At 74.1% G+C, this 112,458-nt stretch carries 103 protein-coding genes, 3 tRNA genes, 1 pseudogene and 1 riboswitch (1 of these 108 cut by a window edge); of the genes and pseudogenes, 58 read left to right on the top strand and 49 right to left on the bottom strand.

Annotated features, from left to right (window positions below):
- Positions 1-24: 24 nt before the first annotated feature.
- A complete protein-coding gene (locus QQS41_RS08015) occupies positions 25-1,428 on the bottom strand; it encodes a class II fumarate hydratase (protein WP_448852185.1) in 1,404 nt (467 codons plus the stop codon).
- Between the two features lie 285 nt (positions 1,429-1,713).
- Positions 1,714-2,724, bottom strand: a complete 1,011-nt coding sequence (gene glpX / locus QQS41_RS08020) for a class II fructose-bisphosphatase (protein ID WP_448852186.1) — start codon at positions 2,722-2,724, stop codon at positions 1,714-1,716.
- 334 nt (positions 2,725-3,058) lie between these two features.
- On the opposite strand from glpX, the gene QQS41_RS08025 reads away from it, so the two are divergent.
- Positions 3,059-3,793: a DUF4245 domain-containing protein gene (locus tag QQS41_RS08025; protein WP_448852187.1), complete on the top strand. Its 735-nt coding sequence runs from the start codon at positions 3,059-3,061 to the stop codon at positions 3,791-3,793.
- A 39-nt stretch (positions 3,794-3,832) separates the two neighbouring features.
- On the opposite strand, the gene QQS41_RS08030 is transcribed toward QQS41_RS08025, so the two are convergent.
- From QQS41_RS08030 to QQS41_RS08060, 7 genes are all read right to left on the bottom strand, one after another.
- The gene (locus tag QQS41_RS08030) at positions 3,833-4,102 is read right to left on the bottom strand and encodes an exodeoxyribonuclease VII small subunit (RefSeq protein ID WP_448852188.1); all 270 of its coding nucleotides are present in this window, start codon (positions 4,100-4,102) and stop codon (positions 3,833-3,835) included.
- Between the two features lie 44 nt (positions 4,103-4,146).
- The gene (gene xseA / locus QQS41_RS08035) at positions 4,147-5,379 is read right to left on the bottom strand and encodes an exodeoxyribonuclease VII large subunit (RefSeq protein WP_448852189.1); all 1,233 of its coding nucleotides are present in this window, start codon (positions 5,377-5,379) and stop codon (positions 4,147-4,149) included.
- Positions 5,379-5,867: a hypothetical protein gene (locus QQS41_RS08040; protein WP_448852190.1), complete on the bottom strand. Its 489-nt coding sequence runs from the start codon at positions 5,865-5,867 to the stop codon at positions 5,379-5,381. The genes xseA and QQS41_RS08040 overlap by 1 nt, the downstream gene beginning before the upstream one ends.
- 161 nt (positions 5,868-6,028) lie before the next feature.
- On the bottom strand, positions 6,029-7,255 hold the full coding sequence (locus QQS41_RS08045; protein ID WP_448852191.1) for a DUF6542 domain-containing protein: 1,227 nt from the start codon (positions 7,253-7,255) through the stop codon (positions 6,029-6,031).
- Positions 7,256-7,368: 113 nt separating this feature from the next.
- Positions 7,369-8,943, bottom strand: a complete 1,575-nt coding sequence (locus QQS41_RS08050) for an AI-2E family transporter (RefSeq protein ID WP_448852192.1) — start codon at positions 8,941-8,943, stop codon at positions 7,369-7,371.
- Between the two features lie 291 nt (positions 8,944-9,234).
- Positions 9,235-9,402 carry a methionine/alanine import NSS transporter subunit MetS gene (gene metS / locus QQS41_RS08055; protein WP_448852193.1) on the bottom strand — a complete coding sequence of 56 codons (168 nt, stop codon included), beginning with the start codon at positions 9,400-9,402 and terminating at the stop codon, positions 9,235-9,237.
- Positions 9,403-9,404: 2 nt separating this feature from the next.
- Entirely contained in the window at positions 9,405-11,063 is a 1,659-nt protein-coding gene (locus tag QQS41_RS08060; protein ID WP_448852194.1) for a sodium-dependent transporter, read from the bottom strand.
- A gap of 477 nt (positions 11,064-11,540) precedes the next feature.
- Here QQS41_RS08060 and ychF point away from each other — a divergent pair, with 477 nt between their 5' ends.
- A complete protein-coding gene (gene ychF, locus QQS41_RS08065) occupies positions 11,541-12,620 on the top strand; it encodes a redox-regulated ATPase YchF (protein WP_448852195.1) in 1,080 nt (359 codons plus the stop codon).
- A gap of 198 nt (positions 12,621-12,818) precedes the next feature.
- On the opposite strand, the gene QQS41_RS08070 is transcribed toward ychF, so the two are convergent.
- The 3 genes from QQS41_RS08070 to QQS41_RS08080 form a co-directional block, all read right to left on the bottom strand.
- Positions 12,819-13,223: a DoxX family protein gene (locus QQS41_RS08070; RefSeq protein ID WP_448852196.1), complete on the bottom strand. Its 405-nt coding sequence runs from the start codon at positions 13,221-13,223 to the stop codon at positions 12,819-12,821.
- Between the two features lie 225 nt (positions 13,224-13,448).
- Positions 13,449-14,378, bottom strand: a complete 930-nt coding sequence (locus QQS41_RS08075) for a hypothetical protein (protein ID WP_448852197.1) — start codon at positions 14,376-14,378, stop codon at positions 13,449-13,451.
- Between the two features lie 93 nt (positions 14,379-14,471).
- Entirely contained in the window at positions 14,472-14,858 is a 387-nt protein-coding gene (locus QQS41_RS08080; RefSeq protein WP_448852198.1) for a hypothetical protein, read from the bottom strand.
- A 240-nt stretch (positions 14,859-15,098) separates the two neighbouring features.
- On the opposite strand from QQS41_RS08080, the gene QQS41_RS08085 reads away from it, so the two are divergent.
- The 5 genes from QQS41_RS08085 (at position 15,099) to QQS41_RS08105 (ending at position 19,145) form a co-directional block, all read left to right on the top strand.
- Positions 15,099-16,112 (top strand): heme/hemin ABC transporter substrate-binding protein, encoded by a 1,014-nt coding sequence (locus QQS41_RS08085; protein WP_448852199.1) that lies wholly within the window; start codon positions 15,099-15,101, stop codon positions 16,110-16,112.
- Positions 16,113-16,195: 83 nt separating this feature from the next.
- On the top strand, positions 16,196-17,230 hold the full coding sequence (locus QQS41_RS08090) for a FecCD family ABC transporter permease (RefSeq protein ID WP_448852200.1): 1,035 nt from the start codon (positions 16,196-16,198) through the stop codon (positions 17,228-17,230).
- Positions 17,231-17,283: 53 nt separating this feature from the next.
- The gene (locus QQS41_RS08095) at positions 17,284-18,072 is read left to right on the top strand and encodes a heme ABC transporter ATP-binding protein (RefSeq protein ID WP_448852201.1); all 789 of its coding nucleotides are present in this window, start codon (positions 17,284-17,286) and stop codon (positions 18,070-18,072) included.
- Between the two features lie 103 nt (positions 18,073-18,175).
- A complete protein-coding gene (locus QQS41_RS08100) occupies positions 18,176-18,685 on the top strand; it encodes a MarR family winged helix-turn-helix transcriptional regulator (protein ID WP_448852202.1) in 510 nt (169 codons plus the stop codon).
- A gap of 127 nt (positions 18,686-18,812) precedes the next feature.
- A complete protein-coding gene (locus tag QQS41_RS08105; protein ID WP_448852203.1) occupies positions 18,813-19,145 on the top strand; it encodes a YnfA family protein in 333 nt (110 codons plus the stop codon).
- Positions 19,146-19,391: 246 nt separating this feature from the next.
- On the opposite strand, the gene QQS41_RS08110 is transcribed toward QQS41_RS08105, so the two are convergent.
- Positions 19,392-19,964 carry an NADPH-dependent FMN reductase gene (locus QQS41_RS08110; protein ID WP_448852204.1) on the bottom strand — a complete coding sequence of 191 codons (573 nt, stop codon included), beginning with the start codon at positions 19,962-19,964 and terminating at the stop codon, positions 19,392-19,394.
- Positions 19,965-20,085: 121 nt separating this feature from the next.
- On the opposite strand from QQS41_RS08110, the gene QQS41_RS08115 reads away from it, so the two are divergent.
- Together QQS41_RS08115 and QQS41_RS08120 are read left to right on the top strand one after the other, a co-directional pair.
- Complete coding sequence (locus tag QQS41_RS08115) at positions 20,086-20,331, top strand: hypothetical protein (RefSeq protein ID WP_448852205.1); 246 nt, start codon at positions 20,086-20,088, stop codon at positions 20,329-20,331.
- 568 nt (positions 20,332-20,899) lie between these two features.
- Complete coding sequence (locus QQS41_RS08120; RefSeq protein ID WP_448852206.1) at positions 20,900-21,193, top strand: antibiotic biosynthesis monooxygenase family protein; 294 nt, start codon at positions 20,900-20,902, stop codon at positions 21,191-21,193.
- A gap of 97 nt (positions 21,194-21,290) precedes the next feature.
- Here QQS41_RS08120 and QQS41_RS08125 read toward each other — a convergent pair whose 3' ends face one another.
- The 4 genes from QQS41_RS08125 to QQS41_RS08140 all read right to left on the bottom strand — a co-directional run bounded on the left by QQS41_RS08125 (position 21,291) and on the right by QQS41_RS08140 (position 24,932).
- Positions 21,291-21,887 (bottom strand): response regulator transcription factor, encoded by a 597-nt coding sequence (locus tag QQS41_RS08125; RefSeq protein ID WP_448852545.1) that lies wholly within the window; start codon positions 21,885-21,887, stop codon positions 21,291-21,293.
- Between the two features lie 74 nt (positions 21,888-21,961).
- On the bottom strand, positions 21,962-23,080 hold the full coding sequence (locus QQS41_RS08130; protein ID WP_448852207.1) for a sensor histidine kinase: 1,119 nt from the start codon (positions 23,078-23,080) through the stop codon (positions 21,962-21,964).
- Positions 23,077-23,922, bottom strand: a complete 846-nt coding sequence (locus QQS41_RS08135) for an ABC transporter permease (protein ID WP_448852208.1) — start codon at positions 23,920-23,922, stop codon at positions 23,077-23,079. The genes QQS41_RS08130 and QQS41_RS08135 overlap by 4 nt, the downstream gene beginning before the upstream one ends.
- Positions 23,919-24,932, bottom strand: coding sequence for an ABC transporter ATP-binding protein (locus tag QQS41_RS08140; RefSeq protein ID WP_448852209.1), 1,014 nt, complete (start codon positions 24,930-24,932; stop codon positions 23,919-23,921). The genes QQS41_RS08135 and QQS41_RS08140 overlap by 4 nt, the downstream gene beginning before the upstream one ends.
- Positions 24,933-25,094: 162 nt before the next feature.
- Here QQS41_RS08140 and QQS41_RS08145 point away from each other — a divergent pair, with 162 nt between their 5' ends.
- Positions 25,095-26,531 (top strand): GuaB1 family IMP dehydrogenase-related protein, encoded by a 1,437-nt coding sequence (locus QQS41_RS08145; RefSeq protein WP_448852210.1) that lies wholly within the window; start codon positions 25,095-25,097, stop codon positions 26,529-26,531.
- 63 nt (positions 26,532-26,594) lie between these two features.
- On the opposite strand, the gene QQS41_RS08150 is transcribed toward QQS41_RS08145, so the two are convergent.
- Positions 26,595-26,996 (bottom strand): DUF3592 domain-containing protein, encoded by a 402-nt coding sequence (locus QQS41_RS08150; RefSeq protein ID WP_448852211.1) that lies wholly within the window; start codon positions 26,994-26,996, stop codon positions 26,595-26,597.
- Positions 26,997-27,111: 115 nt separating this feature from the next.
- On the opposite strand from QQS41_RS08150, the gene QQS41_RS08155 reads away from it, so the two are divergent.
- Complete coding sequence (locus tag QQS41_RS08155; protein ID WP_448852212.1) at positions 27,112-27,600, top strand: YchJ family protein; 489 nt, start codon at positions 27,112-27,114, stop codon at positions 27,598-27,600.
- Positions 27,601-27,791: 191 nt separating this feature from the next.
- Here the strand turns inward: QQS41_RS08155 and QQS41_RS08160 are convergent, their stop codons facing one another.
- A complete protein-coding gene (locus tag QQS41_RS08160) occupies positions 27,792-28,727 on the bottom strand; it encodes a DUF808 domain-containing protein (RefSeq protein WP_448852213.1) in 936 nt (311 codons plus the stop codon).
- A 168-nt stretch (positions 28,728-28,895) separates the two neighbouring features.
- On the opposite strand from QQS41_RS08160, the gene QQS41_RS08165 reads away from it, so the two are divergent.
- Together QQS41_RS08165 and QQS41_RS08170 are read left to right on the top strand one after the other, a co-directional pair.
- Complete coding sequence (locus QQS41_RS08165; RefSeq protein WP_448852546.1) at positions 28,896-29,531, top strand: isochorismatase family protein; 636 nt, start codon at positions 28,896-28,898, stop codon at positions 29,529-29,531.
- Between the two features lie 192 nt (positions 29,532-29,723).
- A complete protein-coding gene (locus tag QQS41_RS08170) occupies positions 29,724-30,089 on the top strand; it encodes a DUF2752 domain-containing protein (RefSeq protein ID WP_448852214.1) in 366 nt (121 codons plus the stop codon).
- Here QQS41_RS08170 and QQS41_RS08175 read toward each other — a convergent pair.
- On the bottom strand, positions 30,086-30,649 hold the full coding sequence (locus QQS41_RS08175; protein ID WP_448852215.1) for a gamma carbonic anhydrase family protein: 564 nt from the start codon (positions 30,647-30,649) through the stop codon (positions 30,086-30,088). The genes QQS41_RS08170 and QQS41_RS08175 overlap by 4 nt on opposite strands.
- A gap of 140 nt (positions 30,650-30,789) precedes the next feature.
- Entirely contained in the window at positions 30,790-31,275 is a 486-nt protein-coding gene (locus QQS41_RS08180) for a neocarzinostatin apoprotein domain-containing protein (protein WP_448852216.1), read from the bottom strand.
- A gap of 54 nt (positions 31,276-31,329) precedes the next feature.
- Here QQS41_RS08180 and QQS41_RS08185 point away from each other — a divergent pair, with 54 nt between their 5' ends.
- The 8 genes from QQS41_RS08185 (at position 31,330) to QQS41_RS08220 (ending at position 39,157) form a co-directional block, all read left to right on the top strand.
- A complete protein-coding gene (locus QQS41_RS08185; RefSeq protein WP_448852217.1) occupies positions 31,330-32,376 on the top strand; it encodes a heme/hemin ABC transporter substrate-binding protein in 1,047 nt (348 codons plus the stop codon).
- The gene (locus QQS41_RS08190) at positions 32,376-33,404 is read left to right on the top strand and encodes a FecCD family ABC transporter permease (protein WP_448852218.1); all 1,029 of its coding nucleotides are present in this window, start codon (positions 32,376-32,378) and stop codon (positions 33,402-33,404) included. Before QQS41_RS08185 ends, QQS41_RS08190 begins: the two co-directional genes overlap by 1 nt.
- Positions 33,401-34,180 (top strand): heme ABC transporter ATP-binding protein, encoded by a 780-nt coding sequence (locus QQS41_RS08195; protein WP_448852219.1) that lies wholly within the window; start codon positions 33,401-33,403, stop codon positions 34,178-34,180. Before QQS41_RS08190 ends, QQS41_RS08195 begins: the two co-directional genes overlap by 4 nt.
- Before the next feature lie 228 nt (positions 34,181-34,408).
- Positions 34,409-35,059 carry a biliverdin-producing heme oxygenase gene (locus QQS41_RS08200; RefSeq protein ID WP_448852220.1) on the top strand — a complete coding sequence of 217 codons (651 nt, stop codon included), beginning with the start codon at positions 34,409-34,411 and terminating at the stop codon, positions 35,057-35,059.
- 245 nt (positions 35,060-35,304) lie between these two features.
- The gene (locus tag QQS41_RS08205) at positions 35,305-37,107 is read left to right on the top strand and encodes a BCCT family transporter (RefSeq protein WP_448852221.1); all 1,803 of its coding nucleotides are present in this window, start codon (positions 35,305-35,307) and stop codon (positions 37,105-37,107) included.
- 271 nt (positions 37,108-37,378) lie between these two features.
- Positions 37,379-37,702 (top strand): putative quinol monooxygenase, encoded by a 324-nt coding sequence (locus QQS41_RS08210; protein WP_448852222.1) that lies wholly within the window; start codon positions 37,379-37,381, stop codon positions 37,700-37,702.
- A gap of 3 nt (positions 37,703-37,705) precedes the next feature.
- Positions 37,706-38,227, top strand: a complete 522-nt coding sequence (locus tag QQS41_RS08215; protein ID WP_448852223.1) for a hypothetical protein — start codon at positions 37,706-37,708, stop codon at positions 38,225-38,227.
- Positions 38,228-38,293: 66 nt separating this feature from the next.
- Positions 38,294-39,157, top strand: coding sequence for a 3-hydroxybutyryl-CoA dehydrogenase (locus QQS41_RS08220; protein WP_448852224.1), 864 nt, complete (start codon positions 38,294-38,296; stop codon positions 39,155-39,157).
- Between the two features lie 100 nt (positions 39,158-39,257).
- On the opposite strand, the gene QQS41_RS08225 is transcribed toward QQS41_RS08220, so the two are convergent.
- Both QQS41_RS08225 and QQS41_RS08230 read right to left on the bottom strand, forming a co-directional pair.
- On the bottom strand, positions 39,258-39,884 hold the full coding sequence (locus QQS41_RS08225; protein WP_448852225.1) for a hypothetical protein: 627 nt from the start codon (positions 39,882-39,884) through the stop codon (positions 39,258-39,260).
- Between the two features lie 98 nt (positions 39,885-39,982).
- Complete coding sequence (locus tag QQS41_RS08230; RefSeq protein WP_448852226.1) at positions 39,983-41,038, bottom strand: cation diffusion facilitator family transporter; 1,056 nt, start codon at positions 41,036-41,038, stop codon at positions 39,983-39,985.
- A 334-nt stretch (positions 41,039-41,372) separates the two neighbouring features.
- Here QQS41_RS08230 and QQS41_RS08235 point away from each other — a divergent pair, with 334 nt between their 5' ends.
- Positions 41,373-42,773 (top strand): acid phosphatase, encoded by a 1,401-nt coding sequence (locus QQS41_RS08235; RefSeq protein WP_448852227.1) that lies wholly within the window; start codon positions 41,373-41,375, stop codon positions 42,771-42,773.
- Positions 42,774-42,875: 102 nt separating this feature from the next.
- Here QQS41_RS08235 and QQS41_RS08240 read toward each other — a convergent pair whose 3' ends face one another.
- The 3 genes from QQS41_RS08240 to QQS41_RS08250 form a co-directional block, all read right to left on the bottom strand.
- Entirely contained in the window at positions 42,876-44,060 is a 1,185-nt protein-coding gene (locus tag QQS41_RS08240; RefSeq protein ID WP_448852228.1) for a MalY/PatB family protein, read from the bottom strand.
- Between the two features lie 63 nt (positions 44,061-44,123).
- A complete protein-coding gene (locus tag QQS41_RS08245; protein ID WP_448852229.1) occupies positions 44,124-45,800 on the bottom strand; it encodes an FAD-binding oxidoreductase in 1,677 nt (558 codons plus the stop codon).
- Positions 45,797-47,386: a glycerol-3-phosphate dehydrogenase/oxidase gene (locus tag QQS41_RS08250; protein ID WP_448852230.1), complete on the bottom strand. Its 1,590-nt coding sequence runs from the start codon at positions 47,384-47,386 to the stop codon at positions 45,797-45,799. Before QQS41_RS08250 ends, QQS41_RS08245 begins: the two co-directional genes overlap by 4 nt.
- Before the next feature lie 156 nt (positions 47,387-47,542).
- On the opposite strand from QQS41_RS08250, the gene QQS41_RS08255 reads away from it, so the two are divergent.
- Together QQS41_RS08255 and QQS41_RS08260 are read left to right on the top strand one after the other, a co-directional pair.
- Positions 47,543-48,505 carry a diacylglycerol kinase gene (locus tag QQS41_RS08255; protein ID WP_448852231.1) on the top strand — a complete coding sequence of 321 codons (963 nt, stop codon included), beginning with the start codon at positions 47,543-47,545 and terminating at the stop codon, positions 48,503-48,505.
- Positions 48,506-48,795: 290 nt separating this feature from the next.
- Positions 48,796-48,945, top strand: a complete 150-nt coding sequence (locus QQS41_RS08260; RefSeq protein ID WP_448852232.1) for a hypothetical protein — start codon at positions 48,796-48,798, stop codon at positions 48,943-48,945.
- 144 nt (positions 48,946-49,089) lie between these two features.
- On the opposite strand, the gene QQS41_RS08265 is transcribed toward QQS41_RS08260, so the two are convergent.
- The 5 genes from QQS41_RS08265 to QQS41_RS08285 form a co-directional block, all read right to left on the bottom strand.
- Positions 49,090-50,958, bottom strand: coding sequence for an ABC transporter ATP-binding protein (locus QQS41_RS08265; RefSeq protein WP_448852233.1), 1,869 nt, complete (start codon positions 50,956-50,958; stop codon positions 49,090-49,092).
- Between the two features lie 216 nt (positions 50,959-51,174).
- On the bottom strand, positions 51,175-51,465 hold the full coding sequence (locus tag QQS41_RS08270) for a hypothetical protein (protein ID WP_448852234.1): 291 nt from the start codon (positions 51,463-51,465) through the stop codon (positions 51,175-51,177).
- Positions 51,466-51,623: 158 nt separating this feature from the next.
- Entirely contained in the window at positions 51,624-53,066 is a 1,443-nt protein-coding gene (locus QQS41_RS08275; RefSeq protein ID WP_448852235.1) for a maltokinase N-terminal cap-like domain-containing protein, read from the bottom strand.
- Positions 53,067-54,818: a maltose alpha-D-glucosyltransferase gene (treS, locus tag QQS41_RS08280; RefSeq protein WP_448852236.1), complete on the bottom strand. Its 1,752-nt coding sequence runs from the start codon at positions 54,816-54,818 to the stop codon at positions 53,067-53,069. It lies immediately after the preceding gene.
- A 247-nt stretch (positions 54,819-55,065) separates the two neighbouring features.
- On the bottom strand, positions 55,066-55,437 hold the full coding sequence (locus QQS41_RS08285) for a hypothetical protein (RefSeq protein WP_448852237.1): 372 nt from the start codon (positions 55,435-55,437) through the stop codon (positions 55,066-55,068).
- Positions 55,438-55,529: 92 nt separating this feature from the next.
- Here QQS41_RS08285 and QQS41_RS08290 point away from each other — a divergent pair, with 92 nt between their 5' ends.
- The 4 genes from QQS41_RS08290 (at position 55,530) to QQS41_RS08305 (ending at position 59,328) form a co-directional block, all read left to right on the top strand.
- Positions 55,530-56,666: a hypothetical protein gene (locus QQS41_RS08290; protein ID WP_448852238.1), complete on the top strand. Its 1,137-nt coding sequence runs from the start codon at positions 55,530-55,532 to the stop codon at positions 56,664-56,666.
- A gap of 112 nt (positions 56,667-56,778) precedes the next feature.
- A complete protein-coding gene (locus tag QQS41_RS08295) occupies positions 56,779-56,913 on the top strand; it encodes a hypothetical protein (RefSeq protein WP_448852239.1) in 135 nt (44 codons plus the stop codon).
- 130 nt (positions 56,914-57,043) lie between these two features.
- On the top strand, positions 57,044-59,083 hold the full coding sequence (locus QQS41_RS08300) for a M3 family metallopeptidase (RefSeq protein WP_448852240.1): 2,040 nt from the start codon (positions 57,044-57,046) through the stop codon (positions 59,081-59,083).
- 14 nt (positions 59,084-59,097) lie between these two features.
- The gene (locus QQS41_RS08305) at positions 59,098-59,328 is read left to right on the top strand and encodes a hypothetical protein (RefSeq protein WP_448852241.1); all 231 of its coding nucleotides are present in this window, start codon (positions 59,098-59,100) and stop codon (positions 59,326-59,328) included.
- Positions 59,329-59,600: 272 nt separating this feature from the next.
- Here QQS41_RS08305 and brnQ read toward each other — a convergent pair whose 3' ends face one another.
- Positions 59,601-60,986 carry a branched-chain amino acid transport system II carrier protein gene (gene brnQ, locus QQS41_RS08310; protein ID WP_448852242.1) on the bottom strand — a complete coding sequence of 462 codons (1,386 nt, stop codon included), beginning with the start codon at positions 60,984-60,986 and terminating at the stop codon, positions 59,601-59,603.
- Between the two features lie 241 nt (positions 60,987-61,227).
- The gene (malQ, locus tag QQS41_RS08315; RefSeq protein ID WP_448852547.1) at positions 61,228-63,435 is read right to left on the bottom strand and encodes a 4-alpha-glucanotransferase; all 2,208 of its coding nucleotides are present in this window, start codon (positions 63,433-63,435) and stop codon (positions 61,228-61,230) included.
- 183 nt (positions 63,436-63,618) lie between these two features.
- On the opposite strand from malQ, the gene QQS41_RS08320 reads away from it, so the two are divergent.
- Positions 63,619-65,448 (top strand): AMP-dependent synthetase/ligase, encoded by a 1,830-nt coding sequence (locus QQS41_RS08320; protein WP_448852243.1) that lies wholly within the window; start codon positions 63,619-63,621, stop codon positions 65,446-65,448.
- 99 nt (positions 65,449-65,547) lie between these two features.
- On the opposite strand, the gene QQS41_RS08325 is transcribed toward QQS41_RS08320, so the two are convergent.
- Positions 65,548-65,733 (bottom strand): hypothetical protein, encoded by a 186-nt coding sequence (locus QQS41_RS08325; protein WP_448852244.1) that lies wholly within the window; start codon positions 65,731-65,733, stop codon positions 65,548-65,550.
- A gap of 328 nt (positions 65,734-66,061) precedes the next feature.
- On the opposite strand from QQS41_RS08325, the gene QQS41_RS08330 reads away from it, so the two are divergent.
- The 11 genes from QQS41_RS08330 to QQS41_RS08380 all read left to right on the top strand — a co-directional run bounded on the left by QQS41_RS08330 (position 66,062) and on the right by QQS41_RS08380 (position 76,369).
- The gene (locus QQS41_RS08330) at positions 66,062-66,721 is read left to right on the top strand and encodes a hypothetical protein (protein ID WP_448852245.1); all 660 of its coding nucleotides are present in this window, start codon (positions 66,062-66,064) and stop codon (positions 66,719-66,721) included.
- A complete protein-coding gene (hemW, locus tag QQS41_RS08335; protein WP_448852246.1) occupies positions 66,718-67,938 on the top strand; it encodes a radical SAM family heme chaperone HemW in 1,221 nt (406 codons plus the stop codon). Before QQS41_RS08330 ends, hemW begins: the two co-directional genes overlap by 4 nt.
- 126 nt (positions 67,939-68,064) lie before the next feature.
- On the top strand, positions 68,065-69,096 hold the full coding sequence (hrcA, locus tag QQS41_RS08340) for a heat-inducible transcriptional repressor HrcA (protein ID WP_448852247.1): 1,032 nt from the start codon (positions 68,065-68,067) through the stop codon (positions 69,094-69,096).
- A gap of 94 nt (positions 69,097-69,190) precedes the next feature.
- The gene (gene dnaJ, locus QQS41_RS08345; RefSeq protein ID WP_448852248.1) at positions 69,191-70,339 is read left to right on the top strand and encodes a molecular chaperone DnaJ; all 1,149 of its coding nucleotides are present in this window, start codon (positions 69,191-69,193) and stop codon (positions 70,337-70,339) included.
- Positions 70,340-70,344: 5 nt separating this feature from the next.
- Entirely contained in the window at positions 70,345-71,106 is a 762-nt protein-coding gene (locus QQS41_RS08350; RefSeq protein WP_448852249.1) for a 16S rRNA (uracil(1498)-N(3))-methyltransferase, read from the top strand.
- Positions 71,103-72,158: an AbrB family transcriptional regulator gene (locus QQS41_RS08355; protein WP_448852250.1), complete on the top strand. Its 1,056-nt coding sequence runs from the start codon at positions 71,103-71,105 to the stop codon at positions 72,156-72,158. The genes QQS41_RS08350 and QQS41_RS08355 overlap by 4 nt, the downstream gene beginning before the upstream one ends.
- Positions 72,159-72,253: 95 nt before the next feature.
- The gene (locus QQS41_RS08360) at positions 72,254-73,306 is read left to right on the top strand and encodes a PhoH family protein (protein WP_448852548.1); all 1,053 of its coding nucleotides are present in this window, start codon (positions 72,254-72,256) and stop codon (positions 73,304-73,306) included.
- Complete coding sequence (gene ybeY / locus QQS41_RS08365) at positions 73,303-73,869, top strand: rRNA maturation RNase YbeY (protein ID WP_448852251.1); 567 nt, start codon at positions 73,303-73,305, stop codon at positions 73,867-73,869. Before QQS41_RS08360 ends, ybeY begins: the two co-directional genes overlap by 4 nt.
- A 19-nt stretch (positions 73,870-73,888) precedes the next feature.
- Positions 73,889-74,836, top strand: coding sequence for a GTPase Era (gene era, locus QQS41_RS08370; protein WP_448852549.1), 948 nt, complete (start codon positions 73,889-73,891; stop codon positions 74,834-74,836).
- 7 nt (positions 74,837-74,843) lie between these two features.
- Positions 74,844-75,620, top strand: a complete 777-nt coding sequence (recO, locus tag QQS41_RS08375; RefSeq protein WP_448852252.1) for a DNA repair protein RecO — start codon at positions 74,844-74,846, stop codon at positions 75,618-75,620.
- Positions 75,617-76,369: an isoprenyl transferase gene (locus tag QQS41_RS08380; protein WP_448852253.1), complete on the top strand. Its 753-nt coding sequence runs from the start codon at positions 75,617-75,619 to the stop codon at positions 76,367-76,369. The genes recO and QQS41_RS08380 overlap by 4 nt, the downstream gene beginning before the upstream one ends.
- Positions 76,370-76,514: 145 nt before the next feature.
- Here the strand turns inward: QQS41_RS08380 and QQS41_RS08385 are convergent, their stop codons facing one another.
- Together QQS41_RS08385 and QQS41_RS08390 are read right to left on the bottom strand one after the other, a co-directional pair.
- On the bottom strand, positions 76,515-76,946 hold the full coding sequence (locus tag QQS41_RS08385; RefSeq protein ID WP_448852254.1) for a Fur family transcriptional regulator: 432 nt from the start codon (positions 76,944-76,946) through the stop codon (positions 76,515-76,517).
- A gap of 143 nt (positions 76,947-77,089) precedes the next feature.
- The gene (locus QQS41_RS08390; protein WP_448852255.1) at positions 77,090-77,455 is read right to left on the bottom strand and encodes an ArsR/SmtB family transcription factor; all 366 of its coding nucleotides are present in this window, start codon (positions 77,453-77,455) and stop codon (positions 77,090-77,092) included.
- Positions 77,456-77,786: 331 nt separating this feature from the next.
- Between QQS41_RS08390 and QQS41_RS08395 the strand changes: the two genes are divergently transcribed.
- Positions 77,787-79,172, top strand: a complete 1,386-nt coding sequence (locus tag QQS41_RS08395) for a glycine--tRNA ligase (protein WP_448852256.1) — start codon at positions 77,787-77,789, stop codon at positions 79,170-79,172.
- Positions 79,173-79,229: 57 nt separating this feature from the next.
- The gene (locus tag QQS41_RS08400; RefSeq protein WP_448852257.1) at positions 79,230-79,967 is read left to right on the top strand and encodes a hypothetical protein; all 738 of its coding nucleotides are present in this window, start codon (positions 79,230-79,232) and stop codon (positions 79,965-79,967) included.
- A 192-nt stretch (positions 79,968-80,159) separates the two neighbouring features.
- Here QQS41_RS08400 and QQS41_RS08405 read toward each other — a convergent pair whose 3' ends face one another.
- A complete protein-coding gene (locus QQS41_RS08405) occupies positions 80,160-82,166 on the bottom strand; it encodes a TPM domain-containing protein (RefSeq protein ID WP_448852258.1) in 2,007 nt (668 codons plus the stop codon).
- Between the two features lie 80 nt (positions 82,167-82,246).
- Between QQS41_RS08405 and QQS41_RS08410 the strand changes: the two genes are divergently transcribed.
- Both QQS41_RS08410 and QQS41_RS08415 read left to right on the top strand, forming a co-directional pair.
- Positions 82,247-83,614 (top strand): deoxyguanosinetriphosphate triphosphohydrolase, encoded by a 1,368-nt coding sequence (locus QQS41_RS08410; protein WP_448852259.1) that lies wholly within the window; start codon positions 82,247-82,249, stop codon positions 83,612-83,614.
- Between the two features lie 160 nt (positions 83,615-83,774).
- A complete protein-coding gene (locus QQS41_RS08415; RefSeq protein ID WP_448852260.1) occupies positions 83,775-85,121 on the top strand; it encodes a trypsin-like serine protease in 1,347 nt (448 codons plus the stop codon).
- Positions 85,122-85,242: 121 nt separating this feature from the next.
- On the opposite strand, the gene QQS41_RS08420 is transcribed toward QQS41_RS08415, so the two are convergent.
- The gene (locus QQS41_RS08420) at positions 85,243-85,776 is read right to left on the bottom strand and encodes a ribonuclease domain-containing protein (protein ID WP_448852261.1); all 534 of its coding nucleotides are present in this window, start codon (positions 85,774-85,776) and stop codon (positions 85,243-85,245) included.
- Between the two features lie 56 nt (positions 85,777-85,832).
- Between QQS41_RS08420 and dnaG the strand changes: the two genes are divergently transcribed.
- On the top strand, positions 85,833-87,782 hold the full coding sequence (dnaG, locus tag QQS41_RS08425; protein ID WP_448852262.1) for a DNA primase: 1,950 nt from the start codon (positions 85,833-85,835) through the stop codon (positions 87,780-87,782).
- 103 nt (positions 87,783-87,885) lie between these two features.
- Here the strand turns inward: dnaG and QQS41_RS08430 are convergent, their stop codons facing one another.
- The 3 genes from QQS41_RS08430 to thiD form a co-directional block, all read right to left on the bottom strand.
- A complete protein-coding gene (locus tag QQS41_RS08430) occupies positions 87,886-88,539 on the bottom strand; it encodes an MBL fold metallo-hydrolase (RefSeq protein ID WP_448852263.1) in 654 nt (217 codons plus the stop codon).
- A gap of 135 nt (positions 88,540-88,674) precedes the next feature.
- Entirely contained in the window at positions 88,675-89,823 is a 1,149-nt protein-coding gene (locus QQS41_RS08435; protein WP_448852264.1) for an S-(hydroxymethyl)mycothiol dehydrogenase, read from the bottom strand.
- Positions 89,824-89,873: 50 nt separating this feature from the next.
- A complete protein-coding gene (gene thiD, locus QQS41_RS08440) occupies positions 89,874-91,406 on the bottom strand; it encodes a bifunctional hydroxymethylpyrimidine kinase/phosphomethylpyrimidine kinase (RefSeq protein ID WP_448852265.1) in 1,533 nt (510 codons plus the stop codon).
- Positions 91,397-91,495, bottom strand: a riboswitch (TPP riboswitch). It overlaps the preceding gene by 10 nt.
- Positions 91,496-91,659: 164 nt before the next feature.
- Between thiD and QQS41_RS08445 the strand changes: the two genes are divergently transcribed.
- Both QQS41_RS08445 and QQS41_RS08450 read left to right on the top strand, forming a co-directional pair.
- A tRNA-Asn gene (locus QQS41_RS08445) sits at positions 91,660-91,734 on the top strand.
- Positions 91,735-91,998: 264 nt separating this feature from the next.
- Entirely contained in the window at positions 91,999-93,579 is a 1,581-nt protein-coding gene (locus QQS41_RS08450) for a flavin-containing monooxygenase (protein WP_448852266.1), read from the top strand.
- A 204-nt stretch (positions 93,580-93,783) separates the two neighbouring features.
- On the opposite strand, the gene QQS41_RS08455 is transcribed toward QQS41_RS08450, so the two are convergent.
- The 3 genes from QQS41_RS08455 to QQS41_RS08465 form a co-directional block, all read right to left on the bottom strand.
- Positions 93,784-94,674: an alpha/beta fold hydrolase gene (locus QQS41_RS08455; RefSeq protein ID WP_448852267.1), complete on the bottom strand. Its 891-nt coding sequence runs from the start codon at positions 94,672-94,674 to the stop codon at positions 93,784-93,786.
- Positions 94,671-95,678: a PfkB family carbohydrate kinase gene (locus tag QQS41_RS08460; protein ID WP_448852268.1), complete on the bottom strand. Its 1,008-nt coding sequence runs from the start codon at positions 95,676-95,678 to the stop codon at positions 94,671-94,673. The genes QQS41_RS08455 and QQS41_RS08460 overlap by 4 nt, the downstream gene beginning before the upstream one ends.
- A 175-nt stretch (positions 95,679-95,853) precedes the next feature.
- Positions 95,854-95,927: transfer RNA gene (locus tag QQS41_RS08465), tRNA-Ile, on the bottom strand.
- An 83-nt stretch (positions 95,928-96,010) separates the two neighbouring features.
- Here QQS41_RS08465 and QQS41_RS08470 point away from each other — a divergent pair.
- From QQS41_RS08470 to QQS41_RS08485, 4 genes and pseudogenes are all read left to right on the top strand, one after another.
- Positions 96,011-96,733: pseudogene (locus tag QQS41_RS08470) on the top strand (trimeric intracellular cation channel family protein); the annotation flags it as partial.
- Between the two features lie 596 nt (positions 96,734-97,329).
- Entirely contained in the window at positions 97,330-98,823 is a 1,494-nt protein-coding gene (locus QQS41_RS08475; RefSeq protein ID WP_448852269.1) for a dicarboxylate/amino acid:cation symporter, read from the top strand.
- 9 nt (positions 98,824-98,832) lie between these two features.
- Positions 98,833-99,684 carry a serine hydrolase domain-containing protein gene (locus QQS41_RS08480; RefSeq protein WP_448852270.1) on the top strand — a complete coding sequence of 284 codons (852 nt, stop codon included), beginning with the start codon at positions 98,833-98,835 and terminating at the stop codon, positions 99,682-99,684.
- A gap of 311 nt (positions 99,685-99,995) precedes the next feature.
- Positions 99,996-100,667, top strand: coding sequence for a DUF3145 family protein (locus tag QQS41_RS08485; RefSeq protein ID WP_448852271.1), 672 nt, complete (start codon positions 99,996-99,998; stop codon positions 100,665-100,667).
- Positions 100,668-100,684: 17 nt separating this feature from the next.
- Here QQS41_RS08485 and QQS41_RS08490 read toward each other — a convergent pair whose 3' ends face one another.
- Positions 100,685-101,047 carry an acyl carrier protein gene (locus tag QQS41_RS08490; RefSeq protein WP_448852272.1) on the bottom strand — a complete coding sequence of 121 codons (363 nt, stop codon included), beginning with the start codon at positions 101,045-101,047 and terminating at the stop codon, positions 100,685-100,687.
- A gap of 3 nt (positions 101,048-101,050) precedes the next feature.
- Entirely contained in the window at positions 101,051-103,834 is a 2,784-nt protein-coding gene (gene aceE, locus QQS41_RS08495; protein ID WP_448852273.1) for a pyruvate dehydrogenase (acetyl-transferring), homodimeric type, read from the bottom strand.
- 375 nt (positions 103,835-104,209) lie between these two features.
- Between aceE and QQS41_RS08500 the strand changes: the two genes are divergently transcribed.
- The 3 genes from QQS41_RS08500 (at position 104,210) to QQS41_RS08510 (ending at position 105,887) form a co-directional block, all read left to right on the top strand.
- Positions 104,210-104,590: a DUF3052 domain-containing protein gene (locus tag QQS41_RS08500; RefSeq protein ID WP_448852550.1), complete on the top strand. Its 381-nt coding sequence runs from the start codon at positions 104,210-104,212 to the stop codon at positions 104,588-104,590.
- Positions 104,591-104,803: 213 nt separating this feature from the next.
- Positions 104,804-104,875: transfer RNA gene (locus QQS41_RS08505), tRNA-Val, on the top strand.
- A 76-nt stretch (positions 104,876-104,951) separates the two neighbouring features.
- Entirely contained in the window at positions 104,952-105,887 is a 936-nt protein-coding gene (locus QQS41_RS08510) for a CobD/CbiB family cobalamin biosynthesis protein (protein ID WP_448852551.1), read from the top strand.
- Between the two features lie 116 nt (positions 105,888-106,003).
- Here the strand turns inward: QQS41_RS08510 and QQS41_RS08515 are convergent, their stop codons facing one another.
- Positions 106,004-107,068: an SURF1 family cytochrome oxidase biogenesis protein gene (locus QQS41_RS08515; RefSeq protein WP_448852552.1), complete on the bottom strand. Its 1,065-nt coding sequence runs from the start codon at positions 107,066-107,068 to the stop codon at positions 106,004-106,006.
- 238 nt (positions 107,069-107,306) lie between these two features.
- Between QQS41_RS08515 and QQS41_RS08520 the strand changes: the two genes are divergently transcribed.
- Positions 107,307-107,882, top strand: a complete 576-nt coding sequence (locus QQS41_RS08520) for a GtrA family protein (RefSeq protein WP_448852274.1) — start codon at positions 107,307-107,309, stop codon at positions 107,880-107,882.
- A 216-nt stretch (positions 107,883-108,098) separates the two neighbouring features.
- Here the strand turns inward: QQS41_RS08520 and QQS41_RS08525 are convergent, their stop codons facing one another.
- Together QQS41_RS08525 and QQS41_RS08530 are read right to left on the bottom strand one after the other, a co-directional pair.
- Entirely contained in the window at positions 108,099-108,581 is a 483-nt protein-coding gene (locus QQS41_RS08525; protein WP_448852275.1) for a low molecular weight protein-tyrosine-phosphatase, read from the bottom strand.
- An 85-nt stretch (positions 108,582-108,666) separates the two neighbouring features.
- A complete protein-coding gene (locus QQS41_RS08530) occupies positions 108,667-109,395 on the bottom strand; it encodes an HAD hydrolase-like protein (protein WP_448852276.1) in 729 nt (242 codons plus the stop codon).
- A gap of 102 nt (positions 109,396-109,497) precedes the next feature.
- Between QQS41_RS08530 and cobC the strand changes: the two genes are divergently transcribed.
- The 3 genes in view from cobC to QQS41_RS08545 are tightly spaced (at most 37 nt apart) and all read left to right on the top strand, a layout consistent with a single transcriptional unit that may run on beyond the window.
- Positions 109,498-110,628, top strand: coding sequence for an Rv2231c family pyridoxal phosphate-dependent protein CobC (gene cobC, locus QQS41_RS08535; RefSeq protein ID WP_448852277.1), 1,131 nt, complete (start codon positions 109,498-109,500; stop codon positions 110,626-110,628).
- Between the two features lie 37 nt (positions 110,629-110,665).
- Positions 110,666-111,889: a Nif3-like dinuclear metal center hexameric protein gene (locus QQS41_RS08540; RefSeq protein WP_448852278.1), complete on the top strand. Its 1,224-nt coding sequence runs from the start codon at positions 110,666-110,668 to the stop codon at positions 111,887-111,889.
- Positions 111,886-112,458, top strand: the 5' portion of a protein-coding gene (locus tag QQS41_RS08545) for a zinc ribbon domain-containing protein (RefSeq protein ID WP_448852279.1). Its footprint extends 213 nt past the window's final position; only the first 573 of its 786 coding nucleotides appear in the window; it begins with the start codon at positions 111,886-111,888; its stop codon lies beyond the right edge, outside the window. Before QQS41_RS08540 ends, QQS41_RS08545 begins: the two co-directional genes overlap by 4 nt.

Below are 112,458 nucleotides of genomic sequence, written 5' to 3' on the forward strand. Positions count from 1 at the left end.
GCGGCGCGGGACCCGGGCGACCGCCTACTTGTCGCGGTCGGTGTTCGCCATGGCGAGGACGTCGAGGCGCTTGTCCAGCTCCTCCTCCGTCAGCTTCTCGCCGTCGACGAAGCCGAGGTCGATGACCGTCTGGCGGATGGTCTTGCCCTCCTTCAGGGCGGTCTTGGCGACCTTCGCGGCGTTCTCGTAGCCGATGGCGGAGTTCAGCGGCGTCACGATGGACGGCGAGGACTCGGCCAGCTCCTTCATGTGGTCCACGTTGGCCTTCAGGCCGTCGACCAGGCGCTCCGCGAACACGACGGAGGTGTTGGCCAGCAGCTTGGAGGACTCCAGGACGTTGCGGGCCATCATCGGGATGTACACGTTCAGCTCGAACGCGCCCTGGGAGCCGCCGAAGGCGACCGCCGCGTCGTTGCCGATGACCTGCGCGGCGACCTGGGTGGCCGTCTCGCACAGCACCGGGTTGACCTTGCCCGGCATGATGGAGGAGCCCGGCTGCAGGTCCGGCAGCTGGATCTCGCCCAGGCCGGTCAGCGGGCCGGAGCCCATCCAGCGGATGTCGTTGGCGATCTTCGTGAAGGACGCGGCGATGGTGCGCAGCGCGCCCGAGAACTCCACCAGGCCGTCGCGGGCGGCCTGCGCCTCGAAGTGGTTGACGCACTCGCGCAGCTCCTCGACGCCCGTGAGCTTCTTCAGCTCCTCGGTCACCAGGGCGCCGAAGTCCGCGTCGGTGTTCAGGCCCGTGCCGACGGCGGTGCCGCCGATGGGCAGCTCGCCCAGGCGCGGCAGGGTCGCCTCGACGCGCTCGATGCCGGCCTCGATCTGGCGGGCGTAGCCGGCGAACTCCTGGCCCAGGGTCACCGGGACGGCGTCCATGAGGTGCGTGCGGCCGGACTTCACGACCTGCTCGAACTCCTTCGCCTTCGCGTCGAGGGAGGCGTGGAGCTTCTTCAGCGCCGGGACGAGCACCTTCACGGCGGACTCGGTCGCGGCGACGTGGGTGGCCGTCGGGAACGTGTCGTTGGAGGACTGGCCCATGTTGGAGTCGTCGTTCGGGTGGACGTCGACGCCGTTGGCCTTCGCGATGGACGCGATGACCTCGTTGGTGTTCATGTTCGACGAGGTGCCGGAGCCGGTCTGGAACACGTCGATCGGGAACTGGTCGTCGTGCTTGCCCTCCGCGATCTCCTTCGCGGCGGCGATGATGGCGTCGGCCTTCTCCGCCGGCAGCAGGCCCTTGTCCTTGTTGACCTGCGCGCAGGCGGCCTTCAGCAGGCCCATCGCGCGGATCTGCGCGGACTCGAGCGGACGGCCGGAGATCGGGAAGTTCTCCACGGCGCGCTGGGTCTGGGCACGCCACAGGGCGTCGACGGGGACCTTGACCTCGCCCATCGTGTCGTGCTCGATGCGGTACTGCTGTTCGGTCATGCTCGACCTCTTTCGTCTGATCTGCTTTTCGCGGACGTGTCGGGTGGCCGGGGCACGCGGGGGTGCGCCGCCGGGCCCCGGGGCACGCCCCAAGTATGCCCGTGATCCGGGGAACGCGGGGGTGCCGGGGGATGCAACGGAGGGTGCCCCGCGCCGGGCCCCGGGATGCGGGGCCGGTGCGGGGCACCGGAAGGGGAGGGGCCGCGGGCGGCCGCCCGGGCGCGCCTGCGCACGCGGGCGCGCGCCCGTGTTCGGACGCGCGGCCGGATGCGCGTGCGGCGCGGTCTAGTTCTCGCCGCGGCCGTAGTCGACGGCGGAGAACTCGCGCAGCTTCGTCAACTTGTGGAACGCCTCGATGTTGCGGATGGTGCCGGACTTCGAGCGCATGACCAGGGAACGGGTCCAGGCGCCGTCGCCGCGGTAGGCGACGCCGCGCAGCATGTCGCCGTTGGTGACGCCGGTGGCGACGAAGTAGCAGTTGTCGGAGCCCACCAGGTCGTTGGTGGTCAGCACCTGGTCGAGGTCCAGGCCGGCCTCGCGGGCCTTCGCGATCTCCTCCTCGTCGCGCGGGTGGAGCTTGCCCTGCAGCTCGCCGCCCATGCACTTCATGGCGCAGGCGGTGATGACGCCCTCCGGGGTGCCGCCGATGCCCATGGCGATGTCGATGGAGTTGGTGTTCTTCGCCGCGGCGACCGCGCCGGCGACGTCGCCGTCGCCGATGAGGCGGACCTTGGCGCCGACCTCGCGGATCTCCGCGATCATCTGGGCGTGGCGGGGGCGGTCCAGGACGACGACGGTGACGTCCTCCTTCGCGATGCCCTTCGCCTTCGCGACGGCCTTGATGTTGTGCTCCACCGGGGCCTCGATGTCGATCGAGCCCGCGGCCTCCGGGCCGACGGCGAGCTTGTCCATGTAGAACACGGCCGACGGGTCGTACATGGTGCCGCGCTCGGCGGCGGCCAGCACGGAGATGGCGTTCGGGCGGCCCTCGGCCATCAGGGTGGTGCCGTCGATCGGGTCGACCGCGATGTCGATGGCCGGGCCGGTGCCGGTGCCGACCTCCTCGCCGTTGTAGAGCATCGGCGCCTCGTCCTTCTCGCCCTCGCCGATGATGACGACGCCCTGCATCTGCACGGTGTTGATCAGCTTGCGCATGGCGTCGACGGCCGCGCCGTCTCCTTCGTTCTTCTGGCCGCGGCCGACCCAGCGGCCGGCGGCCAGCGCCGCCGACTCGGTGACGCGGACCAGCTCCATGGCCAGGTTGCGATCGGGGCTCTCGGGGTGCGGTGCGTTCATGTGTACGGCCTCCATGCGAAGTTCGTGGGCTGTGTGATCTTCCGTCATGCGCGGGGGTGTCCGGGGCATGCCGGAACCACGCGGGCATGCCCCCAGTTTTCCACTTTTCTCGGCCCGGGGGTGGGCAATCGCCTGACCGGGGGTGTCATCCCGCGGAACCGGGAGGACGGGGCGGGGAGCGGTCGGCAGACGGCCGCAGCGGGCCGCGCCCGGACGGCGGCGCGGCGGCGGCGTGGCGGCGGTGCGGGCCGGTCGGGCGAGGGCCGGCCCGGGGCGCGGGCGGGCGCGCGGCCTCGGTTCGGGAGGCCGGGGGAGCGGCTGGCATACTGGCGACGTGAGTTCGGAAAAGCCGCGGATCCTGCAGGGCGGCCGCGACATGGTGCTGAGCCTGGCGGCCATGGCCGTCATCATGTTCATCGCCGTCGGCACGACCGGCCTGTGCAGCTTCAACCCGGGACGCCCCGAGATGGGCCCCATCCCGGACGTCGACGTCGAGGCGTTCCTCGCCCAGGAGAACCAGCGCACGCCGTACACCGTCGTCGCGCCGGAGGTCCCGGAGGGCTGGACGCCGAATTCGGTGCGCGCCGGCATGGTCGGCCCCCACCAGACGTCGACCATCGGCTACGTCACCGGCGAGGAGTCCTACATCCAGCTCCTGCAGACCGACGCGCCCGCCGACATGCTCCCCGACGAGGACCAAGCGCCCCGCATCTCCGCGGGCACCGTCGAAGCCGGCGGCGTGACCTGGGAGGTCGCGGAGGGCACCGAGCCGAACATCCGCCGCACGTGGGTCGCCGACCTCGGCGACGTGCGCGTGGAGATCCAGGGTTCCGCGTCCGACGAGATGTACCGGACGCTGGCGGAGGCGGTCGTCGCCGCCCACGCGAACGCCCCGGAGAAGACGCCGGCCCAGCAGGCCCCGGCGGATCCGGCGCAGCCGGCCGCCCCCGCGGATCCGGCGCAGCAGGCGCCCGCCCCCGCGGATCCGGCCAATCCGGCGCAGCAGGCGCCCGCCCCGGCGCAGCCTGCGGACCCCGCTCAGCAGGCCCCCGCCCCGGCAGCCGGATAACCCCCGGCGCGGTCCCCGGCCGGGACCGGCCGACGAGCGTCAGCCCTCGGCGGCGCCGCCCTCCGCGGCGGCCTCGCCGAGGGCCTTTTCGACGCGCTCGCGCGCCCCCGCGAGGTGCTCCTCGCACCGGCGGGCCAGCGCCTCGCCGCGCTCCCACAGCGCCAGCGAATCATCGAGGCCCATCTGGCCGAGCTCCAGGAGCTTCACCGTCTCCACCAGCTCGTCGCGGGCCTGCTCGTAGCCCAGCTGCTCCGCCGGCACCTGCTCCCGGTCCGAGCCGTCGCCGGAGCCGTACACGTTCACCGTCATCCCGTCGTTTCCCTTCGTCTGTCGTCCGTCGTCGTTCCCGCGCGTCAGTCCGCGCGGCGCACGCCCATGGTCGCCGCCGTGATGGCGCCGTCGGCCACGCGGATGCGCAGCTGCGAGCCCGGCGGGGTCTGGTCGATGGTGGTGACCACCTGGTCGCCCGAGCCGTCGCGGGGCTGGACCTGCACCACCGCGTAGCCGCGGGCTAGCGTCGCCGCCGGGCCCAGCGCCGACACCTTGCCGCGCAGCGCGCCGACCGCGGCGTCCTCCGCGTCCAGCCGGCGGTGCACCGCCTGGCGGAGCCGCAGCACGCCCCGCTCGATGTCCTCCGCCCGCGCCCGCACCGGGCCCATCGGGTCGGCGAGCGCCGGCCGGGTGCGCAGCGCGGCCACCGTCGACGCCTCCCGGTCGACCCACCGGCGCAGAGCGGCCGCGGCGCGGGCGCGCATCTCCGCGACCCGCCGCAGCTCCTCCTCCGCGTCCGGCACGATGCGCTTCGCCGCGTCCGTCGGCGTCGCCGCCCGCACGTCGGCGACCAGATCCAGCAGCGGCTGGTCCGGTTCGTGCCCGATGGCGGAGACGACCGGGGTCTCCGCCCGCGACACGGCGCGGATGAGGGCCTCCTCCGAGAACGGCAGCAGGTCCTCCACGGAGCCGCCGCCGCGGGCGATGATGATGACGTCGACCTCCGGGTCCGCGTCGAGCTCCCGCAGCGCCTCCACGACCTCCGGCACGGCCTTCGGGCCCTGCACGATGGTGTTGCGCACGGCGAAGTCGACGCCGGGCCACCGGTGGCGGGCCACCGACAGCACGTCGCGCTCCGCCGCCGAGCCGCGGCCCGTGATGAGGCCGATGCGGCGCGGCAGGAACGGCGGCGTGCGCTTCAGCCGCGGGTCGAACAGCCCCTCCGCCGCCAGCGCCTGGCGCAGCCGCTCGATGCGCGCCAGCAGCTCGCCGACGCCCACCGGGCGCCACTCCGTCGCCCACAGGGAGAAGCTGCCGCGGCCCTCGTAGTAGGCGGGCTTGCCGTGGATGACGACCCGGTCGCCCTCCTGGAGCGGGTTCTGCCGCAGCTGCGAGGTCATGCAGGTCACCTGCACCGACGACTCCACCTCGGTGTCGCGGAAGGTGATGTAGGATAGCTTCCAGTTCGGTTTGGTGCTGACCTGCGTGATCTGGCCCTCGACCCAGATGCGCCCCAGCCGCTCGATCCACCCCTTCACCAGGTGGTTGAGCTCCCGGACGGGGACCGGGGCCTCCGCCGACGTCTGCTTCGCCATCAGGCGCGGCCGTCGGCGGCGTTGGCCAGCAGCGTCAGGAACGCCGGGCGGGCCTCGCCCGCCGCCTCGTGCTCCGCCAGCGCCGCGGCGTCGGCGGCCGGCAGCTCGTCCAGCAGGTCCTCCAGATCATCGGCGTCCAGGCCGTCGTAGCCCACGCGGGCCGCGACGTCGGCGGGGGACTCCGCCGCGACGTCGTCGTCGAACGTCGCCCACTCCGCGGTCTCCGGGGCCGGCGGCGCCGCGAACTCCTCGAGCGCCACCTCGCCCTTCGCCATCACCCCGTTGAGGGACTGCTGCAGGCGCACCGCGCCGGTCAGCGCGCGGCCCGCCGCCCGCTCCGCGGCGCGCTCGCCGCCGCGGCGGATGTCGCCCGGCACGGCGAGCAGGCGGGACGGGATGCGGCCGACGCGGTATGGCAGCCGGAACGCCTCCTCCGCCGCCGTGACGGCGAGTCCGGCGGCCAGGCGCAGGGGAGCGGGGGCGGACATGGAGGACCTCCTGAATGCGGGATCGGTTCGTGCTACCGGCCGATTGTAGGGCCCCGCCCGGCACCCGGTCCCGGACGCGCCGCGGCCGTCCACCGATCCCCTGAGGGACGGAAGACGGCCGGGTGCGGTTCGTGGACGGACCGGGTGTGGTCCGGGCGGGGTCAGCGGCGGCGCCGGCCCCCGCGGGCGTCGCCGTCGGGGCGGCGGCGCGGGGGATTCGGGCGGCGGCCGCCGCCCGGGGCGCCCCGGCGCGGGTCGGCGCCGGCGCGCGGATCGCGGCCGCGGGGATCGCGCGGATCCCGGGCGCGCGGATCCTCCGCCGGACGACCGGCCCGCGGATCGCGCTGCGGCGGGGCGCCGCGGCGGGCCCGGGGATCGCGGCCGCGCGGGTCGCGGGGATCTCGGCCGTCGCGCGGGGCGCCCTGCGGGGGAGCGGGGCGGCGCGGCCGCTGCGCCCGCGGGTCGCGGGGATCGGCGGCGCGGCCGTCGCGCGGGGCGGGACGACGGCCCTCCGGCGCGGGGCGGCGCGGATCGGGGCGGCCCGCCTCCCGCGGTTCCGGCCGGCGGCCGGGCTCGGGACGGCGGCCCTGCGCCGGGCGACCCTGCTGCGGACGACCCTGCGCGGGACGGCCCTGCTGCGGGCGGCCCTGGGCGGGACGGCCCTGCTGCGGGCGGCCGCCCTTGCCCGGGGCGGCGTGCCGCGGACGCTCCGCGCGGGGGCGCTCCGCACGCGGGCGCCCGGCACGCGGATCGGCGCCCCGCGGGCGGGCCGGGGCGGCGTCGCCGCGGGCGTCGGGCGCGGGGGAGGGGGCGTCGTCACGCGCGTCGGCGGCACCCTCCGGGCCGGTGCCCGCGAGGCGGCGCCGGGCCCGCGCATCCTGTCGCTGCGTCATCTCCGCGCGGCGCTCGTCGCGCAGGCGGCGGCGCTCCTCGCGCGACACCGCGACGTTCGCGCCGCGGATGCGCAGGTAGCGCCACAACCCGACGGCGATGCAGATCACCAGGATGAGGACCATCCACGGGAACAGATCGACGATGGGGTAGGCCGCCGTGATGAGGCGCGTGCGCCGGCCCATGCCGCCACCCGCGGCCCCGTCGGACATGGCCTGCGACCCCCAGCCGACCAGGAACGTCAGCACCGAGAACAGCAGCGGCTGCGACGACACCGTCAGCGTCAGCCCGCGGGGATCGACGAGGGCGGCGCCCGCGATCGCGGACGCCGCCATCAGCAGCACGTGCGGCAGCCCGACGCCCCCGGTCGCCGAGGCGACCAGGACGCTGACGACCGCGGCGAACGCCTGGAGCGCGAAGGGACCCCACAGCGGCAGCCGCCGGGGGCCGTGCTGGGCGTCGGCGGTCGGGCGTGGGGTCCTCGTGGTCGCTGTCACGCGTCGCATGGTACCGGCGCGGGCCCCCGCGACCGGGGAGGTTGCGCCGGGCGGCGGGTCAGCCCCGCCGCGGGCCCGGGTCCCGGGGGACCCGGACGGCGGACCGGGAGGCGCTAGTCGCGGCCCTCGCGGTCGCCGCGGCCGGTCACCATGCCGGTGACGCGGCCCAGGAAGCCGCGGCCGCCGGACTCGCCGCGCGCCGGGTCGGCCGGGGTGGCGTCGCCGGAGGAGGTGCGCCCGTCGGAGGCCTCGACCGGGTGGGCGGACGGGGCGGCGGCGGAGGCGCCGGCGCCGCGGCGCAGGGAGACGAGGCGCTCGCGCATCGCCTTGGCGACGGCCTCCATCTGCATGCCCGACATCGACCCGGCTTCCGTCGCGAAGCCGATGTCGCTGGCGGTCTTGTCGCCGGTGCGCAGGTCGGTGAGGTCGCCGAGGTAGCGCAGCCACACGGCGATGACGGCGGCGACCGGGACGGCCAGGAACGCGCCGATGATGCCGAACAGCGTGGAGCCGACGGTGACCGCCAGCAGGACGATGGCGGCGTGCAGCTCCATCGCCTTGGACTGCAGGAACGGCTGCAGGACGTTGCCCTCGACCTGCTGGACCACGACGATGAGGACGAGCACCGCGATGCCGTTGCCCAGGCCGTTGGCGACCAGGGCGATGACGACGGCGATGAAACCGGCGGTGAACGCGCCGATCATCGGGATGAAGCCGGCGAAGAAGGTGATGACGGCCAGGACGAACGCCAGCGGCACGTCCAGGAAGTACAGGCCGATGCCGATGAGCAGCGCGTCGATGAACGACACGATGGCCTGCGTGCGGATGAAGCCGGACAGGGTGTTCCAGGAGCGGGTCAGGACCTCGGTGAGGTGCCAGCCCAGGCGGCGGCCGGTGATGCCGCGCAGCCACGGCAGGAAGCTGTCGCCGTCCTTCAGGAAGAAGAACGTCAGGACCAGCGTGACGACGAGGGTGACGCCGACGGAGGTCACCGCGGACACGCCGGTGAAGACGCTGGAGGCGATCTCGCTGGACCGCTGCTGCAGCCAGTCGGTGATCTTCGACAGGTCGATGGACACGTCCTGCGAGAAGTTCATGCGCTCCTGCAGGAACGTCTGCAGGTGGGAGATGCCGGCGCTGAACTGGTCGGCCAGCGTCGGGATCTGGTCGCGGACGACCGGCCACATCAGGTAGAAGATGCCGCCGACGATGCCGAAGGCGAGGATCATCGCCGTCGCCGAGGCCAGCGCGTTCGGGAACTTCAGCTTCCGCAGCCAGCGCGTCGGCACCCACAGGACGGTGCAGACGATGAGCGCCAGCAGGACGGGCAGCAGGCCGGCCCAGATCTTCGACAGGACCCACCAGCCGACGTACAGGGCCGCGGCGGCGATGAGGAACCGCAGGCACCAGCCGGCGAACCAGCGGGCGCCCTCGCCGATGACGTCGGCGCGGTCGATCGTCTCGGAGTCCGTCTCCTTCATCAGCTCGTGGAGCTCGTCGCCGTCCTTCGGCAGGTCCGCCCGGCTGGTGTCCTGCGCGTGGTCGTCGGCGGGCACCGAGAGCGACTGCTCGATGCGGATGGGCTCGGAGCCCACGACCCGGTCGATCAGGTCGCGCTGCTCCTCTGGGCTGCGGCGCGCGTCGTCGTCGCGCTTGTCGTTGTCTGTCACACGCCGATTATGTCCCATCGGGACCCGCACGGGAACCCCGGGGGCCGCGATGGTGCGCGCCGTTCACCCGGGTTTCGCGTGACGACGGCCGCCGCGCCGCCCGGATCCGCCGGCGCACGACCGCGCGTCCGGGGCATGCGCGTGACGACGGCCGCCTCCCCGGCGCGGACGGCTCCGCCGCGCGGCCGGGCCGCACGGAATGACGGCGGCGACCCCGCCCCGGCGGGGATGCCGGGGCGGGGTCGCCGTGGGGTGCGGGGGAGGGGCGGGGCGGGTGCCGTCGTCACGCGACGGCGGACGCCGCCCGGGCTACTCCCGCTCGAGGTCCGCGAGCACCTCGTCGGTGAGCTCCGGGTCCAAGCCCATGCGGCCCGACGACTCGTCGGGGTGCCGGAACAGGTGGATGACGGACAGGACGAGACCGCCCCAGATGACGACGATGAACAGCGCCATCATCACGATTGCGATGCCGGACATGCTCAGTCCTCCTTCACGGTGGTCGGGGCGGCGTCATCGGCCTGCGCGCCGTTCGGCGCGGCGGGCTCGGCGACGTGCGGGCGGCGGTAGCGGGTCCGCAGATCCGGCTGCACGCCGAAGTCGGAGCCGGGCGGGCCGTCCAGGTACTGGTTCGACGGCCACGGCACCAGCGACAGCGACAGCGCGCCGAGCACGATGACCGCGATGACGCCCCAGCCGTACACGTTGAGCTGCAGGTCGCTGTAGCCCTCGTAGTTCTCCTGGAAGTGGCCGATGATCTCCTGCAGCAGCGTGAAGCCCAGGATGACCGGGGTGATGTTCGCGACGCAGATGCGCCACCACGTGCCCACGTGGAACGAGGACACCGAGTTGAGGTGCATGCCGAACTCGTCCGTGCGGCGGAGGATCCAGTCCAGCACCACGATGGAGATGAGCGCCACGCCGACGATGCCGACGTTGTTCGCCCACCGGTCGACGATGTCCAGCGTCGCCACGCCCGTGGTGGTGGGGAAGAAGATCATCGCCAGGACGGCCATGAGGCCGCCGACGCCGAGGACCGCCTGCGTGCGGCCGATGCCCAGCTTGTCCTGCGCCGCCGAGACGACGACCTCCAGCAGCGACATCAGCGACGTGAAGCCGGCGATGGTCAGCGACAGGAAGAACAGGACGCCGAACAGCGGGCCGATGAAGCCCGGCATCTCCGAGATGACGGCCGGGAAGGCGACGAACGCCAGGCCGATGCCGGAGCTGACGACTTCGTCGACGCCGGAGCCGGCCTGCATGGCCATGAAGCCCAGGGTGGCGAAGACGCCGATGCCGGCGAGGACCTCGAAGGAGGAGTTCGCGAACGCGGTGACCAGGCCCGTGCCCGTCAGGTTCGAGCGCGGCTTCAGGTAGGAGGAGTAGGTCAGCATGATGCCGAAGCCGACGGACAGGGAGAAGAAGATCTGGCCGTAGGCCGCGATCCACACGCCCGAGTCCTGCAGCGCCGCCCAGTTCGGGGTGAACAGGGCGTCGAGGCCGGTGGCGGCGCCCGGCAGCGTCAGCGCGAAGACGACGACGGCGATGAACAGCACCAGCAGCAGCGGGATGAAGATCTTCGACACCTTGCCGATGCCCTTGTCGACGCCCAGCGCCAGCACCGCGATGACCGCGACCCAGACGACCAGCAGGACGATGGCGATCGGCCAGATGAAGTCGAGCGACGTCATCGTCTCCGTGTCGGCGCGCAGGAAGTCCTCGAAGAAGTGCGCGTTGGGGTCGTCGCCCCAGCTCTTGCCGATGGACTTCCACGCGTAGATGGCGGCCCACGCGATGATCACCGAGTAGTAGACGGTGATGAAGAACGCGACGCCCACCTGGATCCAGCCGACCGGCTCGGCCCACGACTTGATGCGGCGGAACGTCTTCGGCGCGGAGCCGCGGAAGCGGTGGCCCAGCGCGTAGTCCAGGAACAGCAGCGGGATGCCCGCGGTCAGCAGCGCGACCAGGTACGGGATGAGGAAGGCGCCGCCGCCCGACTCGTAGGCGACGTACGGGAAGCGCCAGATGTTGCCCAGGCCCACGGCGGAGCCGATGGCCGCGAAGAGGAAGGCCGTCCGGGACGAGAACACCTCTCTTCCCTTGGAGGTGCCGGCGGTGCCGGCGTTCGATGCGGTCATGTCAATCCGATCGACGTAGGAGCGGGGGACGGTCCCCGTCCGCCCCGGCGGTCCGCGGGTGCCGGGCGCGCGCCGCGTGCGGTTCGTCGCCGGTCCATGTGACCTGGGCCGGAGGTGGCCGGGGTGGAGCCGCCGCGGCCGGCGACGACGTCTCCCGCCCGGCAAATCCGGGGGGAGATTATCAGCGTTCGTTAACCTTCGGAAGAGGTTTCTCGGTTAAGCGGCACCCCCGGTCGGGGTGGCGGGGGTGCGGGGGCGGGTACCGTCGTCACGCGCTGCGGTGCGCTGCGGTGCGCTGCGGTGCGCTGCGGTGCGCTGCGCGGTCGCGTGCGCGGGGCCGCGCGCGCTGCGGTGCGCGGTGCGTGCGGTGCGCGCGGTGCGTGACGACGGCCGCCGCCGCGGCGGCGCGGCCTCCGGGGGAGCGGCGCGCCGGGGTGGTCCTTCTGCCGCGTCGGGCGGGGCCGTAGGATGGCGTCCGTGAGCCTTACTCTTGGAATCGTCGGTCTGCCCAACGTCGGCAAGTCCACCCTTTTCAACGCCCTGACGCGCAACGACGTGCTCGCCGCGAACTACCCGTTCGCCACCATCGAGCCGAACGTCGGCGTCGTCGAACTGCCGGATCCGCGCCTGAACACGCTGGCGGAGATCTTCGGCTCGGAGCGCATCCTCCCGGCCACGGTGTCGTTCGTCGACATCGCCGGCATCGTGAAGGGCGCCTCGGAGGGCGAGGGCCTGGGCAACAAGTTCCTGGCGAACATCCGCGAGGCGGACGCCATCTGCCAGGTCGTCCGCGTCTTCGCCGACGACGACGTGGTGCACGTCGACGGCCGCGTCGACCCGGCCAGCGACATCGGCGTCATCGAGACCGAGCTCATCCTCGCCGACCTCCAGACCATCGAGAAGGCGGTGCCGCGCCTGGAGAAGGAGGCCAAGCGCGACAAGGAGAAGGCCGGCGAGGTGGAGCTGGTCAAGCGCGCCCAGGCCATCCTGGAGGAGGGCCGGACCCTGTTCGCCGCCTCCGACGAGATCGACCTCGCCGGGCTGCGCGAGCTGCACCTGCTGACCGCGAAGCCGTTCCTCTACGTCTTCAACGCCGACGAGGACGTGCTGGGCGACGAGGACCGCCGTGCGGAGCTGGCCTCCGCCGTGTCCCCGGCGAACTGCGTGTTCCTGGACGCCAAGGCCGAGGCCGACCTGCTGGAGCTGGACGAGGAGTCCCGCATGGAGCTGCTCGAGGAGATCGGGCAGGACGAGCCGGGCCTGAACTCCCTCGCCCGCGCCGGCTTCCGCACCCTGGGCCTGCAGACCTACCTGACGGCCGGCCCGAAGGAGGCCCGCGCCTGGACCATCCGCCGCGGCGACACCGCCCCGCAGGCCGCCGGCGTCATCCACACCGACTTCGAGCGCGGCTTCATCAAGGCCGAGATCGTCTCCTTCGACGACCTGGTCGAGGCGGGTTCGATGGCCGAGGCGAAGGCGCACGGCAAGGTCCGCCAGGAGGGCAAGGACTACATCATGCGCGACGGCGACGTCGTGGAGTTCAAGTTCAACGTGTAGTTGTTCTTGGCGATCGCCCGTTGACCAGGGCGTGCAGTGGAGCGGCATCGCTGCCGGTACGCAGCGGGTACGCAGCACCGCAAACCCCGGCCCGGTGCCCCATGCGGGTGCCGGGCCGTCGTCGCGTCCGGGGTGGCGCAGCCCGGTGCCCCGTCGCCGCCGCGAGCCGGTCGTGCCGGTGCCGGCGCGGGCGCCGGCTCAGCCGTGCCGGGCGACCTCGCGGGCCTGCTTGATGAGCAGCGCCTGCAGCGGGAGCCGGCCGAGCGAGATGAGCTGCCATCCGACGTGCCTGTGCCGCCACTGCCGGGCCATCTCGAGGTTGCCGGGGAAGACGCCGATGAACAGGGCGACCGCGGCGTGGCCGCCCAGGCGGCGGGTGCGCGGGACTGCCAGGAGCCCGGCGGTCGCGAGCTCCGCGACGCCGGAGCCGTAGGTCCAGGCGCGGGGTTCGCCGGGCAGTTCGGGCGGGATGATCCCGTCGAAGGGCTCCGGCTTGATGAAGTGCAGTGCGCCCATGCCGGCGCAGAGGCCGGCGAGGAGGCGGGCGGTGCGGCGGGCGTGCGTCGTGGTGTCGGGCTTCTTCGGCGAGCGCTTTCGTGACATGCCTTCACGCTACGCCGCGGGATTGGGCCGGTGTCATGCCCCGTCACGGTCGGTCAATGCGGTTTAGCGGCCCAAACGCGACAAAATCCGATGCAAATCCCCAGGACGCAGATCGCGTTTGGGTCGCTACATCGCGTTAACCCCAGGAGGTTTCGCGTCGGCGGCGGGCCGGAGGCCGGGGAGACATTGCGTCACCGTCCCCCGGCCGTCGCCGGTGGCCTCCCGTCAACGTGGGGCGGTGGCGCCGGATGCATGTGCGCGCCGGGAACCGCGGCGTTCCCCGCGGCGCCGGCGCTTGTCCGCGGCGGCGAGATGCTCCTCCTCTCCGGTCAGGCCCATGTTCCGGGCGAGGTCCGGATCCCCGGCCCATGCGTCGGCCGGGCTCCGGGACGCGAGGGTCGCGGCCAGCGCGAGGGTCCGGACGTGCTCCGGCGGCAGGGCGGCGGCCGGGAGCTCGGCTCGGAACCGGTGCACGGGCTCCGTCCGGAGCAGGCGGCGCCGCCGCATGAGGACGATGATCACGCCGCAGGAGCCGAACATCACCGTGAGGAAGGAGAGGATGAACCCGAAGTCGGCGTCCTCCGTGGTGTTGACGTCAACGTACCCCCATAGTGCGCCGACTAGCATGTACAGGATGAGCGCCACCTCCAGGACGCGGGCGGGGACGCCCGGGAGGCTCGCCTTCCGCAGCTGCTCCTGCAGCACGCGCTCGGCCGGCACCGCGGACCGGAACGCGTCCGTCTCCAGGAACCGCTCGGCGGTCGGCTCCCCGGGTTCGCCGGGGTGATGCGCGTGCGGCCGGGCGACGTAGTTCGCCGCGGCGACGGCCGCCGGGTGCTCCGCCAGCCCCCGCACCAGCGGTTCGGCGGGCATCGCCCGTCCGGCATCGCGGATGAGATCCGGGTCGCGGGCCAGCAGGAAGGCGACGCGTCCCATCATCCCCCGGCCGTCGTGCTTGCCGTATCGCATGGCGGCGGAGTCGATGAGGTTCGGCGCGTGCGAGGGGTTCTTCGCCGGATGCCAGGCGAGGGGGATGTACGCGAAGAAGAGCAGGAGCCCGATCGGCCCGTACCAGACCATGAAGATGTCGGGGTCCAGGAAACGGAGGAGGTCCCGGTATTCGGCGGGGACGTACGTGAAGACCAGCTGCTCCATGAGCGGGAGGGTAGGCCACGGGGCCGCCGCGGGCGGCGGTTCCCCGGACCTCGCCGCCGGGCGGCCGCGGATGCCCGCGCCGGTCGTCGCCCGTCAGGCCGGCACGGCGCCGCCGGACGGCGTCGCCGGGCCCTCCTCCGCCGGGACCTCCCGGCCGGCGGCGACGCGGACGCGCAGGGCGCCGAGGAAGCCGAGGAGCAGGAAGGCTCCGGCGGCGAGGGCCGCCCACCGGGTGGCGTCGGCGAAGCCGGCCGTCAGGGCGTCGACGACCGCCGGCGCACCGGGGCCGAACGGGTTCGCCGCACCGGAGTCGCGCAGCGCCGCGAGCGCCCCGCCGGCGGATTGCCGGACCGCGTCGACCATCCCGTCGGCGGCCGGGCCGCCGATGCCCGCGCCGTTCAGGGCGGACGGCAGCGAGGTGGCCAGCACCGCCAGGCCCCACCAGTCCCTGCGGCCTGGGGTCGCATCGTGCGCGCTCATGATGATCGTCTCCTCCTCCACGGCCGTCGTTCGCGGTCGTCGTTCGACTCGATCGTCGCGCCGCGAGGGGGCGCACGCGCCGGGCGGCGCGCGAATCCCTGACCCGGAATGCATTTCACCGTTTGGGTTGCCCGGGATATGTATGGCGATGTAGTGTCGCCTTGCCTAACACCTCGGTGACCGAGGTATCCCGCGGCGCCCGCATCCCGGCGCCCGACCCCGACCACAGGAAGGACGACCGTGTCCCGAAAGCTCAAGCTCGCGACCGCCCCGGTCCTCGCCGCCGCCCTGTTCCTGGGCGCGTGCGGGGACTCCGGTTCCGGAGGAGCCTCCGCGGAGGGCTCCGCCGCCACGGCGGCCACCGCCGACGTGCAGGCCCCGACCGTGGAGGCCGGCACGCCGTCGCTGCCGGTGACCTTCACCGACGACGCGGGCAACACCGTCGAGGTCGCCTCCCTCGAGCGCGTGGCCGTCATGGACGACCCGACGCTGCAGATCGCCCACGCCCTCGGCCTCGGCGACGCGGTGAAGATCGTGCCGACCGGCTCGCTGTTCCCGGAGCTCGCCGAGCAGGCGGAGGAGACGCTGCCGGAGGGCAAGGGCGCGCTCAACGTCGAGGGCATGGTCGCGCTGCAGCCCGACCTGGTCATCGGCTCCAACCTCCGCCGCCACGAGAAGCTGACGACGGGCCTGCGCGACGTCGGCGTCCCCGCCGTCATCGTCGACCGCGCCCAGCCCGCCCCGGACAAGATCCGGAAGACCGCCGAGCTGCTCGGCGTGCCGGAGACCGGCGAGGAGCTCGCGGGCAAGGTCGAGGAGCAGATCGCCGAGGCTGCGAAGGGCTACGAGGGCGTCGCCGAGAACGAGCGCCCGCGCGTGATGCACCTGTCCTCCAAGGGCGCAGGTGACTCCGGAACGACCACCGGCGCCGGCGAGTCCACCCCGGCGCACGAGATCATCGTCGCCGCCGGCGGCGTCAACACCGGCGCCGAGGCCGGCCTGGAGCGCTACTCGCCGGTCACCGCCGAGGGCCTCATCGCCGTGAAGCCGGAGTACATCGTCGTCGCCGAGTCCGAGCTCGAGGACCTCGGCGGCGAGGAGGGCATCTGGGAGAAGGTCGCGGGCCTCAACGGCACCCCCGCCGCGGAGAAGCGCAACCTCATCGTGCTGCCCGACGAGTACATCAAGATGTCCGGCGTCTCCGCCGGCGCCGCCGTCCAGACCCTGCAGCAGGCGCTGTACGCGGACAAGTGACGCAGCGCACCGACGAGCGTGGCCGCGCCCCCGGGCGCGGTCACGCCCATGCGAGGGCCCGGACGCCGGTCGACGAGGGGGTCGTGCGGCGGCCGCGCGGCATCATCGCCATCGTCGTCACGACGGCGGTGCTGCTGGCCGCGATGATCGCCGGCGTCGCCGTCGGCCCGCTGGGGCTGACGCCGCCGCAGGTGCTGCGCGCCATCGCCGACGGCATGGGCCTGATGGAGGCCGGCGACATCCCGGAGCCGCACCGCATCGTGGTGTGGGACGTGCGCTTCCCGCGGGTGCTGCTCGCGGCGCTGGTCGGCGCGTGCCTGGCCATCGCGGGCGCGGCGCTGCAGGGCCTGTTCGGCAATTCGCTGGCAGACGCGGGCGTCATCGGCGTCACCTCCGGCGCCTCCCTCGGCGCCATCTGCGCGATCGTCCTCGGACTGCAGTTCTTCGGCGAGTGGACGGTGTCGTTCTCCGCGTTCGTCGCGGGCATGGCGACGACGTCGCTCATCTACGCCCTGGCGCGGCCGGGCCGCGGCAACGGCGCGGGGACGGTGCAGATCCTCCTGGTCGGCATCGCCATCACCGCGATGGCCGGCTCCGTCAACGGCTTCTTCACCTACATCGCCGACACCACCGAGCTGGAGGCCATCACCTTCTGGTCGATGGGCTCCCTCAACCGGGCCAGCTGGGAGACGCTGGCGGCGGGCGTGCCGTTCTTCGCGGTCGGCGTCGTCATGCTCATGTTCCTCGCGCGGCCCCTCGACGTGCTGGCGCTCGGCGAGCGGCAGGCGCACCACGTCGGCCTGGACGTCAAGCGCACGCGGCTGCTGCTCGTCGTCGCGACGTCGCTGGTCGTCGGCGCGGCGGTGGCGCTGGCCGGCTCCATCGGCTTCGTCGGCCTGGTGGTGCCGCACATCGTCCGCCTCATCGTCGGGCCGGTGCACCGGTGGCTGCTGCCCATCAGCTGCCTCGGCGGCGCGCTGATGATCGTCGCCGCCGACATCGGCGCCCGCACGCTGAACCCGCCGTCGGAGATCCCGATCGGCCTGTTCACCGGCGTCGTCGGCGGGCCGTTCTTCCTGTGGCTGCTGTCGCGGCGCAGGACGGTGATGAAGGCGTGAGCGCGCGCGAGCACAAAACCGAAGGTGCCGTCCCTGCCGTCTCCGCGTCTGGCGTGCGGCTGTCGTACGCCAACCGGACGATCCTCGACGGCGTCGACGTGGCGGTCCGCGCCGGGGAGGTGACGGCGCTGCTGGGCCCGAACGGCGCGGGCAAGTCGACGCTGTTCGGCGTCCTGTCCGGCGACATCACCCCGGATGCCGGCGAGGTGCTGCTGGGCGGCCGCGACATCGGGTCGTTCCGGCCGCGGGAGCTGGCGCTGCGGCGGGCGGTGCTGCCGCAGGATCACGTCGTCAGGTTCTCCTACTCGGTCGAGGAGATCGTGCGGCTGGCGCGCCTGTCGCACCGCCCGGACCGGGAGGCCGACGACCGCATCGTCGCCGCGTCCCTCGACGCGGTGGAGATGGGCCACATGGCCGCCCGCGACGTGCAGACCCTGTCGGGCGGCGAGATGGGCCGTGCCGCGTTCGCCCGCGTTCTGGCCCAGACCGCCCCGGTGGTGCTGCTCGACGAGCCGACCGCGGCGCTCGACCTGCGCCACCAGGAGGCGGTGCTGCGGGCGGCGCGGACGCTGCGCGACGCCGGGACCTGCGTCGTCGTGGTGCTGCACGACCTGAACCTGGCGGCGGCGTACGCCGACCGCATCCTGCTGCTGGAGGACGGCCGCATCGCCGCCGACGGCGCGCCCGCCGACGTTCTGACGGCGCCGACCATCCGGCGGCTGTACCACCAGCCGGTGACGGTGGTGGAGCATCCGACGCGGGGATGCCCGCTGGTCATCACGGTCGACGACCCGGAGGCGGGGGAGGGTCCGGACGTGCCCGCCGCCCCGGCCGGGGGATAATCGGGTGGTGCCGGCTCGCCCGCCGGCCCCGGCCCGCCCCCACCGCACGACCGCCGCGACGCCCCGCGGCCCCGCCCGATTTCCCGCAGCCCAGGAGCCCCCGATGACCGACGACGACGCCGTCCGCATGTCCCGGCTCATCGTCGAGCTGCGCCGGCTGCAGCGGCGCCCGGCGCCGGAGACCCCGGCCGACGGCGCCGCGGACGGCCGCGGCACCGCCCCGGCGCCGAAGCTGTCGATGTCCGGCAAGGAGGTCCTGGGCTACGTCCACGAGCACCCGGGCGCCGGCACCTCCGCCATCGCGGAGGCGCTGCGCCTGGCGCCGAACACGGTCAGCGGCATCGTCTCCGCGCTGGTGCGCGACGGGTATCTGGAGCGCACCCCGGACGAGCGGGATCGCCGCGCCGCCCGGCTGCGCCTGACGCCGGAGGCCGCGGCGCGCCGTTCCGCCCGGTGGGGGCGCCGCGCCGGAACGGTGGGGCGCGCCTTCGAGTTGCTTGACGACGGGGACCGCGCGGCCCTCCGCGCCGCCCTCCCGGCGCTGGAGGCGCTCCGCGACGCGATGGCGGAGCTACGCGGCTCGGAGCTCGGTCCCGGCCGCGGCGGGGAGTAGCGCCGGCCGCGTACCCTGCGGGGAGTCCGCGGAGCCCGCCGCCCCGGGCGTTCCCGGCGGGCACGCCCGCCCGTTCCGCCCGATCACCCCGACCGTCGCCGATCGATCCGCCGCCGAGGAGGCCGCCGTGCTCGTCCTGAAGTCCGTCCTGCTGTTCGGCCTCGCCGCCGTCCTGGAGATCGGCGGCGCCTGGTTGGTGTGGCAGGGGCTGCGGGAGGACCGCGGCCTGCTGTGGGTGGGCGCCGGCGTCATCGCGCTGGGCCTGTACGGCATGGTCGCGGCGATGCAGCCGGACGCGGACTTCGGCCGGGTGCTGGCGGCCTACGGCGGCGTGTTCGTGGCCGGGTCGCTGGTGTGGGCGATGGTGATGGACGGCTTCCGGCCCGGGCGCTGGGATCTGATCGGTGCGGCGGTGTGCCTCCTCGGAGCCGCGATCATCATGTACGCGCCGCGGGGCTGAGGCACCGCCCGCACCTGCGACGCCTCCGTGCGCCGCGGGGCCGCCGCCCGGGGTGCGCCCGGGACGCGCACCCGGGGCATGCCCGGGCCCGCGCGCCCTCCCGCCGCCGCGCGGGAGGCCCGGCACGCGAAACCGCCCCGGCCGGGGATTCCCGGCCGGGGCGGTGGACGTCGTCACGCGGATCCGCGGAGGCGGCCGCGGACGCCGGCGCCCACCGCGGACCTGCGGCGGGCACCATCCGTGCGGCTAGCCGCGCGGGTTGGCCTCGACGAGCTCGACGAAGCGCTGGATGTGGCCCTTGAGGAAGTCGACGGTGGACTCCTGGGTGATGTTCCCGTCCTCGTCGATGAGCGTCGGGGACTGGCCGATGAAGACCTCCGGCTGGCCGAGCATCGGCATGTCGAAGTAGGACAGCGCCAGCTTCAGGTTCTTCTGGGAGCTGTAGCCGCCCATGCGGCCGACGGAGTGGCTGACGATCGCGGCCGGCAGGTTCTTCCACGCGACGTCGGCGTTCGGCTTGGAGCCGATGTCGACGGCGTTCTTCAGACACGCCGGGATGGTGCGGTTGTTCTCCGGGGTGACGAAGAGGACGCCGTCGGAGGACTTCAGGGTCTCGCGGAACTCGGTGTACTCGGCCGGGGTCTGGACCTCGGGGACCTCCGGGTCGTCGTAGTCGAAGTTGTAGAGGGGCAGGTCGCGGATCTCGACGATGCTCGCGTCGTAGCCCTCCGGGAAGTATTCCAGGCAGTTCTTCGCGATCTTGCGGGCGTACGAGCCGCCGCGCAGGCTGCCGACGAGGACCGTGATCTTCTTGGACATCTGTCGCTTCCGTTCCTTCCGTTCGCGGATGCCGCCCGTTGCGTTTACGGTACGGCGAACTTACGGTTTAGTGGTAACGAAATGCGCGACGGCCCGGCAAGGCGGGCGACGGGAGGACGCGATGGAGGAGCTCCGCGACGACGGCGCCTGGATCGAGGCCATCAGCCTGTTCCGGCACGCCCAGGCCGGCGACTGCGCGGGCGGGATGCGCCTGCTGGAGACGTCGGGGGAGCGCGACGCCGTCACGTGGGGGCTCCTGCGCATGCTGTCGGTGTTCCTCCGCGGCGAGGAGCCGGAGAAGGTCGACGCGTTCGTCGACGCCGCGTTCCGCATGGGGCCGCCGCCGGGGCCGCGCCCGGCGATGTAGCGCCGCGCGCGGGTGCGCGCGTCATCCGGTTCGTGCGTGACGACGGCGACCGTTCCGGCTCCGTCGCCGGGGCCCGCGGCTAGTCCGCGCCGACCTTGGTGGCGTCGAGGTCGACGAGCGTGAGCGCCATGTACGTCGGCTCGACGGCCTCCACGGCGTGGCGGTCGCCGGGGGGCGAGGTAGGCGACGTCGCCGCCGACGAGGCGGCGGGTCTCGCCGCCGACGGTGAAGTCGAGTGCGCCGGAGATCATCTGGACGATGACGGCGCGCGGGGCGGCGTGCTCCGTGGGCACCTGGCCCGCGTCGAAGCTGAACGGGACCTGGCGCAGGATCCTGTTGTTCACGACGACGCGGGAGGTCGTCGCCCCCTCGCTGACGGGCAGCTTCGGCAGCAGTCCGTCGTGCATGGAGGACTCGGTGTGCGGGGTGGTGGGCATGGTGATGGCCTCCTTCTTGGCCAGCCGGACGGTTTCCGGCCGTTACTTAATGAGCATCACACATGCGCCTTAAAGATGTTCCGGGTTAGGATTGCCTCGTAACACGTTCCCGTCGGAAGAGGAGACCCGCCATGTCCTTCGTCAACATCACCGCCTTGACCTTCCCCGCCGGCGCGGAGGAGGAGATCGAGCGCCGCTTCGCCGACCGCAAGCGCGTCGTCGACGACGCCCAGGGCTTCGAGTCCTTCGAGCTGCTGCGCCCGGTCTTCGGCGAGGACCGCTACTTCGTCGTCACCCGCTGGTCCGACCGCGCCTCCTACGAGGCGTGGAAGGAGGCCCGCACCGGCGGCGGGCACGAGGAGGACAAGGCCCGCGGCATGGCCGTCGAGCTGCTCGGCTTCGAGGTCGTCCAGCACGACGAGTGACCCGCCCGGCGGGCGGCCGCCGCCGTCCGCCGCGCCGGACACCGCCCGCCCGCCGCGCACGTGACCCGCGCGGCGCCGGCGGCTCCCGGACCGGGGCCTACAGCCACCCGCGGTCGCGCGCGACGTGCGCGGCCGCGACGCGGTTGGCGGCCCCGGTCTTCGCGATCGCGGACGACAGGTAGTTGCGCACCGTGCCCTGCGCCAGGTGCAGCGACGAGGCGATCGCCCGGACGGACCCGCCGTCGAGGGAGGCCCGCAGCACGTCGCGCTCCCGCTCCGTCAGCGGATTCTCGCCCGCCGACAGCGCCACGGCGGCCAGCTGCGGGTCGACGGCGGTGCCGCCGGCGTGGATGGTCCGGATGGCGTCGGCCAGCTGCTCGGCCGGCGCGTCCTTCACCATGAACCCGCGGGCGCCGGCGTCCATCGCGCGGCGCAGGTAGCCGGCGCGGCCGAACGTCGTCACGATGAGCACCCGGCACGCGCCCGCGCGCGTCAGCTCCGCGGTCGCGGTGATGCCGTCGTGCGGCATCTCGATGTCCATCAGCGCCACGTCCACGTGATTGCGCTTTGCGACGTCCACCGCCCCGGCTCCGTCGCCCATCTGCGCGACGACCTCGAGGTCCGGCTCCAGATCGAGCAGGGCCGCCAGGCCCGCGCGCACCAGCTGCTGGTCGTCGGCGACGAGGACGCGGATGGGACGGTCGCCGCCGGGGCCGCCGGGGGCGCCGACGTCGTCGGAAGCGCCCACGGGGGACGCGGGGGACGTCGTCACGCGATCACCTCCAGGATCGTGCCGGGGCGCGCCGCCCCGGGATCGGCCGGCCGGACCTCCAGCCGGGCTCCGGCGCGGCGGGCCCGCTCCAGCAGGCCGCGCAGGCCGTGGCCGGCGGCGGGGGCGTCGGGAACGCCGCGGCCGTCGTCGCGCACGCCGAGGCGGTGCGCGTCCAGCTCGATGATGCACGCGGAGGCGCCCGCGTGGCGCACGACGTTCGTCGTCGCCTCCCGCAGGCACGCCGCGAACAGCCGCGACGTCGCCTGGTCGAGCCCCTCCGGCGGGGCGGCGGGGCAGTCGACGGCGACGCCGACGCGCTCCAGCATCGTCCGCGACGTGCGCAGCTGATCGGCCAGCGTGGGGGCGTGGAGCATCGTGACGGTCGAGCGGACGTCGTCCAGCGCCGTCCGCGCCGTCGCCAGCACCCCGTCCAGCTGCTCCGCCGCCGCGGCCGGATCCCGGTCCACCAGCCTTCGGGCCAGCTGCGCCTGCACCGTGATGGCCGTCAGTGAATGCCCCAGCGCGTCGTGGACGACGCGGGCGAGCTCCTCGCGCTCCGCGGTCACGGCGAGCTCGGCGACGAGGTCGCGCTCCCGCTCCGAATGCTCCTCCATCACCCGGATGCCCAGCAGCATCACGCCCACCGACGCCACCGGCGCCAGGTACCACGGCGAGGCGGGGCCGGGCACCGCCCAGTACCAGGCCGCCGTCGCCGCGACGATGACCGCGACGGCGGCGACGCCGGTGCGCAGCGGATGCGGGAACACCCACATCGCGGCGATGAACGGCAGGTAGGCGGCGAGCTCCGGGGCGTTGGCGCCGAGCGCCGGGATGGTCGCGGCGGCCAGGGCGAGCATCACCGCGGACGTCGCCGCCGACGCCGCGACCGGATGCCGCAGCGTCCACGCGGGCGTGACCGCGACGGCGGCGACGTAGAACACCGCGAACGCCGCCGTCGCCGCCAGGGCCAGCCCGGTCGCCCACGCGCCGGCATCGCGCACGAGGATCCCCGTGACCGGGTAGGCGAGGAACAGCAGCCACATCGCCGCGAACCACAGCAGGAAGCGGCCCTCGCCGGGGGAGGCCTCGGCCTCCCCGCGCGCCCCCGCGCTCATCGGCGCGTCCTGCGCCGCGAGCCCAGCAGGCACAGCGCGGCGAACACGACGGTCCAGACGGCGATGTTGACGACGGCGACCCAGAGCTCCTCCTGGAACAGTTCCCCGCCCGAGGCGACGGACCCGCCCTCGGCGATGGGCCAGCGCGCCAGCGTCGCGGCGCCGTACATCGGGGTCCACCGGGCGATGTCCAGCATCGTGCCCGACAGCGGCATGAACAGGTTGCCGAAGAACGCCAGCACCACCAGCAGGCCGGAGGCGATGCCCGAGGCGGCCTCGGTGCGCAGCAGCAGCGTCGCCGCCAGGCCGTACAGGGAGAACGGCAGCGCCACCAGCAGCGTCAGCCCGAACGCCGCCGCCCAGCGGCCGGCCGAGTCCAGCTCCGCGCCGGTGGCCGCGCCGACGGCGAACAGCAGGGCGATGGGCAGCAGCGCCACGATGACGGCGACCGCGGACTTCACCAGGAAGTACGCGGGCGTCGACAGGGCCGTCAGCGCGAGCTGCCGGCCCCAGCCGGAGGAGTGCTCGTAGGCGGTGGTGCCCGCCACGGACGTCGTCGCCATCGCGGAGCCGTACACCGCCATGGAGATCATCACGTAGGCGGCGACGTTGCCGTAGCCGGCGATCATCGACGCGGCCTCGCCCTGCGTGCCGAACATCAGGTACATCACCGCCGGCAGCAGCATGACGAAGGCGATGTTCTCCCACATCATCGCGGTTCGGCGCAGGTCCGCCAGCAGGAAGCGGCCGGCGACGGCCGGGGGAGTGGGCGCCGGGCGCGCGCCGACGGGGCCGTGGGCGACCTCCCGCCGGCCGGGCGCGGGGGCGTGTGCGGTGGTCATCGTCGGTTCCCCTTCCGGTCGTCCCGGGCGGCGCCCGGCTCGCCGCCGTCGTCGACGGCGTATTCGAAGAACAGGTCCTCCACGGAGCGGCGGGTGATCTCCACGTCGGCGATCGCCCCGTCGCGGAGCAGCGCCAGCGCCAGCGCGTCGGTGTCGCGGCAGGTCAGCGCGACGCGGCCGTCGTCATGCGTTGCGACGTCCGCCACGGCGACGCCCGCGGCCGCCGCGGCGTCGGCCGGCGCGGCCCCGGCCAGCCAGCGGCCGGTCAGCGTGCGCTCCTCGGCGGAGACCAGCTCCGCGACCGCGCCGTCGACGGTGACGCGCCCGCGCCGCATGAGCACGAGGCGGTCGGCGAACTCGTCGGCCTCCTGCAGGTAGTGGGTGGCGAAGACGACGGTGCGGCCGCGCCGGGCCTCGGCCTTCATGTACTCCCAGAACTCGCGGCGCGCGGCGGCGTCCATGCCGGCCGTCGGCTCGTCGAGCAGCAGCAGGTCCGGGTCCGTCAGCAGCGCGAGCGCGAAGCGCAGGCGCTGGCGCTGGCCGCCGGAGCACTTGCCGACTCGCCGGCGGGCGACGTCGGCGAGGCCCGTGCGGCGCAGCACCTCGTCGACCGGCAGGTGGTCGCGGTGCAGCCCGGCGACCGTCGTCAGGGTGCGGCCGACCGTCAGGTCGTCCAGCAGGGCGCCGCTCTGCAGCATCGCCCCGACGCGGCCGGAGCGGGCCGCCGCGGCGGGGGAGCCGCCGAGGACGGACACCGACCCCTCGTCCGGGTTCGTGAAGCCCAGGACCATGTCCAGCAGGGTCGTCTTGCCGGCGCCGTTGTGGCCCAGCAGCGCGACGACCTCGCCGGGGGCGATCGCCAGGTCGACGCGGTCGACGGCGACGACGTCGCCGAAGCGCTTGACGGCGCCGCGGACGGCGATGGCGGCGGCCGGGGCGCCGGGCGGCGCGGCGTCCGGGGCCGCCGCGCCCGGGTCCGCGGCCGGGGCGGGTGCTGCTTCCGTGTTCATGACCCCATTGTCCGTCGCGGGCGGCCGCCGCGGCAGTGCCGCCGATGACGTCTTCGGCATGACAAAAGTCAGGGTCGGCGCAGCGGCGCCGGCCGCCGCAGGCCGCGGGCGACGCGGCGCATGCCGTTCTCCGACGCCGGGCCGTGGCCTACCCTGTGGGGCATGCGCTTCCTCGACGACCGCGTCCCGGACCACGACCTCACCTACGAGGACGTCTTCATGGTCCCGTCCCGCTCCTCCGTCGGCTCCCGCATGGGCGTCGACCTGTCCACCCCGGACGGCTCCGGCACCACCATCCCCGTGACGGTGGCGAACATGACCGCCGTCGCCGGCCGCCGCATGGCGGAGACGATCGCCCGCCGCGGCGGCCTGGCGGTGCTGCCGCAGGACGTGCCCGCGGACATCGCCGCCGGCACCATCCGCGACGTCAAGGACTGCCACCTGGTGTTCGAGACGCCCATCACCGTCAAGCCCCACCACACCGCCGGCTACGCCCGCCACCTGCTGCCCAAGCGCGCCCACGGCGCCGCGATCGTCGTCGACGGCGACCGGCCCATCGGCCTGGTCACCGCCCGCGACCTGGCGGGGGCCGACAACTTCGCGCAGGTCGGCACCCTGATGTCGACGTCGCTGGTGACGCTCCCGGATGACGTCGAGCCGGAGGAGGCCTTCGGCCGCCTGGCGGAGGCGGGCCGCAAGCTCGCCCCCGTCGTCGACGGCGACGGCCGCCTCGCCGGCATCCTCACCCGCGCCGCCGCCCTGCGCGCCACCGTCTACCGCCCGGCGGTCGACGACGACGGCCGCCTGCGCGTCGGCGCCGCCATCGGCATTAACGGCGACGTGGAGGGCCGCGCCCGCACGCTGCTCGACGCCGGCGCCGACGTGCTGGTCGTCGACACGGCCCACGGCCACCAGGACCGGATGATCGAGGTGCTCGGCCGCGTCCGCGCGATGGACCCGGGCGTGCCGGTGGTGGCGGGCAACATCGTCACCCGCGAGGGCGTCCGCGACCTGGTGGAGGCCGGCGCCGACATCATCAAGGTCGGCGTGGGCCCCGGCGCGATGTGCACCACGCGCATGCAGACCGGCGTCGGCCGCCCGCAGTTCTCCGCCGTGCTGGAGTGCGCGGAGGAGGCCCGGTCGCTCGGCGCCCACGTGTGGGCCGACGGCGGCGTCCGCCATCCGCGCGACGTCGCCCTCGCGCTGGCCGCCGGCGCGTCGAACGTCATGATCGGCTCCTGGTTCGCCGGCACCTACGAGTCCCCCGGCGACCTGCACTACGACGCCGAGGGCCGGGCGTACAAGGAGTCGTTCGGCATGGCGTCGCACCGCGCCGTCGAATCGCGCAACGCCGGCGTCGAGGCCTTCGAGCGCGCCCGCCGCGAGATGTTCGAGGAGGGCATCTCCACCGGCCGCGTGCTGCTGGACCCGGCCGACGGCGGCGTCGAGCATCTGCTGGACCGCATCGTCTCTGGCGTCCGGTCGTCGTTCACCTACGCGGGCGCGGCGTCCATCGGGGAGTTCCGGGAGCGCGCCGTCGTCGGCGTGCAGTCCGCCGCGGGCTTCGCCGAGGGCAAGCCCCGCTCCACCGGCCGGTAGGGCGCGGGCCGGACGGCACGTGGGGCCGCCGCGGGGGATCGCCCCCGCGGCGGCCTCGCCCCGCTACATCTGGCCGAACATCAGCTCGGTGAACAGGAAGATCCCCACCAGGAAGAACGCGATCCCCGACACGCCCAGCAGCACGTTGAGCAGCAGCGTCGGATCGGACTGGCGGGGGATGCGGACGGCGCCGTCCGGGGTGACCTCCACCTCGACGCGCTCGCCGACCATGCCCAGCGCGAACGACGTGTACATCGTGTCCGTCCACGTGCGCATCCGGCCGTCGCGGTCGGGGAACGTCAGCACCATCGCCCGCATGTCGTCCTCGGGCCTGCCGACGGCGCCGGTCACGCGGGCGGAGACCGTGTAGTTCCGCAGCGCCCTGCGGCGGCGCACGATGAACCACATCAGGGCGGCGAACACCGCCGCGATGCCGATGAACATGCAGGTGACCGCCGCGAACACGCCGCCCACCCTACCCCCGGGGCGGGCGGCGGCGTGCCGCGGGGCGGTCGATGGGCCACAATCCGGGGGCGGCGCCGGCCCCTCCGGCGCCCGACGAAGGGGGAGGAGAATCCGCATGTCCGGCAAGCCGTGGTCGTTCCCGCCGGCCGCCGTCACCGCAGCATCCGCCGCCCGCGCGGCGGCCCTCGCCGGAGGCGCCGCCGCCCCGTCCGTCGCCCCGGACGCGCCGTGCCCCTGCGGCTCCGGCCTCGCCTACGGCCGCTGCTGCCGGCCCCACCACGTCGGCGAGGCCCGGCCCGCCACCGCCGAGGCGCTCATGCGCGCCCGCTACTCCGCCTTCGCCGCCGGGCAGGCGGACTTCCTGTGGCGGACGTGGCACCCGCGCACCCGCCCGGAGCTCATCACCCTCGACGAGTCCACGGAGTGGACCGGCCTGGAGATCGTCGACGTCGTCGACGGCGCCGACGGGGACCGCGACGGCGTCGTCGAGTTCCGGGCGCGCTACGTCGAGGACGGGGCGCCCGGGGTGCTGCACGAGCGCTCCCGGTTCACCGTCCGCGCCCGCCGCTGGATGTACGTCGACGGCGAGCACTACGCGGACTAGCGCCGGGGCGGGGGACGTCGTCACGCGACGCGCGCACCCGCGCGCGGACCCGGGCCCCGGACGCGACCCCGCATCCCGCGCGCCCCGCGACCGCCCCCGCGCGAGCCGCACCCGGCACCGCGACCGCCCCCGCGATCGGCTACGCCCCGCCGGCGGCGGACCGCGGCGGGGCGCAGGGGAGGGCGGGGACCCTAGTGCTTCTCGTCGCCCCCGTGGATGAGGCCCTTCAGCGGCGGGATGAACGTCACGGCCACGATGATGGCGCCCCAGACGATGCCCACGACCATCGAGCACGCCGTGTCGACCAGCCACGACAGGAAGCCGCCCGGCACGGACTCCGCCAGGTGGTGGACGAAGCCGTAGGGGGCGTGCCAGCCCAGCTCGTCGACGCCGGCCAGCAGGATGTGGCCGCCGACCCACAGCATCGCGAAGACGCCGATGACGCTGATGAGCGTCAGGATCTTCGGCATCGCCGCGACCAGGCCGCGGCCGAGGGCCTGCAGCGCGCCGGACTCGGACTCGCCGAGGTGCAGGCCCACGTCGTCCATCTTCACCAGCAGCGCCACCGCGCCGTACACCAGGAGGGTGATGGCGATGGCGACGACGATGAGGACGATCGCCTGGCGCCACACGGACTCGCCCGTCAGCTCGTTGAGGGAGATGACCATGATCTCCGCCGACAGGATGAAGTCGGTGGTGATGGCGGACTTCACCAGCTTGTCCTCCGCGCCCGGGCCGGTCTTCGCCACCGGCTCCGAGTGGCCGCCGTGGCCGGAGACCTTCGCCCAGATCTTCTCCGCGCCCTCGTAGCAGAGGTACGTGCCGCCGACCATGAGAATCGGCGTCAGAGCCCACGGCGCGAACGCGCTGAGCAGCAGCGCGATGGGCAGGATGATCGCCAGCTTGTTCACCAGCGAGCCCTTGGTGATGCGCCAGATGATCGGCAGCTCGCGGGCGGGCTTCACGCCGGCGACGTAGCGCGGGGTGACGGCCGCGTCGTCGACGACGACGCCGGCGGCCTTCATGCCGACCTTGCCGGCGGCGGCGCCGACGTCGTCGATGGAGGCGGCGGCGCTGCGGGCGATGAGGGCGACGTCGTCGAGCAGGGCGACGAGCCCGCCGCTCATCGCCGGGCCCCGGTGGTCGTGGTGCGGGATGCTGGGATGTCCATGACCGGGAATCTACCGAACGCGCCGGAGCCCCCGCAGCGCGCGGCGTGGCACAATACCCGCATGTCCCCCGAGCAGCAGTTCCCGCAGACGTCCCGCCGCCCCTCCTTCGCCGAGGAGTACCGGATGCTGCAGGAGGAGGCGGTGCCGGAGGAGGAGCGGCAGAAGCGCCCCGTCATGGCCCTGGTGGTCGTCGACGCGCAGAACGACTTCTCCGAGGGCGGCTCCCTGGCCGTCGACGGCGCCATCGCCGCCTACCGCCGCACCTACCTGCACGTCTCCGGCAGCGTCGGCCGCTACTCCGTGCTGGCGGTGACGCGGGACCACCACATCGACCCGGGGGCGCACTGGTCGGAGGAGCCGGACTTCGTCGACTCGTGGCCGCGGCACTGCGCCGCGGGGGAGCCGGGCGCGGAGCTGCACCCGGACATGGTGACGGCGCTGGACTGGTTCGCGCAGGTGAACCCGCACGCGGTGCGCATCGACGTGACGAAGGGCGAGTACGAGGCCGCCTACTCCGGCTTCGAGGGCCGCACCGAGGCGGGGGTGCCGCTGGCGGAGGCGCTGCGGGCGTCCGACGTGGAGCACCTCGACGTCGTCGGCGTCGCCACCGACCACTGCGTCCGCGCGACGGTGCTGGACGCGCTGAAGGAGGGCTTCACCGTCCGGGTGCTCGCCGACCAGTGCGCGGCCGTCGACTCGGCGCGCGGCGAGGCGGCGCTGGCGGAGATGGAGGCCGCCGGCGCCGAGATCCGCCGCTGACGCATGTGCGGGGAGTGCGCGGGAGGCGGGTCGCGCGGAACCCCGCGCGATGCGCGGGTTCCGCGGGATTCGCGTGACGACGCGCCCCGCCCCGGCCACGCCCCCGCCGGCGCGGCGGGCGGCCGGGCCGGGAGGCCGGGCCTCGCCGGTCCGGCGGTCACGGCGGCGGCCGCGGTGTGCGGCTGCGCGGTGGTGGCCGCGGCCGACCCGGTGGAGCCGGGCGGCGTCATCCCGCGCTGCCCGACCGCCGTGCTGTTCGGGATCCCGTGCCCGGTGTGCGGCACGTCCCGCGCCATCTGGGCGCTGACCCGGCTGGACCTGCCGGCGGCGCTGAAGTTCAACGCCTTCGCCGTGCTCGCCGCCGTCCTCGCCGTGTGGGCGTGGGTGGCGTGGGCCGGCGCCGCGGTGGGGCGGCGGGTGCCGTCGTGGACCCGGTGGCCGTGGGCGTGGCGGGCGCTGATCCTGCTGTTCGCCGCGTGGGCGGTGCTGCGGCTGCTGCCGTTCGGCCCCTTCGCGGTGCTGGGGGAGTGGGCGCTGGGCACGCGCCCGGTGGTCTAGGACCCGGCCGCCTCGTCGAGCACGTCGGCGAGATCCAGCGGGGCGAGGCCGCGGTGGCCGCGCGACGTCGCGACGTAGCGCCCGGCGTGGGCGATGAAGCCCTCCCGCGCCGACTCGTCGAGCTCCTTCCGCACCTGCGCGGGCACGCCGGCGGCGAGGCTGAGCGGCGGGATCTCGCGTCCCTCCAGCACGACGGCGCCGGCGGCGACGAGGCTCCCGGAGCCGATGACGGAGTGCGACAGCAGCGCCGACTTCATGCCCACCAGCGTCGCGTCGCCGACGGTGGTGCCGTGGACGAGCGCCATGTGGCCGACGGTGACGTCGTCGCCCAGCGTCGTCGGCGCGTCGCCGTCGACGTGGACGACGGAGTTGTCCTGGATGTTCGTGCGCGCCCCGATGCGGATGGCGTTGACGTCGCCGCGCAGCACGCAGCCGTAGAAGACGCTGGAGTCGGGGCCGATCTCCACGTCGCCGATGATGACCGCGCCGGGCGCGATCCAGGCCGACGGGTGGATGCGCGGGCGGGCGCCGCCGAAGGGGAGGATGAGGGGTCCGGTCATGGGCCCATGATGCCGTCCGGCCGCCGCCCGCGGGAGGGGCGGCGGCCGGACGGGGGAGGGGAGCGGCGCGGGGAGCCGTCGTCACGCTCTGCGGTGCGGTGCGCTGCGCTGCGTTGCGGCGTCGCCCCGCGCGGCGTGCGCTACTTCAGCGTGACGGGCACCTGGACGATGTCGTAAAAGGCCTCGCGGTGGTCGCCGAAGAGCTTCACGGCGCACTCGGACTCGCGGCAGTCGATGGCCTCGCCCTTCGGCGTGATGGTCAGCGTCGTGGAGATCGTGCCTTCGTCGTTCATCTGCTCCGTGCCCTCCGGGTTGCGGAACCACTTCTGGGTCTCGCCGGAGCGGTCGCCGGTGCAGTCCGGGAAGGGCTGGCCCTCCGGGTTCGTCACGCCGCACAGCGCCAGGTAGTAGCCGGAGGAGGTGTCCAGGCCGGAGATGTCGACCTGGACCGTGTCGCCCTCGGCCAGGTCGGCGGTGCGATCGACGGTCATCTCGATGCCGTCGGGGCTCGTCTCCGTGACGGCGCCGGAGGCCTCGTCCCCGCCGCCCGAGCAGGCGGCCAGGGAGCCCGCGGCGGCAAGGGCGAGCACGCCGGCGAAGGTGCGGGGAAGGTAATGAGTACGCATGTTCATCATGCTACCTTTTAGCCGATCCACAGCTAATACTGAACGGAACGGAAAATGCCCATCACCTTCCTCCGACGGGGCGGCGTCGTCGCCGCCCTCCTCCTGGTCATCGTCCTCGCCGGGGCGCTGGCCGGATGCACCCCGCCGGACCGCACGGCCGCCCCGACGGCCACGGTGGAGGGCGCGTCGGGCCACGTCTCCGCCGACCTGCCGTCGGAGAACCCGGAGGTGCTGGTGGAGAACCCGCAGCCGCAGCTGCCCGTCACCGTGACCGGCGCCGACGGCGAGACCCAGACGGTGGAGTCCGTCGACCGCATCGTCGCCCTCGATCGCGCCGGCGCCCTGTCGCGCATGGTGTGGTCCCTGGGCCTCGGCGACCGCCTCGTCGGCCGCGACATCGCCTCCGACTTCCCGGGCGTGGAGCACCTGCCGGAGCTCGCCCCCGGCGGCCACGCCGTCAACCCGGAGACCGTGATGTCCCTCCAGCCGGACCTCATCCTCACGGACAGCACCGTCGGCCCGTCGAAGGCCATGGACGGCTTCCGCGCCGCGGGCATCCCCGTCGTCTACGTCTCCGACGACCGCACCATCGACACCGTCGGCGAGCTGGTCGACGAGATCGCCGCGGCGACCGGCCTGGGCCACGAGGCCGCCGGCGTCCGCGAGGCCGTCGAGACCGACATCGCGGAAGCGTCCGAGCGGGCGCAGGCGAAGTCCGACGGCCGCCGCATGATGATGCTGTACCTGCGCGGCACCACCACCGCCATGATCGCCGGCGAGGGCACCGGCGCCGGCGAGCTCATCACCGCCCTCGGCGGCGTCGACGCCGCCGCCGACTCCGGCGCGGGCGACGGCTTCACGCCGCTGACCCCGGAGGCGCTCGTCGCCGCGGCCCCCGACACCGTCATCGTCATGACCGGCGGCCTGGAGTCCATCGGCGGCATCGACGGGATGATGGAGCTCCCGGGCTTCGCGCAGACCCCGGCCGGCGCGGCCCGGAGCGTCATCGACGTCCCCGACTCGCAGCTGCTGTCCTTCGGCCCGCAGACGGGCCGCGTCATCGACGCGATGGCCGACGCGCTGTTCGGCGACGCCGGCTGATGGCCCGGCACACCGCGTTCTTCGTCGCGGTCATCGCGGCGCTGCTCGGCCTGTCCCTCTGGTCCGCCCTCGCGGGCCAGCTGGGCGTCGGCGCCTCCGACGTCTTCGCCGCCATGGGCCGCTCCATGGGCCTGGTGGAGCCGGACCCCGCCGCCGCGCACGTCGACGCGACGCTCTGGTACGTCCGCTTCCCCCGAATCCTGCTCGCCGCCCTCGTCGGCGCGGGCCTCGCCGTCGCCGGCGTCGCCCTGCAGGCCATCTTCGGCAACCCCCTGGCCGAGCCGTCCATCATCGGCGTCAGCTCCGGCGCCGCCGTCGGCGCCGCCGGCGCGGTCGTCTTCTCCGGCACCATCGGCGGCCACTGGTTCACCGCCGCCGGCGCCTTCGCCGGCGGCATCGCCGCCACCGCCGTCGTCGCGATCGTCGCCCGCACCACCGCGGGCGGCTCGATGGGCCCCGCGATGCTCATCCTCGTCGGCGTCGCCGTCAACGCGGTCTGCGGCGGCCTCGTGTCCCTGCTGACCTTCATCGCCGACCCGTCGGCCCGCGACCAGATCGTCTTCTGGCAGATGGGCAGCTTCGCCGGCGCGGACTGGACCGCCGTCGGCCTCGTCGCCGCCGTCACCCTCGGCGTCGGCGTCCTGCTGTGGTCGATGTCGCGCACCCTCGACCTGCTGTCGCTCGGCGAGCGCCCGGCCCGGCACCTCGGCGTCGACGTCGTCCGCCTGCGCCGCATCATCATCACCGCGGCCGCGCTGCTCGTCGCCGTCGGCGTCGCCTTCTCCGGCATCGTCGCGTTCGTCGGACTGGTCGTGCCGCACGCCATCCGCCTCATCCTCGGCCCCGGCCACCGCGCCCTCATCCCGGCCTCCCTGGTCGGCGGCGCGCTGACCACCACCGCCGCCGACCTCGCGGCCCGCACCCTCATCTCGGGCGCGGATCTCCCGCTGGGCATGCTGACGTCCCTCGTCGGCGGCCCGCTGTTCTTCTGGATGCTGCTCCGCGGCAGGAAGGGGGCCATGGCGTGACCGGCACCGGCATCTCCGTCGAGGGCCTGCGGCTCGACCGCGGCCCCCGCACCATCCTCTCCGGCGTGGACATGGAGGCCCGGCCCGGCGAGTTCGTCGCCCTGGTCGGCCCCAACGGCGCCGGCAAGTCCACGCTCCTCGGCGCCATCTCCGGCGACCTGGATCCCAGCGAGGGGCGCGTCCTCATCGGCGGCCGCCCCGTCGGCGACCACGGCCTGCGCGAGCTCGCCCGCGTCCGCGCGGTGCTGACCCAGCGCCTCACCGTCGATTTCGCGTTCCGCGCCTCCGAGGTCATCAACATGGGCGGCGCCCCCTGGGGCGGCGCCGACCCGGGGGCCGTCGAGGCCGCCGTCGCCACGTGCGACGTCGCCCACCTCCTGGACCGGCCCATCCACGCGCTCTCCGGCGGCGAGCAGGCCCGCGTCCACATGGCCCGCGTCCTGGTGCAGTCCACCCCGGTGCTGCTCCTCGACGAGCCGACCGCCGCGATGGACCTGCGCCATACCGAGCGCATCCTCGCCGCCGCCCGGGCCCACGCCGACGCCGGCGGCACCGTCGTCGTCGTGCTCCACGACCTGTCCGCTGCGGCCGCCTGGGCCGACCGCGTCGTCGTCCTCGCCGGCGGCGGCATCCGCGCCATCGGCCGCCCCGACGAGGCGCTGACGGAGGACGTCATCGGCGAGGTCTACGGCCAGCCGGTCGAGATCCTCCGCGACTCCGCCGGCCGGATCGTCGTCACGCCCCGCCGGCCCGCACCCGGGGACTCCCCGCGATGACCGCGCGGGCGGGCGTCCGCCCGCCGCGGCACCGGCCGCGGCGGCGACGCGGCGGACCGGCCCCTCCGGCCGCCGCCGCGCACGGTGCGGCGGCCTCCGCACCGTGCACCGCGCGCCGCTCCGACCCCGCCGCGGCGCAGGGCGTCGACCCCGCACGGGGCCGCGTGCCCGCCCATGACACCCCCATATCCCCGGACCCGAGTCCGACACCAGATTGGAGATGACACCATGACCGACACGAAGCCCTCCGTCGCGCTGCGCGAGGCCACGATGGACGTCCACGACGAGGCCGAGAACTCGACCTACATGTCGGACCTGCTGCAGGGCAAGCTGACCCGCGAGGCCTACTACGACCTGCTGGGCCAGCTGATCTTCGTCTACCGCGCCCTCGAGGAGTGCGGCGAGACCGTCTCCGGAACCCCGGTCGGCGGCGCCCTCGTCGACGAGCGGCTCCTGCGCGTCGGCGCCATCGCCGCGGACCTGACCTACCTGCGCGGCGACCACGTCTGGCGCGAGGAGATCGAGCCGCTGCCGGCGACCCGCGAGTACGTCGACCGCCTCGACGCCATCGCCGACGCCCGCGACGGCGTCGCCTTCGCCGCCCACCACTACGTGCGCTACCTCGGCGACCTGGCCGGCGGCCAGGTCATCGGCCGCATGATGAAGACCCACTACGAGCTGGGCGAGGGCGGCGTGGACACCTACCGCTTCGAGGACATCCCGAAGGTCAAGCCGTACCGCGACGACTACCGCAACACCCTGGACTCCCTGCCGGAGCTCCAGGAGAACCTCGACCACCTGGTCGAGGAGGCGCGCGCCGCGTTCCGCCTGAACATCGCCCTGTTCAACGCCCTCGGCGAGCTGCACCCGTCCACGTAGGGCGTCGCCCGGGCCGCGCCCCGGCAACCGCGCCCCGCGGCCCCGCACCCGGGCCGCACCGGGGCCTCCCCGGGCCGCGCCCCGCGGCCCCGCACCGGGTGCACGGGACCCCGGCGCCGGCACCCCGCCGGCGCCGGGGTCCTCGCATGACGGGGGACAACCGGCACCCTTTCGCTGAGGTCTCAGCCGTCCTTGAATATTCTTTTAGCCGGACCATAGTCAATCGACCGGGAAGAACCCGATCCATGTCAGATTCATCGCAATCGACCACGTCCGCGACCACCTACGAGGGGTCGCGGCTCAAGACCGACCCGCTGATCTTCGGCGTGTCCATCGCCTTCATCGTCGGCTTCGTCGCCATGACCATCCTCCTCGGCGACACGGCCCGCGAGTGGTACTCCACCGCCTCCGGCTGGGTCACCGAGAACCTCGGCTGGCTCTTCATCGGCGGCGTGTCGGCGGCCCTGCTGTTCCTCGTCGGCGTCTTCGTCTCCCGCTACGGGCGGCTGAAGCTCGGCGAGGACGACGAGAACCCGGAGTACTCGCTCGCCGAGTGGTTCGGCATGCTGTTCGCCGGCGGCACCGGCTCGATGCTCATGTTCTGGGGCGTCGCGGAGCCGATGAATCACGCGTTCAACACGCCGTTCGGCACCGAGCCGATGTCGGTGGAGTCCCAGCACGACGCCATGGGCTTCACCCTGTACCACCTGGGCATCCACATGTGGGTGATCATGGCGCTGCCGGGCCTGGCGCTCGGCTACTTCATCTACAAGCGCCACCTGCCGCCGCGCGTGTCGTCCATCTTCGCGCCGCTGCTGGGCAGCCGCATCTACGGCTGGCCGGGCAAGCTCATCGACGCGCTGGCCATCATCGGCACCGTGTTCGGCATCGCCGTGTCCGTCGGCATGGGCGCGATGCAGATCAACGCCGGCGCCCACCGCGTCCTCGGCCTGGCCGAGAACTCGATGGTGCAGCTGATCCTCATCGCGATCATCATCGTCATCGCCTCCATCTCGGTGGCCCGCGGCCTGGACAAGGGCATCAAGCTGCTGTCGAACATCAACATCTGGATCGCCGTGGCGCTGATGGTGTTCGTGCTCCTGATGGGCCCGACCCTGACGCTGCTGCGCCAGGTCGTCGACTCCTTCGGCGTCTACGGCGACATGCTGCCGCGCATCATGTTCTGGACCGACTCCCATGACCTGAACCCGGAGTGGTCGCAGGGCGCGTGGACGGTGTTCTACTGGGCGTGGACCATCTGCTGGTCGCCGTTCGTCGGCATGTTCGTCGCGCGCATCTCCCGCGGCCGCACGGTCCGCGAGTTCATCGCCGGCGTCATCGGCATGCCGACCATCTTCGTCGTCATCTGGTTCTCCGTCTTCGGCCGCGCCGGCTTCGAGCTGGAGAAGCAGCAGCCGGGCATCCTGACGAAGCCGGTCGTCGAGGGCGGCGACCCGTCGCCGGCCCTGTTCATCCTGCTGGAGCAGATGCCGCTGACCTTCATCGTCAGCGTCATCGCGCTGCTGACCATCGTCATCTTCTTCGTCACGTCCATCGACTCGGCCGCCATGGTGACCGACATGATGTCGACGGGCGAGGAGAACCAGTCGCCGACCGCCTACCGCGTCCTGTGGGGCATCATGATCGGCGCGGTCGCCGCGGCGATGCTGGTCATCACGGGCGAGGACGGCATCCTGGCGCTCCAGGAGGTCGTCGTCATCATCGGCGTCCCGTTCTTCTTCATGCACTTCGTCATGATGTACTCCCTGGTCAAGGGCATGAGCGACGACCACCAGGCCGTCCGCCGCCCGCGCACGCGCCGCTGGGGCAAGACCCACGACGCGGAGTCCCTGGAGAAGCACGAGGCCCGCACGGCCCCGGGCTACGACGAGGAGGGCAACGAGCTGCCGCCCATCGACTACCGCTACGACGAGGACGGCACGCTGGTCTTCGGCGGCGACGTCCGCGTCGAGGGCGAGTTCGACGGCGACTCGTCCGGCGATGACGCGGACGGGGAGTCCGCGAAGAAGGGCACCGCGACGTCCTGACGTCGTCTCGCGTGACGACGGAGACCCCGCCGGCGCGCGACCCCGCGGCCCCCGCCGCACCCGACCCCGGGAAGTCCCGGGCGGCGTGCGGCGGGGGCCGCCGCCGTGCGCGGGCCCCGTCGCCGCGCATGAGGCGCGACCCGTCGTCACGCATGATGCGCGACCCGCGGGGGAGCGCCGGCGGCGACCCGCGCGGCGCCCCGTCGTCACGCGGCGCCGGACCCGCGGCGTGCTCAGCGCGCGTTAAGGCGGCGTCCCTACAATCGGCGGCATGATTTTCATCGTCGTGAAGTTCCCCGCGAAGCCCGAGCACGCCGACCAGTGGATGGACCACGTCGCCGAGTTCACCGCCGCCACCCGCGCGGAGGCCGGCAACCGGTTCTTCGAGTGGTCCCGCTCCGTCGACGACCCGAACGAGTGGGTGCTGCTGGAGGCGTTCGACGACGACGCCGCCGAGGCGCACGTCACCTCCGACCACTTCGAGAAGGCGATGGAGGACCTCCGCCCGCTCATCTCCGCCACGCCGCGGATCATCTCCCAGCAGATCGAGGGCAAGGACGGCTGGGACCGCATGGGCGAGCTGGAGGTGGACTAGGACATGGCCCGCCGTCTCCGCGCCGCGGCCGTCGCGGCGCCGCTGGCCGCCGCGCTGGCGCTCGCCGGCTGCGGCTACGACCCCGCGGACCCCGCGCAGCAGACGTCGGCGGAGCAGGCCACCGCGGCCGCCGCGGACGAGGCGTCGGCCCAGCAGGCCGGCCACCTCGTCGCCGACGCCCGCGTCCTGCTGGAGCTGTCGCAGCACGTCCTGGAGGACCCGCAGGTGCCCGGCCCGGTCAAGTCCCTGGCCGGCCAGGTGAAGGGCGCGGCCGAGGCGCAGATCCGCAAGCTCGGCGACCACGTCCCCGAGGGGTCGTCGGCGATCCCCGAGCAGGAGCGCTCCGGCGTCCTCGGCGCCTCCGGCGAGCAGGCCGCCGGCGCCTACGACGCGGTGCTGCGCGCCCACCTGCACCGGCTGCAGCAGTCCTGGTCGTCGCTGAAGGGCTCCGCGGACGAGGCAATCGCGGGAGTGGCCCGCGACATGGAGGCCCGGATGGCCGAAATCGCCTCGCAGCTGCCCTGACAGCGGGTACATTCGCGGAAGCGAACACGTTGCACAACTAACTGAGAAACGGGAGTGAACAACGACATGGCCAACGAAATCACGCGCGTCGGCGTCGTCGGCGCCGGCCAGATGGGCTCCGGCATCATCGAGGTCTGCGCCAAGGCCGGCAGCGACGTGCTGGTCTGGGAGGCGAAGCAGGAGTTCCTCGACGCCGGCCGCGGCCGCATCGAGAAGTCCCTGGAGAAGGCCGTCTCCCGCGGCAAGCTCGAGGCCTCCGCCCGCGACGAGATCCTGGGGCGCATCTCCTGGACCACCGAGTTCGCGGACTTCAAGGACCGCCAGCTGGTCATCGAGGCGATCGTGGAGAACCCGGAGGTCAAGGCCTCCGTGTTCGGCCAGCTCGACGAGATCGTCGAGGACCCGGACGCCATCCTGGCCTCCAACACCTCCTCGCTGCCGATCCAGTCCATCGCCGCGGCCACGAAGCGCCCGGAGCGGGTCATGGGCCTGCACTTCTTCAACCCGGTGCCGGTGCTGCCGCTGGTGGAGCACGTCGTCACGCTGACGACGGGCGAGGTCCAGGCCGAGCGCGCCTACGCCTACGCCTCCGAGGCGCTGGGCAAGACCGTCATCAAGGCGAAGGACCGCTCCGGCTTCATCGTCAACGCCCTGCTGGTGCCCTACATCCTGGGCGCCATCCGCATGCTGCAGGACGGCGTCGCCACCAAGGAGGACATCGACGCGGGCATGGTCAACGGCTGCGCCCACCCGATGGGCCCGCTGACCCTGGCCGACATGGTCGGCCTGGACACCGTCAAGTTCATCGCCGACGCGATGTACGACGAGTACGCGGAGCCGACCTACGCCGCCCCGCCGCTGCTGAAGCGCATGGTCGAGGCCGGCCGCTTCGGCCGCAAGTCCGGCGCCGGCTTCTACGACTACAAGTAGGCCGCACCCGGAACCGACGACGGGCCCCGGCTCCGTCCCCTCGTGGGGCGGTGCCGGGGCCCGTCGTCGTGGGCGGGCCGGTCGGCGTGGGCGGGGCCCGTCAGACGCCGAGGCGTCCGTCGACCTCCTGCATGAGCGCGCGGCCCTCGTCGACGATCGGCTGCGCGCCCTCGGCGCCCGACGCCTCGACGCGGTCGAGCAGCGGCGGCAGCGCGGCATGCAGCAGCTTGAGGTAGTCGAGGTCGGCGTGGACGCCCTCGCCGCCGGTGACGCGCGCGAGGTCCTCGTCGCGCAGGGTGCCGGCGGCGGGGTCGGCGTGGCCGAGGACGCCCTGGATGCGCTCGGCGATGCCGGTGGCTCGGCCGGCGATGGACTTCGTCTGCTCGGAGACGCCGGGCAGGTCCAGCACGGCGCGGCTGACCTCGGCGAGGCGCCCGGCGTCGGCCGCCGCGCCCTCGTCGGTGGCCGCGGCGGGTGCCGCGGGGTGCCCGGGTGCGGCGGGTGCGGGTGCGGTGCTTGACGACGTCCCCTGCGCCGGGGCCGACGGCGCCGGCGCGGCGCCGTCGGCGGGCGCGCCGTCGGTGGAGTCGCCGGCGGAGACGGTGGCCTCGGGGGCGTCGGAGGCCGCGTCGTCGTCGCCGGCGCAGGCGGCCAGGCCGAGGGTGAGCGCCGCGGCGGCGGCGACGGCCGCGGTTCGGGCGGTGGCGGTGGTTCGCGTGATGCGCATGCCCGGAAGGCTAGCAACGGGGCGGCGGGGCGTGGGCGCACCGCGCCCCGGGAACGGGGGAGGGGACGTGGTCGCCGGGCCGGCGCGCGGGGCGGGCGTCAGGGGTGCACGTCGTCCTCGTGCCCGGCGTGGCCGGGCTCCTCGATCTGCAGGGTGGCGTGGGTGATGCCGTGGGCGCCCGCCAGCGCCCGCTGGGCGGCGTCGAGGACGTCGCAGCCGGGGTCGGCGGCGGGATCGGCGACGAGGTGGGCGGTGACCAGGGTCTCGGTGCCGGAGATGGTCCACACGTGCAGGTCGTGGACGTCCGCGACGCCGGGTGCGGCGGCGAGGGTGGCGCGGATGGCGTCCGGGTCGGCGCCGTCGGGGGCGCGCTCCAGGAGGATGCGCAGGCAGGTGCGCAGCAGCCGCCAGGAGCGGGGGACCAGAAGCAGGGCGATGCCGACGGAGACGATGGCGTCGGCCGCGGTCCACCCGGTCAGCAGGATCACCAGGCCGGAGACGAGCACCGCCACAGAGCCCGCCGCGTCGGCGAGGACGTGGAGGTAGGCGCCGCGGACGTTGACGGAGCCGCCGGAGGCCGGGCGCAGCACGATGGCGGCGACGAGGTTCGCGGCCAGGCCGACGGCGGCGATGAACATCATCGTCCCGGCGTCGACGTGGGCGTGGGAGTGGCCGTGCCCGCCGGGGACGGGCAGCAGGCGGCCCGCGGCCTCCCAGGCGATGAACGCGGCGATGACAAGGACGGAGACGGCGTTGACGGCGGCGGCGAGGACCTCGGCGCGGCGGTGGCCGTAGGAGGCGTCGGCCGTCGGCGGGCGCCGCCCCGCCAGCGCGGCGACGAGCGCGAGCAGCAGGCCGGCGGCGTCGGTGAGCATGTGGCCGGCGTCGGCCAGAAGCGCGAGCGACCCGGTGACGGCGGCGCCGATGACCTCCGCGAGGAAGACGACGGCGGTCAGCGCGATGACCGCGCCGATGCGGCGGGCGCCCGCGCCCTCGCCGACGTGGGAGTGGACGAGGCCGCCGTGCGCGTGGGCGTGGCCGTGCGCGTGGGCGTGGCCGTGCGCGCCGTGGTCGTGCGCGGCGCCGTGCGCATGCCCGTGTGCGTCGTGGCCGTGCGCGGCGTCGTGCCCGTGCTCCCGTCCATCGTGTGCCATGGCCCCACCATAGGCCGCGGAAAATCCCCTGTCACCTGCGAAAACAATGGAAACGGGTTTCATGTGCGGCAAGGGTGGGGAGGGGGTCCTGCCGGCCGCGCCCCGGCCCGTGGGCGAGCCGCGGCGGACGGGGCGGACGCGGAGGCGACCACGCGGGGCGGGTGCCGTCGTAAAGCACCTGCCGCAGGGGAATTCATCTTCCGGCAACCTGCGTGCCCCCATGCGTTCAATGGGGAATAATCATGCGGTCACCGCGCCCGTCTACGGTGCGCCCGTCAACCCTCCTGCCCGTCGCCGCCCACCCAGCGCGCCGGCACCTCCCCGAAGGAGCGAAGTGTCCCCCTCGTCCCGCCTCCGCCGCGCCGGCCGCACCGCCGCCGCCATCGCCATCGCCGCCGGCCTGCCGCTGGCCGCCGCCCCGGCCGTCTCCGCCGTCCCGTCCATCCCGGGCGTCCCGGCGCTGCCGGGCTCCGACCGCCTGCCGTCCTCGGACGAGGCGCCGTCGCCGGACGACATCACCGACAACCTGCCGGGCTCCGACGACATCCCGGGCGGGGAGGACCTGCCGAACCTGCCGGGCGGCAGCTCCGAGAACCCGGGCCTGCCCCCGGTGCTGCCGGCCCCGCCGACGAACCAGCCGGAGGGCGCGCCGGTGCCGGCGCCGTTCGGGCCGGAGGCCATCGCGCGGCCGTACCGCTCGGACAACTCCGCCGACGGCATGTTCTACTTCTCCGTCGTCGACCCGTTCACCGATCTGCGGCGCAACCACCCGGAGATCCTGGACCAGAACCTCGAGAAGACCATCGAAATCAACAACTCGGTGGCCGACGACCGCGAGGCGCAGCTGGCGGCGCTGAGCGACGACCACGACGACCTGATGATCAACCTCGCCGAGGCCCTCGGCCCGGAGCTGCACGCGCACTTCACGACGGCCGTGGAGGAGGGCCGACTGCCGAAGACCTCCCAGCTGCTGTCCGGCACCCTGGCCCGCGGGGGCGGCATCGCGTCGTCGACGTTCGTGGAGAAGTACTACTACGGCTACGACCGCCCGTTCGTCGTCGCCCCCGACCGCGTCAACCGCTACTACCGCGACGCGGAGGGCGACGACGACCCGTACTCGACCACCCCGTCCTACCCGTCGGGCCACACCAACAAGGCCTACTGGACCGCCGGCCTGCTGGGCCTGATGGTCCCGGAGGCGGCGCCGCAGATCCAGGCCCGCGCCTCCGAGGTCGGCTACAGCCGCCTGGTCATGGGCGTGCACTACCCGCTCGACGTCATGGGCGGCCGCATGTCCGGCACCGCCGCGGCGGCCGACCGCTGGGCGGACCCGGAGTTCCGCCCGCTCATCGAGGCGGCGGCGCAGGAGCTCCACGCGGAGCTGGAGTGGCGCTGCGGCGCGACCATCGCGGAGTGCATGGCGCGCGACGCGGGCGTCCAGTCCTCCGCCGACGCGGTCGCCGAGGCGGCGCCGCGCATGACGTACGGCTTCCCGCGCATCGGCGAGGCCGGCGCGCCGGTCGTCGTCCCGGACCGCATCGCCGGCCTGCTGGAGACCCGCTTCCCGCAGCTGAACGACGAGCAGCGCAAGCAGGTCCTCGCCGCGACCGCCATCGACTCCGGCTACCCGCTGGACCGCCCGGACGGCCCGTCGCACCAGCGCCTGGACCTGGCGCGCGCGCTCGCCGCGCAGGTCACCGTCAACGCCGACGGGTCCGTCACCGTGGTCGGCTGATCGCCGTCCGCGCGTGACGACGGCCGGGGCCGCGCCATCCATTCAGGATGGGCGCGGCCCCGGCCGTGTCGGCGTCTGCGGCGCGGTGCGCAGGCGCCGGTGTCAGCCCGCCTTCGCCACCGCGGCGGCGATGCGGTCGAGGCCCTCGGCGAGGATCTCCGGCGACGTCGCGTAGTTGAGCCGGACGTGGCCCTCGCCGCCGTCGCCGAACGCCTCGCCCGGGTTCACGGCGACCCGGGCGTTCTTCAGCAGCCACTGCTGGGCGGAGGAGGCGCGGCCGGCCTCGACGTCGGCCATGATCGGCTCGACGCCGGTGAGGTCGATCCACGCCAGGTAGGAGGCGTCGGCGGGGGTGAAGCGGGCGCCGGGCAGCACCTCGGGCAGGCGGCGGGCGATCTCGTCGCGGTTGGCGCGCAGCACGTCGAGGAAGCCGTCCAGCCAGGCCTCGCCGTCGCGGTAGGCGGCGACGGCGGCGATCTGGCCGAGCGTGGCGACGCCCTCCTTCGCCACGTGCGGCACCTGCGCCCAGCGGCGGTCGTCCTCCTCGTTGAGGATGATCTGGGCGCACTTCAGGCCGGCGGTGTTCCAGCCCTTCGACGTGGCGGTGACGGTGACGGTGACGCGCTCGGCGGCCTCGGAGACGGAGGCGGTCGGCACGTGGCGGCCCTCCAGCACGATGGGGGCGTGGATCTCGTCGGAGATGATGCGCGCGCCGTGCCGGTCGGCGATGTCGGCGAGCTCCCGCAGCGTCTCCTCGTCGTAGGTGAAGCCCAGCGGGTTGTTGGGGTTGGCCAGGATGAGGGCGCCGGCGCCGGCGGCGAAGGCGCGGTCGACGGCCTCCGGGTCGGGGCCGCGGTCGAGCGTCGGCACGAAGACGGTCTCGCGCTCGGCGACGGGGCCGACCTCGAAGAACGGCATGTAGGCCGGGGTCGGGACGATCACGGGGGAGCCGGGCTCCGTCAGGTGGCGCACGGCGAGCACGACGCCGCGGACGACGTCGGCGGCGGCGTGGACGCGGGCCGGATCGACCTCCCAGCCGTAGCGGCGGCGGCACCAGTCCGCGGTCGCCTCGCCCAGGCCGGAGTGGTCGCGCGGCGGGTAGCCGAAGAACTCGCGGTCCGCGGCGGCGCGGACGGCGTGGGCGACGGCGGGGCAGGTGGCCGCATCGGACTCGGCGACCCACATGGGCAGCACGTCGGCGTCGTAGGCGGTCCACTTGAGGGTGCCGCGGGCGCGGAGCTCGTCGAGGGACGGGAAGGTCGGTGCGGTCGTCGCGGAATCGGTCATGGACCGAACGGTACACGGCCCGGGCGCGGAAAACCGCGTCCGGGCCGTGACGTCGCGAGGGGCCTAGAGGGCGTCCCCGCGGTAGCGGTCGCGCAGGTCGGCGGGGCCGTCGAACAGCTTGCCGGGGTTGAGCACGCCGGCGGGGTCGAGCTCCTTCTTCACCGCCGCGAGGACGCGGCCGAACAGCTCGGTGTTCTCCTCCCGGTTCCACGGGGCGTGGTCCTGGCCGACGCCGTGGTGGTGGGTGATGGTGCCGCCGTGGGCGAGGATGGCGTCGGACGCCGCGCCCTTGATGTCCATCCACTGGGACATGATGTCGCCGCGCTCCTCCCGGAAGAAGTACGTGAAGTACAGGGAGCAGCCGGACTCGTACATGTGGGAAATGTGGCAGAAGACGTAGGCGGGGCTGCCGTGGGCCTCGGCCGCGGCCTCCATGCCCTCCACGATGGCGCGGCGCAGCTCCACCGCGTTCTCCCAGGTGGTGGCGGTCTCGAGCGTGTCGACGCCGACGCCGCGCGTCATCATCACGTCGCGCAGGTACGGGGAGGTGAAGCGGGCCTTGACCCACATCATCCCGGGGATGGCGCCGAGGCGGGTGCACTTGCGCCGCAGCATGGCGGCGGCGAGGCGCTCGCGGGCGACGCGCGCGGCGGCGGGGGACTCCTGGCCGAAGCCGAAGATGGCCATGCAGGGGGTCTCGTAGCCGCGGGCGCGGAGGTAGCCGGTGAGCTTGCCGCCGATGGAGCCGGACAGCTGCTCGATGCCGTAGCGGGTCTCCTTCTCGTCCGACAGGCGGGCGAGGTGCGGGATGGCGCCGGACTGCTCCAGCTCCCGGAAGACGGCTGCGCCCTCCTCGAAGGAGCGGAAGAAGTAGGTGTCGAACAGCATCTCCTTCGGAGCCCGGTGCAGCTGCAGGGTGGCGTGGACGATGACGCCCAGGGTGCCCTCGGAGCCGAGGAACAGCTGGCGGGGGTCGGGGCCGGCGGCGGACGACGGGATGTCGCGGAACTCCATGGCGCCGGCGGGGGTGACGACGCGGAGGCCGATGACGTTGCGGTCGATGCGCCCGTAGCCGGAGGACTCCTGGCCGGCGGAGCGGCACGCGAGCCAGCCGCCGACGGTGGAGAACTCGAAGGACTGCGGGAAGTGGCCGACGGTCAGGCCGGTGGGGGCGAGGTGCTCCTCCAGGTCGGGGCCGTAGACGCCGGATTCGACGGTGACGGTGCCGGCGACGCGGTCGACGTCGAGGATGCGGTCGAAGCGGGTCATCGACAGGGCGATCGCCTTGCCGTGCCCGCCGTCGACGGCCTCGACGCCGCCGACGACGCTGGTGCCGCCGCCGAAGGGGACGACGGCGATGCCGCGGTCGGTGCAGACGCGCAGCACGGCGGCCAGCTCGTCCTCGTCGGCGGGCGTGACGACGGCGTCGGGGGCGACGTCGATGCGCCCGGCCCGCAGGCGCGCGAGGTCGGGGTAGGAGCGGCCGAGGGAGTGGCGGACGCGGGTGTCGTGGTCGTCGGCGACGGCGGCGGCGCCGCGCAGGGCCGCCAGGTCGTCATCGCCCAGCCGGGAGGCGGGCAGCTCGACGTCGGCGATGTCCATCGGCGGGTGGTTCTCGTCGCGCATGCCGATCTCGTCGCGCAGCAGCTGGGCGGCGGAGTCGGTGAGGGGCTTGTCGTGCCCGTCGACGCCCCAGCCCCACCAGCGCATGCGGTGTCGGGGTGCGGTGGTTCCGGTCATCGGTTCTCCTCCTGGTCGGTGAGGGCGAGGGCCTCGGCGGCCGCGTCGGCGGCGGCCTCGGCGTCGGCGGGGACGAGCGCCAGGCGGGTGCGGCGCTCGAGGATGTCGGCGGTCGTGCAGGCGCCCTCGTGGGTCACGGCCCACGCGAACTCGCAGCGCAGCACGTCGGAGCCGGGGAAGACCGGCTCGAGGGGGCGCTCCAGAGGGCATTCGGCGACGACGTCGGGGGCCTCGGCGCCGTGGCGGGCGGCGAGCTGCTCCGGCAGGCCGTGGCCCTCGGCGGTGCCGGGGGCGCCGACGAGCGGCAGGTCGCGGGTGCGGCAGGCCGGCTTGTCGCCGCCCATGGCGTCGAGCGCCGCGTCGACGGCCTGCTCGGCCATGAGCCGGTACTCGGTGAGCTTGCCGCCGACGATGCTGATGAGCCCGTCGTCGGCGGTGATGACGGCGTGCTCGCGGGACAGGTCGGCGGTGGAGCCGTCGCCGGAGTCGATGAGCGGGCGCAGGCCGGCGAACGCGCCGATGACGTCGTCGCGGGTGAGCTTCCGGCCCAGGGCGCGGTTGACGACGTCGAGCAGGAACTCGACGTCCTCCTCCGGCACCTCGGGGACGTCGGGCACGGGGCCGGGGGCGTCCTCGTCGGTCAGGCCGATGTAGCAGCGGCCGTGCGGGGCGGGCAGCACGAAGCAGAAGCGGTTGACGTGGCCGGGCACGGCGACGGTGAGGGAGCCCTCGGGGTTCCCCAGCGTCTCCGCGTCGACGACGATGTGCGTGCCGCGGGAGGGCCGGACGCGGATGCCCGGGTCGAGGGACCCGGCCCACACGCCGGTGGCGTTGACGACGGCGCGGGCGCGCAGGCGCAGCTCCCCGGCGTCGCCGAGGCCGTCGCGGATGGTCGCGGAGGTGCCGTCGGCGGCGGTGACGGGGGCGTGGGTGAGCACGCGGGCGCCGTGCTTCGCCGCGGTGCGGGCGAGCGCGGTGACCAGGCGGGCGTCGTCGACGAGCTGGCCGTCGTGGTTGACGTGGCCGCCGAGCAGGCCCTCGCGGCGCACGGTCGGGGACAGCGCCGCGACCTTCTCCGGGCCGACGGTGGAGGAGAAGGGCAGCGTCGAGGTCTTCGTGCCGGCGGCGACGCGGAGGGCGTCGCCGGCGATGAAGCCGAGGCGGGGCAGGACCTTGCCGGTCAGGGGCGTGTCGCGGAACAGCGGCACGACCTGGGCGAGGCGGTGCACCAGGTGCGGGGCGGTGCGCTCGAGCATGATGCCGCGCTCGCGGGCGGAGCGGTGGGCGATGCCGACGCGGCCGGAGGCGAGGTAGCGCAGGCCGCCGTGGGCGAGCTTCGACGACCAGCGGCTGGTGCCGAAGGCGAGGTCGTGGGCCTCCGCCAGGACGACGTCGAGGCCGCGCGAGGCGGCGTCGAGGGCGATGCCCGCGCCGGTGACCCCGGCTCCGATGACGATGAGGTCGACGGTTCCGCCGCCGTCGGAGATCTCCCGCAGCTCCCGCAGATCGCGGTCGCGCCGGGCGCGTGTGAGGGCCGAGTCGCCGATGTGGCGCCCGACCGGGGAGGGTGTGGATTCGGTGGTCACCGTGTCTCCTCGTTGCAGCCGGGGGACGTCTCGGATGGACGTCCTCGATGCTCCCCAGGGTAGTCCAGCGGGGCTGTTTTCCACACGTTCACCTGCCCGCCGTTTACCCTGGTGGACGGGCGGTTACGGGCCGCCCCACGACGGAAAGGAGCGCCCGTGGACGGCGCAGCAGGACAGGGCGGCGCGCGGTCGCGCATCGACGTCCGGACCATCGCCCTGGTCGTCAACCCGAAGGCGGGCCACGGGGTGGCCCTCGACGCGGCGCGGGAGGCGTCCCGCCGGTTCGCGGACCGCGGCGTGGACGTCGTCGAGCTGCAGGGATCGTCGCCGGAGGACGCCCGCCGGCTCATCCGCCGGGCGCTGGACGACGGGGGCATCGACGCCCTGGCGGTCGCCGGCGGCGACGGCATGATCAACCTCGCCCTGCAGGAGCAGGCGGAGTCGGGCGTGCCGCTGGGCATCATCCCGGCGGGCACGGGCAACGACCACGCCCGCCACTACGGCCTGCCCCGCGACGACGCGGCGGCCGCGGCCGACGTCATCGCCGACGGTAACGTCATGGTCACGGACCTCGGCCGCATCACGCCGAAGGACGGGCCGGAGGGCGACGCCCTCTGGTTCGGCACCATCATGTGCTCCGGCTTCGACTCGCTGGTGTCGGACCGCGTCAACGTCATGAAGTGGCCCCACGGCCGCAACCGCTACAACCTGGCCATCGTGGTGGAGTTCCTCAACTTCCACGCGCTGCCGTTCCGCATCACGCTGGACGACGGGACGGTGCTGGACGAGCGGATGACGCTCGCCGCGTTCGGCAACACCACGTCCTACGGCGGCGGCATGGTCATCTGCCCGACGGCGGATTCGACGGACGGCCTGCTGGACATCACCGTCATCGGCAAGGCCGGGCGCGTGAAGGCGGCGCTGGTGTTCCGCAAGGTGTTCAGCGGCGGCCACGTCGGCGAGAAGGAGGTGTCGGTGCACCGCACGCGCCGGGCGGTCGTGGAGTTCCTCGGCGACCGGACGATGAACGCGTACGCCGACGGCGACTTCATGATGCCGATGCCGGTGGTCGTCGAGGCCGTGCCGGGCGCCGGCGGCTACCTCGTCCCGGGCGCGTAGCCCGGCCCCCCGGACCGCGGCGCGGATGCTCCCGCGCCGCGGTTCCGTCGTGCCCGGGTCCGGCGCGCGGGTGCCCCCGCACGAAAAAACGGACCGGTCGGTCTGTACAGGTCTGTCTGTCCGCGCTAAGGTCGGGTCATGAGCAACGGAGAGGAGCCGACGATGACCGCGACGCATGACGCCGCCTTCGCCATGATGCCGGCCGCCCTCCCGTGCCGAATGTCCTGTCGCCGCTGACGCGCAACCCCCGCATCCCCGCACGGCCGACCATCCAGAGGACTTCGGACATCATGACCACGACCTTCGCCGCCCCCGTCGTCGATCCCTTCACCTTCGCCGACTACCTGCCCCTCTTCGACTACGAGGGGCCCGCCCGGCCCGCCATCGCCGACGACGAGCTGGTCAGCTACGCGCGGCCCGCCGCGGCCGCCGCCGCGTAGCCCCCGCCGCGCGCATCGCGCCCGCGGCGCCGGAGAGGGTGCCGTCGGCAAGCGGCGTACGTCACCGCCTGCGCAGGGGACGGGTGCCGTCGCAAAGCACGCGATGCGCAACCGCCGCACCCGCCGCACCCGCGCGGGCACCCGTCACGCGGTGACGCCGAACTCCCTCAGCCTGCGGCGATCCTCCGCGGACGCGGAGGCGGTGAGCCGCAGCAGCTCCGCATAGATGCCGCCCGAGGTCGCGAGCTCGGCGGGCGAGCCGACCTCGTCGACCCGGCCGTCGGCGAGGGTGACGATGGCGTCGACGCCCGAAATCGTCGACAGGCGGTGGGCGATGACGATGGTCGTGCGCCCCGCCATCAGCTCCTCCAGACCCCGCTGCACCTCGCGCTCGGCCTTCGTGTCCAGCGCCGACGTCGCCTCGTCGAGGATGAGCACCGGCGCGTCCTTGAGGATCGCCCGGGCGATGGCCACGCGCTGGCGCTGGCCGCCCGACAGGCGCAGGCCGCGCTCGCCGATGACCGTGTCGTAGCCGTCGGGGAAGCGGCGGATGAACCCGTCGGCGTTGGCGCGGCGGGCGGCGTCCTCCACCTCCCCGTCGGTCGCGCCGGGGCGGCCGTACGCGATGTTCTCCCGGATCGTCCCGGAGAACAGCGACGCGTCCTGGAACACCACCGCCGACGACGCGCGCAGCCGCTCCATCGGCGTCTCCGCCACGTCCTCGCCGCACACCCGCAGCGTCCCGCCCGTCGGGGCGTAGAACCCCAGCAGCAGGTTCACCAGCGTCGACTTGCCGCCGCCGGACTCGCCGACCAGCGCCACCTTCTCGCCCGGGCGGGCGGAGAAGCTGACGTCGTGGATGACCTCGTCGTCGCCGTCGTAGGCGAACGACACGTCGTTGAACTCGATCGCCGGGCCCTCCGCCGGCACCGGCAGCGGCTCCGCGCGGCGGCGGTCCCGGCCGAGCTCCGCGAACCCGGACGACGCCCCGGCGGCGGCCGCCAGCTCCCGCGGCGCCGCCGGCTCGGAGTCCATCTCCATGACCTCGAAGTAGTCGCGGGAGCCCGCGACGGCGCGCTGGGCGGTGTCGATGACGTAGCTCATCATCTCCGCCGGGTTGCGGACCATGCCGACCAGCTGGATGAGCATCACCATCGTGCCGATGCTGAACTCCCCGTGCAGCGTCCGCAGGAACAGCAGCAGGTAGATGCCGAAGAAGATGAGGTTCAGCAGCCCGCCGCGCAGCGAGTCCATGAGGTGCCACCAGCGCGACTGCCGCCGCGTCAGGCCCACCGTCCGGTCGTAGCGGCGGCCGAAGCCCGCGACCTCGCGGACCTCGCCGACGTAGCTGCGCACCGCCTTGACCTGGCCGACGACCTCCGCGAAGCGGCCGCCCGCGAGGTCGACCTCCGCGTTCTTCTCCTTCTCGAACACCAGCCACCGCTTCGACGTCAGCGCCGTCAGCCAGATGTACGTCGGGAACACCAGCGCCAGCAGCACCGCCAGCGGCCACCAGTGGTACGCCGTGATGCCCAGCACCGCCGCCACCGTCACCAGCATCGGCGCGAACGTGTTCGCCGCCGACTGCATGAACTGCGTGACGTTGGTGATGGAGCGGTCCAGCCGGGCGATGATCGTGCCCGTCACCTGGCCGTCGAAGTAGCGCTGCGGCAGCGACAGGAGCTTGGCGAAGTAGCGCGTCGACAGGATCTCCCGCATCCGCGCCGCCATCACGTCGCCCCAGTAGCCGCCGATGTTGCGCACCAGCGTCTGCGTCAGGCCGGCGAGCAGCAGCCCGCCGGCCAGCGCCGCGACGACGCCGGCGACGCGGCGGATCTCCGCCTTGCCCGGGGCGCCGCCGGACAGGGCGGCGACGATGGCGTCGGTGGCGTCGCGGATGAGGAACGGGCCCACCAGCGTCGCCGCCGCCACCAGGACGGAGCAGACGACGATGCCGGCGTAGAGCGGCCACAGGGCGCCGGTGGAGCGCAGGATGCGCATGATGGAGTGCACGGTCGGACCTCCCGGGGGCTGGATCGGGTGCGTCGTTCGACGGGTCCGGTCCACGGTACGCGTGACGACGCGCCGGTCGCGCGGCGGGGAGGCGGGGGAGCGTGCGGGTGCCGGTCGCCGGTCCCGCCGCATGCGGGCTCCGCGATCGTCTGCGCCGCGCGTCCCCGGTCGGGGACGCGCGGCGCGGGTGCCGTCGTCAGGCGCGGCGCGGAGCCGTCAGGCGGCGCGGGCGGGGCCCGTCCACCAGCCGCCGGTCGCGGCGTTGGGGACGTGGAGCAGCAGGCGGGCGCCGCCGAGGTCCTCGACGACGGCGACCGCACCCGCGGCGGCCGCCGCGCGGACGGCCCACGGGAAGCCGGCGGCGTCGGGGACCAGGTGCAGCTCGGCGCCGTCGGGGGAGACGGCGCGCAGCGGGGCGGACGGCCCGTCGCCGGCGGTGAGCACGGCGCGCGGGGCGTCGGGCGACGGCAGGTCGTAGCGGGGGCGGGGAGCGGGGTACGCGGACATGGGCGTCCTTTCCGGGTCGAGCGCGTCCGCCGGCGGGCGCCGGCGGCGGGTCTTCCCGGGAGGGCACCGTGGACTCGCGCCGCGGTTGCCCGGCGGACGCCCGTCCCGGGGCGCGTGGTCCGCCGTCATGACCTGCGCCCCATCATAGACCAAGCGGTCTAGTCGATGTCAACGGCCTCCGCGGAATCCGCCGGGCCCGCCTCCGGGGCCTCCGGCTCCGCGTCGTCCGACAGCAGGCGCTCCACCGCGGCCAGCGGCAGCTGCAGCCAGCCCGGGCGGTTCTGCGCCTCGTACAGACACTCGTAGATCGCCTTGTCCAGCACGAACGCGTCGAGCAGCGCGGCCTGCGCCTTCGCGGCGCGGGTGTCGGCGGCGCCGGAGTCCCGGTAGCCGTCGAGGAACGCGGAGATGTTGCGGTTCGCCCAGTCGCGCACGCGCGGGCGCTGCAGATCCAGGTTCACGCGGCCCGTCAGCAGCGGGTAGTGCGCGGCGTAGTCGAAGGAGCGGATCATGCCCGCGACGTCGCGCAGCGGGTGATCCGGCAGGCGCCGCTCGTCCCACGGACGCGACGGCTCGCCCTCGAAGTCGATGAGCAGCCACTCGCGCGGGGTGCGCAGCACCTGGCCCAGGTGCAGGTCGCCGTGGATGCGCTGCACCGGCACGCCGGCGGCGGCTACGGAGGCGGCGGCGCGGTCGAAGACGGCGCGGGCGGCGTCGGCGTGCTTCGCCACCTGCGGGACGACGGAGGAGACGTGCTCCAGTCGGGCGATCATCGGGGCGACCAGCTGCTCGCCGGAGGCGCGCTCGCCCACGGGCACGGCCGCGGCGAGGGTGCGGTGCACGTCGGCGACGGCCTCGCCGAGCTTGCGGGACTCGACGGAGAAGTCGGTGCCCAGCTCGTCGATGTCGTCGTCGAAGCTGCGCAGCACGTCGCGGACGCTGGTCAGCGCCATCGCCCAGCCGTCGGCGGAGTTCGGCACGAACTGCTGCAGCATCGCGGTGGTGAACGTCTTGTCCTCCACCGTCAGCTCGGTCCAGCCGTAGAGGTGCGGCACGGAGTCGCAGCCGGCGGTGGACAGGGCGGCCAGCAGCTCGACGTCGGCGTTGACGCCGGGGTGGACGCGGCGGAAGAACTTGCACATCACCGCGTCGTCGTAGATGACGGAGGTGTTGGACTGCTCCACGCCCATGGCGCGGCCGGCCTCCGGGACCTCGAAGGGCGCGCCCTCGACGGTCTTCAGGGTCATGGAGCCCAGGCGGCCGTCGGCGGCCAGCGCCCGGCCCAGGGCCGTGATGGCGGAGGCGTCGATGAGCGCGTCGTAGCCCAGCACGCCGTCGCCGGCGACGAGGATGGAGTGCTCGTGGCCGGAGGGCACCTCGGTGCCCCACTTCACCGGCAGCAGGTAGCCCGCGCGGCCCTGGTCGGTGCGCACGCGGATGAACAGCAGGTCGATGGGGCCCTCGTCGTCGGCGGCGACGTCCACGTCGTGCGCGAGGACGTCGATGCCCTGGAGCTCGGCGGCCTTGTCGGCGAAGAACCGCTGGTTGGGAAGGGTCCGCGCCAGCTCCGCGGTGATCAGGTCGATGTCGGGGCGGGTCATCTAGTCCTCCTCGGTGGTGGTGCGGCTCTCCGCGACGGGCGCGTCGGAGATGGCCTGGGCGACGGGCACGACCGGGGCGGTCGCGGAGATCCCGTCGGGGGAGCCCTCCGCCGACGGCGGGGACTGCAGCTCGAACCAGTAGAAGCCGTGGCCGGGCAGGGTCAGCAGGTAGGGCAGCTCGCCGATGTCGGGGAACGGCACCTGGCCGGTCATCTCGACGGGGGTGTCGCCGGCGAAGGCGGACAGGTCGAGTTCCACGGCCTGCGGGTACTTGGACAGGTTGTTGACGCAGAGGATGCGCTCGTCGCCGTGCTCGCGCAGGTACGACAGGACCGACGGGTTGGCGCTGTCGAGCTCGCGGAAGGAGCCGACGCCGAACGCGTCGTAGCGCTTGCGGATCTTCACCATGCGGCGCACCCAGCGCAGCAGGGAGTTGGACTGGTTCATCTGGGACTCGACGTTGATGCCCTGGTAGCCGTACGTCGGGTCCTGGACGGTGGGCAGGTAGAGGCGGCCCGGGTCGCAGCGGGAGAAGCCGGCGTTGCGGTCGGGCGACCACTGCATGGGGGTGCGGACGCCGTCGCGGTCGCCGAGCCAGATGTTGTCGCCCATGCCGATCTCGTCGCCGTAGTACAGCACCGGGGAGCCGGGCAGCGACAGGAGCATGGCGTTGAACAGCTCCAGCTGGTTGCGGTCGTTCTCCAGCAGCGGCGCCAGGCGGCGGCGGATGCCGATGTTGGCCTTCATCCGCGGGTCCTTGGCGTACTCGGAGTACATGTAGTCGCGCTCCTCGTCGGTGACCATCTCGAGGGTCAGCTCGTCGTGGTTGCGCAGGAAGATGCCCCACTGGGCGCTCGACGGGATGTCGGGCGTCGACTCGAGGATCTCGGAGATGGGGAAGCGCGACTCCTTGCGCACCGCCATGAAGATGCGGGGCATGAGCGGGAAGTGGAACGCCATGTGGCACTCGTCGCCGCCGGTGGCGGGGTCGCCGAAGTACTCGACGACGTCCTCCGGCCACTGGTTGGCCTCGGCGAGCAGGACGCGGCCGGGGTACTCCTCGTCCATGACGGAGCGGCACTTCTTCAGGAACTCGTGCGTCTCGGGCAGGTTCTCGCAGTTGGTGCCCTCGCGCTCGAAGAGGTAGGGCACGGCGTCGAGGCGGAAGCCGTCGAGGCCCATGTCGCACCAGAAGCGCAGGACGTCGAGCATGGCCTCCTGCACGGCCGGGTTGTCGTAGTTGAGGTCCGGCTGGTGGGAGAAGAAGCGGTGCCAGTAGTACTGGCCGCGCACCGGGTCGTAGGTCCAGTTGGAGTCCTCGGTGTCGACGAAGATGATGCGCGCCCCGTCGTACTTCTCCGGGTCATCGGACCAGACGTAGAAGTCGCCGTAGGGCCCGTCGGGTTCGGTGCGCGACTGCTGGAACCACTCGTGGGAGTCCGAGGTGTGGTTCATGACCAGGTCGGTGATGACCCGGATGCCGCGGTCGTGGGCGGCGTCGAGCAGCGCGCGGAAGTCCTCGACGGTGCCGAAGTCGGGCAGCACCTTGCGGAAGTCGCGGATGTCGTAGCCGCCGTCGCGCAGCGGGGAGTCGTAGAAGGGCGGCAGCCAGAGGCAGTCGACGCCGAGCCACTGGAGGTAGTCCAGCTTCTCGGTCAGGCCCTGCAGATCACCCGACCCGTTGTTGTCCGAGTCGTTGAAGGCCCGCACGAGGACCTCGTAGAACACCGCCTTGCGGTACCAGTCTTCCATGCGGCCCAGGGTAGGGAATCCTCTTCACCCGCGCACGGATCCGCGGTCGCGTCCACGATTCGGCGGATGGTGCGCGTCGCGGCCGTGGGGTTCGGGGGGCGCGCGGGGTTGCGGCGGGTGCGCCGCTCCCAGTGTCCGAGAAGATGCTTTGCGACGTCTCCCGCCCGCGGTCATCGGCCGCGGCGTGCGGCGGGGGCGTGCCGGGCGCGGTCCGGGGCCGGACCGGGGCGGGGGTGCGGCCCCGGCGTCAGGACTCGTAGCGGACGGCGCCGAGGGCCCACGCCAGCTCGTGGGCCGGGACCCCGGCGCGCCGGGCCAGCCGCAGCATCGCCCAGCCGCGGAAGACCAGGACGATGCCGAGCACCAGCCAGATGGCCAGGATCCACCCGGCGGCGAGGGATCCGGCGAGCATGGAGAAGAACGGGACGGGCGTGTCCGGGTCGATGCCCGTGGCGATGGAGATGGCGGCCGCGATGACGATGCCGGCGACGCAGCCGAGGAAGAGGGCCAGCGACGGCAGGTGCCGGAGCGCGCGGCGGGTGCGGCGCTCGATCGTCTCCATGCGCGGTGCGTGCTCGGCGGCGGAGCCGAACGCCGACTGCGGGTGCTGTCCGTCCATGGGGCGGATTCTGCCACGGGGCCGCCGGGGCCGGAACCGCATCGAGGGGAAAACCTTCCGCGCGCAACGGTTCCCGGTTTAGCGTTGTCGGCATGTTCGGACTGATCCGGCCCGGCTGCGGCGGGCACGACGGCGATCGCGGCGCCTGGACGGCGCACATGTGCGGGGTGTGCTCCGCGGCCCGGGGCGGCGGCCCCCACCCGGCGGGCCTGGCGGTCAACACCGACGCCATCGCCCTGTCCTCCCTGGTGGAGGCCCTGACCCCGGGGGAGGCGGAGCGCGTCGCCGCCGGGCGCTGCCCGCTGCGCGGCATGCGCACCGCGGACATCGTCCCGGCGACGTCGCCGGCCGCGGCCTACGGTGCCGCGGTGTCGCTGGCGCTGGCCGCGGCGAAGGCCCGGGACCTGCGCGCCGAGCGCGAGGCGGGCCTGGCGCGGGTGAACCTGGCGCTGGCCGCGACCGCCGGCGCCGTCGGCCGCGGCGCGCAGCGCCGCGCGGAGGCGCTCATGCCCGCCGGCGCCGCCTCCGGGGGCTCCGCCGGCGCCGCCGACGTGCTGGGCGGCATCCGCGCGAGCCTCGCCCGTCAGGCGGAGGTGGAGGCCGCGGCCCGCGCCGGGCGGCTGACCGCCCCGGGTGCGCCGGGGCAGGAGCTGCTGCGGCGGGTGACCGCCCCGACCGCGGACGCGACGGCGCTGGCCTTCGCCGGCGCCTTCGACGTCGCCCGGCCGGGGGAGCACCCGCTCGCCCGCCGCGGTCTGGCGGAGGCCGGCTCCGCCTTCGGCGCGCTGGCCCACCTGCTCGACGCCGTCGAGGACCGGGAGGCCGACCGGGAAGCCGGCGCCTTCAACCCGCTGGACGCCGTGGGGCTGGACGACGCGGCCGCCCGCCGCGAGGCCGACGAGCTGCTCGACCGCCTGGAGGCGGAGCTCGCCGGGGTCGGCCGGGAGACCGGCTGGTCCGACGGCGGGCGCGCCGAGCGGCTCATCGCCGGCGGGGCCCGCGGCGCCGCCGGCCGCATCTTCGCCGGGCACCGCCCGCCGCGGACGACGCCGGGCCGCGTCGCCCGCTACGTCGCCGGCGTCTGCACCGGCTACTACGTCTTCTGCCGGCACGAGGACGCGTGCACCGGGCAGCGGGAGCCGTCGGTCTGCGGACGCGCCTGCGAGGAGAGCACCTCGGAAAGGCACGACTACGGCTGCTGCTCCTGCTGCTGCGAACCCTGCGACTGACGGGAACCGGGCCGCACGCGCCGCGCCCGTCCCCGGCCGCGGCGTCGCGTACCGGCGCGGGTAGGCCGCACCGGGGTCGCGCCCGCCGCGCCGGGCGTGCTGCAATGGGCGCATGGACCACGACGACCGCGAACCGCAGTACCAGCCGCCCCGCCGCCTCTGGGCGGTCCTCATCACCGTGCTGACGATCCTGGTGTGCGTCAGCATCCTCATCGGCAGCTGGGACCAGATCGCCGCGCTGTTCTAGGCGCAGCGGCGGCGCGGGAGGCGTCGTCACGCACGATGCGGGGACCACCCGCGGACCCCGCCGGGGGCCGCGGCCCGGGGATGCGCGGACCCGGCCCGGCGCCGCGGCCCGGCCGGTACGGTGGGGCACCATGACCGACGCCGACAACCCCCTGCTCCAGCCCTCCGGACTGCCGTACGGCCTGCCGGACTTCGCCGCCATCCGCGACGAGCACGTCATCCCCGCCTTCCGCACCGCGTTCGACGACCACCGCGCCGAAATCGCCGCCATCGTCGCGAACCCGGAGGAGCCGGACTTCGCCAACACCATCGAGGCCCTCGAGCGCTCCGGCCGGATGCTCGACCGGGTCGCGTCGTACTTCTTCAACGTCGCCGGCACCGACGCCACCGACGAGCGGCTGGCCATCGAGGCGACCATCGCCCCGGAGCTCGCCGCCCACATGGACGCCATCCGCCTCGACGCCGGCCTGTGGGACCGCGTCTCCCGCGTCCCCGAGCCCGAGGGGGAGGACCGCGAGGAGGCCCGCCGCCTGCTCGCCCGCCACCGCCGCGACTTCCTCCGCGCCGGCGCCGACCTCGACGAGGCGGGGAAGAGGCGGCTGACGGAGATCAACGCGCGCCTGTCGGAGCTCGGCACCGCCTTCGGCGAGAACCTGCTGGCCGACACCCGCGCCCGCGCCGTCCACGTCACCGACGAGGCGGAGCTGGCGGGCCTGTCCGCCGGCGACCGCGCGTCCCTGCGCCGCGGCGCCGAGGCCGCGGGGTTGGACGGCTGGCTCATCCCGCTGGACCTGCCCAGCGTCCAGCCCATCCTCGCCGACCTGGAGGACGCCGGCCTGCGCGCCCGCGTCTACTCCGCCTCCGTCGCCCGCGGCACCGGCGAGGGCCGCGACAACCGGGGGCTCATCCCGGAGATCGTGCGGCTGCGCGCCGAGCGCGCCCGCCTGCTCGGCCACGACACCCACGCCGACTACGTCATCGCCGACGAGACCGCCGGCTCCGCGAAGGCCGCCCGCGACCTCATCGCCGAGCTCGCCCCGGCCGCCGCCGCCAACGCCGAGGGGGAGGCGAAGATCCTCGCCGACCTCGCGGGGGAGCCCGTCGGCGCCGCCGACTGGGCGTACTGGGCCGAGCGCCGCCGCGCCGAGGAGTTCGCCGTCGACGGTGAGGAGCTGCGCAAGTACTTCGAGCTGGAGACCGTCCTGCGCGACGGCGTCTTCGGCGCCGCCGAGATGCTCTACGGCATCCGCGTCGTCCCGCGCGACGACCTGCGCGGCTACGCCGACGGCGTCCGCGTCTGGGAGGTGCTCGAGGGGGAGACCGGCGAGGGCATCGGCCTCCTGCTCACCGACCTGTTCGCCCGGCCCGTCAAGCGCGGCGGCGCGTGGATGAGCTCCTTCGTCAACCAGTCCCGCCTGCTAGGCGAGCGCACCGTCGCCGTCAACGTCCTCAACATCGCCGAGCCCGCCGAGGGCGAGCGCGCCCTGCTGACCATGGACGAGGTCACCACCCTGTTCCACGAGTTCGGCCACGGCCTCCACGGCCTGCTGTCCGACGTGGAGTACCCGCGCTTCTCCGGCACCAACGTGCCGCGCGACTTCGTCGAGTTCCCCTCCCAGATCAACGAGAACTGGGCGCTGCACCCCGACGTGCTGGCCCGCTACGCCCGCCACGTCGACACCGGCGAGCCGATCCCCGCGGAGCTGGTGGAGTCCGTCCGCCGCACCCGCACCGCCGGCGAAGGCTTCGCGACGACGGAGTACCTCGCCGCCGCCGCGCTCGACCTGGCGTGGCACTCCCTGACCCCGGAGGAGGCGGAGGCCGTCGACGACGTCGAGGCGTTCGAGGCCCGCGCCCTGGAGCGCGCCGGCCTGGACGTCGACGGCGTCGCCCCGCGCTACCGCTCCGCGTTCTTCAACCACGTCTTCGCCGGCGGCTACTCCGCGGGCTACTACTCCTACCTGTGGGCGGAGGTCCTCGACGCCGACGGCTTCGGCCGCTTCGAGGAGGCCGGCGGCGCCGACCGCGCCACCGGCATGCTGTTCCGCGAGCTCATCCTGTCCAAGGGCGGCTCCGTCGACTTCGGCGAGGCCTACCGCGCCTTCCGCGGCCGCGACCGCGACGTCGCGCCGCTGCTGCACCGCCGTGGCCTGGCCGGGGCGGCCGGGTAGTAAGCTCGTCCCCCATGGACGCCGTGTTCGACGCCGTCGGCCAGTGGCTCACCCAGCAGCCGGTCGTCGTGCAGACCATCCTGCTGCTGGCCGTGCTGCTGCCGGTCGGCGGGGCCGCGGCGTTCGGGCTCATCGGCGTCATCGACGTCGCCGTCGGCCGCCTCCACGGCCGGTGGGCCCGCAGGCCCGCCTTCCGGAGGAGGGTCCGCATCGAGCCCGCGGGGCCGGCCGCCCGCGGGGACTAGGAGGAGGTCAGGACGTGCATTCGCGCGTGAAGGCGGCGCTCATCGCGCTGATCCTGCTCATCGTGGTGATGGGCATCATCTACGGGCAGTTCTGACGCTGCCCGCCGCCGCGCTGCGCCGCCTCGGCGCCCGGCGGGGAAGACGGACCGCGCCCGCGGGTCCGCCGGCCGGGAGGGCCGGGGGAGCCGCGGGCGCGGTCGCGTGCGGGGGGAGGGGCGCGGTGCGCGGGCCGCGCGGCCGGGTGCCGCCGCGGGCCGCGCGGGCCGGGCGCGTCAGCCCTTCGCGGTGCCGTAGACGCGGAGGTTCTCGGCGTCCTCCAGCGCGGAGCCGCGGGCCGGGGCGGGGAGCCCCGCGCGCCAGTCGGCGATGAGCGTGACGACGGCGACCGCGCCGACGGGCAGGACCCACGCGAGCGACTCGGCGTACAGCGGGAGGTCCGCCAGCCACGGCAGCGTCGCGGCGGGGTCCATCTCCAGGGCCTTGAACAGGTCGATGACCGCGAAGATCGTGGAGACGGCCACCGGGATGCGGTAGGTCCAGCGCAGGAAGAACGGCAGGGCGGCCTGCAGCAGGGTGATGAACACCAGCGTGACGGCCATCGGGTACAGCGCCACGTTCAGCGGGATGGCGATGGCGATGATCGCGTCGAGGCCGAGGTTGGACACCAGCAGGCCGGCGAGGGTGAACAGCACCGCCCAGCCGCCGTAGCCGAGCTTCGGGATGAGGGTGGAGAAGTACTCGGCGGTGGAGGTGATGAGGCCGACGGCCGTCGTCAGGCAGGCCAGCAGCACGATGGCGGCGAAGATCCAGGCGCCGATGGTGCCGAAGGACTGCTCGGCGGCGGTGCCCAGCAGCGCGGCGCCGTTGTCGAACTCGCCCTGGACGGCCAGGCCGAGGTTGCCGAGGCCCAGGTAGATGATGCCCAGCAGCACGGCGGCGACGACGCCGGCGGAGATGGTGCCGGAGACGATGGCGCGGCGGCCGCGGACGCCCTTGGATCGCAGGGAGGAGATGACGACCATGCCGAAGACGAGGGCGGCCAGTGAGTCCATGGTGAGGTAGCCCTCGAGGAAGCCGGTGGCGAAGGCGTTGCCGGACCACTTCTCCGCCGGGGCGTCGGGCTCGGCGCGCAGCATGATGGCGCCGGCGATGACCAGGGCGAGGATGAGGATGAGCAGCGCCGGGGTCAGCCAGCGGCCGAGGGAGTCGACGATGCCGCCCTTGCGCAGGGACAGCCATAGCGACACCGCGAAGAACGCGGCGGTGAACAGCAGCAGCCACCACGGGGAGGCGGCGTTGTCCTCGGTGATGGCGCCGACGCCGGTCTCGAAGGCGACGTTGGCGGTGCGCGGGATGGCGTACAGCGCGCCGATGGACAGGTAGACCATCACGGAGAAGACCAGGCCGAACAGCGGGTGGGTGCGGTTGGCGAGGTCGCGGACGCCGGAGCCGGAGACGGCGACGGCGATGACGGCGAGGACCGGCAGGAGCACGCCGGTCGACAGGAAGCCGAGGATGGCCGGCCAGTAGTTCTCGCCGGCCTCCATGCCGATCTGGGGCGGGAAAACGAGGTTGCCCGCGCCGAAGAACATCGAGAAGAGCATGAAGCCGACGACGACGATGATCGCCGGCTTCACCTTGGTTGCTTTGTCACTCACGTTCGGCATCATCTCAAACCGTGTTCCGCATGATGAAACCGGGGTGCGCGACGGCGTTAGCCGTGCGGTTGCGCATGTGCGTGACGACGGCAGCCGCCCGGCCGCGCGCCCCCGGCGGGGCGGCGCGGCCGGGCGCCCCCGGCGGGGCGGCCCGGCCGGGCGGCTGGGGAGCCGGGGCCGGTGCCGGGCCGGCGCCGTGGCGGGCCCGGCCGGGCGGCTGGGGAGCCGCGGCGGGGCGGCGTCAGCCGCGGGCGGCCTCCGCGACGCGGCGGAACAGCGGGATGTCCGGCAGGTCCTGGACGATGACGGCGCGGCCGTCGGCGTCGGTCAGCGGGATGCACCAGTTGGGGTACTGGTCGTGCGTGGTGCCCGGCTGGTTCTGGGTGCGCAGGTCGCCGACCATGTCCACCAGGGAGATGCAGCGCAGGGCCGACGGGGCGGCGGCGAGGAAGCGGTGCAGGCCGACCAGCAGCGCCTCCACGTCCGGGAGGGTGGAGCGGGTGACGGAGGACCAGTCGACGCCGGCGGCCGCGGTGCCGTCGAAGCAGCCGCGCGCGTCGGCGGCGGCGCAGACCTTCGCGCCCCACTCCAGGTCGCGGGCGTCCTCCTCCTCCGCGTCGGTGAGCAGGATGCCCAGGCGTTCGCGCAGCGCGATGTGCTCGCCGGCGAGGTAGCCCGCGGTCGGCGGCAGGTCGTGCGTGCCGACGGACGCCAGGCACAGCTCGCGGTAGTCCTCCGGGCGCTTCGGGGAGTCCCCGTCGGACTCGAACCACAGGATGGAGGTGCCCATGATGCCGCGGCCGGCCAGGTAGTCCTGGACCCACGGCTCGAAGGTGCCCAGGTCCTCGCCGATGACGACGGCGCCGGCCAGCTCCGCCTCCAGGGCGAGGATGCCGACCATGGCCTCGTGGTCGTAGGAGACGTAGGTGCCGTTCAGCGGCGACTCCATCCGCGGCATCCACCACAGGCGGAACATGCCCAGGATGTGGTCGACGCGGATGCCGCCGGAGTGCCGCAGGATGGTGCGCAGCATGTCGCGCCACGGCAGGTAGGCGGCGTCGGCGAGCTTGTGCGGGTCCCACGGCGGCTGGGACCAGTCCTGGCCCTGCTGGTTGTAGCCGTCCGGCGGGGCGCCGACGGAGGCGTCGGGCGCCAGCCACTCCGCGAGGTTGCGGGCGTCGGCGCCGCCGGGGTGGACGCCGACGGCGAGGTCGGCCATGACGCCGATGCGCATGCCGGCGTCCTCCGCGGCCTGCTGGGCCTCCGCCAGCTGGCGGTCGCAGATCCACTGCAGCCAGCAGTGGAAGTCGACGAGCTCGGCGTGCAGCTCCGCCTCGTCCTCGTGGGCGCCGAGCGGCTCGACGTGGCGCAGCCACGGGTCGCCGGCGGCGTCCGCGCCGGCGTCGCGGGCGGCGCGGCGCTGCTCCAGCTCGCGGTCGGCGCACCAGCGGGCGTAGTCCAGGATGCCGCGGCCCTCGCCCTCCAGGAACCGCTCGTAGTCGGCCTGGCGGGCGCCGGAGCGCTCCACGTGGTGCAGGGCGTGCAGGGCGCGCAGCTTCGCGGCGTAGATCGGGTTGCGGTCGATCTGCTCCGCGCTGCGGTTGTTCTCCCGGTGCTCGCGGGCCAGCTCGTGCAGCTCCGCGGTGTCGGCGTCGTCGAGGTAGGAGAACTCCTCGATCGCCTCGATGCGGATGTAGAGGGGGTTGACGTACCGGCGCGTCGTCGGCAGGTAGGGGGAGTCCTCCACCGGCGGCGTCGGCTCCGCGGCGTGCAGCGGGTTCACCAGGATGAAGTCGGCGCCGGCCTCGCGGGCGGCGACGCCGGCGAGGTCGCCCAGCGTCGTCAGGTCGCCGACGCCCCAGGAGCGCTCGGAGCGCACCGAGTACAGCTGCGCCATCACGCCGGTCGCCGGCTCCCGCACGAAGCGGTCCGCCGTCGACAGGCGCTCCGGGGTGACGGCCAGGACGCAGCGCTCCACGCGGCCGTCGTTGTCGGCCTCCAGCTCGTGCCAGCCCAGCGGCAGGTCGCCCGGCACCGCGAACGCCGCCTCGCCCAGGCGCTCGCCGTCGACCACGCGGGACGGGACGTTGTGCTCCATCTGGGGCAGCGGCCGGCGGGTCCCGTCGTCAAGCACCGCCTGCACCGTGACCGGGGTGCCGTCCGGGACGTGCACCTGCACCTGCGCGCCGCGGCCGCGGGTGGCGACGACGACGGCGGGCAGCAGGCGGCGCCAGCGGCGATCCGCCCACGCCTCGCGCGCGGCGCGGATGTCGTCGTCCGAGGGATCCTCGCCGAGATCCACGCCCATCGCCGCGATGATCCTCAGGATCGTCTCGCGGGAGACGGCCACGTCGCGGCCGTCGTTGGACCAGTAGCGCACCGCCACGCCGAGGTCGGCTGCGAGGTCGGCGAGCGGGGCGGGCACGGGCTGGGAGGGGGCGGAATCCATCACGACGCCATCATGCCAGCCGCGCCCCGGCCGCGCGTGACGGGGAGGTGAGGGGACGGCCGGGGGTGCATCGGGGGATCTTGGCGGGAATGTGGCGGAAACCACGTGCGGTGCCGGACGGATCACGTATGTTGTCTACGAAAGTAATTGTCGTCACATTTACATTTGAGAGCGAGTGGAACGATGCGCGAGTACTCGACCGAGGCGCAGTACGTCGTCGGCGATGACGAGACCGTGGTGACCGCGCTGCAGGATCTTGCGGCGAAGCGCCCGAAGCTTGTCCTGTTCAGCCGTCCCAAGAACTTCGAGTGGGTCAACGTGACCGCCGAGGAGTTCATCGAGGAGGCGCGCGCCGTCGCCAAGGGCCTCATCGCCAACGGCGTCGAGAAGGGCGACCGCGTCGCCCTGCTGTCGGAGACCCGCTACGAGTGGTCCCTCCTCAACTTCGGCGTCTGGATGGCCGGCGCGACGCTGGTGCCGATCTACGGCTCCTCCTCCTCCGACCAGATCCGCTGGATCGTGGAGAACTCCGGCGCGGTCTTCGCCGTCACCGAGGCCCGCGAGCACACCGAGCGCACCAAGACCCTGGTGCTCGGCGAGGACGGCCGCGCCCCGATCGCCGATTCCCCGTCCCAGCTGCGCCGCGTGCTGGAGATCAACTCCTCCGCCGTCGACACGCTGATGTACGAGGGCCGCGACGTGCCGGACGCCGAGCTGGACGAGCGCATCGCGACGACCGGCGCCGACGACCTGGCGTCCGTCATCTACACCTCCGGCACCACCGGCCGCCCCAAGGGCTGCATCCTGCTGCACCGCAACTGGCTGTCGGAGATCCGCGCCATCCTCACCCACGACATCGGCATCGTCGCCCGCCCGGGCAACCGCGTGCTGACCTTCCTGCCGCTGGCCCACGTCCTGGCCTCCGCGGTGTCCCTGGCGGCGACCGTCTCCGGCGCCACCCAGGCCCACTGGAGCGACTTCTCCACCATCACCCTGGAGTTCCAGCGCTCCCAGCCGCACCTCATCCTCGGCGTCCCGCGCGTCTTCGAGAAGGTCCGCGACGGCGTCTACAACCAGGCGAAGGACAAGGGCCCGGTCGCCCTGAAGATCTTCGAGCGCGCCGAGACCACCGCCATCGAGATGTCCAAGGCGAAGGACAAGGGCGGCCCGTCGAAGGCCCTCCAGCTGCGCTGGAAGCTGTACGACAAGCTGCTGTACTCGAAGATCCGCGCGGCCATGGGCTCCGCCGTCCAGTACGCCATCTCCGGCGGCGCGGCGCTGTCCACCGACGTCGGCCACTTCTTCCGCGGCCTCGGCGTCCCGGTGTACGAGGGCTACGGCCTGACCGAGTCCACCGCCGCCCACTGCGTGAACTCCCCGAAGGATCAGCGCATCGGCACCGTCGGCCGCCCCGTCGGCGGCTGCTCCGTCCGCGTCGGCGAGGACGGCGAGCTGGAGCTGGCCGGCCCGGTCATCTTCAAGGGCTACTGGAAGAACGAGGAGGCCACGAAGGAGGCCTTCGACGACGGCTGGTTCCGCACCGGCGACCTCGGCGAGATCGACGAGGACGGCTTCGTGTCCATCACGGGCCGCAAGAAGGACCTCATCGTCACCGCCGGCGGCAAGAACGTCTCGCCCGGCCCGATGGAGGACCGGATGCGCTCGCACCCGCTCATCTCCCAGGCCGTGGTCGTCGGCGACGGCCGCCCGTTCGTCGCCGTCCTGGTCTCCCTGGACGAGGACGCGATGGCGAAGTGGCGCGTCGAGCACGGCGTCTCCGAGCAGGCCCCGTTCCGCGAGCTGGTCACCAACCCGATCCTGCGCGCCGAGATCCAGGACGCCATCAACTCCGCCAACGAGCTGGTGTCCCACGCCGAGCAGATCAAGAAGTTCCGCATCCTCAACCGCGACCTGTCGGAGGAGGAGGGCGAGGTCACGCCGACCATGAAGGTCAAGCGCAACGTCGTCCTGGACAAGTTCTCCCGCGTGGTCGAGCACATGTACCAGCGCTAGGGGGACGGGTCGCCGTCGCGCGCATCGCCGCGTGACGACGGTGTCCCGCCGGACTCCCCGACGCCGCCGCAGCCGAATGGCCGCGGCGGCGTCGCCGCGTCAGCGGCCGGTTCGCCGGGGCAGGCGCCGCCGCCTGTCCGGCAGGGCGTTGACGACGATGAGGACGAGCAGCGAGATGTACAGGATCCGGCGGGAGGCGCCGCCGAAGTAGGCCATCGACACCACGGCGACGAGGAAGAGGTTGGGGAGCAGCCAGATGGCCACGTCGATGATGCGCTCGCGCACGGGGTGGACCTTCCTGTCGGGTGCGGAGAGCGGGCGCCACCGTACGCCCGCCGCGCGGCGTCCGGAACCCCGTCGGCCGAATGCGCCGCGGCGCAGCGGTCCTCGGCGCAGCCGGCGGCCGCCGGTGCCGGGGAGGCCGCCGCGCACCGGCCCGCGGCCCCGGGCGGCCCCCGACGGTCGCCGCTCCCCGCCGCGCACCGGCCCCGCGGCCCCTCCCGGACGCCACGCCCCGGCGCGTCATCCCCGGAGTCGGCCCCGGTCCTCTTAGGGTGGTGATCGGTTCGCATTCAGGTTGGGCCCGCGGCAATCGGGGGGGAAGGAGGCAGGCGTGGATCACTTCGACGCGCGTCTGCGCCTGCGCGAGGTCACCCAGGAGCTGTACGACATCGGCGACGAGGTCGCCACGTACATCGACAACCTGGCCGAGGCGGTCGCCGACTGCGACGTCGAGCTGGTCGACGAGTGCGTCGCGGAGCTCACCGAGATCGTCGACGACGCCGTCGGCGACGCCATCCCCCTCGTCTTCGAGCTCACCGGCCTGCGCCAGGCGTTCATCAGCGGCATCCGCCGCGGCGAGCTGGCCTACGCGGCGGTGAAGGAGCCGGCGGTGATGCCGGACGGCATCGACGTGCCGCGCCTGATGGCCGTCGCCCTGCCGCACGGCGGGCCGGTGCGCATGCAGGCCGTCACCTCCGCGCTGGCGGCCCGCACGGACATCGTCGCCGACCATCTGGTCGAGCTGGCCGACTGGCTGTCGCAGGAGAACGCCCGCGGGGTGGAGGATCTCGGCAGCGTCGGCCTGCCGTCGCTGTACTCGCGGTGCGGGCGCCGGGCGATGGAGGCCGCCGCCGCGTGGCGGGTCACCGTCGCGGAGACCCACCCGGCCGTCGCCAACGCCCTGCGGGGCCGCCGTCCCCCGGCGTTCCTGGGGGAGCGGGCCCGGGTGGAGGCCGTCGCCGCGCGCGTGGCCAGGGGCGTCCCCCGGTGACGGGGGCGCGCCCGGAGGCGCGGGAGGCGCCGCGGGAGGTTCCCGTCGTCACGCACGATGACGCAGGTGGCGCGGGCGATCGCGCGGCGTTCGGCGTCTACCTCCACGTGCCGTTCTGCGCGACGCGCTGCGGCTACTGCGACTTCAACACGTACACGCCGGGGGAGCTCGGCTCGGACGCGTCGACGGGCACCTACCTCGACGCCATCGTCCGGGAGCTGGAGATGGGCGCCGCCCGCATGGACACGCGCGGTGGGCTGCGGCCGGCGGAGACCGTCTTCGTCGGCGGCGGCACCCCGTCGCTGCTCGGCGCCGACGGGCTGGCCCGGCTGCTGGACGGGGTGCGGAACAGCTTCGGGCTGGCCCCCGGAGCGGAGGTGACCACCGAGTCGAACCCCGAGTCGACGTCGCCGGAATTCTTCGCCGGCATCCGGGAGGCGGGCTACACGCGCGTGAGCCTCGGCATGCAGTCGGCGGCGCCGCACGTCCTGGCGACGCTGGACCGCCGCCACACCCCGGGCCGGCCCGTCGCCGCGGCGGGGGAGGCCCGCGCCGCCGGCTTCGACCACGTCAACCTCGACGTCATCTACGGCACGCCCGGCGAGTCGATGGCGGACCTCGACGCGTCGCTCGACGCGGTGCTGTCGGCGGGCGTCGACCACGTCAGCGCCTACTCCCTCATCGTGGAGGACGGCACCGCCATGGCCCGCAAGGTCCGCCGCGGCGAGCTGCCGATGCCGGACGACGACGACCTCGCCGACCGCTACGAGCGCATCGACGCCCGCCTCCGCTCCGCCGGGATGGAGTGGTACGAGGTCTCCAACTGGTCGCTGCCCGGCGGCGAGTGCCGCCACAACCTCATCTACTGGCGCGACGGCGACTGGTGGGGCGCGGGCCCCGGGGCGCACTCGCACCTCGGCGGCGTCCGCTTCCACGACGTCAAGCACCCCGCGCGCTACGCCCGCATGGTCGCGGCCGGGGAGCTGCCCGTCGCGGGGTCCGAGGAGCTTGACGACGGGGACCGCCACGTCGAACGCGTCATGCTCCGCCTGCGGCTCCGGGAGGGCATCCCGGCGTCCCTGCTGCTGGACGAGGAGATCGCGCGCGCCCGCGTGCTGGAGGACCGCGGGCTCGTGACCGTCGGCGGCGACCGGGTGGCGCTCACCGACGCGGGCCGGCTGCTGGCCGACGCCGTCGTGCTCGACATCCTGGGGTAGCCGCGGGAGGGAAGCCGGATTCGGCCGGGGCGCCCCGGGGCGGTGCGGGCCGCCGGTAGGCTTGGGCCGTCGCAGCCGCGCTGCGGCAGCACGGAAGGACCGGGCGACGGAAGGAGGGACGGGGGAGTGTCCGGCAACACGGAGGCCCGCCGCCAGGAGGTGCTCGGCGCGATCGTCGCCGACTACATCGCCTCCCAGGAGCCCGTCGGCTCCAAGGCGCTGGTGGAGCGCCACAACCTGGGCGTGTCCAGCGCCACCATCCGCAACGACATGGCGGTGCTGGAGGCCGAGGGCTACATCACGCAGGAGCACGCCAGCTCCGGGCGCGTTCCGACGGAGAAGGGCTACCGCCGCTTCGTCGACTCCATCTCGCAGGTCAAGCCGCTGTCGCGGCCGGAGCGCCGCGCCATCCTCGGCTTCCTGGAGGGCGGCGTCGACCTGGAGGACGTGCTGCGCCGGTCGGTGCAGCTGCTCAGCCAGCTCACCCGCCAGGTGGCGGTGGTGCAGGTGCCGACGTTCGACGTCTCCCGTGTCCGCCACTGCGAGGTGGTGCAGCTCGCCGACGTGCGCCTGATGCTCATCCTCATCACCGACGCCGGCCGCGTCGAGCAGCGCAACGTCGAGCTCGCCGCGCCGATGGACCCCGACTCCGTGCCGCCGCTGCGCGAGATGCTGAACCGCGCGATGGGCGGCAAGACCCTCGCCGACGCCTCGGCCTCCATCGCCGACCTGGCGGCGAACGCCCCCGCGGACATGCGCGACGTCGTCCTGCGGTGCTGCACCGTCCTGCTGGAGCAGCTCATCGAGCGGCCGCCGGACCGGCTCATCCTCGCCGGCGCGTCCAACCTCACCCGCGGCGGCCACGGCCGCTTCCCGTCGTCCCTGCCGCAGGTCCTGGAGGCGCTGGAGGAGCAGGTCGTCGTGCTGAAGCTGCTGTCGGCGGCGCAGGATCTGCACCGCGTCCAGGTGTCCATCGGCACGGAGAACGAGGACGAGGAGCTGCGCGGCACCTCGGTCGTCTCGACCGGCTACGGCACGTCGGAGGGGATCCTCGGCGGCCTCGGCGTCGTCGGCCCCACCTACATGGACTACCCGGGAACAATGGCGTCGGTCGCCGCCGTTGCACGGTACGTCGGGCGGGTGCTCGGCGACGGCTGAGGGCCCCGTCGGACGGGTGCCCGCCGGGCGCCGGGGCCGCCGGTAGTACGGTCATAGGCCGTGTGCAGGCAGCAGGACAGGGAGTGATGGTTTCGTGGCAACGGACTACTACGGCATCCTCGGCGTCTCCAAGGACGCCTCGGAGTCGGAGATCAAGAAGGCGTACCGCAAGCTCGCGCTGAAGTACCACCCGGACCGCAACCCGGACGACGAGGAGGCGGCGGAGAAGTTCCGCGAGGCCTCCGTCGCCCACGAGGTGCTCTCCGACCCGGAGAAGCGCCGCGTCGTCGACATGGGCGGCGACCCGATGTCGCCGACCGGCGGCATGGGCGGCGCCGGCGGCTTCGGCGGGGCCGGGGGATTCGGCGGCTTCGGCGACGTCTTCGAGGCGTTCTTCGGCGGCGGCGCCGGAGGCGGCCACCGCCGCCGCTCCCGCGTGCAGCCCGGCTCCGACGCCCTGCTCGGCGTGACCCTGGGCCTGGACGAGTGCTTCACCGGCGTCCGCAAGCCCATCACCGTCGACACGGCGGTGCTGTGCGAGGTGTGCGAGGGCACGGGCTCGAAGTCCAAGGCGAAGCCGCAGACCTGCCCGGACTGCAACGGCACCGGCGAGATCCAGCAGGTGCAGCGTTCCTTCCTGGGCAACGTCATGACGTCGCGGCCCTGCACCCGGTGCGCCGGCACCGGCGAGATCATCCCGGACCCGTGCTCCAACTGCGGCGGCGACGGCCGCGTCCGCGCCCGCCGCAACCTCACGGTCAACATCCCCGCCGGCGTCGGCGACGGCATGCGCATCCGCATGGCCGGCCACGGCGAGGTCGGCCCGGGCGGCGGCCCCGCCGGCGACCTGTACGTCGAGGTGCGCACCGAGTCGCACCCGGTGTTCCAGCGCGAGGGCGACGACCTGCACGTCGGCGTGAAGGTGCCGATGGTCGACGCCGCCCTGGGCACCAGCGTCGACGTCGAGGACCTGGTCGGCGAGACGATGAACATCACCGTCGACCCGGGCACCCAGCCGGGCGAGCGCGTGCGCGTCGAGGGCCGCGGCATGCCGCGCCTGCGCGCCGAGGGCGCCGGCGACCTCTACGCCCACGTCGAGGTCGAGGTGCCGACGAAGCTGGACCGCCGCTCCCGCGAGGTGCTGGAGCAGCTGCGCGACCACCGCGGCGAGACCGCCTCCGTCGCCGACGCGTCCGCCCACAAGTCCCGGTTCGGCCGCTGGCGCGACCGCCTGCGGGGCTGATCCCCGTGGGCCTGCCCGTCTTCCTCGCCGACTTCGGCGGGGCCCTGCCCGCCGCCGGCGATCGCCTGCGCGTCGACGGCGACGAGGGCCGCCACGCCGTCGCCGTCCGCCGCATCCGGGAGGGCGACGAACTGCTGCTGACCGACGGCGCCGACCGGCGCGCCCGCGTGCGCGTCGCCGCCGTCGAGGGCAAGGCCGCGCTGACGGCCGAGGTGCTGTCGGCGGAGGACGTGCCGCGCCCGGCGCCGCACGTCACCGTCGTCCAGGCGCTGCCGAAGTCCGACCGCGCCGAGCTCGCCGTCGACCTGGCTACGGAGGCCGGCGCCGACGCCGTCGTGCCGTGGGCGGCGCGCCGCTGCGTCGCCAAGTGGACCGGGGCGAAGGAGGCCAAGGCGCGCGCGAAGTGGGCGGCCACCGCCCGCGAGGCCGCGAAGCAGGCCCGCCGCACCTGGGTGCCGCCGGTGGCGGAGCTCCACGACCACGCCGCGCTGCTGGAACTCGTCCGCGCCACCGTCGCCGGCGGCGGGCGCGCCGCCGTGCTGCACGAGGCCGGCGGCCGGCCCCTGCGGGACTTCGCGGAGTCGCTCGGCGACGCCGGCGAGATCCTGGTCATCGTCGGGCCGGAGGGCGGCGTCGCCGACGACGAGCTGGCGAACCTGCGCGACGCGGGCGCCGAGGCCGTCGTCCTCGGCCCCACCGTGCTGCGCACCGCGCTGGCCGGCGCCGCCGCCATCTCCGCGCTCGGGCCGCTGACGGGGCGCTGGTGACCCCGGCCCGCGTCGCGCGCGTCGCCGTCCCGTGGCTGCTGTGCGCCGCGGCGGGCCTCGGCGCGACCGTCGCGAACGTCCCCGCCGGCTGGCTGGTCGGCTCCATGCTCATGGCGGTGGCGCTGACGCTGCTCGGCGGCGGGCGCCTCGGCCCCGACGTCCGGTGGACGCGCCCGTGGCCGCTGCGCTTCGGCCAGGTCGTCATCGCCCTGCTGGCCGTGGGCCCCGTCGCGAAGTCCTCGCCGGGCGAGCTGCTCGCCGGGCTGCCGCTGGCGCTGCTGGTCACCGTGGTGTCCATGGGCGCCGGCTGGATGTCGGGGGCGTGGCTGCGCCGCCGCGCGGGCGTCGACTCGGCGACGTCGGTGATGTCGACGCTGCCCGGCGGCGCCTCGCTGATGCTGGCGATGGCCCGCGACGTCGGCGCCGACGAGCGCTTCGTCGTCTTCGCCCAGTACCTGCGGCTGATGACGGTCTCCATCTCCCTGCCGGTCGCCGCGATCCTGCTCGGCGGGTCCTCCTCGGAGGGCACGCCGATGCCGTGGATCGGCGGCCCCGGCGGGTGGCTCATGGTCGCCGGCGCCCTGGTGCTGGCCCGGCTCGTGGAGAGGTTTGTCCCCCGCTTCCCGGCGCCGTACATCATCACCGTCCTGGTGGTGGGCGTCGCCGCGGCGCTGCTGGTCCCCGAGGCGGTGCCGGAGCTGCCGCGCCTGGCCGTCGTCGCGGCCTACGTCCTGTTCGGCGTGAGCTCCGGCTCCGGCATGACGGTCGCGAACCTGAGGGCGTTCGGCCGCGCGCTGCCGCACGTCGCGGCGGGCATCGCGCTGGTGCTCGGCGCCTCGGGCGCGTGCGGCGCGGTGATGTGGGCGACGGGGCTGACGTCGCCGCTCGACGCGTACCTGGCCATCGCCCCCGGCGCCAGCGAGCTGGTCTTCGGCTTCCTGGCGGAGCACGGCGGCGCCGGCATCGTCGTCGTCATGCACGTGGTGCGGGTGCTGGCGGTGGCGCTGCTCGCGCCCGCGGTGCCGCGCCTGGTGCGGCGCATGCGCGGCTGAGCGCGCCGCCGACGCGGGGCCGCGCCGCCCCGTGACCTAGAATCGGCGGGGTGACCGGCCGCGGAACATGCGGCACCGACGACGGGAGGGATCCGATCCGAGTGACGGAACCGAAGGAGACCACGCGCGCGACGCTGGAGCTCGACGGGGCGACCGCCCCGGTCGTGCTCGGCGCGGGCGACGCCAACCTCCGGCAGGTGGAGAACCTGCTGGGCGCGGACCTCCACGTCCGCGGGACCACGGTGACGGCGACGGGCCGCCCCGGCGACGTCGCCACCGCGGTGCGCGCGTTCCGGGAGCTGGAGTCGATGGCCCGCCGCGGCCACGAGCTGTCCCGCGAGTCGGTGGTCCGGGCGGTGCAGCTGGTCAACCGGCACGTGCCCGGCTCCGTCGCCGACACCCTGGCGGCGGACATCATCTCCCGCCGCGGCAAGGCGATCCGGCCGAAGACGCAGGGCCAGAAGGAGTACGTCGACGCGATCGACCGGGGCACCGTCATCTTCGGCATCGGCCCCGCCGGCACGGGCAAGACGTACCTGGCCATGGCGAAGGCCGTGCAGGCGCTGCAGAACAAGGAGGTCGAGCGGATCATCCTGACCCGCCCGGCCGTCGAGGCGGGCGAGAACCTGGGCTTCCTGCCCGGCACGCTGCACGAGAAGATCGACCCGTACCTCCGCCCGCTGCACGACGCGCTGCGGGACATGATGGACCCGGAGCGCATCCCGAAGCTCATGGAGTCGGGGGTCATCGAGGTGGCGCCGCTGGCGTACATGCGCGGCCGCACCCTCAACAACGCGTTCATCATCCTGGACGAGGCGCAGAACACGACGCCCGCCCAGATGAAGATGTTCCTCACCCGCCTCGGCTTCGGGGCGAAGATGGTGGTCACCGGCGACGCCACCCAGGTGGACCTGCCCCGCGGGCAGCGCTCCGGCCTGGAGCTCGTCCGGCAGATCCTGCCGGGCATCCGCGGCATCGAGTTCCCCGAGCTCGGCGCGGCGGACGTCGTCAGGCATTCGCTGGTGTCCGCGATCGTGGAGGCCTACGACCGCCACGACGCGGAGGAGGAGCTCACCCGCGAACGGCGCGGGGACGGCGGCCGCGAGGGCCGCGACGGCAACGGCAACGGAAGGAAGCGCCGCCGATGAGCATCGAGGTCTTCAACGAGTCCGGCGTCGGGGTGAACGAGGAGTCGCTCATCGACGTCGCCCGCTACGCGCTGGGGCGCATGGACGTGCACCCCGCCGCGGAGCTGTCCATCCACCTGGTCGACGAGGCGGCCATCGAGGACCTGCACGTCCGGTGGCTCGACCTGCCCGGCCCGACGGACGTGATGAGCTTCCCGATGGACGAGCTGACCCCGGGCTCCGGCCGCCCCGACGCGGCGAAGCCCGGCCCGGCGATGCTCGGCGACATCGTGCTGTGCCCGGACTTCGCCCGCGCCCAGGCCACCCGCGCCGGGCATCCGCTCAGCCACGAGCTGGTGCTGCTGACCGTCCACGGCCTGCTGCACCTGCTGGGCTACGACCACGTGGACCCGGCGGAGGAGAAGCGGATGTTCGCGCTGCAGAACGGCCTGCTGGCGGACTGGTACGACGACGTCGACGCGCGCGGCGCGGACTTCCCGGAGAAGCCGGTGAACCCGGGCGCGTTCCCGACCGCCGCGGACCGCGCGAAGCTGGACGAGGACGCGGACGGGGAGGGCCGCTGACATGGGCAACCTGGACGACATGCTCCGCGCCGCCGGCATCGGCGGCGACGACGACCCGTTCGCCGCGCCGGAGGGCCACCGCTCGGGCTTCGTGTCCATCGTCGGCCGGCCGAACACCGGCAAGTCGACGCTGACGAACGCGCTGGTGGGGGAGAAGATCGCCATCACCGCCGACCAGCCGGAGACGACCCGCCACCCGGTGCGCGGCGTCGTGCACCGCGACGACGCGCAGATCGTCGTCGTCGACACCCCCGGCCTGCACAAGCCCCGCAAGCTCATCGGTCAGCGGCTCAACGACATGGTCGCGGAGGCGTACTCCGACGTCGACCTCATCGCCCTGGCGGTGCCGGCGGACGAGAAGGTGGGCCCGGGCGACCGGTGGATCCTCGACGCGGTGCGCAAGCAGGCGCCGAAAACGCGGCTGATGGGCATCGTGACGAAGACGGACAAGGCCGGCCGCGACGCCGTCGCCGAGCGGCTGCTGGAGCTCCACGACCTCCTCGGCCCGGAGGCGGAGCTCGTCCCCGTCTCCTCGAAGTCCCGGGAGAACCTGGACGTGCTGTGCGACGTCATCGCCGCGCAACTGCCGGAGGGCCCGAAGCTGTACCCGGCCGGCCACGTCACCGACGAGGACCGGGACACCCGCATGGCGGAGCTCATCCGCGAGGCGGCGCTCGGCGGCCTGCGCGACGAGCTGCCGCACTCCGTCGCCGTCCAGATCGACGAGGTGCTGCCGAACGAGGACCGGGAGGGCGTGCTCGACGTCCACGCGGTCATTTACGTGGAGCGCCCCGGCCAGAAGACCATCCTCATGGGCCGCGACGGCCGCCGGATGCGGGTGACGGTGCAGAAGGCGCGGAAGTCGCTCATCGACCTGCTGGGGCAGAACGTGTACCTGGACCTGCGCATCAAGGTGCTGAAGGACTGGCAGTCCGACCCGAAGCAGCTCGGCCGGCTGGGCTTCTAGCGCCGCCGTGGCCCGTCCCTACCGCGAGCGGGCGCTCGTCGTCCGCCGCCACGACCTCGGCGAGGCCGACCGCATCGTCGTGCTGTTCACCCGCGGCCGCGGCATCGTCCGCGCCGTGGCGAAGGGCGTGCGGCGGGCGAAGTCGCGCTTCGGCTCCCGCCTGGCGCCGTTCGTCGACGTCGACGTGCAGCTGTACCCGGGCCGCACCCTGGAGTCGATCACGGGCGCGGACACGGTGCGGACGTGGGCGGCGCCGCTGGTCGACGACTACGCCCGCTACACCGCCGCCTGCGCCGTGCTGGAGGTCGCCGAGCGAGTGGCGGGGGAGGAGGGCGTGCCCAACCCGGAGCTGTGGGACGCCACCGCGGACGCCCTGGAGGCGCTGGCGGACCCGGATGACCCGCTGGGCCCGGACCTGACGGTGACGCGGCACGTGCTGGTCGCCATGGCGTCGGCGGGCATCGCCCCGGCGCTGTTCGACTGCGCCGGCTGCGGCAAGCCGGGCCCGCACCACGCGTTCAGCCCGGCGCTCGGCGGGGCGGCGTGCGTGGAGTGCCGCCCGCCGGGGGCGGCGACGCCGCCGACGGAGGCGCTGCACCTCATGTGGCTGCTGCAGCACGGCCACGTCGACGCGGTGGTGCGGGGCAGGGAGACGCTCCCGCGGTTCGGGGCGCTGTCGGCGCAGGCCCGGGACCTGGCGGCGGCGCACCTGCGGCACCAGCTGGGCCGAGGGGTGAGGGCGCTCGACCTCGTCGACGCCCGCTGGGGCACAATGGACGGGTGAGCACGACCCCGCCCATCACGTTCCCCCACAATCCGCCGGTGCCGGACGAGTTCGTCCCGCGGCACATCGCCCTGGTCATGGACGGCAACGGCCGCTGGGCCCAGGAGCGCGGCATGAAGCGCACCGAGGGCCACAAGCGCGGCGAGGCCGTGCTGATGGAGTGCGTCGACGCCTGCCTGGAGATGGGCGTGGAGCACCTGTCGGCCTACGCGTTCTCCACGGAGAACTGGCGCCGCTCCGCCGACGAGGTCCGCTTCCTCATGGGCTTCAACCGCGACGTGCTGCGCCGCCGCCGCGACGAGCTGCACGACAAGGGCGTCCGGGTGCGCTGGGCGGGCCGCCGCCCCCGCCTGTGGCGCTCCGTCATCCGCGAGCTGGAGGCCGCGGAGGAGCTCACGAAGGACGATTCGATGATGACGCTCTACATGTGCGTCAACTACGGCGGCCGCGCGGAGATCGCGGATGCGGCGAAGAAGCTCGCCCGCGAGGTGGCGGCGGGACGCATCCGCCCGGACGACATCGACGAGAAGCTGTTCGCGACGGCGCTGGACGAGCCGGACATGCCGGACGTCGACCTGTTCCTGCGCCCCTCCGGCGAGATGCGCCTGTCGAACTTCCTGCCGTGGCAGGCGGCCTACGCGGAGTTCGTCTTCCAGGACACCCTGTTCCCCGACTTCGGCCGCGAGGATCTGCGCGCCGCCGTCGTGGAGTACGCCGGGCGCGACCGCCGCTTCGGCGGCGTGAAGTAGCCCGGGGCGTCGTCACGCGCCGCGCGCATCGCGCGCGGACGCCGCTCCTGCGTTGCGACGGTTCCCGCGCGGCGACCGTGCGTCACGTGCGCCCGCGGTCGCCGCGTCGTGTGCTTTGCGACGTCGCCCGCGCGGCGGCGAGCCCCTACGGCTCGTCGTGGCGGCAGTCGGAGCAGACGCCGAAGATCTCGGCCGAATGGCCGGTCATGGTGTAGCCGTGGCGGCCGGCCAGCTCGTCGGCCCACTTCTCCACGGGCCCGCCGGCGATCTCCACCGTCGCGCCGCAGTCGGTGCACACCAGGTGATGGTGGTGGTGATCGGAGCAGAGGCGGTACAGCGCCTCGCCGCCGTCGGTGTGCAGCACGTCGACGGCCTTCATCTCGGTGAGGGACTGCAGCGTCCGGTAGACCGTCGTCAGGCCGACGCTCGCGCCGTCGTCCTGCAGCCGGCGGTGGATGTCGCGGGCGGACATGAAGTTGTCCAGCTCCTGCAGGGTCTGCAGCACCGCCGTGCGCTGCTTCGTCGTGCGCACGCCGATGCGCGGGGTGCCGGACCTCCGCGCGTCCGAACCGGCCATCGTGCGCCACGCCCCTCTCCGTCGTCCGGTCATGTGCTCCGCGGCCGCCCCCGGGGGACGTCCGCACCCGCCGATGATACGCGCGGCCGGGTCGGCGGTCCCCACCGCGCCGCGGCGGCGGGGGGCCCGCCCGCGGTGGTCGGTCAGACCACGGCGGCGCCCGCCGGGGCGAGGCCCACGACGTCGAGCAGCGCCAGCGCCGGGCCGTCCGCCAGGGAGTAGACGGACTCCCGCCCGCGGCGGCGGACGTCGACGACGCCGGCCCGCTTGAGCACCCGCAGGTGCTGGCTGACCAGCGGCTGGTTCGCGTCCATCGCGTCGACCAGCTCGTGGACGCACATCGGCCCCTCCGCCAGCAGCGACACGATGGCCAGGCGCCGCGGTGCGGCGAGGCAGGCCAGCAGCGACGCGGCGGACTCCAGGCGGCGGGGATCCGGGGCGGCGAACTCGCGCACCGGCTCGCCGGCCGGGTGGACCTCGTCGCCGGGCTGCTGCGGCGTGTTCGTCATGGGGCGGCGTCCCTCCCGTGCGGCCGCGCACTCGGGGCGCAGTTGCACATCGTTTTCATTAACGGTCACGGGGCAGTGTACCCGCGGACGGCCGCGGCGCGAACCCCCGCCGTGGTCCGGGGAGCGGAGCGGGGACGGGTGCGCGGGGCCGCCGGGGCGGTGGCGCGGGCGACACCCGCCGGGGCATCGGGGTGCGGGCGCGCCGGAGGGGCGCCCGGATGCCCGGGGCCGGGCCGCGGGGACTACAGTGGAAACGACAATCCCGTCCCGCGGCGCGCCCGCGTGCGCGCGGGACCGCAACCCCGTCCCCGAACAAGGAGCATCCGAGGCCGTGGCCGCCAAATCCGTCGTCGACACCGTCGCCAACCTGTGCAAGCGCAGGGGTTTCGTCTACCCCTGCGGCGAGATCTACGGCGGCACCCGCTCCGCCTGGGACTACGGCCCGCTCGGCGTGGAGCTGAAGGAGAACATCAAGAAGCAGTGGTGGCGCTCGTTCGTCACCGCCCGCGGCGACATGGTCGGCCTGGATTCCTCCATCATCCTGCCGCGCCAGGTCTGGGAGGCCTCCGGCCACGTCGCGACGTTCACCGACCCGCTGGTGGAGTCGCTGCACACCCACAAGCGCTACCGCGCCGACCACCTGCTGGAGGCCTACGAGGCCAAGCACGGCCACCCGCCGGCCAACGGCCTGGCCGACGTGCCGGACCCGGAGACGGGCCAGCCGGGCAAGTGGACCGAGCCGCAGCTGTTCTCGGGCCTGATGAAGACCTTCCTGGGCCCCGTCGACAACGAGGTCGGCCTGCACTACATGCGCCCGGAGACCGCCCAGGGCATCTTCATCAACTACAAGAACGTCATGACGACGTCGCGCGTGAAGCCGCCGTTCGGCATCGGCCAGACCGGCAAGGCGTTCCGCAACGAGATCACCCCGGGCAACTTCATCTTCCGCACCCGCGAGTTCGAGCAGATGGAGATCGAGTACTTCGTCAAGCCCGAGGACGCGCCGGCGAAGTTCGACGAGTGGGTCGACGCCTGCTGGCAGTGGTTCATCGACCTGGGCATCAACCCGGAGAACATGCGCCAGTTCGACGTGCCGGACGGCGAGCGCGCCCACTACTCGGACCGCACCATCGACTTCGAGTACCGCTTCGGCTTCCAGGGCAACGAGTGGGGCGAGCTCATGGGCGTCGCCAACCGCACCGACTACGACCTGGGCTGCCACATCGAGCACTCCGGCGAGGACCTGCGCTACCACGACCAGGTCACCGGCGAGAAGTACGTGCCGTACGTCATCGAGCCGTCCTTCGGCCTCACCCGCGCCCTCATGGCGTTCCTGTGCGACGCGTACGCCGAGGAGGAGGTGCCGAACGCCAAGGGCGGCACCGACGTCCGCACCGTCCTGAAGCTCGACCCGCGCCTGTCCCCGGTGAAGATCGCGGTGCTGCCGCTGTCGAAGAAGGACACGCTGACGCCGACCGCGGAGGCCGTCGCCGACCGCCTGCGGCAGCACTGGGCCGTCGACTACGACACCTCGGGCGCCATCGGCCGCCGCTACCGCCGCCAGGACGAGATCGGCACCCCGTACTGCGTCACCGTCGACTTCGACACCCTCGAGGACGACGCGGTCACCGTGCGCGACCGCGACACCATGGAGCAGTCGCGCGTCAAGATCGACGACCTTGAGGCGCACTTCGCCACCCGCCTGCTGGGCTGCTGACCCCGGCGGACACCTGACGCCCCGGGGAGGCCCCGGGGCACGGAAGGACGAAACGAGATGAGCAAGGACCGCAAGGACGTCGACCGCTCGGTCACGCTCGACGACGGCACCGTCGTCACGTGGGAGAGCTGGGAGCTGGGCAAGCCGAGCCACGACGGCTCCCGCCACGTCGCGCCGGTGCTGCGCGACGGCGAGCAGGTCTCCGAGTACGTCATCGTCGACGACGACGAGGCGATCGCCGCCCCCGGCGGCGTGTGGCGCCTGGACGTCGAGCCCGGCCGCCTGACCGCGGCGCTGCCCGACGGCCGCACCTTCGCCACCGTCGCGGAGGACAAGCCGAAGTTCAGCCGCGCCAAGCGCATCTCCGTGGACTTCGCCGCCGCCGCGACGGAGGCCCCGGCCGACGACGCCGCCGCGGCCGCCCGCGACGCGGAGGCGGCCCGCGCCGCCGGCGCGGAGGGCGCGGACGCGGAGGCCTCCGCGACCGCCGGCCCGACCGCCGGTGCGGTGACGCCGGACGAGGTCCGCATCCTGTGCGAGACGTCGCAGCACTACGTCATCGAGGACGTCAAGGGCGCCAAGCTCGGCCAGTTCACCGGCGCGAGCCACGGAGTCCGCGCCGCGGAGATCCAGTTCGACACCCCGGAGGGCCGGGCCCTGTCGGATGATCAGAAGATGTACCTCACCTGGTCGGCGCGCCACATCCTCGAGGCCCGCATGGTCAGCAGCACGTGGATCCTGACGGTCTGCCTGCTGCTGCTCATCGCCTACCTGGCCTACATCTGGGTGCTGTAGCCGGCGACCCGCCGCAGGGCACCCGCGCGACGACGCCCCGGCCCCCTCCGTCCGTGGAGGGGACCGGGGCGTCGTCGCGTCCGGGGGGGGGGAGGGGCGCCGGCCGGGGCCGTCCGGCGCCTGGCCGGGCCCCGGGATACCGGTCGCGCCCGTGGACGGTGCGCGGGCGGGGGCTCGCCGCCGCGGCCGGGCCTAGAAGCCGCGGGAGCCGCCGCTGCCGCCGAAGCCCCCGCCGCCACCGCCGCCGAAGCCGCCTCCGCCGAAGCCGCCGCCGAACCCGCCGCCGGAGTTCATCATCGAGCCGATGACCAGGCCGGTGAGCAGGGAGCCGGTGCCGGAGCCGCCGGAGTGGCGGTGGCTGTGCCGGTCGATGTCGCGCCGCGCCGCGTGGACGGCCTTCTGCGCCTCGTGGGCGGCGGCCTGCGCGTCGGCGATGCCCTGGCGCACCATCGGCATCGACTCCGCGGCGCGGGCCTCCTGCGCGGAGCGCAGCAGGCGCGTCGCCTCCGACATGTGGGTGCGGGCGCCGGAGCCGATGATGCCGCGGCGGGTGTCCAGCAGGTCCGCCGCGGTCTGCACCTGGGCGGACGCGTCGCGCAGCGCCGCGGTGAGCGTGGCGTTGGCGCGGGAGAGGGCGCGGGCGGCGTCGCGGGCGCCCTCGAGGTGCTCGTCGAGCTCCGCGTCGGCCTCCGACAGCGCGGAGTAGGCCATCAGCGGGTCCTCGTCGCCGCGGTCGTCGGCGATGGTGATGGCGCTGCGGCCGCCCTCGACCGCGGCCTTCAGCGCGCCGCGGTCGAAGTCGGCGGCGCCGGGCGCCAGCAGCAGGTTCTCCGCCTCGCGGATCTCGCCGGCGATTTCGGCGACAAGCTCGCCCATGCCGGCGACGGCGCGGCGGATGTTGTCGTCGGCGTGCTCCACGCCCGCCAGCAGCTTGTCCGCCTGGTCCAGGCCGGCGCCGGCGGCGCCGAGCGCCTCCGGCAGCTCGCCCTGCTCGCCGGCCGGGCGGTCCAGCAGTCCGCGGGCGCGGTCGATGGCCTCGTCGGCCAGCCGCAGGTGCTCGGCGGCCATCGCCGGGTTGTCGGCGACCGACGCCAGCGTCGTGTCGTCGTGGCGGGCGCGCAGCGCCTCCAGCGTCTTCTCCGCGTCGGGGATGCGCGTCGACAGGGCGACGCTGCGGCGCGTCAGCTCGTCGACCAGATCGGGGGCTCGCAGCAGCTGCTCGCGCATCTCCCGGTAGTGGTCCACCTTCGCGTCGAGCTCGGCGTCGGCGGCGCCGCAGGTGCTGACGATCTCGACGAGCATCGCGCGGCGGTCGGCGACCGGCTCCGGGATGTCGTCGTCGAGGCGGCGGCGCAGGCTGAACGCCTTCTCCAGCGTCGCCTCCGACCGCGCGAGGGCGCGCTCCAGGTCGGCGACGCGGCCGTCGCCGAACTCCGAGCGGGCCAGATCCAGCTCCGCGCGGGCGGTGCGGATCGACTCGTCGGTGGAGACGAGCTCCTCGGAGGCCAGCTCGTCCAGGACGTCCTTGTCCAGCGTCGCCAGGGTGGAGACGTCGCTCGGGTCGATGGCGCGGGCGTCCTCGACCTGCGCGGCGGTGCGGCGGCGACGGCGGCGGCGCGACCACGCCCACCAGCCGCCGCCGGCGGCGGCGACGACCGCGGCGCCGCCGCCGACGACCGCGGCGGCCTCGCCGGGGGCGACGCCCCGGGCCTCGTCGATCGCGGACTTCGCGGCGCCGGCCCAGTCGGAGTCGTCGGAGCGCAGCACGTCGTAGGCGGCGCCCGCCAGCTCGTCGCCGGTGACGCCGGCGCCGCCCGCGGCCCATGCGCCGACCAGGCGGTCGTCGACGGCGATGGCCAGCACCGCCATGTTGTCGGCGCCGCCGTTGGCGGCCAGGGCCTCCTTCGCCCACTGCGCCGGGTCCTCGCCGTCGAAGGAGCGGACGTAGACGACGTGCATCTTCACGCCCGCGTCGGACTGCAGCTCGCGCAGGGAGCGCTCGACGTCGGCGGCGTCCCCGCTGGACAGCACGCCGGCCGAGTCGACCAGGGCGTTGTCCCACCGGGCGGGGGCCTCGGCGGCGGCGACGGGCGCGGCGTCCGGCAGCAGGGCCGGCAGCGCGGCGACGGGGGCGGCGGCGATGAGCCCGGCGGCCGTCGCGGCGGCGAGGCGGCGGGGCGTGGCTGCACGTCGGTTCATGGCACCAGGATACAAACCGTCCGACGCGAAGCCGGGCGCGCCGCACCGCAGGTCGGGGCGGGTCGCGGCATGATGGGTCCATGACCCCGACCTTCGACGACGCGGCGCCCCACGGCGCCGGGGCGGGCCCGTCCGGCGCCGCCCGCCTCCACCGCTACGGACCCGCCGACGTCGCGCGGCTCGTGGCGGAGGCCCCGAAGGGCTCGCTGCAGGGCGTGGGACCGTCGACGGAGCACATGCGGTCGGCGTTCTCCCGCGACCGCGCCCGGGTGCTGCACTCCGCGGCGCTGCGCCGGCTGGCGGACAAGACCCAGGTCGTCGGCCCCGGCGAGGGAGACATCCCGCGCACCCGGCTGACGCACTCCCTGGAGGTCGCCCAGATCTCGCGGGGCATCGCGGAGGCCCTCGGCGCCGACCCGGACCTGGCGGAGCTCGCCGGGCTGACCCACGACATCGGCCACCCGCCCTACGGCCACAACGGCGAGCGGGCGCTCGACGAGATCGCCGCCGGCTGCGGCGGCTTCGAGGGCAACGCCCAGACGCTGCGCATCCTCGTGCGCCTGGAGCCGAAGATCCTCGGCCCCGACGGGCGGCCGGCGGGCCTGAACCTCACGCGCGCCGCCCTCGACGCGGCGTGCAAGTACCCGTGGACGAAGACGGCGCCGGACGGCTCGGTGCGCCGGAAGTACGGGGCCTACGACGACGACGCGGAGGTCCTGGCCTGGATCCGCGACGGCGCCCCGGAGGGCCGCCGCAGCCTGGAGGCCCAGATCATGGACTGGTCCGACGACGTCGCCTACTCCGTCCACGACGTGGAGGACGGCATCGTCTCCGGCCGCATCTCCCTGGAGGTCCTGTGGGACACCGTGGAGCTGGCGGCGCTGGCGCAGAAGGGAGCCGACGCCTTCGGCGCCGACCCGGAGGCGCTGGTGGAGGCCGGCGGGCGTCTCGCGTCGCTGCCGGTGGTGTCGGCGGCGGCGTCGTACGACGGCTCGCTGGCGTCCCAGATCGCGCTGAAGCGCATGACCTCGGAGCTGGTGGGCCGGTTCATCTCCGCGCCGGTGGCGGAGACCCGCCAGTCGGCGGAGGCCGCCGGCGCCGGCGACGGGGGAGCGGCGCTGGGCCGCTACGACGCGGACCTGGAGGTGCCGCCGGACATCGAGGCGGAGGTCATCATGCTGAAGACCCTCGCCGTGCTCTACGTCATGGACGATCCCGGGCACCTGCGCCGCCAGGACCGCGACCGGGACCGGCTGTTCCGCGTCGCCGGGTACCTCGCGGAGGGCGCCCCCGGCGTCCTCGATCCGGTCTTCCGGCTGCAGTACGAGGACGCGGCGGACGAAGCCGGGCGGCTGCGCGCGGTCGTCGACCAGATCGCGACGATGACGGAGTCGCGGGTGGAGCGCCTGGACCGTTCCATCGCCGGCGTCTCCGTGGCCTGGGGCTGAGCGAACCCCCGCCCCACCTGGGTTGATGGATCATCGAAACCCGTTCCGCGTCGCCGCCCCGCGCGCGCCCGCGGACGGCTAGGCTCGCGGGCACGGCCCCGCCCCGACCGTGCGGCGGGCCCGCGACAACCCCCGCACCGCACCGAGGAAGCGAGACCCGATGATGGCGAATCCGCGCCGCACCACCACCGTCCGCACCACCACCGTCCGCACCACCGCGGCCGCCGCCACGGCGGTCGCGGCCCTGTTCTCCGGCGCCGGCGTCGCGGCCGCGGCGCCCGTCGACGGCGGGGGCTTCCCGCCGGCGCCGGCCGGCAGCCGCGTCGTCGTCGGCCCCGGCGACCCCATCCGCATGCCGTCCGAGACCTCGCCGGTCGACGAGCGCGGCGCCCACCTGGACACCGCCATCTGCTCCTCCAGCGTCCCGGGCACCGTGGTCGACGAGAACGGCGTGGAGCACCACGTGCAGTTCACCGCCGGCCACTGCGTCGGCCTGGACCCGGCCGCGGGCGGCTACGTCGACGGCACCGGCACCGTCATCTACGCGCCGACGACGCACGGCGACGAGCGCATCGGCGTCATCGGCCCGAACGCGTTCCCGGATCCGACGAAGGGCCTCGTCGACCCGAACGACCCGGATGCGGCGGCGGAGGTCGAGCCGGGCGAGATGACCGACGTCATCATCGGCCTGCCGGACGCCGCGCTGAACGGCTCCGACTGGGCGTTCGTGGAGCTGGACGACGACGTGGCGGGCACCTCCGTCAGCGCCTCCCGCGCGGAGGACGGCTGGGTCGGCGGCCCGGGCGTGCCGATGACGGGCGTCGTCGACTACGGCGAGCTCGCCCCGGGCGAGATCTCCCTGGACAACATGGGCAAGCGGGTGTGCATCGACGGCACCCGCACCAGCCGCCAGTGCGGCTACCAGGTCTTCCGCGTCCGCAACGGCGTGTGGGCCGTGGGCCTGTGGATGGACCACGGCGACTCCGGCGGCAACGCCTACGACCCGGACACGAATCAGGTCATCGGCGCGAACTCCATGCGCTTCGGCCCGTTCAACCGCTTCCAGCCGATGGACGTGGCGCTGGAGGAGGCCTACGGCATCCCGGACGGCCAGGTCAACGAGCGCTTCACCGTCGACGGCGCCGTGGCGCGCGACGGCGACCGCCGCACCATCGACGAGGACCTGCCGGAGACCCGCAAGTGGCGCGAGGAGTCGGGCACGATGCCGCCGGCGTCGCCGGGCTCCCGCGTCGTCTCGCCGGTGCAGAAGGCGGTGACGGAGCGCGTCGACGCGGTGCCGGAGCTGCGGAACACGGGCGTGCGCCAGACCGCGGACGACGTCGCGAACGCGGCGACCATCTCCGGCGACCTGGCCATCTCCACCGCGGCGACCGCGGCGGAGTCGGTGCCGGGCGGCGCCGACGCCGTCAACGGCGTGGTCGATCGCCTGGAGGGCGCCTCCGAGGGCCTCGCCGGCGTCATCTTCCCGGAGGGGGCGCAGGGCTGATCCCGTCTCCCGCGCACGAGGGGCGCCGGGCACCGCGTGGTGCCCGGCGCCCCTCGCCGCGTCCGGGGTGCACGGGAGCGTTGCGACGGTTCCCGCCGCGGCGCGCATCCCCGCGCCCCGCCTACTCCTCGGCGTCGGGGATGGCGCAGAAGCTCTCGTAGTGGTCGTCGGTCCAGTACCAGTAGTCGGGGTCGTGCTCGCTGCCGCCGCCGACGACGATGCGGCGGGCGCCGCGGTGGTTCAGCCCGGGCGTCTCGACGGTGTACTCGCGGTAATAGCCGGACTTCTCCTTCGGCAGGATGCCCTCGTAGTTGCCGAAGCGCTTGCCGTCGTGCTCCGGGTGCGCCAGCGGGCGGTCCTGCAGGATGTCGCCGATGACGTCGTCGGCCTCCTCCGGCAGCGTGTCGGCGGCGCAGGTGCCGCGCGTCCACTCCGGGTCGACGTCGCCGTCGCCGCCGTTTCCGGCACCGCCCCGGCCCTGGCCGGAGTCCCCGCCGGAGCCGGAATCGGCGGCCGCGGCGGGGGACGTCGTCACGCCCGAACCGGAACCACCCGACCCGCCGTCGCCGAGATCGAGGCCGAACCACGCACCGGCCAGGGCGAGCACCACGGCGCCGGCCGCACCGGCGGCGCCCTTCCAACGGTTCTGCGTCATGCGGGGCATTGTCCCACGCGGCTCCGGCGGCCCCGCACCCGGCTAAGGTTGTGCGCATGGCCAGAGGACGAATCCCCGACAGCGACATCGCGGCGATCCGCGAACGTACGCCGATCGAGGAGATCGTCGCGGAGTACGTGCAGCTCAAGCCCGGCGGCGCCGACTCGCTGAAGGGGCTGTCGCCGTTCAAGGACGAGCGCACCCCGAGCTTCCACGTCCGCCCGAACCACGGCTACTACCACTGCTTCTCCACCGGCAAGGGCGGCGACGTCTTCAGCTTCCTCATGGAGCTGGAGCACCTCACCTTCCCGGAGGCCGTGGAGGCGTGCGCGGAGCGCATCGGCTACCGCATCAACTACGAGGGCGGCGGCACCGGCCGGCGCGAGGAGCCGGGCACCCGCCGCCGCCTCGTGGAGGCGAACAAGGCCGCCCACGCCTTCTACATGGAGCAGCTGACGACGAAGGACGCGCAGGTGGCGCGGGACTTCCTCGGCGACCGCGGGTTCACGGAGGAGCAGTGGCGGCACTTCGGCTGCGGCTACGCCCCCGACGGCTGGGACACGATGACCCGGCACCTGCAGCGCAAGGGCTTCTCCGCCCAGGAGCTGGAGAAGGCGGGCCTGTCGACGATGGGCCGCCGCGGCCCCATCGACCGGTTCCGCCGCCGCCTGCTGTGGCCCATCCGCAACCTGTCCGGCGACGTCATCGGCTTCGGCGCCCGCAAGCTGTTCGACGACGACAAGCTGGGCAAGTACATGAACACGCCGGACACGCTGCTGTACCACAAGTCGAAGGTGCTGTTCGGCCTGGACCTGGCGAAGAAGGACATCGCGGCGACGCGCCGCGCCATCGTCGTCGAGGGCTACACCGACGTCATGGCGATGCACGCCGCGGGCGAGACCACCGCCGTCGCGGCGTGCGGCACCGCCTTCGGCGAGGAGCACCTGACCGTGCTGCGCCGCCTCCTGCTGGACGACAGCTTCTTCCGCGGCGAGCTCATCTACACCTTCGACGGCGACGAGGCGGGGCAGAAGGCCGCGATGCGCGCCTTCGAGGGCGACCAGCGCTTCACCGGCCAGTCCTACGTCGCCGTCGCCCCGGAGGGCATGGACCCCTGCGACCTGCGGATGCGGAAGGGCGATGCGGCGGTGCGGGAGCTCGTCGCGTCGCGCACCCCCATCATCGAGTTCGTCGTCCGCACCCTCATGGCGGAGTACGACCTGGACCAGCCGGGCGGCCGCGTCGAGGCGGTGCGCCGCGTGGTGCCGGTGCTGGCGAAGATGGACGACGCCGCCCTGCGCGACGAGTACTCCCGGGAGGTCGCCGGCTGGATCGGCTTCAGCGACGAGGCCGAGATGGTGCGGATGGTCCGCGAGGAGGCGGCCAACCCGACGATGGACGAGACGCAGCACCGCCGGCAGCGACGGGAGGAGGAGCGCCGCCGCCTGGAGGAGGCGAAGGAGCGCCAGCGCGAGGAGCTGCGCCCCGGCCTGCACCGCCCCGACCCGTCGGACCCGCGGCTGCACGTCGAGCGCGAGGTTCTGAAGCTCGCGGTGCAGGAGCCCGGCGACGTCGACGGCGCGATGTTCGACGCCCTCGACCCGGAGATGTTCACCCACCCCGCCTACCGCGCGGTGTTCGACGCCATCGTCGCCGCCGGCGGCCTGGAGCAGGCGGCGAAGGCCCCGATGTGGGCGGCGGGCATCGCCTCCGGGATGGAGGACGAGACGGCGCGGTCGCTGATGCCGGAGCTGGGCGTGGAGGAGATCCACGTCGACGCCGACGCGCGCCCCGGCTACTCCGCCTCCCTGCTCGCCCGCCTGCAGGAGGTGTGGGTCGGCGAGCAGATCGCCCAGGTCAAGCGGGTTCTGCAGCGCATGCGGCCCACCGACGACGAGGCCGCCTACCGCGAGACCTTCGGCGATCTCCTGGCGCTGGAGAACTACCGCCGGCTGCTGTTCGACACGGCCGTGGGCCGCGGGGACGCCTCGCCGGGCGCGGTCTGACCGTCGTCACGCGACGGGGACCGCGGGCACGTGCCCGCGGTCCCCGTCGAGTGACGACGGTTCCCGCCGCGTCGCCGGCGTCGTCACGCGGCGGACGCGCGGGTCAGTAGCCGCGGCGGATCCACTCCTCGAGGTGCGGCGCCTCGCGGCCGATGGTCGTGTGGTCGCCGTGGCCGGTGCGCACGATCGTCTCCTCCGGCAGCGTCAGCAGGTTGTCGCGGATGGAGTCGATGATGGTGTCGAAGTCGGAGAAGCTGCGGCCCGTCGCACCGGGCCCGCCGGAGAACAGCGTGTCGCCGGAGAACAGCTCGCCGGCCTCGGGGGCGTAGAGGCAGCACGAGCCGGGGGAGTGGCCCGGGGTGTTGATGACCACGAGCTCCGTGCCGCCGACCTCGATGCGCTGCCCGTGGGCGAGGTCGCCATGGCCGACGTCCGGCCACGTCTGGTCCCACAGCACCTGGTCGCCCGGGTGGACGAGCATCGGGGCGTCGAGCTTCTCCGACAGCTCGGGGGCGACGGTGATGTGGTCGTTGTGGGCGTGGGTGCAGACGATGGCGCGCACCCTCCGGCCGCCGACGGCGTCGATGATGGGGCGGGCCTGGTGGGCGGCGTCGATGACGATGCACTCCGCGTCGTCGCCGACGACCCAGATGTTGTTGTCCACCTCCCATTCGCCGCCGTCGAGGGCGAAGATGCCGCTGGTCTCTACGTGGTCGACGCGCAGGTCGCCCTGCCGCCGGATACCGGGACGTGCCATGGTGTCCTCCGTTGTCGTGGGGTGCGGGTGCCGGGGTTCGCGCGGGGTGGCGCGGTGCGGGGTGCCGAGGGGCTTTGCGACGGGGCCCGGCGCTGCGGTGGCGCCGGACGTCGCGGTGCGTGGCGACGGGGCCCGCTAGTTGACGACGACGGAGCGCAGCACCGCGCCTGCCTTCATCGTGTCGAAGGCCGCCTCGACGTCGCCGAGGCCGATGCGCTCGGTGACGAAGTCCTTCAGCGGCAGCCGGTCCTCGAGGGAGAGATCGACGAGCATCGGGAAGTCGCGCTCCGGCAGGCAGTCGCCGTACCAGGAGGACTTGAGGGAGCCGCCGCGGCCGAAGACGTCGAGCAGCGGCAGGTCCAGCGTCATCGTCGGCGACGGCACGCCGACCAGGACGACGCGGCCGGCGAGGTCGCGGGCGTAGAACGCCTGGACGTAGGTCTCGGGGACGCCGACGGCGTCGATGACGACGTCGGCGCCGAAGCCGCCGGTCAGCTCGCGGATGCGGGCGACGACGGGGTCGTCCTCGCCGGTGCGGCCGTCGGCCAGCTCCCTCGAGTTGATGACGTGGGTGGCGCCGAAGGAGCGGGCGGTCTCCAGCTTTGCGTCGGAGACGTCGACGGCGATGATGGTCGTCGCCCCGGCGAGCTTCGCGCCCGCGATGGAGGCGGTGCCGACGCCGCCGCAGCCGATGACGGCGACGGACTCGCCGCGGGTGACCTCGCCGGTGTTGATGGCGGCGCCGAGGCCCGCCATGACGCCGCAGCCGAGCAGGCCCGCGACGGCCGGGTCGGCGTCGGGGTTGACCTTGGTGCACTGGCCCTCGTGGACGAGGGTGGCGTCGCAGAACGCGCCGATGCCGAGCGCCGGGGACAGCTCGGTGCCGTCGGCGAGCGTCATCTTCTTCGACGCGTTGTGGGTGTTGAAGCAGTACTTCGGCTCGCCCTTGCGGCAGGCGCGGCACTCGCCGCACACGGCGCGCCAGTTGAGGACGACGAAGTCGCCCTCGGCGACGTGGGTGACGTCCTCGCCGACGTCGATGACGACGCCGGCGGCCTCGTGGCCGAGGAGGAACGGGTAGGCGTCCTCGATGTCGCCGTCGCGGTAGGCGAGGTCGGTGTGGCAGACGCCGCAGGCGTCGACCCGGACGACGACGTCGTTCGGGCCGGGGGCGGGCACGGTGATCTCGACCTGCTCGACGGGCTCGCCCTTGGCGAGCGACACGATGCCGCGCACCGTGCGGGAGCCGTCGTCGTGGAGGGTGATGTGATCGGAAGCGCTCATGCCGCCGATCATATGCACGGCGGCTTATGCGTCGCAGCCCTCCGCGGCGGTTACCCGTGGCGGCGCACCGGCTCCGCGAAGAACTCCAGCTCGTGCCAGGACGAGGTGCGGAACGCCCGCCACATCGCGGCGCGCTCCTCCGGACCCGCCCCGGCGGCGGCGCGGGCGACGTGGCCGATGGCGGCGCGGGTGGCCTCCTCGAACTCCTCGTCGGAGTAGGTGGCCAGCCACTGCTCGTACGGGTGCCCCGCGGTCGCGGCGGCGGCGAGGCGGCTGCCGATCTCCTGGTACAGCCAGTAGCAGGGCAGCAGCGCCGCGACGGCCTCGCCGTAGGAGCCGCGGGCCGCGGTCGCCAGCAGGTGGTCGACGTAGGCGCGGGTGACGGCCGACGGCTGCGGCTGCTCCGCGCCCGCCGCGTCGCCGATGAAGGAGCGGTGCAGCTCCATCTCCGTCGCGATGGCCGAGTGCGCCGAGTTCGCCCAGAACATCTGCTCCGCCTGCGTCGGCGCCAGCGTCGACGCCGCCGCCAGGGCGCGCGAGTAGCCGTTGAGGTACACCGCGTCCTGGGCGAGGTACCAGGCGAAGTCGTCGCCGTCGAGGGACCCGTCGGCAAGCTGCGCGATGAACGGCAGGTCGTCGATCGCCGAGCGCAGGTCGTCGATCGCCTCCCACCACGCGTCGGTGATGATCTCCGGGTTCGCCGGCGCGAGGCCGCGGCCCCACAGGCCCGCGAAATGGTTCACGGGGCCGTGGCCGGAGCCGACGCGCAGCTCCGCGGCGTGCTCCAGCGACTCCGTGAGCCACTGCTTCGCGACGCGCACCGCCGCGGCCGGGTCGCCCAGGCGCGGCCACAGCGCCGCGACCGCGGAGGAGAGGGAGCAGCCCGTGCCGTGCGTGCACGTCGTGTCGACGCGCGGCGCCGCGACCTCCTCGACCGTCCCGTCGGGGTGGACCAGCGCGTCGTGCAGCGTGTCTCCGTCGAGGTGGCCGCCCTTCGCCAGCACCAGCACGTCCGCCGAGCGGGCGACGGAGCGGGCCTGCTCCAGCACCCCGTCCCAGTCGGCCGCCGGCTCCGCGCCGGCCAGCACCGCCAGCTCCGGGACGTTCGGGGTGATGAGCGACGCCTTCGGCAGCAGCCCCCGCAGCGCCTCCTCGGCCTCCGCGACCAGCAGGCGGTCGCCGGAGGTCGCCACCATCACCGGATCGAGCACCACGATCGGGCACTTCACCCGGTCCAGCCACTCGGCGACGACGGCGATGATGCCCTCGTCGAACAGCATCCCGATCTTCACCGCGTCGATCTCCACGTCGTCGGAGACCGCCTCCAGCTGCGAGCGCAGGAACTCCGGGCCCGGGGCGTGGACCTCCCGCACCCCGTGGGTGTTCTGCGACACCAGAGCCGTCACGGCGGACATGCCGTAGGCGCCGTGCGCGGCGAAGGCCTTCATGTCTGCCTGGATGCCGGCGCCGCCCGACGGGTCCGTGCCCGCGATGGACAGCACCCGCGGCACGGCCTCCGCGATGCGCGGCGCCGGCGGCGGGACGGGGGAGGGGGCGGTGCGGGCATGCGGCTGCTCGGCCATGACGACAATCCTTTCGCCGGTCTGAACCGGATCAAGTTCGACGGGTCTCATCTCAGCCCGCCTCCGTGCGGGCACCCCGTGTCGCCGCCGAGGATAGCAACGGGGCCGACACGGCCTCCGGCGTTCGCGGCGGCCCTTCCTCGATCGTGCGTGGGAAGCCTGCGAAACTGGCGATGAACAGGGGATTTGGCGCCTCCGGAAGTGCTGGGTAAAGTCATGTCCCGTTGCAGGGCGAACAGCCCGGCCAACGCATTCCCCCATAGCTCAACGGCAGAGCATTCGACTGTTAATCGAAGGGTTGCTGGTTCGAATCCAGCTGGGGGAGCCAAAACACCAGGCCAGAGGCGTAATGCCCTGGCCTGGTACTCGTATGGGGGCTCACAAGGGCCTCATTGGGGCCTAATACGATCCGGCCGCACGTGAACCAAGGCGCCCCTTAAACGGCCCTCGTTGGATTGGTCGAGCGCCGCCATCCGGCTCGCGGCCGGCCCGGGGTGACCGCGCTCACAACTCCACCCGCGGAGTACCCCCGGTCACGTTTGTTTCCCTGAATATCTTCATTCGCAATCCGAACGGGTCTAACGTTCCGCGCATGACAGCTTCGCTCAAGGAAACCAAGGCAGCCGTTGCGGGGGCCGATGAGGGCCGCGTCCGCGACGTCGAGGTCCTCATCGTCGGCTCCGGGTTCTCCGGCCTCATCGCCGGCGCCCAGCTGCGCCGCTCCGGCCGGATGGGCTTCACCATCATCGAGCGCGCCGACGAGGTCGGCGGCACGTGGCGCGACAACACCTACCCGGGCGCCGCGTGCGACGTCCCCAGCCACCTCTACTCCCTGTCCTTCCGCCAGGACTTCCCCTGGTCCCGCAGCTTCGGCCACCAGCCGGAGATCCACCGCTACCAGCGTGAGGTCGCCCGGAAGGAGGGCCTGTACGACCACATCGAGTTCCGCACGGAGATGACGGACGCCTCCTGGAACGAGGAGGACCGCCGCTGGCACGTCACCACCCGCCGCGTCGACGGCGGCAAGCCGGCCGTCGCCGGCGACCAGGGCTCGCCGGAGGAGGGCGGCGAGGTCGTCTTCCGCGCCCGCGAGCTGGTCCTCGGCGTCGGCGCGCTGTGCGAGCCGAAGCTGCCGGACATCCCGGGCATCGCCGGCTTCCAGGGCGAGATGTTCCACTCCGCCCGCTGGGACCACGACGCGGACCTGGAGGGCAAGCGCATCGCGGTCATCGGCACCGGCGCCTCCGCCATCCAGATCGTCCCCGAGGTCGCGAAGGCCGCGGGCAAGCTCAGCGTCTTCCAGCGCACGCCCCCGTACATCATGCCGCGCATCGACCGCCCGTACGCCGGCGTCGAGAAGCTGCTGCTGAAGAAGGTGCCGGGGCTGCGGCAGATCGTCCGCGCCCAGGACTGGGTGCTGCGCGAGTCGCAGGTGCCGGGCCTCACCACCGAGGCCGAGTGGGCCATGAAGCCGCTGGTCTGGATGAACCGCGCGATGCTGCGCACCCAGGTGAAGGACCCGGCCACCCGCGCCGCCCTGACCCCGGACTACCGCATCGGCTGCAAGCGGATGCTCATCTCGAACAAATACTACCCGGCGATCGACCGCGACAACGTGGAGCTGGTGACCTCCGGCATCGAGGAGGTCGGCGCCCACTCCATCCGCACCCGCGACGGCGTGGAGCACGAGATCGACGTTCTCATCATCTGCACCGGCTTCCACGTCACCGATTCGCCGACGTTCGAGCTGGTCCACGGCCGCGACGGCCGTTCGCTGGCCGGCGTGTGGGGCGAGGAGGGCATGGAGGCCTACAAGGGCACCGTCGTCCACGGCTTCCCGAACATGACGGTGATGATGGGCCCGGGCACCGGCCTCGGCCACTCGTCGATGCTGCAGATCCTCGAGGCCCAGGTCCGCTACTTCCTCGGCCGCCTGGACTACCGCGACGCCCGCGGCCTCGACGTCGCCGACGTCACCGCGGAGGCGCAGCACCGGTACAACGAGTGGATGCGCGAGCGGCTGAAGCCGTCGGCGTGGGTGACGGGCTGCAGCTCCTGGTACATCGACGACAAGGGCAACGCGCCGGCGGTGTGGCCGTCGACGACGACGCGCTTCATCCGCGAGCACCGGAAGTTCGACCCGAAGGCCTACGACTTCGTCGCCGCCGAATAATCGGCATGGCCGGCGCCCGCCGTCGCGGGCCCGCCGGATGCGACGCGGCCCCGGCCGCACCGTGGAGGGGTGCGGCCGGGGCCGTCGTCGTGCGCGGGGAGCGTCGCCGCGCCGCGGTTGCGTTGCGACGGCTCCCGCGCGCGGCGCGCCGTCGTCACGCGGGTGATGCGCTGCGACGGGACCCGCCGGCGGCGCCCGCCGCCGTCACGCGGCGCGGGCGATGGAGCCGCGGATCGCGGCGGCGACGCGCGAGGGGGAGTCGAGCATGCCGACGTGGCCGACGCCCGGCAGCAGCTCCAGGCGGGCGGCGGGCAGCACGTCGCGGTGGCGGCGCCAGCCGCGCACGAGCGTGAGATCCGCGGTGCCCCACGCGCAGGTCAGCGGGGTGTCGTCGACCGCGTCGGAGAACGCGAAGTCGGTGTTCAGGCCCTCGTCGACCATGGTGTTGGCCAGCAGCCCCGCCGAATCGCGGACGACGGTGGCGTGCGGCACCCGCCACGGCCGGGCGGAGAACATGCCCATCATCGGGGCGCGCGCCGCCGGGATGCGCGCCAGCGTCGGCAGCAGCGGGCGCATGAGCTTCGCCGACGCGCGCAGCGCCTGGAACTGGCGGATGACGCGCAGCTGATCCAGGCGCCCGTGGAAGAACCCGGCGGGGTTGAGTCCCAGGGCGCTGGCGGCGTGGCCGCGCAGGGCGAGCTCCAGGGCGATGTAGCCGCCCAGCGAATTGCCGGCCAGGTGCGGGCGCTCGCCGTCCGGGGTGACCTCCGCGAGGAAGCCCTCCAGCGACTCCAGCACGGAGCCGACTACGTCGGGGCGCGCCGGCTCCGGGCTCTCGCCGTGGCCGGGCAGGTCGACCGTGACGACGCGGAAGTCGTCGGCCAGCAGCGGCACGACCCGCTCCCACGCGTCGCGGGAGTGGCACACGCCGTGGAACAGCACGACCGTGGGGCCCTCGCCGACGATGGTGCGGGCGAGCGCCGACGGGGCGGCGTCGCGGGTGGTGCCGCCGGGGCCGTCGCCTGCCGGATCGGTGACGGCGGGGCCGGCGTCGGCGGGGGCGGCGTCGACGGGGACTGCGTCGCCCCGGGTCATCGGCCGCCCTCCGGGATCTCGTCGGCCTCCGGGACGTCGCCGCCGGCGACCATCCCCCGCAGCACCGGCTCGTCGGCGAACGAGGCGGTCGCGCCGACCGCGCGGACGGCCATCGCGCCGGCGGCGGTCGCCAGCTTCACCGCGTCGGCCAGCTCCGCGCCGCGGGCCAGCTCCGCGGCCAGGGTGCCGGAGAACGCGTCGCCGGCGCCGGTGGAGTCGACGACGTCCTCCTCGGCCACCGTCACCGCCGGCTGGCGGCGGATGACGCCGTCGCCGCCGTCGACCTCCGCCCGCGCGTACACGCAGCCCTTCGCGGAACCGGTGATGACGACGGAGGCGCAGTACTCCAGCAGCAGCCGCGCGATGGCCGGGACGTCGCCGCGGCGCACGCCGGCGGCGGCGCCGAGGCCGCGGAGGACCTCCCACGCCTCGTCCTCGTTGACGATGAGCGGGTCGGCGCTGTCGATGAGCGCCGCCGACACCACCGTGACGGGGGAGAGGTTGAGGATGAAGCGGGTGCCGTGGAGGTTCGCCATCATCGCCAGCGCCTCCGTCGCCTCCGGCCGGAGCTCGCCCTGCGCCAGCAGCACGTCCGCGCCGCCGAGCTCCTCGACGTAATCCGACGGATCCGTCAGGGCGTTGGCGCCGGAGGAGACGAAGATGATCGGGTCGCCCTCGTCGTCGGTGACGATGAACGCGGTGCCCGTCGGCTCGTCCCACGACGTCTGCACCGACTCCACGTCGACGCCCTTCTCCGCCAGCTCCGCCAGCACCGCGTCGGCCGCCGGATCCTCGCCGACCGTCGCCGCCATGACGGAGCGCGCCCCGGCCAGCGCGGCGGCGGTCGCCTGGTTGGCGCCCTTGCCGCCGAGGGCCTTCTTCCGGTTCTTCGTGATGATGGTCTGGCCTGGCTGCGGGATGCCGTCGACCAGCACGAGGGTGTCCTGGTGGATGGAGCCGCACACGAGCACGGTCGGGGTATCGGGGCGCTGGAAACCTGCCATGCCCACCAATCTAGCGGGACCGCCGGGACCGGGCCGCCGGCGCCGGGGCGGGGGACGTCGTCACGCACCGCACCTGCGGCACGAAAACCCGTGCGGGGCGCGGGAGACGTGTGCGGCGGGGCGCGGGGACGCGCACGGGGCGTGCGCGGGAGGGCGCGCGGGGGGCGCGCGGCGGTGCCCCCAGCAGGGCTCGAACCTGCGACCAGCGGATTATGAGTCCGCGGCTCTGACCGACTGAGCTATAGGGGCCTTCGCATGAGTTTACGGCACGGCCCCGGCGCGGATGCGCGAACCGGGTGGCCCCGGCTTCCCGCCGCCCCGCGGGGCCTGCCATGATTCCGGTCATGGCAGTTCCCGTGATCGACCCCACCGTCTCGTCGATCTACACCATCCTCGACCTGACCGGCGTGGTCATCAACGGCGCCATCGGCGGCACCATCGCCCGGCAGCGCCGCTTCGACCTGGTCGGCTTCGGCTTCCTCGCCCTGTTCTCCGCCCTCGGCGGCGGCCTGCTGCGCGACACGTTCATGCAGAAGGGCACCCCGGCGGCGTTCGCCGACCCCACCTACCTGGGCTTCGCGCTCCTCGGCGGGCTCATCGCGTGGGTGGCGCACTTCGAGGGCCGATCGTGGGACGTCTTCTTCCGCTACGGCGACGCCATCGTCCTGGGCGTGTGGTCGGTGACCGGTTCGCTGAAGGCGATGACCTACGGGATGCCGTGGCCGTCGGCGATCCTGTGCGGCATGCTCACCGCCGTCGGCGGCGGCATGATCCGTGACATCGCCGTCGGCAACGTGCCCGCCATCTTCGGCGGCAACACCATCTACGCCACCCCGGCGCTGCTCGGCGCCTCCACGCTGGTGGCGTTCTACCTGCTGGACATGCCGACGCTGGGCATGATCATCGCGACCGTCGCGGGCGCCGGCGTCGCCATCGCCGCCGGCCACCTCAACTGGGTCCTACCGACCAGCCCCGACGTCGCGCCCGTCACCATGACGCGCCGGCAGCTGCGCCGGCTGCTGGCCAGCAAGCGGCGCGAGGGGGAGCGCGCCGGCGCCGCCCGCGAGCGGGAGCGGCAGCGCGAGCGGGAGGACGCGGAGCTGAGTCTGCGCGACGACGCGCGTGACGACGTGCCGGGCGGCGGGCCCGGCGGCGCGGGGAGCGGCGACCTGCGTGACGACGTGCCGGGCGGCGCGCGTGACGACGTGCCGCCGGACCCGCGGGAGGCCCCGGGCGACGGTGACGGCCGCACCGGCCCGGTTGTTTGACGTGCCCCCAACCGGGGATTAGCGTGGCGGTCATGTCCGCCGTCGATCAGATGCTGACGTCGTGCAGGTGGCTCGACCAGGGCCACCTCGCCAGCGACGCCTGTCGCTAGCAGGCCGCCCGGCCCCGCAGGGGCCCGGCGGCCCTCCGGCGCGCCCGCGGACAGCCAGGCGCGCCGGGCCGAAGGCGCCCCACGCGGCGCCCACCGCAGAACGCACCAGCGCGCATCGCCGACGGCACGCCCCGCGGGCCCCGGGCCCGGATGAACGAGGTCCGGAGGGCCCCGCACGAGGGCCGGTTCCCGCCCGGCGGGACCCCGCTCCCGCACGAGGACCGGCCACCCGCCCCGGTCGTGCGCGCGCATCCCCGCGAAAGGACATCCACCGTGACATCCACGGACACCGCACGCACGGCCGGCGACCCCGCACCCGGCGGCCGCCTGCCCTCCTGGGCCACCAGCTTCGGCGCCCAGGTCATCTACGGCCTCATCATCGGCCTGATCCTCGGATTCATCGCCCGCGGCATGGGGGAGGGCAACTGGCTCGGCTCCCTGCTCGACTTCACCGGCTCCACCTACGTGGACCTGCTGAAGCTCATGGTCCCGCCGCTCATCGTCGCGGCGGTCATCACCTCCGTCGCCAACCTGCGCAAGGTCGCCAACGCCGCGCGCCTGGCCGTCTCCACGCTGGTGTGGTTCGCGGTAACCGCGTTCCTGTCGGTGCTGGTCGGCATCGCCGTCGGCCGCGTCATCGACCCGGGCTCGCGCGCCGGCGTCGACGCGTCCGCCGCGGAGGCGCCGGAGAGCGTCGGCAGCTGGTGGGCGTTCTTCCAGGGCGTCATCCCGGACAACATCCTCGGCCTGTCGGTGAAGCTGTCGGAGGATTCCGCGTCCCCGTCGTTCAACGTGCTGCAGCTGCTGGTCATCTCCATCGTCATCGGCATCGCGGCGGTGAAGGTCGGCCGCCCGGCGGAGCCGTTCCTCGGCTTCATGGAGTCGTTTCTGTCCGTCATCCAGAAGATCCTGTGGTGGATCATCCGCCTGGCGCCCATCGGCACCGCGGCCCTCATCGGCCGCGCCGTGTCGGAGTACGGCTGGGACGCCCTCGGCTCCCTCGGCTGGTTCGTCATCGCCATCTACATCGGCCTGGCGCTGGTCATCGGCGTCGTCTACCCGGCCGTCCTGGCCTTCGCCGGCATCCCCGTCGGCGGGTTCTTCCGCCGCGTCTGGCCGGTGACCTCCCTCGGCTTCGTCACCCGCTCCTCCATGGGCGTCATGCCGATCACGCAGCGCGTGACGGAGCGCCGCATGGGCGTGCCCCGCGCCTACGCCTCCTTCGCCGTGCCGCTGGGCGCGACGACGAAGATGGACGGCTGCGCGGCCGTCTACCCGGCCATCGCCGCCATCTTCGTGGCCTCCTTCTACGGGGTGCCGCTGGATCTGACGCACTACCTGCTCATCATCGTCGTGTCCGTCATCGGCTCCGCGGCCACCGCCGGCACGACCGGCGCGACGGTCATGCTGACGCTGATGCTGTCGACGCTGGGCCTGCCGCTGGAGGGCGTCGGCCTGCTGCTGGCGGTCGATCCGATCATCGACATGGGCCGCACCGCGGTGAACGTCACGGGCCAGGGCCTGGTCGCCGCCGTCGTCGCCAAGCGCGCCGGCATCCTCGACCAGCCGACGTGGGACCGCGGCGCGGACGCGGACCTCGACGCCGACGATGAGGCGCACGACGCCGCCGTCGCGCAGCGCGATGAGCGTGACGACGTCGCCCGCGTCCCCGCCGGCGCCGTCCACGATCCCGGCGCCGGCGCCGACCACGGCGCCGGCCGGGGCGCCACCGCCGCCGACCCGGGCGCCCCGCGCGGGGCCCGGTAGCCTGGCCCCATGAGCGAGACCCCGACGATCCCCGAGCTCCTCGACGGCCTCGGCGACTGGCCCGCGGACCAGGTCGCCGCGGCGGTGCGGTCCGATGACGGCACGTGGACGACCCACGGCGACGTCGACCGGACGATGGCGCTGGCCAGCGTGACGAAGCTGCTGAGCGCCCACGCCCTCCTCGTCGCCGTGGAGGAGGGGGTCTTCGGCCTCGACGACCCGGCGGGGCCGGAGGGCTCCACGGTCCGCCACCTGCTGGCGCACGCCGGCGGCGTCGGCTTCGCCGACCGGGAGGCGGAGAAGGAGCCCGGCACCCGCCGCATCTACAGCTCCGCGGGCTTCGACATCCTCGCCGACATCGTCGCCGGGGAGACCGGGATGCGCTTCGCGGAGTACCTCCGGGCCGCGACGTTCGAGCCGCTCGGCATGTCCGGCTCGGCGCTGCACGGCTCCGCGGGCCACGCGGCCGAGGGGTCGGTGGCGGACCTCATGCGCTTCGTCGACGAGATCCTCGACCCGTCGATGCTGCACCCCGACACCGTCGCGGAGGCGCTGACGGTGCAGTTCCCGGGCCTCGACGGCATCGTGCCCGGCTACGGCCGGCAGCGCCCGTGCGACTGGGGCCTGGGCTTCCAGCTGTTCACGCACCCGGAGTCGAAGCTGGGCCTGTGGTTCGGCGAGTCCATGCCGGACGGCGTCGCCGGCCACTTCGGCCAGTCGGGCACCTTCGCCTGGCTGCACCCGGGCACCGGCCGCGCCGCGGTCGTGCTCACCGACCGGCCCTTCGGCGACTGGGCCAAGCCCCTGTGGACCGACTTCAACGACGCGCTGTGGCGCGCGCTCGAGGCCGCCGGGGAGTAGGCGCCGCGGGGGCGGGGCCGTCGTGACGCGCGAGGTGGTGCGCGGGTTGATGCGTGACGACGGATGCCGCGCCGCCCCGGCGCCGGCGCCCCGGGGGAGCGCCGTCGGGGGTGATGGCGCGGGGGATTCAAGTGGCACTTGAGCGTTGCGGCGCCCCGTGCGCCACTTGCACACTGTCTGGCACCACCCGGCGCGGCGGCCCCACGGGCCCCGGCCGGACGGGCGAAGTGCGTAGGGGAAGACGACACCTCGTCTGGTGGCGGCCCCGCCGACCGCGGAGCCGCCATCCCGATCGACCCCCGGGAGCGACGATGCGCCCCACCGCCACCACCGGCGTCGCCTGGATCCACCGGGCGGCCCCCGCCCTCGTGCCGCACCTCGCGTGGGCCCTCGCCCGCGCGGGCATGGTCCGCGCCCGCGACGGCGCGCGCGTGACCCCCGCCGACTTCGCCGCCCGCCCCGCCGGCGGGCCGGGCGCGGGACGCGCGTGCCTGGAGCTCGCCTGGTCCGGCGACCCCGGCTCCGCCGGCCGGCTCGCCGCCGACCTGTCGCGCTGGCCCGACGTCGTCTTCGAGATCGCCGTCGACGCCCCCGCCGCCGCGGGCGACTCCGGCTGCGGCGAGCGGATCTGCCACGTGCCGGGACTCGGGACCTGGTCGGCGGCCACCGACGCCGCCGGCGGCGTCGTCGTGGGCGAGGACGCCCTGCGCGCCGCGATGCGCCGCGCCGCCGGCCGCGGGGAGGCGGCCCTGCGCGATGAGCTCGACGCCGTGCTGGGCACCGCCTGGGATGCGGCGCTGGAGCCGCTGCGCCCCGGCACCGCGGGCCACGACCCGGTGCCGGCGTGGGCGGGCGGGGGATGCGCGGCCGGCGCTAACGGGACCGGCGCCGCCGGTACCGCCGGGATCGACGAGGGCGGCGACGGCGATGACGCCGTCGCCGCCCCGGTCGTGCCGCTGCCCAGCCGGCGGGCGGTCATGTAGCCGGCGGGCGGGCCGCGTCAGCCGCGGCCGGCCTCCACGACGCCGATGACGTCGCCGAGGGTGCGCAGGCCCCCGACCGCCTCGTCCTCGAAGCGGACGCCGGTGGCCTCCTCGCACCGCACCGCGAGCTCCACGACGCCGAGGGAGTCGAACCCCAGGTCGTCGCGCAGATCGTCATCGGGGGAGGGGGCCTCCTCCAGGTCGTCCTCCGCGATGCCCGCGACCGTCAGCAGGATCGGAGTGACCTCGGCGCGGGCGCCCGACAGGCCGTCGAGCACCCCGTCGCCGCCGTCGCGGGAGGCGGCGCCGGACGCCGCGGGGGCGTCGTCCCCGGCGTCGTCCAGCATCGCGGCGAGCGCGTCGCCCAGCGAACGCGTCATCGCCTACTCCGCGCCGGAGTCCGGGTCGACGTCGGACTCCTTCTTGTCGACGTGCGCCACCGCCGTCGGGTCGGTGATCTTCAGCTCCTCGGCCGCCTCGGCGGCGACGGACATGTCGAGCTTGCCCTCGCGCGCCAGGCCCATGAGGGCCGCGACGGCGACGGACTCCGCGTCGATGTTGAAGAAGCGGCGGGCGCCCTCGCGGGTGTCGGAGAAGCCGAAGCCGTCGGCGCCGAGCACCGTGTAGTCGCCCGGCACCCAGTGGCGGATCTGCTCCGGCACGGCCTTCGCGAAGTCGGTGACGGCGACGAACGGGCCGTCGGCGTCCTCCAGCACGCGCTGGACGTACGGGGCGTCGACCTCGGCGCCCGGGTTGCGCAGCACCTCGGTCTCGCGGGCCAGGCCGTCGCGGGCCAGCTCGTTCCAGGAGGTGACGGACCAGATGGAGGCCTCGACGCCGTACTTGTCGGCCAGCAGCTCCTTCGCCGCGCGGGCGGCCTCCATGCCGATGCCGGAGGCGAGGATGTTGACGTGCTTGTCGCCCTCGGCGGCGTCGTAGAGGTAGATGCCCTTCAGCAGGCCCTCGACGTCGAGGTCCTCCGGCGCCGCCGGCTGGGTGATCGGCTCGTTGTAGATGGTCAGGTAGTAGATGACGTCCTCGCCGCGGCCCTCGCCGTACATCCGGTCGATGCCCTCGCGGATGATGTAGGCGGCCTCGTAGGCGAACGCCGGGTCGTAGGACACGACCGCCGGGTTCGTCGACGCCAGCACCGGGGAGTGGCCGTCCATGTGCTGCAGGCCCTCGCCGGTCAGCGTGGTGCGGCCGGCGGTGGCGCCGAGCAGGAAGCCGCGGGCGCACTGGTCGCCCGCCAGCCACATGGAGTCGCCGGTGCGCTGGAAGCCGAACATCGAGTAGAAGATGTACAGCGGGATCATCGCCTCGCCGTGGGTGGCGTAGGACGTGCCCGCGGCGACGAACGACGCCATGGAGCCGGCCTCGGAGATGCCCTCGTGCAGGATCTGGCCGTCCACGGCCTCCTTGTACGACAGCATCAGGTCGTGGTCGACCGGCGTGTAGTTCTGGCCGTGCGGGTTGTAGATCTTCAGCGTCGGGAACCAGGAGTCCATGCCGAAGGTGCGGGCCTCGTCCGGGATGATCGGCACGAACCGCTTCTTCAGGTCCTTGTCGCGCATGAGGTCCTTGAAGATGCGCACGGCGGCCATGGTGGTGGCGACCTTCTGCTTGCCGGAGCCCTTCAGTATGTTCTTCAGGGCGTCCATGCCGGGCACCTGCAGCGGCTCGTAGGAGGTGCGGCGCTCCGGCAGGAAGCCGCCGAGCTCCTCGCGGCGCTTCTTGAGGTACTTGACCTCCTCCGAGTCGGCGCCCGGGTGGTAGTACGGCGGCAGGTACGGGTCCTTCTCCAGCTCCTCGTCGGAGATCGGGATCTCCTGCTTGTCGCGGAAGATCTTCAGGTCGTCCAGCGTCAGCTTCTTCATCTGGTGGGTCGCGTTGCGGCCCTCGAAGGACTGGCCGAGGCCGTAGCCCTTGATGGTGTGCGCCAGGATGACGGTCGGCTGGCCCTTGGTCTCCATCGCGCGCTTGTAGGCGGCGTAGATCTTGCGGTAGTCGTGGCCGCCGCGGCGCAGCTTCCACAGCTCCTCGTCGGACCAGTCCTCGACGAGCTTCGCGACGTGCGGGTCGCGGTTGAAGAAGTGCTCGCGGACGTAGGCGCCGTCGTTGGCCTTGTAGGTCTGGTAGTCGCCGTCGCTCGTGGTGTTCATGAGGTGCACCAGGCGACCGTCCTCGTCGGCCTCCAGCAGGGCGTCCCACTCGCGGCCCCACACGACCTTGATGACGTTCCAGCCGGCGCCGCGGAAGAAGCTCTCCAGCTCCTGGATGATCTGGCCGTTGCCGCGGACCGGGCCGTCGAGGCGCTGCAGGTTGCAGTTGACGACGAAGGTCAGGTTGTCCAGCGAGTTCAGCGCCGCCATGTGGATGAGGCCGCGGGACTCCGGCTCGTCCATCTCGCCGTCGCCGAGGAACGCCCACACGTGCTGCTCGGAGGTGTCCTTGATGCCGCGGTCGTGGAGGTAGCGGTTGAAGCGGGCCTGGTAGATGGCGTCCATCGGGCCGAGGCCCATCGACACGGTCGGGAACTCCCAGAACTCCGGCATGCCGTGCGGGTGCGGGTAGGACGGCAGGCCGCCCTGCTCCCGCGATACCTCCTGGCGGAAGCCGTCGAGGTCGTCCTCCGTCAGGCGGCCCTCGAGGAAGGCGCGGGCGTAGACGCCGGGGGAGGCGTGGCCCTGGAAGAAGACCTGGTCGCCGCCGCCGGGGTGGTCCTTGCCGCGGAAGAAGTGGTTGAAGCCGACCTCGTAGAGCGGGGCGGAGGAGGCGTAGGTGGAGATGTGGCCGCCGACGCCGATGCCGGGGCGCTGGGCGCGGTGGACCATGATGGCGGCGTTCCAGCGGATCCAGCGGCGGTAGCGCTTCTCCATCGCCTCGTCGCCCGGGAAGTCGGGCTCCATGGTGGTGGGGATGGTGTTGACGTAGTCCGTGGAGGTCAGCGGCGGCAGGGCGACGCGCTTGGCGGTGGCGCGCTCCAGCAGGCGGAGCATGAGGAATCGCGCGCGCTCGGGACCCGCCGACTCCAGCAGCCCGTCGAGCGAGTCCATCCACTCGCGGGTCTCCTCGGGGTCGGCGTCGTGCAGGTACGACGCGACGCCGTCGCGGATGAGCGGGACGTTCGTGTCGTCCAGGGGGGCGGTGTCAGGCTTGTCGGCCATGTCTCCTCCTCGGTTCAGCGGGCGCGTCCGGCCGCCGCCGGCTCCGCGCGGTTACTTTCCCCATGGTACGGAGGGGCGCCGGGGCGGGCACGGATCGTTTCAGTGGCCGCCGTCACGGTGTTCGCCGGGCGCGCCGCAGCGTCTGCACGGTGGTCGGCGCCGGCGCCCGGGGAGGTGCCGCACGGGTGCGGGGCCGCGTCGTGACGGGGCCTTTTCCGCCCCGCCCCTTCCGCGGGGCGGCCGAGGCGGTAAACTTTCCCGGAAGAACCGAGAAAAACCGCCCGGGGAGGCCCGTCACGCCTCCGCCGGACGAACCTGTCGAGGAGGACGACGAACGTGGACGACGCCTCGGGCGCTCGCCGGGACATCCCCGGGATGCTGGATCTGGAGAAGGGCCAGCGGGTCCAGGAGGTCGGGTGGGACACCGACTGCGACAGCTCCATCAGCGAGGAGATCGAGGATTTCCTGGGTGAGGACCTCATCGAGGAGGACACCGACGAAGTCGTCGACGTGATCCTGCTGTGGTGGCGAGAGGAGGACGGCGATCTGTTCGACGGCCTCGTCGACGTCGCCCGCCCGATGGACGAGGACGGCTGCATCTGGCTGCTCACCCCGGGCGCGGGCCGCCCGGGCGTCGTCGACCCCGGCGTCATCGACGAGTCCGCCCAGCTGGCGGGCCTGACCGGCACGTCCGCCATCCGCCTCGGCGAGTGGCAGGGCAACCGCCTGGTCCAGCGCGGCGCGAAGCGCCAGTAGCGCCTCCGCGGCCCGGCTGCACCGGCGCCGCACGCCCGTGCGCGTCCCCGGCGCGGCACCCCGTTCATGGCGCCGCGGGAAGGCCGCGGGAGGGCCGCGTCCGCCGGGATGCGTTCCCCGGGGAACCCGACGACCGGGGCCGGATCGGCCCTGTGCTATGGTTTCCCGGTTCACCGCGAGGCGCCGCCCGTTCGGTTTTCCACCCGGTGACCTGCGGCGATAGCTCAGCGGTAGAGCACTGGTTTTACACACCAGCGGTCGGGGGTTCGAGACCCTCTCGCCGCACGATGGGAGCCCCGTCATGCACGGATCACGACGATCCCCCGCCCTCCCCGGCGACGTCCGGGCCGCGGCGCGGCGCATGGCGGGGCTCTTCTGCGGCATCGCCGCCGATCGGGCGCTGGGGGACCCGTCGCGCGGCCATCCCGTCGCCGTCTTCGGCACGTACGCCGGCCGGCTGCGCCGCGCCCTGTACCGCGATTCCCGGGCGGCGGGCGCCGTCTACGTCGCCGCCGCCGTCGTCCCGCCCGTCGTTGCGTCGGCGCTCCTGGCCCGCCGGTGGCCCGCGGCGACGCTCGCGGCCGCGACATGGGCGGCGCTCGGCGGCACGACGCTGGCGCGCACGGGGGAGCGCATGGCGCGCCGGCTCGACGCGGTCGACGGGGCGCGTGACGACGCCTCCCGCGCCGCCGCGCTCGACCGGGCGCGCGGGCTGGTCCCGTGGCTGTGCTCCCGCGACCCGGCGGTCCTCGACGCCGCCGGCATCGCCCGCGCCACGGTGGAGTCGCTGGCGGAGAACACCTCGGACGCCGTAACGGGCACGCTGTTCTGGGGCGCGGTGGCCGGAGCGCCCGGCGTCGTCATGCACCGCTGCGTGAACACCCTCGACGCGATGGTCGGCTACCGCACGCCGGAGTACCGGAACTTCGGGTGGGCGGCGGCGCGGCTGGACGACGCCGTCAACTGGGCGCCCGCCCGCCTGACCGGCGTCGCCACGGTCGTCGCCGGTCCGGACCGGCGCTCCGCGGTGCGGGCGTGGCGGCGCGACGCGGCGAACCACCCGAGCCCGAACGCGGGCGTGCCGGAGTCGACGGCCGCCGGCGCCCTCGGCGTCACCCTCGGCGGGGCCACGGCCTACGCCGGCGGGGTGGAGGAGCGGCCGCGGCTGGGCGACGGCCCCGCCCCGGACGTGCCCGACGTCCGCCGGGCGGTGCGGCTGACCCGCCGGGTGCAGGACGTCCTGGCCGTCATGGCGCTGACGCCGCTCGCCGCGGTCGCCGCCCTCGGCCGGCGGTAGCGGGAGCGCGCCGACCGCGCGGTGCGGCCGCCCCGCCCGGCCCCGCACGCGACGACGCCCGCGCCTCCGGGATGAACCGGGGCGCGGGCGTCGTCGTGGGCGCCGGCGGGGCCGCGTCAGAAGCGGTCGCGGCGCCGGCGGCTGCGCTGCAGGTCCAGGTTGTGGCCGGACTCGCCGTAGCGGCGGGCCATGCGGCGGGCGCGCTCGGCCTCCGCCTTCTCCTCCTCCGTCATCTCCGGCTCGGCGGCGGTGGCTGCGCCGGCACGTTCCGGCACGTCCTCGGCGGTGACGGCCGTGGCTGCACCGCGGCCGGCGTCGCCGCCGGACGCCCCGTCGGCCGGGGCCGCCGTCGCCGCGGGGGTTGCGGTGGCGGGGGAGGGGGCGTCGTCACGCGACCGCGCGCCCGCGGCGGCCCGGCGCAGGAACTCCTCGTGCTCCTCCTGCTCCTCGCGCTCCCGGCGACGCTCCCGCACCTCCGCGAACACGAACCAGATGACCGCGGCGGGCGCCGCGATGCCGAAGAAGATCCACTGGATGCCGTACGACAGGTGCGGGCCCGACGTCAGCGCCGGCAGCGGGATCTCCATCAGGGAGCCCGGCTGATCGGCGGCCAGCTGCAGCCAGTCGCGGCCGAGCTCCACGTCCAGCAGGTCCGAGATCTGCGCCGTGTCGATGCCGTAGACCTGGATCGGCCCGTCGCCGACGATGGGGTCGCGCTCCGGCGTCACCTCGTTGACCCGGGCGTAGGCGCGCAGCTCCACCTCCCCGGACGGGGCGGCGGGATAGTCGGGCACGCCGCCGTCGGTCGGGTGCGCCCACCCGCGGTTGACCAGCATCTCCCGGCCGTCGTCGGTGCGGAACACCGTCAGGGCCTGCACCGCCGGCGCCTGGTCGACGGGCCGGTTGCGCAGCACCACCTCCTTGTCCGGCAGGTACTCGCCGCGGACGATGACCCGCCGCCACTCGTCCTCCGCCCGGATCCCGCCGTCGCGGAAGACCTCGGCGGCCGGCACCGGGGGCGTGTCGAACGCCTCCTGCAGGTGGTGGTTGCGGGCCTGCACCGCCTCGTTCTTGCCCAGCTGCCACGGCGCCAGGACGGTGAACGCGAGGTAGGTGAACGCCACCGCGACGACCGCGGCCAGCACCCAGCCGGGGGTCAGGAACGTGCGCAGTCGCTTCATCACGTCCCCCACTCTAGACCCGGCCCCGACATGGACCCGGGGTCGCCACCCGGGCGGGCCGGGCGCGGGGGAGGGGCGTGCGCGGCGCCCGCGCCACCGGCCCGGATTTCCCGGGTCGGGCGGGGCGCGGAGTAGAGTGGTCGGGAAGCTCCGGGGTCGACGGCATCCCCCGGAAAGCGCCCGGCCCCACCCTGCCGGGGCCGGCCCCGATGCCGCCCGAGACGTGGAGAAGTGACCCGTGACCGCATCGACGCAGCTGCTCTCGCCGCGCCACCGCCGCGTGCTGAGGCAGTTCATCCAGTTCGCCATCGTCGGCGGCACCGGCGTCGTGGTGAACACCGGCGTGGCGGTGCTGTGCCGCAAGGCCGGCCTGGAGTTCGGCGTGTCCGAGCACGACGCGTTCATGAACCTGCTGGGCACCCGGTGGAACATCCGCTGGTCGCACGTCTACGCGACCATCGCGTTCCTGCTGGCCAACGTGTGGAACTTCCAGCTGAACCGCTCGTGGACGTTCAAGGTGGAGCACAAGCCGAACTGGTTCCGCCAGTTCCTGCCGTTCCTCCTGGCGGGCCTGTCGGGCCTGGTGGTGAGCCTGGTGACCATCACGCTGCTCACCAACCCGACGTCGCCGCTGGCGCTGCCGGAGCACATCTTCGACGACTCCACCGGCCTGCGCACCCGCTTCTACTGGGCGAACCTCATCGGCGTGCTGCTGGGCACCCCGGCGAACTTCATCATCAACAAGCTGTGGACGTTCCGGCTGCGCGGCCGCGGCCGGCCGGGCCGCGAGCGGGTGGAGCTCAAGGAGCTCTGACCGCGACGCGTGACGACGGCGCCCCGGGGGTTTCCCGGGGCGCCGTCGTCGTGCGGGGACCGGCGTGGGCCGGGGTGCGCCGGGGTGCGCCGCCGCGTGCCGCGGCGCCGGGGCGACGGGAGGGCCGCGGCGGGGGCCGTCGTCACGCGGAGGAGCCGCGGCGCCGGTGACCGGGCCGCGGCGGGGGCCGTCGTCACGCGGACGACGGGCGGGAGGCTACGCGCGCTCGCGGATCCACTCGACGAGCGCCGGGGTGGCGGCCTGGATCTCCTCGCGGGTGCGGCGGAAGCCGTCCTCGGAGCCGTAGTAGGGGTCGTCGACCTCGGCGCCCTCGGGGGAGGCGGGGTCGAAGGAGCGCATGAGTCGGACGCGGTCCTCGGGGATGCCGCGGGCGATGAGCTGGGAGACGTGGCCGGAGTCCATGGCGACGTAGAGGTCGGCGTCGGCGTGCTCCGCGCCGAGCTGCGCGGCGACGTGCGCCGGGTCGTAGCCGTTGTCCTCCAGCTCGCGGCGGGCGCGGGAGTCGGCGGGCTGGCCGACGTGCCAGCCGCCGATGCCGCACGACGCCAGGCGGCACGCGCCGTCGAGGCCGGCCTCCTCGACCGCCTCGCGGACGATGATCTCCGCCATCGGGGAGCGGCAGATGTTGCCGCTGCAGACGAAGACGACGTACAGGCCGTCGGTGCCGGCGTCGGTCATGGGGTCCTCCTGTGCGTGCCGCGCGGGGTGTGCGCATGCGGGCTGTTCCGGGCGCGTCCGGGCGTTACCGGGCGCATTCGCGGGGTCACGCTACCGCATGGCCCAGCAGGGCGCGCACCCGGGCGTCGAGGTCCGCGGCGTCGGCGGCGACGGCCTCCGCGCTGGCGCGTTCCGCGCCGTCGCCGTAGCCCCAGCCGACGGCGACGGCGGGCACCCCGAAGGCGTGGGCGCCGTCGATGTCGTGGGAGCGGTCGCCGATCATGACGACGCCCGGCAGCGGCGCGATGCCCGCGTCCGCCAGGCGGGTGCCGTCGGGCGCGCCGCTGCGGCGGGCGGGCAGGCCGAGGACCCGCAGCGTGTGCTCCACGACGTCGACCTTCGCGGAGCGGTCGCCGCCGTCGTCGGCCGCGCCGATGAAGTCGAAGCCGTCCAGGACGCCGAAGCGGCCCAGCACCTTGCGGGCGAAGTGGCCGCCCTTCGACGTCGCCGTCGCGACGGTCCAGCCGCGGCCCCGCCACATCCGCAGCAGCTCCGGCCAGCCGTCGAACATGCGGGTGTCGGCCCAGCCGCCGCGGTGCTGCTGGGCGCGGTAGATGCGCAGCGCCTCCGCCGCCGTCGGCTCGTCCATGCCGAGCGACCGGAGGCTGTCGTACATCGGCGGGCCGGCGATGCGGTCCATGAACGCCTCGTCCGGCTCGGGCCAGCCGATGGCGCCGAGGGCCTCCCGCACCCCGGACTGGATGCCGGGCAGGGAGTCGCTGACGGTGCCGTCGACGTCGACGAGCACGGTGGGCGGGTACGGCGCGGTTGTCATGTCCCCAGTATGGATCGGCGGGCGCGCGGGCGCGGGGCTTCGGGCGCTTCGGGTGCTTCGACGCGCACGGGCGATGTCGGGTGCCCCGCTAGTGTGACGCCCATGGAGGACCTGCTGCGCTACCACGGCGACGCCGCCGCCCGCGGCGCCCGGCTCGACTTCGCGGTGAACGTCCGCGGAGCCGCCCCGGGGTGGCTGCTGTCGGCGGTGCGGGAGTCGGTGGGGGAGCTCGCCGCCTACCCGGATCCGGGGCTGGAGGCGGAGGTCCGCGCGGCGCTCGGCGAGGTCCACGGCCGCCCCGCCGACGAGGTGCTGCCGCTGTCGGGCGCGGCGGAGGGGTTCGCGCTCATGCCCGATCTCCTCGCGCCCGGGCAGGTCGCGGAGGTGGTGCATCCGCAGTTCACGGAGCCGGAGGCCGCGCTGCACGCCGCGGGCGCGCGGGTGCGGCGTCTCGTGCTGGGGCGCCCGTGGGTGCTTGACGACGTCACCCGCCCCGCCCCCGCCCCCGATCCCGCCGGGGACGCGGCCGGGCTCGTCGTCACGGGCAACCCCGTCAACCCCGTCGGCGTGCTCCACCCGCGCGCCGCGGTGCTGGGGCTCGCCGGCCGCCTCGCGCCGGGCGGGACGCTGGTGGTCGACGAGGCGTTCATGGACGTCGTGCACCCCTCCGATCACCCGGGCGGGGAGGACCCGTCGCTGGCGGGCGGGCCGGGGGAGGTCCCGTCGTCACGCGACGGCGGGGGCACGACCGCGGACGGTGCCCCCGGCGCCGGCGTGGTGGTGCTGCGCAGCCTGACGAAGACGTGGTCGCTGGCCGGGCTGCGCTGCGGGTACGCGCTCGGAGACCCCGGGCGGCTGGAACGGCTGGCGCGGCGGCGGCCGCACTGGGCGATGGGCACGCCGCAGCTGCGGGCGATGCTCGCCGTCGCCGAACACGGCTTCGGCGCCGAGCTCGGCGAGCTGCGGGAGCGCATCCGCGCCGAGCGGGAGGACATGGCCGCGCTGCTGCGCGACGCCGGCTGGGAGGTCGCGCCGTCGGCGGCGCCGTTCCTGCCCGCCCGCCCGCCCGTCGCGGACGCCGACGCCGCGCGGGCGGCGCTGGCGGCCGAGGGCATCGCGGTGCGCCGCTGCGACACCTTCCCCGGCATGCCCGCGGGCTGGTGGCGCCTGGCGGTGCGGCCGTCCCCCGCGGTCGCCGAGCTGGTGGCGGCCGTCGCCCGCCTGCCCCGATAATGGGGCCACCCGACCCGACGACGACTGGAGGACCCAGGTGACCGACCCCCGACCGACCGTGACCGTGGCGGACGTGAGGAGCGCGATGGACCGCGCCTACCCGCCGCACCTGGCGGAGTCCTGGGACAAGGTCGGCCTGGTGTGCGGCGACCCCGCCGACGAGGTCCGCACCGTGGCGCTGGCCCTGGAGTGCACCGACGCCGTCGCCGACGCGGCCATCGAGGCCGGCGCGCAGATGCTCGTCGTCCACCACCCGCTGCTGCTGCGCGGGGTCAACAGCGTCGCCGCGGACACCCCGAAGGGCCGCATCCTGCACAAGCTCATCCGCGCCGGCGTCGCCCTGTTCGCCGCGCACACCAACGCCGACTCCGCCCGGCCCGGCGTCAACGACGTGCTGGCGGAGCTGCTCGGCGTCCGCCCCGGCGCGCCGCTGGCCCCGCAGGACCCGCAGCCGCTGGACCTCTGGGCCGTGAAGGTCCCCGCCGCCGACGCGGACGCGGTGAAGGAGGCGGTGTTCGCCGCCGGCGCCGGGGCCATCGGCGACTACCGGGAGTGCAGCTTCGACGTCGCCGGCCGCGGCCAGTTCCGCCCCGGCGACGGCGCGGACCCGCGCATCGGCGCCGTCGGCGAGCTGGAGCACGTCGACGAGCTGAAGGTCGAGTTCGTCGCCCCCGCCCGCCTCCGCCGCGCCATCCACGAGGCGCTGGTCGCCGCGCACCCGTACGAGGAGCCGGCGTTCGACGTCGTCGAGTCCCGTGCGACGGGCCTCGACCCGGAGCGCGCCACCGGCATCGGCCGCGTCGGAGAGCTGGAGACCCCGATGACCTTCCGCGAGTTCGTCGACCACGTTGGCGACCGCCTGCCCGCCACCCGCTGGGGCGTCCGCGGCGCCGGAGACCCGGACCGCATGATCCGCCGCGTGGCGGTGGCCTCCGGCTCCGGCGACTCGTTCCTGGACGCGGTGACGAAGCTGGGCGTCGACGCGTTCGTCACCTCCGACCTGCGCCACCACCCGGTCGACGAGGCGCTGCGCGCCGGCGCCCCCTGCATCGTCGACACCGCCCACTGGGCCAGCGAGTTCCCGTGGTGCGCCGCGGCGGGGGAGATGCTGGCCGACGAGTTGGGCGTCGAGACGCGCGTGCTCGACCTGCGCACCGACCCCTGGACCCTCGGCGCGGGCGCGGAGAACGGCGACGGGTCCGCCTTCGGCCCGGGCGCCTCCCTCGACGGCGGCCGGGTCTCCCCGGAGGAGGGGCGATGAAGCTGAAACCCGACCTGCAGGTCCGGCTGCTGGCCCTGTCGGAGCGGCGCACCCGCCTCGACGGCGCCTCCGCCCGCCGCGAGGCCCTGTCCGAGCGCGCCGAGCTGACCCGCCTGCTGGCCGAACGCTCCCGCGGCCGCGCCGCCTCCGCGTCGTCGTCGCTGGCGACCCGGGACCTCGACATCGAGCTGCGCCGCGTCACCCGCGAGCACGCCCGCCTGCTGCGCCGGGAGAAGGACGAGCGCGCGGCGCTGCGCACCATCGTCGAACCCCGCCGGCGCCGCGACGTCGAACGCGGCCTCCACGCCACCGTCCGCCGCCGCGAGGACGCCGCCGCACGGCTCCGCGAGCTGCAGGACCGCCGCGACGCCCACGCCCGCCACGCCGGCGAGGCCGTCGGCGACCTCGACGAGCGCATCGGCGCCGCCCGCCGCGCCCTCGGCGCCGCCGAGGAGTCGCTGGCCGCCGAGGAGCGCCGCATCACCGCCGGCATCGGCCGGCTGCGCGAGGGCCTCGACGCCCGGCTCCTCGCCCGCTTCGACCGCCGGGAGGCGGAGGTCGGCGTCGCC

The organism is Corynebacterium sp. 335C, from assembly GCF_053525695.1.

What these genes read in the sequence shown, in the direction of transcription:
- QQS41_RS08015 (WP_448852185.1), bottom strand. Translation starts at nt 1,428, where the DNA reads ATGACCGAACAGCAGTACCGCATCGAGCACGACACGATGGGCGAGGTC.
- glpX (WP_448852186.1), bottom strand. Translation starts at nt 2,724, where the DNA reads ATGAACGCACCGCACCCCGAGAGCCCCGATCGCAACCTGGCCATGGAG.
- QQS41_RS08030 (WP_448852188.1), bottom strand. Translation starts at nt 4,102, where the DNA reads ATGACGGTGAACGTGTACGGCTCCGGCGACGGCTCGGACCGGGAGCAG.
- xseA (WP_448852189.1), bottom strand. Translation starts at nt 5,379, where the DNA reads ATGGCGAAGCAGACGTCGGCGGAGGCCCCGGTCCCCGTCCGGGAGCTC.
- QQS41_RS08040 (WP_448852190.1), bottom strand. Translation starts at nt 5,867, where the DNA reads ATGTCCGCCCCCGCTCCCCTGCGCCTGGCCGCCGGACTCGCCGTCACG.
- QQS41_RS08050 (WP_448852192.1), bottom strand. Translation starts at nt 8,943, where the DNA reads ATGGGACATAATCGGCGTGTGACAGACAACGACAAGCGCGACGACGAC.
- metS (WP_448852193.1), bottom strand. Translation starts at nt 9,402, where the DNA reads ATGTCCGGCATCGCAATCGTGATGATGGCGCTGTTCATCGTCGTCATC.
- QQS41_RS08060 (WP_448852194.1), bottom strand. Translation starts at nt 11,063, where the DNA reads ATGACCGCATCGAACGCCGGCACCGCCGGCACCTCCAAGGGAAGAGAG.
- QQS41_RS08070 (WP_448852196.1), bottom strand. Translation starts at nt 13,223, where the DNA reads ATGTCACGAAAGCGCTCGCCGAAGAAGCCCGACACCACGACGCACGCC.
- QQS41_RS08075 (WP_448852197.1), bottom strand. Translation starts at nt 14,378, where the DNA reads ATGGAGCAGCTGGTCTTCACGTACGTCCCCGCCGAATACCGGGACCTC.
- QQS41_RS08080 (WP_448852198.1), bottom strand. Translation starts at nt 14,858, where the DNA reads ATGAGCGCGCACGATGCGACCCCAGGCCGCAGGGACTGGTGGGGCCTG.
- QQS41_RS08100 (WP_448852202.1), top strand. Translation starts at nt 18,176, where the DNA reads ATGACCGACGACGACGCCGTCCGCATGTCCCGGCTCATCGTCGAGCTG.
- QQS41_RS08110 (WP_448852204.1), bottom strand. Translation starts at nt 19,964, where the DNA reads ATGTCCAAGAAGATCACGGTCCTCGTCGGCAGCCTGCGCGGCGGCTCG.
- QQS41_RS08115 (WP_448852205.1), top strand. Translation starts at nt 20,086, where the DNA reads ATGGAGGAGCTCCGCGACGACGGCGCCTGGATCGAGGCCATCAGCCTG.
- QQS41_RS08120 (WP_448852206.1), top strand. Translation starts at nt 20,900, where the DNA reads ATGTCCTTCGTCAACATCACCGCCTTGACCTTCCCCGCCGGCGCGGAG.
- QQS41_RS08130 (WP_448852207.1), bottom strand. Translation starts at nt 23,080, where the DNA reads ATGAGCGCGGGGGCGCGCGGGGAGGCCGAGGCCTCCCCCGGCGAGGGC.
- QQS41_RS08135 (WP_448852208.1), bottom strand. Translation starts at nt 23,922, where the DNA reads ATGACCACCGCACACGCCCCCGCGCCCGGCCGGCGGGAGGTCGCCCAC.
- QQS41_RS08140 (WP_448852209.1), bottom strand. Translation starts at nt 24,932, where the DNA reads ATGAACACGGAAGCAGCACCCGCCCCGGCCGCGGACCCGGGCGCGGCG.
- QQS41_RS08145 (WP_448852210.1), top strand. Translation starts at nt 25,095, where the DNA reads ATGCGCTTCCTCGACGACCGCGTCCCGGACCACGACCTCACCTACGAG.
- QQS41_RS08155 (WP_448852212.1), top strand. Translation starts at nt 27,112, where the DNA reads ATGTCCGGCAAGCCGTGGTCGTTCCCGCCGGCCGCCGTCACCGCAGCA.
- QQS41_RS08160 (WP_448852213.1), bottom strand. Translation starts at nt 28,727, where the DNA reads ATGAGCGGCGGGCTCGTCGCCCTGCTCGACGACGTCGCCCTCATCGCC.
- QQS41_RS08165 (WP_448852546.1), top strand. Translation starts at nt 28,896, where the DNA reads ATGCTGCAGGAGGAGGCGGTGCCGGAGGAGGAGCGGCAGAAGCGCCCC.
- QQS41_RS08175 (WP_448852215.1), bottom strand. Translation starts at nt 30,649, where the DNA reads ATGACCGGACCCCTCATCCTCCCCTTCGGCGGCGCCCGCCCGCGCATC.
- QQS41_RS08180 (WP_448852216.1), bottom strand. Translation starts at nt 31,275, where the DNA reads ATGCGTACTCATTACCTTCCCCGCACCTTCGCCGGCGTGCTCGCCCTT.
- QQS41_RS08185 (WP_448852217.1), top strand. Translation starts at nt 31,330, where the DNA reads ATGCCCATCACCTTCCTCCGACGGGGCGGCGTCGTCGCCGCCCTCCTC.
- QQS41_RS08190 (WP_448852218.1), top strand. Translation starts at nt 32,376, where the DNA reads ATGGCCCGGCACACCGCGTTCTTCGTCGCGGTCATCGCGGCGCTGCTC.
- QQS41_RS08200 (WP_448852220.1), top strand. Translation starts at nt 34,409, where the DNA reads ATGACCGACACGAAGCCCTCCGTCGCGCTGCGCGAGGCCACGATGGAC.
- QQS41_RS08205 (WP_448852221.1), top strand. Translation starts at nt 35,305, where the DNA reads ATGTCAGATTCATCGCAATCGACCACGTCCGCGACCACCTACGAGGGG.
- QQS41_RS08210 (WP_448852222.1), top strand. Translation starts at nt 37,379, where the DNA reads ATGATTTTCATCGTCGTGAAGTTCCCCGCGAAGCCCGAGCACGCCGAC.
- QQS41_RS08215 (WP_448852223.1), top strand. Translation starts at nt 37,706, where the DNA reads ATGGCCCGCCGTCTCCGCGCCGCGGCCGTCGCGGCGCCGCTGGCCGCC.
- QQS41_RS08220 (WP_448852224.1), top strand. Translation starts at nt 38,294, where the DNA reads ATGGCCAACGAAATCACGCGCGTCGGCGTCGTCGGCGCCGGCCAGATG.
- QQS41_RS08225 (WP_448852225.1), bottom strand. Translation starts at nt 39,884, where the DNA reads ATGCGCATCACGCGAACCACCGCCACCGCCCGAACCGCGGCCGTCGCC.
- QQS41_RS08230 (WP_448852226.1), bottom strand. Translation starts at nt 41,038, where the DNA reads ATGGCACACGATGGACGGGAGCACGGGCACGACGCCGCGCACGGCCAC.
- QQS41_RS08240 (WP_448852228.1), bottom strand. Translation starts at nt 44,060, where the DNA reads ATGACCGATTCCGCGACGACCGCACCGACCTTCCCGTCCCTCGACGAG.
- QQS41_RS08245 (WP_448852229.1), bottom strand. Translation starts at nt 45,800, where the DNA reads ATGACCGGAACCACCGCACCCCGACACCGCATGCGCTGGTGGGGCTGG.
- QQS41_RS08260 (WP_448852232.1), top strand. Translation starts at nt 48,796, where the DNA reads ATGACCACGACCTTCGCCGCCCCCGTCGTCGATCCCTTCACCTTCGCC.
- QQS41_RS08270 (WP_448852234.1), bottom strand. Translation starts at nt 51,465, where the DNA reads ATGTCCGCGTACCCCGCTCCCCGCCCCCGCTACGACCTGCCGTCGCCC.
- QQS41_RS08275 (WP_448852235.1), bottom strand. Translation starts at nt 53,066, where the DNA reads ATGACCCGCCCCGACATCGACCTGATCACCGCGGAGCTGGCGCGGACC.
- treS (WP_448852236.1), bottom strand. Translation starts at nt 54,818, where the DNA reads ATGGAAGACTGGTACCGCAAGGCGGTGTTCTACGAGGTCCTCGTGCGG.
- QQS41_RS08285 (WP_448852237.1), bottom strand. Translation starts at nt 55,437, where the DNA reads ATGGACGGACAGCACCCGCAGTCGGCGTTCGGCTCCGCCGCCGAGCAC.
- QQS41_RS08290 (WP_448852238.1), top strand. Translation starts at nt 55,530, where the DNA reads ATGTTCGGACTGATCCGGCCCGGCTGCGGCGGGCACGACGGCGATCGC.
- QQS41_RS08295 (WP_448852239.1), top strand. Translation starts at nt 56,779, where the DNA reads ATGGACCACGACGACCGCGAACCGCAGTACCAGCCGCCCCGCCGCCTC.
- QQS41_RS08300 (WP_448852240.1), top strand. Translation starts at nt 57,044, where the DNA reads ATGACCGACGCCGACAACCCCCTGCTCCAGCCCTCCGGACTGCCGTAC.
- QQS41_RS08305 (WP_448852241.1), top strand. Translation starts at nt 59,098, where the DNA reads ATGGACGCCGTGTTCGACGCCGTCGGCCAGTGGCTCACCCAGCAGCCG.
- malQ (WP_448852547.1), bottom strand. Translation starts at nt 63,435, where the DNA reads ATGGATTCCGCCCCCTCCCAGCCCGTGCCCGCCCCGCTCGCCGACCTC.
- QQS41_RS08320 (WP_448852243.1), top strand. Translation starts at nt 63,619, where the DNA reads ATGCGCGAGTACTCGACCGAGGCGCAGTACGTCGTCGGCGATGACGAG.
- ybeY (WP_448852251.1), top strand. Translation starts at nt 73,303, where the DNA reads ATGAGCATCGAGGTCTTCAACGAGTCCGGCGTCGGGGTGAACGAGGAG.
- era (WP_448852549.1), top strand. Translation starts at nt 73,889, where the DNA reads ATGCTCCGCGCCGCCGGCATCGGCGGCGACGACGACCCGTTCGCCGCG.
- QQS41_RS08385 (WP_448852254.1), bottom strand. Translation starts at nt 76,946, where the DNA reads ATGGCCGGTTCGGACGCGCGGAGGTCCGGCACCCCGCGCATCGGCGTG.
- QQS41_RS08390 (WP_448852255.1), bottom strand. Translation starts at nt 77,455, where the DNA reads ATGACGAACACGCCGCAGCAGCCCGGCGACGAGGTCCACCCGGCCGGC.
- QQS41_RS08400 (WP_448852257.1), top strand. Translation starts at nt 79,230, where the DNA reads ATGAGCAAGGACCGCAAGGACGTCGACCGCTCGGTCACGCTCGACGAC.
- QQS41_RS08405 (WP_448852258.1), bottom strand. Translation starts at nt 82,166, where the DNA reads ATGAACCGACGTGCAGCCACGCCCCGCCGCCTCGCCGCCGCGACGGCC.
- QQS41_RS08410 (WP_448852259.1), top strand. Translation starts at nt 82,247, where the DNA reads ATGACCCCGACCTTCGACGACGCGGCGCCCCACGGCGCCGGGGCGGGC.
- QQS41_RS08415 (WP_448852260.1), top strand. Translation starts at nt 83,775, where the DNA reads ATGATGGCGAATCCGCGCCGCACCACCACCGTCCGCACCACCACCGTC.
- QQS41_RS08420 (WP_448852261.1), bottom strand. Translation starts at nt 85,776, where the DNA reads ATGACGCAGAACCGTTGGAAGGGCGCCGCCGGTGCGGCCGGCGCCGTG.
- dnaG (WP_448852262.1), top strand. Translation starts at nt 85,833, where the DNA reads ATGGCCAGAGGACGAATCCCCGACAGCGACATCGCGGCGATCCGCGAA.
- QQS41_RS08430 (WP_448852263.1), bottom strand. Translation starts at nt 88,539, where the DNA reads ATGGCACGTCCCGGTATCCGGCGGCAGGGCGACCTGCGCGTCGACCAC.
- QQS41_RS08435 (WP_448852264.1), bottom strand. Translation starts at nt 89,823, where the DNA reads ATGAGCGCTTCCGATCACATCACCCTCCACGACGACGGCTCCCGCACG.
- thiD (WP_448852265.1), bottom strand. Translation starts at nt 91,406, where the DNA reads ATGGCCGAGCAGCCGCATGCCCGCACCGCCCCCTCCCCCGTCCCGCCG.
- QQS41_RS08450 (WP_448852266.1), top strand. Translation starts at nt 91,999, where the DNA reads ATGACAGCTTCGCTCAAGGAAACCAAGGCAGCCGTTGCGGGGGCCGAT.
- QQS41_RS08455 (WP_448852267.1), bottom strand. Translation starts at nt 94,674, where the DNA reads ATGACCCGGGGCGACGCAGTCCCCGTCGACGCCGCCCCCGCCGACGCC.
- QQS41_RS08460 (WP_448852268.1), bottom strand. Translation starts at nt 95,678, where the DNA reads ATGGCAGGTTTCCAGCGCCCCGATACCCCGACCGTGCTCGTGTGCGGC.
- QQS41_RS08480 (WP_448852270.1), top strand. Translation starts at nt 98,833, where the DNA reads ATGAGCGAGACCCCGACGATCCCCGAGCTCCTCGACGGCCTCGGCGAC.
- QQS41_RS08485 (WP_448852271.1), top strand. Translation starts at nt 99,996, where the DNA reads ATGCGCCCCACCGCCACCACCGGCGTCGCCTGGATCCACCGGGCGGCC.
- QQS41_RS08490 (WP_448852272.1), bottom strand. Translation starts at nt 101,047, where the DNA reads ATGACGCGTTCGCTGGGCGACGCGCTCGCCGCGATGCTGGACGACGCC.
- aceE (WP_448852273.1), bottom strand. Translation starts at nt 103,834, where the DNA reads ATGGCCGACAAGCCTGACACCGCCCCCCTGGACGACACGAACGTCCCG.
- QQS41_RS08500 (WP_448852550.1), top strand. Translation starts at nt 104,210, where the DNA reads ATGCTGGATCTGGAGAAGGGCCAGCGGGTCCAGGAGGTCGGGTGGGAC.
- QQS41_RS08510 (WP_448852551.1), top strand. Translation starts at nt 104,952, where the DNA reads ATGGCGGGGCTCTTCTGCGGCATCGCCGCCGATCGGGCGCTGGGGGAC.
- QQS41_RS08515 (WP_448852552.1), bottom strand. Translation starts at nt 107,068, where the DNA reads ATGAAGCGACTGCGCACGTTCCTGACCCCCGGCTGGGTGCTGGCCGCG.
- QQS41_RS08525 (WP_448852275.1), bottom strand. Translation starts at nt 108,581, where the DNA reads ATGACCGACGCCGGCACCGACGGCCTGTACGTCGTCTTCGTCTGCAGC.
- QQS41_RS08530 (WP_448852276.1), bottom strand. Translation starts at nt 109,395, where the DNA reads ATGACAACCGCGCCGTACCCGCCCACCGTGCTCGTCGACGTCGACGGC.
- cobC (WP_448852277.1), top strand. Translation starts at nt 109,498, where the DNA reads ATGGAGGACCTGCTGCGCTACCACGGCGACGCCGCCGCCCGCGGCGCC.